General features: G+C 61.3%; 87 protein-coding genes (1 of these 87 cut by a window edge). 44 read left to right on the forward strand and 43 right to left on the reverse strand.

What is annotated here, in order from left to right:
• From D460_RS0123715 to D460_RS0123745, 8 genes are all read left to right on the forward strand, one after another.
• A protein-coding gene (locus D460_RS0123715) for a hypothetical protein (RefSeq protein ID WP_018901088.1) crosses the window boundary here: on the forward strand, positions 1-78 show its 3' portion. The gene continues 105 nt to the left of window position 1, outside the view; only the last 78 of its 183 coding nucleotides appear in the window; its start codon lies beyond the left edge, outside the window; it ends in the stop codon at positions 76-78.
• 139 nt (positions 79-217) lie between these two features.
• Entirely contained in the window at positions 218-382 is a 165-nt protein-coding gene (locus tag D460_RS36505; RefSeq protein ID WP_181459267.1) for a hypothetical protein, read from the forward strand.
• 90 nt (positions 383-472) lie between these two features.
• Positions 473-637 (forward strand): DUF1328 domain-containing protein, encoded by a 165-nt coding sequence (locus tag D460_RS35365; RefSeq protein WP_018901089.1) that lies wholly within the window; start codon positions 473-475, stop codon positions 635-637.
• Positions 638-968: 331 nt separating this feature from the next.
• A complete protein-coding gene (locus D460_RS0123730; RefSeq protein WP_018901090.1) occupies positions 969-9,488 on the forward strand; it encodes a glucoamylase family protein in 8,520 nt (2,839 codons plus the stop codon).
• A gap of 98 nt (positions 9,489-9,586) precedes the next feature.
• Positions 9,587-10,822, forward strand: a complete 1,236-nt coding sequence (gene opgC / locus D460_RS33700) for an OpgC domain-containing protein (protein WP_051110826.1) — start codon at positions 9,587-9,589, stop codon at positions 10,820-10,822.
• Positions 10,819-11,046, forward strand: coding sequence for a hypothetical protein (locus D460_RS36865; RefSeq protein ID WP_081619966.1), 228 nt, complete (start codon positions 10,819-10,821; stop codon positions 11,044-11,046). The genes opgC and D460_RS36865 overlap by 4 nt, the downstream gene beginning before the upstream one ends.
• 111 nt (positions 11,047-11,157) lie before the next feature.
• Entirely contained in the window at positions 11,158-12,192 is a 1,035-nt protein-coding gene (locus tag D460_RS0123740) for an aspartate-semialdehyde dehydrogenase (protein WP_026283462.1), read from the forward strand.
• 170 nt (positions 12,193-12,362) lie between these two features.
• A complete protein-coding gene (locus tag D460_RS0123745; RefSeq protein WP_018901093.1) occupies positions 12,363-13,187 on the forward strand; it encodes a lytic murein transglycosylase in 825 nt (274 codons plus the stop codon).
• Positions 13,188-13,262: 75 nt separating this feature from the next.
• On the opposite strand, the gene D460_RS0123750 is transcribed toward D460_RS0123745, so the two are convergent.
• Entirely contained in the window at positions 13,263-13,904 is a 642-nt protein-coding gene (locus tag D460_RS0123750) for a carbonic anhydrase (protein ID WP_018901094.1), read from the reverse strand.
• A 69-nt stretch (positions 13,905-13,973) separates the two neighbouring features.
• On the reverse strand, positions 13,974-14,849 hold the full coding sequence (gene pdxY, locus D460_RS0123755; RefSeq protein ID WP_018901095.1) for a pyridoxal kinase PdxY: 876 nt from the start codon (positions 14,847-14,849) through the stop codon (positions 13,974-13,976).
• 245 nt (positions 14,850-15,094) lie between these two features.
• On the opposite strand from pdxY, the gene D460_RS0123760 reads away from it, so the two are divergent.
• Together D460_RS0123760 and D460_RS0123765 are read left to right on the forward strand one after the other, a co-directional pair.
• Positions 15,095-19,870: an NAD-glutamate dehydrogenase gene (locus tag D460_RS0123760; protein ID WP_018901096.1), complete on the forward strand. Its 4,776-nt coding sequence runs from the start codon at positions 15,095-15,097 to the stop codon at positions 19,868-19,870.
• A 31-nt stretch (positions 19,871-19,901) separates the two neighbouring features.
• Complete coding sequence (locus D460_RS0123765; RefSeq protein ID WP_026283463.1) at positions 19,902-21,287, forward strand: MFS transporter; 1,386 nt, start codon at positions 19,902-19,904, stop codon at positions 21,285-21,287.
• Between the two features lie 16 nt (positions 21,288-21,303).
• On the opposite strand, the gene purH is transcribed toward D460_RS0123765, so the two are convergent.
• From purH to htpX, 4 genes are all read right to left on the reverse strand, one after another.
• On the reverse strand, positions 21,304-22,923 hold the full coding sequence (purH, locus tag D460_RS0123770) for a bifunctional phosphoribosylaminoimidazolecarboxamide formyltransferase/IMP cyclohydrolase (protein WP_018901098.1): 1,620 nt from the start codon (positions 22,921-22,923) through the stop codon (positions 21,304-21,306).
• A gap of 93 nt (positions 22,924-23,016) precedes the next feature.
• Positions 23,017-24,687, reverse strand: a complete 1,671-nt coding sequence (locus D460_RS0123775) for a heparinase II/III family protein (protein ID WP_026283464.1) — start codon at positions 24,685-24,687, stop codon at positions 23,017-23,019.
• Between the two features lie 109 nt (positions 24,688-24,796).
• Complete coding sequence (locus tag D460_RS0123780; protein ID WP_018901100.1) at positions 24,797-26,185, reverse strand: RsmB/NOP family class I SAM-dependent RNA methyltransferase; 1,389 nt, start codon at positions 26,183-26,185, stop codon at positions 24,797-24,799.
• Positions 26,182-27,144, reverse strand: a complete 963-nt coding sequence (gene htpX / locus D460_RS0123785; protein ID WP_026283465.1) for a zinc metalloprotease HtpX — start codon at positions 27,142-27,144, stop codon at positions 26,182-26,184. The genes D460_RS0123780 and htpX overlap by 4 nt, the downstream gene beginning before the upstream one ends.
• A gap of 118 nt (positions 27,145-27,262) precedes the next feature.
• Between htpX and D460_RS0123790 the strand changes: the two genes are divergently transcribed.
• Both D460_RS0123790 and D460_RS0123795 read left to right on the forward strand, forming a co-directional pair.
• A complete protein-coding gene (locus D460_RS0123790; protein WP_018901102.1) occupies positions 27,263-27,487 on the forward strand; it encodes a DUF1674 domain-containing protein in 225 nt (74 codons plus the stop codon).
• 48 nt (positions 27,488-27,535) lie between these two features.
• On the forward strand, positions 27,536-27,985 hold the full coding sequence (locus D460_RS0123795; RefSeq protein ID WP_018901103.1) for a thermonuclease family protein: 450 nt from the start codon (positions 27,536-27,538) through the stop codon (positions 27,983-27,985).
• Between the two features lie 48 nt (positions 27,986-28,033).
• Here D460_RS0123795 and acs read toward each other — a convergent pair whose 3' ends face one another.
• The gene (gene acs, locus D460_RS0123800; RefSeq protein WP_018901104.1) at positions 28,034-29,989 is read right to left on the reverse strand and encodes an acetate--CoA ligase; all 1,956 of its coding nucleotides are present in this window, start codon (positions 29,987-29,989) and stop codon (positions 28,034-28,036) included.
• A 222-nt stretch (positions 29,990-30,211) separates the two neighbouring features.
• Here acs and D460_RS0123805 point away from each other — a divergent pair, with 222 nt between their 5' ends.
• Positions 30,212-30,913, forward strand: coding sequence for a DUF1013 domain-containing protein (locus tag D460_RS0123805; protein ID WP_026283466.1), 702 nt, complete (start codon positions 30,212-30,214; stop codon positions 30,911-30,913).
• Between the two features lie 134 nt (positions 30,914-31,047).
• Here D460_RS0123805 and D460_RS0123810 read toward each other — a convergent pair whose 3' ends face one another.
• On the reverse strand, positions 31,048-31,707 hold the full coding sequence (locus D460_RS0123810) for a YggS family pyridoxal phosphate-dependent enzyme (RefSeq protein WP_018901106.1): 660 nt from the start codon (positions 31,705-31,707) through the stop codon (positions 31,048-31,050).
• Between the two features lie 198 nt (positions 31,708-31,905).
• Between D460_RS0123810 and leuS the strand changes: the two genes are divergently transcribed.
• Genes leuS through holA form a run of 3 tightly spaced genes read left to right on the forward strand, consistent with a single transcriptional unit; the run spans position 31,906 to position 36,093 of the window.
• Positions 31,906-34,536, forward strand: a complete 2,631-nt coding sequence (gene leuS, locus D460_RS0123815) for a leucine--tRNA ligase (RefSeq protein WP_018901107.1) — start codon at positions 31,906-31,908, stop codon at positions 34,534-34,536.
• A complete protein-coding gene (gene lptE, locus D460_RS0123820; protein WP_026283467.1) occupies positions 34,526-35,047 on the forward strand; it encodes an LPS assembly lipoprotein LptE in 522 nt (173 codons plus the stop codon). Before leuS ends, lptE begins: the two co-directional genes overlap by 11 nt.
• A gap of 11 nt (positions 35,048-35,058) precedes the next feature.
• Complete coding sequence (gene holA / locus D460_RS0123825) at positions 35,059-36,093, forward strand: DNA polymerase III subunit delta (protein WP_018901109.1); 1,035 nt, start codon at positions 35,059-35,061, stop codon at positions 36,091-36,093.
• Positions 36,094-36,100: 7 nt separating this feature from the next.
• On the opposite strand, the gene D460_RS0123830 is transcribed toward holA, so the two are convergent.
• The 8 genes from D460_RS0123830 to hemE all read right to left on the reverse strand — a co-directional run bounded on the left by D460_RS0123830 (position 36,101) and on the right by hemE (position 44,942).
• Complete coding sequence (locus D460_RS0123830; protein ID WP_018901110.1) at positions 36,101-36,985, reverse strand: ParB/RepB/Spo0J family partition protein; 885 nt, start codon at positions 36,983-36,985, stop codon at positions 36,101-36,103.
• 31 nt (positions 36,986-37,016) lie between these two features.
• Complete coding sequence (locus D460_RS0123835) at positions 37,017-37,811, reverse strand: ParA family protein (RefSeq protein ID WP_018901111.1); 795 nt, start codon at positions 37,809-37,811, stop codon at positions 37,017-37,019.
• A 19-nt stretch (positions 37,812-37,830) separates the two neighbouring features.
• A complete protein-coding gene (gene rsmG / locus D460_RS0123840; RefSeq protein ID WP_018901112.1) occupies positions 37,831-38,448 on the reverse strand; it encodes a 16S rRNA (guanine(527)-N(7))-methyltransferase RsmG in 618 nt (205 codons plus the stop codon).
• Positions 38,449-38,479: 31 nt separating this feature from the next.
• Positions 38,480-40,342, reverse strand: coding sequence for a tRNA uridine-5-carboxymethylaminomethyl(34) synthesis enzyme MnmG (gene mnmG, locus D460_RS0123845; protein WP_018901113.1), 1,863 nt, complete (start codon positions 40,340-40,342; stop codon positions 38,480-38,482).
• A gap of 105 nt (positions 40,343-40,447) precedes the next feature.
• Positions 40,448-41,761, reverse strand: coding sequence for a tRNA uridine-5-carboxymethylaminomethyl(34) synthesis GTPase MnmE (gene mnmE, locus D460_RS0123850; RefSeq protein ID WP_026283468.1), 1,314 nt, complete (start codon positions 41,759-41,761; stop codon positions 40,448-40,450).
• A gap of 147 nt (positions 41,762-41,908) precedes the next feature.
• Positions 41,909-43,174 (reverse strand): transcription termination factor Rho, encoded by a 1,266-nt coding sequence (gene rho, locus D460_RS0123855; RefSeq protein WP_018901115.1) that lies wholly within the window; start codon positions 43,172-43,174, stop codon positions 41,909-41,911.
• 194 nt (positions 43,175-43,368) lie between these two features.
• On the reverse strand, positions 43,369-43,905 hold the full coding sequence (gene hemJ, locus D460_RS0123860) for a protoporphyrinogen oxidase HemJ (RefSeq protein ID WP_018901116.1): 537 nt from the start codon (positions 43,903-43,905) through the stop codon (positions 43,369-43,371).
• Between the two features lie 2 nt (positions 43,906-43,907).
• Entirely contained in the window at positions 43,908-44,942 is a 1,035-nt protein-coding gene (gene hemE, locus D460_RS0123865; RefSeq protein ID WP_026283469.1) for a uroporphyrinogen decarboxylase, read from the reverse strand.
• 402 nt (positions 44,943-45,344) lie between these two features.
• Between hemE and D460_RS0123870 the strand changes: the two genes are divergently transcribed.
• The 5 genes from D460_RS0123870 to dnaQ are packed head-to-tail and all read left to right on the forward strand — an operon-like array spanning position 45,345 to position 48,967.
• Positions 45,345-46,166 carry a pyruvate, water dikinase regulatory protein gene (locus tag D460_RS0123870; RefSeq protein ID WP_018901118.1) on the forward strand — a complete coding sequence of 274 codons (822 nt, stop codon included), beginning with the start codon at positions 45,345-45,347 and terminating at the stop codon, positions 46,164-46,166.
• A gap of 34 nt (positions 46,167-46,200) precedes the next feature.
• Positions 46,201-46,800: a Maf-like protein gene (locus tag D460_RS0123875; RefSeq protein WP_026283470.1), complete on the forward strand. Its 600-nt coding sequence runs from the start codon at positions 46,201-46,203 to the stop codon at positions 46,798-46,800.
• The gene (locus tag D460_RS0123880; protein WP_018901120.1) at positions 46,793-47,650 is read left to right on the forward strand and encodes a shikimate dehydrogenase; all 858 of its coding nucleotides are present in this window, start codon (positions 46,793-46,795) and stop codon (positions 47,648-47,650) included. Before D460_RS0123875 ends, D460_RS0123880 begins: the two co-directional genes overlap by 8 nt.
• A complete protein-coding gene (gene coaE / locus D460_RS0123885; RefSeq protein WP_018901121.1) occupies positions 47,650-48,261 on the forward strand; it encodes a dephospho-CoA kinase in 612 nt (203 codons plus the stop codon). Before D460_RS0123880 ends, coaE begins: the two co-directional genes overlap by 1 nt.
• Entirely contained in the window at positions 48,254-48,967 is a 714-nt protein-coding gene (gene dnaQ, locus D460_RS0123890) for a DNA polymerase III subunit epsilon (RefSeq protein WP_018901122.1), read from the forward strand. The genes coaE and dnaQ overlap by 8 nt, the downstream gene beginning before the upstream one ends.
• A gap of 48 nt (positions 48,968-49,015) precedes the next feature.
• Here the strand turns inward: dnaQ and secB are convergent, their stop codons facing one another.
• Together secB and D460_RS0123900 are read right to left on the reverse strand one after the other, a co-directional pair.
• Positions 49,016-49,492 carry a protein-export chaperone SecB gene (gene secB, locus D460_RS0123895; protein ID WP_018901123.1) on the reverse strand — a complete coding sequence of 159 codons (477 nt, stop codon included), beginning with the start codon at positions 49,490-49,492 and terminating at the stop codon, positions 49,016-49,018.
• Between the two features lie 95 nt (positions 49,493-49,587).
• Entirely contained in the window at positions 49,588-50,088 is a 501-nt protein-coding gene (locus D460_RS0123900) for an FxsA family protein (protein WP_018901124.1), read from the reverse strand.
• A gap of 126 nt (positions 50,089-50,214) precedes the next feature.
• On the opposite strand from D460_RS0123900, the gene D460_RS0123905 reads away from it, so the two are divergent.
• The 5 genes from D460_RS0123905 to gyrB all read left to right on the forward strand — a co-directional run bounded on the left by D460_RS0123905 (position 50,215) and on the right by gyrB (position 55,551).
• A complete protein-coding gene (locus D460_RS0123905) occupies positions 50,215-50,919 on the forward strand; it encodes a Tim44/TimA family putative adaptor protein (protein WP_018901125.1) in 705 nt (234 codons plus the stop codon).
• Entirely contained in the window at positions 50,912-52,030 is a 1,119-nt protein-coding gene (locus D460_RS0123910) for a murein transglycosylase A (RefSeq protein ID WP_018901126.1), read from the forward strand. The genes D460_RS0123905 and D460_RS0123910 overlap by 8 nt, the downstream gene beginning before the upstream one ends.
• Positions 52,030-52,608 (forward strand): Smr/MutS family protein, encoded by a 579-nt coding sequence (locus tag D460_RS0123915; protein WP_018901127.1) that lies wholly within the window; start codon positions 52,030-52,032, stop codon positions 52,606-52,608. Before D460_RS0123910 ends, D460_RS0123915 begins: the two co-directional genes overlap by 1 nt.
• Positions 52,605-52,982, forward strand: a complete 378-nt coding sequence (locus D460_RS0123920; protein WP_018901128.1) for a helix-turn-helix transcriptional regulator — start codon at positions 52,605-52,607, stop codon at positions 52,980-52,982. The genes D460_RS0123915 and D460_RS0123920 overlap by 4 nt, the downstream gene beginning before the upstream one ends.
• Positions 52,983-53,115: 133 nt before the next feature.
• Positions 53,116-55,551, forward strand: a complete 2,436-nt coding sequence (gene gyrB / locus D460_RS0123925; protein ID WP_018901129.1) for a DNA topoisomerase (ATP-hydrolyzing) subunit B — start codon at positions 53,116-53,118, stop codon at positions 55,549-55,551.
• Positions 55,552-55,617: 66 nt separating this feature from the next.
• Here gyrB and D460_RS0123930 read toward each other — a convergent pair whose 3' ends face one another.
• The gene (locus D460_RS0123930) at positions 55,618-56,211 is read right to left on the reverse strand and encodes a nitroreductase family protein (RefSeq protein ID WP_018901130.1); all 594 of its coding nucleotides are present in this window, start codon (positions 56,209-56,211) and stop codon (positions 55,618-55,620) included.
• Positions 56,212-56,449: 238 nt separating this feature from the next.
• On the opposite strand from D460_RS0123930, the gene D460_RS0123935 reads away from it, so the two are divergent.
• The 9 genes from D460_RS0123935 (at position 56,450) to D460_RS0123975 (ending at position 65,349) form a co-directional block, all read left to right on the forward strand.
• Complete coding sequence (locus D460_RS0123935) at positions 56,450-57,292, forward strand: fumarylacetoacetate hydrolase family protein (protein ID WP_018901131.1); 843 nt, start codon at positions 56,450-56,452, stop codon at positions 57,290-57,292.
• Positions 57,293-57,496: 204 nt separating this feature from the next.
• Complete coding sequence (locus D460_RS0123940) at positions 57,497-58,774, forward strand: polyhydroxyalkanoate depolymerase (protein WP_026283471.1); 1,278 nt, start codon at positions 57,497-57,499, stop codon at positions 58,772-58,774.
• A 145-nt stretch (positions 58,775-58,919) separates the two neighbouring features.
• Complete coding sequence (locus D460_RS0123945) at positions 58,920-59,354, forward strand: DUF2852 domain-containing protein (protein WP_018901133.1); 435 nt, start codon at positions 58,920-58,922, stop codon at positions 59,352-59,354.
• Positions 59,355-59,442: 88 nt separating this feature from the next.
• The gene (locus D460_RS0123950) at positions 59,443-60,204 is read left to right on the forward strand and encodes a M48 family metallopeptidase (RefSeq protein ID WP_018901134.1); all 762 of its coding nucleotides are present in this window, start codon (positions 59,443-59,445) and stop codon (positions 60,202-60,204) included.
• An 88-nt stretch (positions 60,205-60,292) separates the two neighbouring features.
• Positions 60,293-60,961: a phosphoribosylanthranilate isomerase gene (locus D460_RS0123955; protein ID WP_018901135.1), complete on the forward strand. Its 669-nt coding sequence runs from the start codon at positions 60,293-60,295 to the stop codon at positions 60,959-60,961.
• A 2-nt stretch (positions 60,962-60,963) separates the two neighbouring features.
• Entirely contained in the window at positions 60,964-62,184 is a 1,221-nt protein-coding gene (trpB, locus tag D460_RS0123960; protein ID WP_018901136.1) for a tryptophan synthase subunit beta, read from the forward strand.
• A 3-nt stretch (positions 62,185-62,187) separates the two neighbouring features.
• The gene (gene trpA, locus D460_RS0123965) at positions 62,188-63,027 is read left to right on the forward strand and encodes a tryptophan synthase subunit alpha (RefSeq protein ID WP_026283472.1); all 840 of its coding nucleotides are present in this window, start codon (positions 62,188-62,190) and stop codon (positions 63,025-63,027) included.
• Between the two features lie 39 nt (positions 63,028-63,066).
• Positions 63,067-63,969: an acetyl-CoA carboxylase, carboxyltransferase subunit beta gene (gene accD, locus D460_RS0123970; RefSeq protein ID WP_018901138.1), complete on the forward strand. Its 903-nt coding sequence runs from the start codon at positions 63,067-63,069 to the stop codon at positions 63,967-63,969.
• A gap of 27 nt (positions 63,970-63,996) precedes the next feature.
• Complete coding sequence (locus tag D460_RS0123975) at positions 63,997-65,349, forward strand: folylpolyglutamate synthase/dihydrofolate synthase family protein (RefSeq protein WP_026283473.1); 1,353 nt, start codon at positions 63,997-63,999, stop codon at positions 65,347-65,349.
• A gap of 49 nt (positions 65,350-65,398) precedes the next feature.
• Here D460_RS0123975 and trxA read toward each other — a convergent pair whose 3' ends face one another.
• The 12 genes from trxA to D460_RS0124035 all read right to left on the reverse strand — a co-directional run bounded on the left by trxA (position 65,399) and on the right by D460_RS0124035 (position 83,012).
• A complete protein-coding gene (trxA, locus tag D460_RS0123980; RefSeq protein ID WP_018901140.1) occupies positions 65,399-65,719 on the reverse strand; it encodes a thioredoxin in 321 nt (106 codons plus the stop codon).
• A 74-nt stretch (positions 65,720-65,793) separates the two neighbouring features.
• The gene (gene addA / locus D460_RS0123985) at positions 65,794-69,345 is read right to left on the reverse strand and encodes a double-strand break repair helicase AddA (RefSeq protein ID WP_026283474.1); all 3,552 of its coding nucleotides are present in this window, start codon (positions 69,343-69,345) and stop codon (positions 65,794-65,796) included.
• Complete coding sequence (gene addB, locus D460_RS0123990) at positions 69,338-72,514, reverse strand: double-strand break repair protein AddB (RefSeq protein ID WP_018901142.1); 3,177 nt, start codon at positions 72,512-72,514, stop codon at positions 69,338-69,340. The genes addA and addB overlap by 8 nt, the downstream gene beginning before the upstream one ends.
• A 3-nt stretch (positions 72,515-72,517) precedes the next feature.
• Complete coding sequence (locus D460_RS0123995; protein WP_018901143.1) at positions 72,518-73,249, reverse strand: nucleotidyltransferase family protein; 732 nt, start codon at positions 73,247-73,249, stop codon at positions 72,518-72,520.
• A 12-nt stretch (positions 73,250-73,261) separates the two neighbouring features.
• The gene (locus D460_RS0124000) at positions 73,262-74,779 is read right to left on the reverse strand and encodes a bifunctional tRNA (adenosine(37)-N6)-threonylcarbamoyltransferase complex ATPase subunit type 1 TsaE/phosphotransferase (protein ID WP_018901144.1); all 1,518 of its coding nucleotides are present in this window, start codon (positions 74,777-74,779) and stop codon (positions 73,262-73,264) included.
• Complete coding sequence (locus D460_RS0124005) at positions 74,776-77,355, reverse strand: PAS domain-containing sensor histidine kinase (protein WP_026283475.1); 2,580 nt, start codon at positions 77,353-77,355, stop codon at positions 74,776-74,778. Before D460_RS0124005 ends, D460_RS0124000 begins: the two co-directional genes overlap by 4 nt.
• Positions 77,356-77,556: 201 nt before the next feature.
• Positions 77,557-78,957, reverse strand: coding sequence for an adenosylhomocysteinase (gene ahcY / locus D460_RS0124010; RefSeq protein ID WP_018901146.1), 1,401 nt, complete (start codon positions 78,955-78,957; stop codon positions 77,557-77,559).
• Between the two features lie 166 nt (positions 78,958-79,123).
• Positions 79,124-79,402, reverse strand: a complete 279-nt coding sequence (locus tag D460_RS0124015; protein WP_018901147.1) for an HPr family phosphocarrier protein — start codon at positions 79,400-79,402, stop codon at positions 79,124-79,126.
• Between the two features lie 10 nt (positions 79,403-79,412).
• Positions 79,413-79,814 (reverse strand): PTS sugar transporter subunit IIA, encoded by a 402-nt coding sequence (locus tag D460_RS0124020; RefSeq protein ID WP_018901148.1) that lies wholly within the window; start codon positions 79,812-79,814, stop codon positions 79,413-79,415.
• A 153-nt stretch (positions 79,815-79,967) separates the two neighbouring features.
• Positions 79,968-80,420 (reverse strand): hypothetical protein, encoded by a 453-nt coding sequence (locus D460_RS0124025; protein ID WP_018901149.1) that lies wholly within the window; start codon positions 80,418-80,420, stop codon positions 79,968-79,970.
• Positions 80,417-82,204 carry a sensor histidine kinase gene (locus D460_RS0124030; protein WP_026283476.1) on the reverse strand — a complete coding sequence of 596 codons (1,788 nt, stop codon included), beginning with the start codon at positions 82,202-82,204 and terminating at the stop codon, positions 80,417-80,419. Before D460_RS0124030 ends, D460_RS0124025 begins: the two co-directional genes overlap by 4 nt.
• A gap of 76 nt (positions 82,205-82,280) precedes the next feature.
• Complete coding sequence (locus D460_RS0124035; protein WP_196809369.1) at positions 82,281-83,012, reverse strand: response regulator transcription factor; 732 nt, start codon at positions 83,010-83,012, stop codon at positions 82,281-82,283.
• Between the two features lie 343 nt (positions 83,013-83,355).
• Between D460_RS0124035 and D460_RS0124040 the strand changes: the two genes are divergently transcribed.
• From D460_RS0124040 to D460_RS0124050, 3 genes are all read left to right on the forward strand, one after another.
• Positions 83,356-84,966 (forward strand): phosphoenolpyruvate carboxykinase, encoded by a 1,611-nt coding sequence (locus D460_RS0124040; RefSeq protein ID WP_018901152.1) that lies wholly within the window; start codon positions 83,356-83,358, stop codon positions 84,964-84,966.
• 109 nt (positions 84,967-85,075) lie between these two features.
• Complete coding sequence (gene arfB / locus D460_RS0124045; RefSeq protein ID WP_018901153.1) at positions 85,076-85,510, forward strand: alternative ribosome rescue aminoacyl-tRNA hydrolase ArfB; 435 nt, start codon at positions 85,076-85,078, stop codon at positions 85,508-85,510.
• Positions 85,511-85,526: 16 nt separating this feature from the next.
• Complete coding sequence (locus D460_RS0124050) at positions 85,527-86,138, forward strand: alpha-ketoglutarate-dependent dioxygenase AlkB (protein WP_018901154.1); 612 nt, start codon at positions 85,527-85,529, stop codon at positions 86,136-86,138.
• Here the strand turns inward: D460_RS0124050 and coaA are convergent.
• From coaA to hisB, 7 genes are read right to left on the reverse strand one after another with little or no spacing between them, the layout of a single operon-like run.
• On the reverse strand, positions 86,135-87,130 hold the full coding sequence (gene coaA, locus D460_RS0124055; protein ID WP_018901155.1) for a type I pantothenate kinase: 996 nt from the start codon (positions 87,128-87,130) through the stop codon (positions 86,135-86,137). The two genes, D460_RS0124050 and coaA, sit on opposite strands and share 4 nt — an antisense overlap.
• On the reverse strand, positions 87,130-87,450 hold the full coding sequence (locus D460_RS0124060; RefSeq protein WP_026283477.1) for a phosphoribosyl-ATP diphosphatase: 321 nt from the start codon (positions 87,448-87,450) through the stop codon (positions 87,130-87,132). The genes coaA and D460_RS0124060 overlap by 1 nt, the downstream gene beginning before the upstream one ends.
• Positions 87,451-87,466: 16 nt before the next feature.
• Positions 87,467-88,249, reverse strand: a complete 783-nt coding sequence (gene hisF / locus D460_RS0124065) for an imidazole glycerol phosphate synthase subunit HisF (RefSeq protein ID WP_018901157.1) — start codon at positions 88,247-88,249, stop codon at positions 87,467-87,469.
• Positions 88,246-88,995, reverse strand: coding sequence for a 1-(5-phosphoribosyl)-5-[(5-phosphoribosylamino)methylideneamino]imidazole-4-carboxamide isomerase (hisA, locus tag D460_RS0124070; RefSeq protein WP_018901158.1), 750 nt, complete (start codon positions 88,993-88,995; stop codon positions 88,246-88,248). Before hisA ends, hisF begins: the two co-directional genes overlap by 4 nt.
• A gap of 26 nt (positions 88,996-89,021) precedes the next feature.
• Positions 89,022-89,672 (reverse strand): imidazole glycerol phosphate synthase subunit HisH, encoded by a 651-nt coding sequence (gene hisH / locus D460_RS0124075; protein ID WP_018901159.1) that lies wholly within the window; start codon positions 89,670-89,672, stop codon positions 89,022-89,024.
• Positions 89,672-90,154 (reverse strand): DUF2628 domain-containing protein, encoded by a 483-nt coding sequence (locus tag D460_RS0124080; protein WP_018901160.1) that lies wholly within the window; start codon positions 90,152-90,154, stop codon positions 89,672-89,674. Before D460_RS0124080 ends, hisH begins: the two co-directional genes overlap by 1 nt.
• Before the next feature lie 23 nt (positions 90,155-90,177).
• Positions 90,178-90,786, reverse strand: a complete 609-nt coding sequence (gene hisB / locus D460_RS0124085; RefSeq protein WP_018901161.1) for an imidazoleglycerol-phosphate dehydratase HisB — start codon at positions 90,784-90,786, stop codon at positions 90,178-90,180.
• A 178-nt stretch (positions 90,787-90,964) separates the two neighbouring features.
• Here hisB and hslV point away from each other — a divergent pair, with 178 nt between their 5' ends.
• From hslV to D460_RS0124110, 5 genes are all read left to right on the forward strand, one after another.
• Positions 90,965-91,489, forward strand: a complete 525-nt coding sequence (hslV, locus tag D460_RS0124090; protein ID WP_018901162.1) for an ATP-dependent protease subunit HslV — start codon at positions 90,965-90,967, stop codon at positions 91,487-91,489.
• Positions 91,490-91,564: 75 nt separating this feature from the next.
• Complete coding sequence (hslU, locus tag D460_RS0124095) at positions 91,565-92,875, forward strand: ATP-dependent protease ATPase subunit HslU (RefSeq protein WP_026283478.1); 1,311 nt, start codon at positions 91,565-91,567, stop codon at positions 92,873-92,875.
• A gap of 218 nt (positions 92,876-93,093) precedes the next feature.
• The gene (locus D460_RS0124100; RefSeq protein WP_026283479.1) at positions 93,094-94,041 is read left to right on the forward strand and encodes a DUF1402 family protein; all 948 of its coding nucleotides are present in this window, start codon (positions 93,094-93,096) and stop codon (positions 94,039-94,041) included.
• 50 nt (positions 94,042-94,091) lie between these two features.
• Positions 94,092-95,495: a cytochrome P450 gene (locus D460_RS0124105; protein WP_018901165.1), complete on the forward strand. Its 1,404-nt coding sequence runs from the start codon at positions 94,092-94,094 to the stop codon at positions 95,493-95,495.
• A gap of 98 nt (positions 95,496-95,593) precedes the next feature.
• Positions 95,594-97,765 (forward strand): malate synthase G, encoded by a 2,172-nt coding sequence (locus tag D460_RS0124110; protein ID WP_018901166.1) that lies wholly within the window; start codon positions 95,594-95,596, stop codon positions 97,763-97,765.
• Positions 97,766-97,843: 78 nt separating this feature from the next.
• Here D460_RS0124110 and D460_RS0124115 read toward each other — a convergent pair whose 3' ends face one another.
• Positions 97,844-98,533 (reverse strand): L,D-transpeptidase, encoded by a 690-nt coding sequence (locus D460_RS0124115; RefSeq protein WP_018901167.1) that lies wholly within the window; start codon positions 98,531-98,533, stop codon positions 97,844-97,846.
• Positions 98,534-98,714: 181 nt separating this feature from the next.
• Between D460_RS0124115 and D460_RS0124120 the strand changes: the two genes are divergently transcribed.
• Positions 98,715-99,209 (forward strand): MmcB family DNA repair protein, encoded by a 495-nt coding sequence (locus D460_RS0124120; RefSeq protein WP_026283480.1) that lies wholly within the window; start codon positions 98,715-98,717, stop codon positions 99,207-99,209.
• An 8-nt stretch (positions 99,210-99,217) separates the two neighbouring features.
• Here the strand turns inward: D460_RS0124120 and D460_RS0124125 are convergent, their stop codons facing one another.
• The 4 genes from D460_RS0124125 to D460_RS36665 all read right to left on the reverse strand — a co-directional run.
• Positions 99,218-99,793: an ActR/PrrA/RegA family redox response regulator transcription factor gene (locus D460_RS0124125; RefSeq protein ID WP_018901169.1), complete on the reverse strand. Its 576-nt coding sequence runs from the start codon at positions 99,791-99,793 to the stop codon at positions 99,218-99,220.
• Between the two features lie 68 nt (positions 99,794-99,861).
• Positions 99,862-101,172, reverse strand: coding sequence for an ActS/PrrB/RegB family redox-sensitive histidine kinase (locus D460_RS0124130; RefSeq protein ID WP_026283481.1), 1,311 nt, complete (start codon positions 101,170-101,172; stop codon positions 99,862-99,864).
• 27 nt (positions 101,173-101,199) lie between these two features.
• On the reverse strand, positions 101,200-103,656 hold the full coding sequence (hrpB, locus tag D460_RS0124135) for an ATP-dependent helicase HrpB (RefSeq protein WP_026283482.1): 2,457 nt from the start codon (positions 103,654-103,656) through the stop codon (positions 101,200-101,202).
• A gap of 342 nt (positions 103,657-103,998) precedes the next feature.
• Positions 103,999-104,254 (reverse strand): hypothetical protein (locus tag D460_RS36665; protein ID WP_210162760.1); only part of this gene is annotated, 256 nt, incomplete at its 5' end.

Raw genomic sequence — 104,254 nt, forward strand, 5'->3', positions numbered from 1 at the left:
GTTGCGAAGAAGAAGAGCTCGTACAAGGACAGCGCAGTCGAGCGCTCCCTGATCTGGGCCTGGCACACCATCTGTTAGACCGTCCCTTTTCGGCCGTCCAAGACAAGACGGATTTTCTCAGCAAGCGACATCTGGTGGAATTTTATCTCTACCATTCAGATAGACTATATAAGAAACTGAGCTCTCAATAAGAGCTAGAAACAGGCGGAGGCAACACATGGCAAACTTGGGTATGTCGCATACTCACGCGGACCACTATCGTTCCGCACGCTCCAAGAAGCCGGCAACGACGCGTGGTCGTTTGCATCTGGCAGCCAATGCGGCACTGGTCGTGGCCGCGTTCACCTTTCTCGCAGCCGTAGTCTGCGGCGTTATCGGTTAGAGCACCGAAAACAAACCCTTTTTCACCAGGCACGGAACCAAAAAGGCACACCATCGTTATCTGGTCAGCAACGACTAAATGGAGATGGCAATGCTTTACTACGCACTCGTATTTCTTGTTGTAGCCCTGATCGCCGGCGTTTTGGGGTTCGGCGGCATCGCAGGCGCGTCAGCATCGATTGCCCAGGTACTGTTCTTCATATTCCTGGTGCTGTTTGTTGTATCGCTTGTCGCGCGGCTCATGCGCCGCGTCTAAATCCAGCATAATCAAAGAAATCCGGCGTCCAAAAGGCGCCGGATTTTTCGTGCGTTCTCCACTTCCCGAAACCTCTTGACTTGAATTGTCGCAATAGTGTCCAACTTTCCCGATTGGCTTGGCGGGGAGGCGTCGTTCAATCTCACCCACCTCTTTGCCCGGCTGGTCGCAAGATCAAATCTAAATCGATTCGCATTGCCGTTCGATTGCCACTGCCAATGTTTTCAGTGTGGCCGCAAAAGACCGGTATTGTTCATGCGGCAGTCATATTTGGCAGTGCACAACGCAAACCCTACCGACCATAACTTTGTTTGGATCCAGAACCGAACCCATGTCTATTTCCCCCACGTCTCCGAGCCCGTCCCGCGAGTCCGAAACCAAGCAGATCGATCACAACGACTCGATCCGCGCGACCTATATGTCGATCGAAGACATCAGGGCGATGGGTGCATCCGCAGCCACCTCAGGTGTCAACTCGCTGGTCGCTTTCGCACCCTTCGACTTCTTCGCCCGGCATAAGGAGAATGAGAAGGAAATCCTGCGCGTCTACCGCACGACGGCGGCGGATGTGGAGGCCGGTGAGACGATCACCCCGGCCGCCGAGTGGCTTCTGGACAACCACTACATCGTCGAGGAAGCGATCCAGGAAGTCCGCCGCGACTTTCCCAAGCGCTTCTATCGCGAGCTGCCGACGATCGATGTGAACGGCACCAAGATCCCGCGCACGCTGGCGCTGGCCTGGCTCTATGTCGCCCACACACACAGCACCATTTCGCAGGAAAGCCTGACGGCGCTGGTCGATGGTTTCCAGGAACATGAAACACTGCGGATCGGCGAGCTCTGGGCGCTGCCTTCGCTGGTGCGTTACGTTCTGGTCGAAAACCTGCGCCGCATCTCGATCCGCGTCGAGCGCAGCCGCCGCATGCGCCGCCGCGCCAACGAGGCCGCCGACGAGTTGGTGCGCCTGACCGATCCGGCAAAGGCAGCCGAGTATCTGAAGACGCTTGAGCCGCTTGCCGAGGACAATACGTTCTCAACGCAGTTCCTCTACCGCATGCGCGACGGCTCGCAGACCTCGAGCCTCGCCATCACCTGGCTGGATGAGCGCCTCGAGGCGCTCGGCCGTGACACCGAAGCGACGACGATGGCCGAGCATAGTCGTCTCTCCTCCGGCAACGTCACGATGGGCAACATCATCCGCAGCCTGCGCGAGATCGACGACACCGAATGGTCCGTCTGGGTCGAGCAGGTCAGCCACGTCGACAAGCTGCTCTGGGACAACTCCGACTACGGCCTCCTCGATTCCGGCTCGCGCAACAAGTACCGCAAGCAGATCGAAAAGCTCGCCAAGCGCTCCACCATGACCGAAATGGAGATCGCGCAGCTCGCGCTCGACATGACGGACGAGGCGAAGGAATCGGGCGAAGACGATCCGCACGAGCCCAATGTCGGCAGCTTCCTCGCTGGCGCGCAGCGTCCGAAGCTGGAAGCGAGAGCGACCTACAGCCCGACGCTGGTGCAGCATTTCGTTCGCGCCGTCCGCCGTTTCAACTGGCTGTCGATCGCGGTACCGGTGCTGCTCCTGACCATTCTCGCGATGGTCATCGTCGGCCATTTCATGGCAAGCGCCGGCATGGCGCCGATCGCCATCATCCTGCTCCTGATCATGTTCTCGCTGCCGGCATCGGAAGGCGCGACGGGTCTCTTCAATACCGTGCTCTCCTTCTTCGTCACGCCGGCGCGCCTCGTCGGCTACGAGTTCAAGGAAGGCATTCCTGAGGACGCACGCACGCTTCTGGTCGTCCCCTGCCTGATCTCGAACCGCGACAGCGTCGACGAACTCGTCCGCAACATCGAGGTTCACTATCTCGCCAACCCGCGCGGCGAGATCTACTTCGCGCTTCTCAGCGACTGGCCGGACAGCCAGGTCGAAGAGACGGCCGCCGATCTCGAAGTTCTCGACTACGCTCGCCGTGAAGTCGCAAACCTTTCTGCGCGTTATGCCTATGACGGCAAGACCCGCTTCTATCTCCTGCACCGCCGCCGCCTCTACAATCCGTCGGAAGGCGCGTGGATGGGCTGGGAGCGCAAGCGCGGCAAGCTGCACGAGCTGAACCTGCTCCTGCGCGGCGACCGCGACACGACCTATCTGCCGGGCGCCAATGTCGTGCCTGAAAACGTGCAGTACGTGATGACGCTCGATGCCGATACGCGCCTGATGCGCGACGCCGTCACCAAGCTCGTCGGCAAGCTCTATCACCCGACCAACCGCCCCGTGATCAACCCGGAGACCGGCCGCGTCGAAAGCGGCTATGGCGTCTTGCAGCCGCGCGTCACGCCGTCTCTGACGACGGGCAAGGACGCATCGGTTTTCCAGCGCGTCTTCTCGATCAACCGCGGTCTGGACCCCTATGTCTTCACCGTCTCCGACGTCTATCAGGACCTCGCGGGCGAGGGCACATTCACCGGCAAGGGCCTCTATCACGTCGATGCCTTCGAAGCGGCCCTGAAGGGGCGCATCGAGGAAAACTCGGTTCTCAGCCACGACCTTCTCGAAGGCTCGATGGCGCGTTGCGCGCTGGTAACCGACCTTGAACTCGTCGAGGACTTCCCGACCCGTTACGAAGTCGAAACCTCGCGCCAGCATCGCTGGGCGCGTGGCGACTGGCAGTTGTTGCCTTACATGTTCAGCACCAAGCACGGCGTAACCGCGCTCGGCCGCTGGAAGATGTTCGACAATCTGCGCCGCTCGCTGACCCCGATCGCCTGGTTCTTCGCCTCCGTGCTTGGCTGGTACTTCATGGATCCGCTCGGCGCCCTGATCTGGCAGATCGTGCTGATCTTCTGCCTGTTCGTCGCTCCGACGCTGTCGCTGATCAACGGCATCATCCCCCGCACCAGCGATATCGTCGCGCGCGCCCACCTCTATACCGTCTGGTCCGACATCCGCGCCGCCAACGCGCAGGTGGCGCTCCGCATCGTCTTCATCGCCGACGGCGCCTGCATGATGGCTGACGCTATCGGCCGTTCGCTCTACCGCCTCTTCGTCAGCCACAAGCTGATGCTGCAATGGAAAACCGCAGCCAGCGTTCAGGCTGGCAAGCAGGGCACGATCTGGTCCTATTACAAGGCCATGTGGCACGCACCGGTGCTGGCCGTGCTCGGTCTCGCCTTCGCCGTCGTCTCCGGCGACAAGGCGTATCTGGTCGGCATCCCCTTCGTTGCGCTCTGGATCCTTTCCCCGCTGGTCGCCTATTACGTCAGCCAGTCGGCGGAAACCGAAGATCGCCTCGAAGTCGCCGAATCCGTCTCCAACGATCTGCGCAAGATCGCGCGCCGCACCTGGCGCTATTTCGACACCTTCACCACGGCCGAACAGAATTACCTGCCGCCTGACAACGTCCAGGAGACGCCGCACGTCATCGTCGCGACCCGCACGTCTCCGACCAACATCGGCGTCTACCTCCTGTCCGTGGTCTCCGGCCGCCAGTTCGGCTGGTTCTCCTTCGAGGAAACGATCGAACGTCTCGAACAGACGATCGCCACCATCGACAAGATGGAAAAATTCCGCGGCCACCTGTTCAACTGGTATCACACCGATACGCTGGAAACGCTTGGACCGCGCTATGTCTCCGCTGTCGACAGCGGCAATCTCGCCGGTCACCTGATCGCGATCTCGTCCGCCTGCCGCAACTGGGCCGAAGCCCCGTCCGCGCACATGCAGGGCAGCCTCGATGGCGTCGGCGACACGGCCGGCATCCTGGCCGAAGTGCTGGCCGACCTGCCGGATGATCGCAAGACCGTGCGTCCGCTGCGCCGCCGCCTGGAAGAACGCATCATCGGCTTCCAGAACGCGCTCGCAGCCGTCAAACGCGAGCACGAATTCGCGTCGATCCGCATCATCAATCTCTCGGTTCTTGCCCGCGACATCCAGAAGCTTGCCGCAAACCTCGATCACGAGGTGAAGTCGGCACTCAGTGCCGAGGTTACCCAGTGGGCCGAGGCGCTGGTCAAGGTCTGCGAAGCGCATATCTCCGACAGCACCTTCGACCTCGCCAATATCGACGCTCTACGCCCGCGCCTGATTGCGCTGCGCGACAAGGCCCGCGATCTGGCCTTCTCGATGGACTTCGGCTTCCTCTTCCGTCCGGAACGTCGCCTTCTGTCGATCGGTTACCGCGTCGAAAGCGGCGAACTCGATCAGGCCTGCTACGACCTTCTCGCTTCCGAATGCCGCCTGACCAGCCTCTTCGGCATCGCCAAGGGCGACCTGCCGACCGAACACTGGTACCGCCTCGGCCGCCAGGTCGTGCCGGTCGGCTCGCGCGGCGCGCTGGTCTCCTGGTCCGGCTCGATGTTCGAATATCTGATGCCGCCTCTTGTCATGCAGGAGCGTGGCGGCGGTATCCTAAACCAGACCAACAATCTGGTCGTGGTCGAGCAGATGAATTACGCCCGTAAGCTGGGCATTCCGTGGGGTATCTCGGAAGCGGCCTTCAACGCCCGCGACCATAACCTCAACTACCAGTACACGAACTTCGGCGTACCGACGCTCGGCCTGAAGCGCGGTCTCGGCCACAACGCCGTCATCGCCCCTTACGCCTCGATCCTCGCCAGCCAGTACAATCCGCCGGCGGCTATCGAGAACCTCGAGCGCCTGCGCAAGCTCGGCGCGCTCGGCAAATACGGCTTCCACGACGCCGTGGACTTCACGCCGACCCGCGTGCCCGAGGGCAAGACCTGCGCCGTCGTCTACAACTACTATGCCCACCACCATGGCATGTCCATCGCGGCCGTCGCCAACGTCGCTTTCAACGGCCACCTGCGCGAGCTCTTCCACTCCGATCCCGTCATCGAAGCGGCAGAACTGATGCTGCAGGAAAAGGCGCCGCGCGATATCCCTGTGATGAGCGGCAAGCACGAGTCTGACACCCCGGCCAGCATCCAGGACGACCTGTTGCGCCCGGAGATCCGCAAGATCTACGATCCGGCCGCACGCGACCGCGAACTCGTCTTCCTCTCCAACGGCCACTACTCGATGATGCTGACCGCCACCGGCGCCGGCTACTCGCGCTGGAACGGCCAGTCCGTTTCCCGCTGGAAACCCGATCCGACCGAGGATCGCTGGGGCACCTTCATCTTCCTGCGCGACACCACTACCAACGAATGGTGGTCGGCAACGGCGGAACCGAAGAGCATCGAAGGCGAGCAGGTCAAGGTTCTCTTCGCCGATGAAAAGGCGGAGTTCACCAAGACCGTCGGCGAACTCACCAGCGAAGTCGAGGTCATCGTCGCCACCGAGCACGATGCCGAAGGCCGCCGCCTGACGCTGCTCAACACCGGCACGGAAGACCGCTTCATCGAAGTGACATCCTATCTCGAACCGGTGCTCACCAACGACGACACCGACAACGCGCATCCGGCCTTCGCCCGCATGTTCGTGAAGACGGAGATCGGCAAGCGCGGCGACGTCATCCGCGTCGAGCGCAACAAGCGCGACGGCAACGAGCCGAATATCGCGGTCGCGCATCTGATCGTCGACAATGCCGGCGCGACGCGCCACACCGAGTTCGAAACCGACCGCCGCAAGTTCCTCGGACGCGGCCGCAGCCTCGCAAACGCTGCCGCCTTCGACCAGGGCGCCACGCTCTCGGGCACCGACGGCTTCACGCTCGATCCGGTTCTGTCGCTGCGCCGCACCGTCCGCGTTCCTGCCGGCAAGAAGGTGAGCGTCATTTTCTGGACCATCGCGGCGCCATCGCGCAACGAAGTGGACCAGGCAGTCGATCGCTACCGCCACGCCGATGCCTTCAACCACGAGCTCGTCCAGGCCTGGACGCGCACGCAGGTGCAGATGCGCCATGTCGGCGTGACCTCGCAGCAGGCATCCGCCTTCCAGCATCTCGGCCGCCACCTCGTCTACCCCGACATGTATCTGCGTGCGGATACGGCAGCGGTTCAGGCAGGCATGCAGTCGCAGTCCTCACTATGGCCGCTGGCGATTTCGGGCGATTTCCCGATCTTCACCCTGCGCATCAACGACGACATGGATCTGGATATCGCAAGGGAAGCCCTGCTGGCACAGGAATACCTGCGCTCGCGCGGCGTCACCGCTGATCTCGTGATCATGAACGAGCGTGCCTCTTCCTACGCACAGGACATGCAGCACGCCGTCGACCAGATGGCCGAGAACGTCCGTCGTCTCGGTCAGGCAGACGGCCTGCGCCAGCACATCTTCACGGTCCGCAAGGACCTGATGGAGGAATCGACCTATCACGCGCTGATCTCGGCATCTCGCGTCACCTTCCATGCCAAGAACGGCAAGATCATCGATCAGATCAATCGTGCCGTGGCGCTCTTCGCGCCGACCAAGGAAGAGCAGCAGGAACTCGAGAAGGTCAACGCCACGAAATCGCGCGCCAAGCGCACGGCACCGGTCGCCAAGGCGCAGGTTCCGGCACTGGTGGTTGAAGAGCATGGCGATCTGAACTTCTGGAACGGCATCGGCGGCTTCTCCGGCGACGGACGCGAATATGTCGTCCGCGTCCCCGGCGGCCACGCCACCCCGCAGCCGTGGATCAACGTGATCTCGAACGAGAAGTTCGGTTTCCACGTCGCGGCAGAAGGCGCCGGTTTCACCTGGAGCACCAACTCGCGTGACTACCAGCTGACCCCATGGACCAACGACGCGGTCATCAACCGGCCAGGCGAGGCGATCTATGTAATGGATCGCGACAGCGGAACCATTATGACGCCATTCGCTGCCCTGTCCGACCGCCAGGACATCCAGTTCGAAGCCCGTCATGGCCTCGGCTACTCTGTCTTCTCCAGCGTCCAGAACGACGTTTCTCTGGAACTGACGCAGACGGTCGATCGCGAGCGACCGGTGAAGCTGCAGCGCTTGCGCCTGCGCAACAACGGCAGCAGCCAGCGCAAGCTGCGTCTCTATGGCTACGTCGAGTGGGTACTCGGCAACAATCCGCAGAAAACCGCGCCGTTCATCCTCTCCGAGCACGACGCCGAGACCGGCGCCATGTTTGCGAGCAACAACTACAGCATCGACTACTCCTCGCGCGTGGCCTTCTTCGCCGCCAGCGAGGCACTGTCGGGCTACACGGCAAGCCGCCGCGAGTTCATCGGCAAGGCTGGCACCATCAAGGCTCCGGCAGCCTTGAATCCGACTACCGTTCTATCGAGCAACATCGATCTGGATGGCGATCCGGCAGCGGCTCTCGCTATCGACATCGACCTCGCCGCCGGCGAGGAGCGCGATGTCATCCTCTATCTCGGTGATACCGCGACGAAGGAAGAAGCCCGCGCGCTGATCGCCGATATCCGCAAGTCGTCCTTCGACGGCGCGGTTCAGGCAAACCGGGATTTCTGGCAGGCCTTCACTGGCAAGCTGCAGATCTCGACCCCCGACCAGGGCATGAACACTCTGATCAACACCTGGCTGCCCTACCAGAGCCTCGGCTGCCGCATCATGGCACGCACGGCCTTCTATCAGGCCAGTGGCGCCTTCGGCTTCCGCGACCAGCTGCAGGATACGTTGGCTTTCGTGCTGCATGAGCCGTCGATCGCCCGCAAGCAGATCGTCAACGCCGCCTCGCGTCAGTTCCGCGAGGGTGATGTCCAGCATTGGTGGTTGCCGGGAACGGGCGCCGGCGTTCGCACGCTGATCTCCGACGACGTGGTCTGGCTGGCCTACGCCATCCACCATTATTGCACGGTGACTGGCGACAAGAGCGTTCTCGACGACGAGCTCGCCTTCATCGAGGGCCCGGCCCTTCTGCAGGGACAGCACGATTCGTTCTACCGCCCGGAAAAATCGGAGGACAAGGTGAGCGTCTACGAGCACGCTGCCATCGCGCTCGATCTCGCCATCGCCCGCAAGGGAGCGAACGGCCTGCCGCTCTTCCTGGGCGGCGACTGGAACGACGGCATGAACCGCGTTGGCATCGGCGGCAAGGGCACCAGCGTCTGGCTCGGCTGGTTCCTCGCCGGCGCGCTGCGCTCCTTCAGCGCCTTCGCAGCCGAACGTGGCGACACCGCCCGCGTCGAACGCTGGGGCAAGCACCTCACCGAACTCAAGGCAGCGCTTGAAACCGCTGCCTGGGACGGCGCCCACTACCGCCGCGGCACATTCGACGACGGCAGCCTGCTTGGTTCGAAGGAAAGCCTGGAATGCCAGATCGATTCGATCGCGCAGTCCTGGAGCGTGCTGTCAGGGGAGGGCGATCCGGCCCATGCCGCAAAGGCCATGGATTCGGTACTGTCGAAGCTCGTCGACATGGATGCGCGCATCATCCGCCTGTTCACGCCGCCCTTCGCCAACTCGGCCAAGGATCCCGGTTACATCAAGGCGTATCCGCCCGGCGTTCGCGAAAATGGCGGCCAGTACACCCACGCGGCCACCTGGGTCGTCATGGCATTGGCCGAGCTCAATCGCGGCGACGACGCACTGCGTTGTTTCGACCTCTTGAACCCGATCAGCCACGCCAAGGACCCAGCATCTGCCGAGCACTACCGCGTGGAACCCTATGTCATCGCCGCCGACGTCTATGGCGACGGCGCATTGACGGGTCGTGGCGGCTGGACCTGGTACACCGGTTCCGCCGGCTGGCTCTACCGCGCAGCGGTCGAGGGCATCCTCGGAATCCGGCTCAAGAACGGCCGCATCCATGTGAAGCCGTCGCTGCCGACAACATGGGAAGGCTTCTCCGCGGAAATCGAGCACGCGGGGGCTAAATACCTCATTTCGGTCTCAAAATCGTCCCATCCGAGGGGCTACGATTTGACCATCAACGGACGTCAAGTCACCGATCCCGACGAGGGATATCCGGTCGGATAACCGCACTTTTCATGCAAACCATCCGGCGATTCGTTGAGGCCAAGAGGGAAACCTTTTGGCCTCAACTGCGTTTGCAAAATGGAAGCATGGAGAGGTCAATGGTAACGACGCCCGAAAACACGTTCGGTGCAGGACGCAGGATTGCGACTGCGGCGCCATCGAAACGAGACACGCGATTGGACGTTCTGCGCGGTCTCGCGCTCATCACGATCTTCATCAATCACGTGCCCGGCCAGATCTTCGAGCATCTGACCACCAAGAATTACGGCTTCTCTGACGCCGCCGAGGCCTTCGTGCTGATCTCGGGCATCGCCGTGGGCATTGCCTACGGCTCGCGCTTCAAGGTCGCCGCCTGGTTCGAAACAGCCAAGAAATCGACGAAGCGCGCCTTCACGCTCTATCTCGCCCACATGATCACGACATTCATGACGCTCGCTCTTTTCATCGCGGGTGCATGGCTGTTCCATCGCGCGGGCCTTCTTTGCGAAATTAATATTCTTGCGGTTCTCACCAACCCGCAGGCCGGGATTCCGGCGCTCATGCTGCTCGGACACCAGATCGGATACAACAACATTCTGCCGATGTATGGCGCGTTGATGCTGATGGTCCCCATCATCCTTCTGCTTGAAGCGAAAAGCCCGCTGCTGGCATTGGCCGTTTCGGGGTCGGTCTGGCTGCTGTCGGGGATATATGAGATCGCCCCTCACAACACCCTGATCGAGGGCTACTGGTTCCTCAATCCGCTGTCCTGGCAGTTCCTGTTCACGATCGGCATCGTCGGCATGATGCATGTGCGCCGTGGCGGTAAGCTGCCCCAGCACCCGCTGCTGATGGCCTTGGCCGCCGGTTATGTCGCCTTGTCCTTCGTATGGGTCGTCGGTCAGCTCTGGGGCATCGGCAATGCGCTCGCCTCGCTCGGCCTGCCGCCAGTCATCACCGGCTTCGACAAGACCTTCCTGTCGCTGCCGCGTCTTCTGCACGTGCTGGCGCTCACCTACCTGGTGCTCAACATCGGCGCGCTCTCCGACCTGCTACGCCGTCCCGAGGACAACCCGCTGGTGATCTTCGGCCGCCATTCGCTGAACATCTTCGTCGCCGGCACGATCCTGGCGATGGTCGGTCAGGTGCTGCTCTACATCAACAATGGCGACAAGATCGTCGGCCCGATCTTCGTGGTTCTCGGTATCGTGATCCAGTTCGTCTACGCCTATCATCTTGAGCGCAAGAGAAAGCTGGGTCGCGCCGCTTCCGCCAAGCTGAAGGCGCCCCAGGGCCGGGCACTGCAGACAGTCTCCGTACGCGCCGATAACGGCCGTGGCATCAATCGGAAGTGACATCGCAAGGGCCGTGCCAGCGCTATCAGCACAGCGCGGCCCCTAGCAAAAACCTTGACTCCTGTGGAAAACCTTTTAAGAGCAGCGGTGGAAAAGGAATATCCATGGTTCGCCAAGAACACGCCATTGCTGCACGCAGTGACCGGGCACGAGTTGCCGGGATGGTTATGATTTTTCCGGTTTCTTCCAAAACCAAGGCCAAAACGACGACGAAAACCGTCTGACGTCTCTGGCCTGCCGCTCTCTCCCCGGCTCGGCTGGGGACAGAAAGCCGCAATCGTTGCGCGCTTTCCCCCTCACCGAACAAGAGGAGAGATGAGAAAGAGAGCTTGAAAATGGGTTTTAAAGTTGCAGTTGCGGGAGCCACCGGAAATGTCGGCCGGGAGATGCTCAACATCCTTTCCGAACGCGGTTTTCCCGCTGACGAAGTCGTAGCGCTGGCCTCCGCGCGCTCGCAGGGTCTTGAAGTGTCCTACGGCGACAAGACGCTGAAGGTCATGAATCTCGAAAACTACGATTTCTCCGACACCGATATCTGCCTGATGTCTGCCGGCGGCGACGTATCGAAGAAGTGGTCGCCGAAGATCGGCGCGCAGGGCTGCGTCGTGATCGACAACTCCTCTGCATGGCGCTACGACCAGGACGTTCCGCTGATCGTGCCGGAAGTGAACCCTGACGCCATCGAGCAGTTCACCAAGCGCAACATTATTGCCAACCCGAATTGCTCGACCGCCCAGCTCGTCGTGGCCCTGAAGCCGCTTCACGAAGCCGCCACCATCAAGCGCGTCGTCGTCTCGACCTACCAGTCCGTTTCCGGCGCCGGCAAGGACGGCATGGACGAACTCTTCAATCAGACGCGCGCGGTCTTCGTCGCCGATCCGATCGAGAACAAGAAGTTCACCAAGCGCATCGCCTTCAACGTCATTCCGCATATCGATAGCTTCATGGAAGACGGCTACACGAAGGAAGAGTGGAAGGTTCTGGCCGAAACCAAGAAGATGCTCGACCCGAAGATCAAGGTGACCTGCACGGCCGTGCGCGTTCCCGTCTTCATCGGCCACTCTGAATCGGTCAACATCGAGTTCGAGAAGGAAATCACCGCCGATCAGGCTCGTGATATCCTGCGCGATGCGCCGGGCTGCCAGGTGATCGACAAGCACGAGAACGGTGGCTACATCACGCCTTACGAATCCGCCGGTGAAGACGCGACCTTCATCTCGCGCATCCGCGAGGACGCAACCGTCGAGAACGGCCTCAACATGTGGGTGGTTTCCGACAACCTGCGCAAGGGCGCGGCATTGAACGCGATCCAGATCGCCGAATTGCTCGTCAATCGCGGACTTGTGAAGCCACGCAAGCAGGCGGCTTGAATATTTTCTTAACCATGTCTTGTTAAGCCCGTTACTTAAGTTAAGGCTTATTCAGGGGCGCGGGATGTCAGACGGCATCTCGCGCTCATCAAATGAATGGTCGTGACAACGTTGCCGATAGCGGGCTCCAGTCCGGCTGAAGGCTAGGCTGATCGAGATCGGGGTATTCGATGCGCAAGACAAAACTTTTGCTGGCAGCGGCGGCAGTGTTCGCCATGTTCCAGGCACTTCCGGCAACGGCTGAAGCGGCACCACAGTGCAGCAACACCAGCGCTGGCTTCGACCAGTGGGTGGTTGCCTTCAAGCAGGAAGCCGCGGCCAACGGCGTCAGCCGTTCCGTTCTCGACAAGGCTTTCGCCAACGTCGTCTATAACAGACCCACCATCTCCGCCGACCGTGGCCAGAAGAGCTTCAAGCTCTCCTTCGACGCCTTCATGCAGAAGCGCGGCGGCCAGGCCATCATCTCGCGCGGCAAGGGCATGAAGCGCGCAAACGCCGCGCTCTTTGCCAACATTGAGCGCAAGTATGGCGTTCCGGCCGGCCCGCTGATCGCGATCTGGGGCATGGAAACCGGTTTTGGCAGCTATATGGGCACCCAGCACACCATGTCCGCTGTCTCCACGCTCGCCTTCGATTGCCGCCGCACCGCCTATTTCACGGACCAGCTGTACGCCGCCCTCCAGCTCGTCGGCGAAGGTTTCCTTAGCCCACAGGCGCGCGGCGCCGCCCACGGCGAAATCGGTCAGACACAGTTTCTCCCGCGCAACGTCGTGCTCTACGGTGCAGATGGCGATGGTGACGGCCGGGTTGACATGGTCGGCTCACGCGCAGACGCGCTGGCCTCGACGGCAAACTTCCTGAAGGGCCACGGCTGGCGCCCGGGTGCCGGCTATCAGCCGGGCGAGCCGAACTTCGCAGCCATCTCCGGCTGGAACGCGGCAACAGTCTACCAGCAGGCAATCGCCTACATCGGCCAGCAGATCGACGCAAACTGATCCGCATCTAATCATGAAATAAAAAAGGCGCCGCGGGAAAACGCGGCGCCTTTTTGCTTGTCTCGGATTATGGTGTCAGACGTCAGGGCGAATGAAGTCGCGCGTCTCTGCGTCCATGACCCACAATTCGCCGGTCGAAATATCGAACCAGGCGCCGTGCAGCTGGATGTCACCAGCCTCTTCGCGCGCCTTGATCTCCGGAAATGTCCTGAGATTGTCGATCGAGTTGCGGATCGACACGCGCTCCAGCGCCGTCTGGCGTTCGCCGGGTGTCATCACGTCATTGCTCTGGATCTGCTCGGCAGCCGGCCGCACCAGCGACATCCAGCGTCCGATGAAGTCGCCAGGCGACAACGGCTCGGCATCGGGATCGAGCGCCGCGCGGATACCGCCACAGCGACCGTGTCCCATGACGACGATATCAGTGACCTTCAGGGCCAGCACCGCGAACTCGAGTGCCGCCGAGGTCGCATGGAAATTACTATCAGGCTCGTAGGGCGGCACCATGTTGGCGACGTTGCGCACGACAAAGAGCTCGCCGGGCCCGGAATCGAAGATGAGTTCCGGCGCCGCGCGAGAGTCCGAACAGGCAATGACCAGCGTGCTCGGGCTCTGCCCGTGCTCCGCCAACGTCCTGTATCGGTCACGAGCGTCGGCATAACGCCCGCTCATGAAGTTGCGATAGCCGTCGAGAAGTGTATCTGGAAAACGCTGCATGATCTTCGATTACAGCGTGAGCGATGCAAGATCAATATCGCAGCGCCAAATGCGTTAACGGCGCGGCCGCTAGCTCTTTCGCCGCTGCGCCGGATGCATCAGATGCCGCATCTGTACCATCGCCATCGGCGTGGACAGGCTCGAGGCATCATTCGCCAACGTCAACTCATCGCTGCCGCGCTTCACAGCCCGGGCCAGCACCTCGTAAACGCTGGCTGTCGCCAGCTGCAGCGCCTTTTCATCTTCCATGCCGGACTGTAGCCGCGACAGGAAGAGAGCGGCAAGAAGATCGCCCAACCCGTTTGGCGGATTGTCGATGAGCCGGTGCTCGGCAAGCAGCGCGTGGCGCCCGGAGAGATAGAGGTTGCCCGTTCCACCAGCCATCATCGGCACCGCCGAGGTCACCAGCATACGAGCGGGCCCAAGGGCGAGTGCCGCCTCCATGATCTCGGTATTGCTCTCCAGCGGCGCGCCGGACAGCCAGGCGAGTTCGTAGCGATTGGGGGTCGCCAGCGACGCAAGCGGGATCAGATGGTCGCGGATCGCCTCGGCCGTCGCCTCGGGAACATAAAGCCCGCCGAGATCGCCCATCACGGGATCGCAAACGTAAAACAGATCGGGATTGCGCTCACGAAGCGCGGTGATCAGCCGGCCGACGGAGCGGGCCTGCGCGGCATTGCCGAAATAGCCCGAAAGCACCGCCTTGACCTCACCGATCCAGGGCGCGCGAATGAGATCGTCGATCGCCGCGTCGAAATCGGCCTCCGCGAAGGTCAGCCGCGTCGAACGGCCGTGGCCCGGATGCCAGGGCAGCACGATTGTCGGCAGCGCCCATACCTGGTGGCCGAGCGTCTCGAGCGCGAATACCGCCGCCCGATTACCGACCGATCCACGAACGACGTGGCTCGATATGACGATGACCGTGCCTGCTGCATTCTGCGACATGTTTATTCGATCCGGGTTCCGATCCTCAGTTGATCGTCTTTTTGCTGCGCGACTGTCAACAACTCTTCATTCGAGCATGATCAAAGTTCTGGCGACAAAAATCATATTCGGATCACTTTTTACAGAATTGACAACATGCCGGCTAAATTCGCACGAAAACTGCGATCGACGTCCCTATTTTAGCAATTTTTCTGTCAAACCTTCTGCTAACCTGCGCGCAATCGAGAAAATGGGGGACACAGTCAATGGCTGCTCGAAACAATCCGAAACGGGAAAAGCAGATCGAGAGCGCGAACAAGATCGCGACAGCGATGGGCGAGCACTATCTCGCGCCCGATATCCTCTTCGGACGCGCCAGCGGCGACGACCTCGAATCCTACACGCCTGAAATGCTGGCGATTTCCGCCGTCCACTGCGCGGCCGAACTCGCGTCCTGGAACGGCAACGCACCGCGCGTCACCGTCACCTCGCTCGACAATGTCGAGCCGGATGGCGTGGCGGTATCGGTGCTGTCGGTGACCGATCACAACATGCCGTTCCTCTACGAATCGGTCATGGGCGAGGTAACGAGCAGCTACCGCGATCTCTTCATGGCGGTTCATCCCATTCTCGTCATGCAGCCAGGTCACCCGCCGGAACTCTATTCTCCGGATATGCCGGGCGAGCCTGCAAACCGCGTCAGCCACATCCAGCTTCACCTCGCCCCGCTCACCCCGGCGCAGTCCGCCGATCTCATCGAGCGGATCGAAATCGTCCTCGAGCAGGTGCGCCTGTCGGTTTCCGACTGGAAGCCGATGCTGGACAAGCTCGGCACCGCCATCGACGAGCTGTCGTCGCGCAATGTCGGCCGCCGTAAGGCGGATCGCGACGAAGCGGTCGCGTTCCTGACTTGGCTGCGCGATGCCAATTTCACCCTTCTGGGCATGCGCGAATATGTCTATTCCGGCAAGGGCTCGGATGCGAAGGTCGAGCGCGACAAGGGCACGGGGCTCGGCATACTTTCCAACCCGGATGTCCTTGTGCTCCGGACCGGCCGCGACGCCGTCACCACGACGCCCGAAATCCTCGCCTTCCTCGACGGCCCCGATTTCCTGATCGTCACCAAAGCCAACGTTAAATCCGTCGTCCACCGCCGCGCCTATATGGACTATGTCGGCGTGAAGCGCTTCGACGAGAATGGCAATGTCACCGGCGAGCTGCGTATCGTTGGTCTGTTCACCTCGACCGCCTACACATCGCTAGCGACAGACATCCCGCTTCTGCGCTCAAAGGTCGAGAAGGTGAAGGAGCATTTCGGCTTCGATCCGATGAGCCATTCCGGCCGCATGCTCGACAACACGCTTGAATCTTATCCGCGCGACGATCTCTTCCAGATCGACACCCAGCTGCTCGCCACCTTCGCCGAGCAGATCAACGATCTCACCGACCGCCCGCGCGTGCGGGTGCTGCCGCGTATCGATCACTTCGATCGTTTCGTCTCCGTCATCGTCTACGTGCCGCGCGAGGAATATGATTCGATCGTGCGCGAGAAGATCGGCACCTACCTCAAGACCATCTATGACGGCCGCGTCTCGGCCTATTACCCGGCTTTCCCCGAAGGCGGCGTCGCCCGCGTCCATTTCATTATCGGACGCTCCGGCGGAAAGACCCCGCGTATCCCTCAGGCAAAGCTCGAAGAAGCGATCCGCTCCATCACGGCCCGCTGGGACGACCGCTTCGAAATGCTTGCCGGTCCCAAGGCGCCCAAGATCAAGGTCAGCAACGCCTTCCAGGATCTCTTCCCGCCGGAAGAAACCTTCGCCGACTTCGCCGACATCGTTGCCTGCGCAACGGGCGAACAGATCCGCATCGAATTCTACACGCGCATCAAGGATGGCGTGTCGCTGCTGTGCCTCAAGATCTTCCACTTCAATGGTCAGCTTGCGCTCTCCCGCCGCGTACCGCTGCTTGAGAATCTTGGCTTCAGCGTCATCAGCGAAGGCACCTTCGACATCAACGTGACATTGGCCGACGGCAGCGAGAAGCTGGTCGTGCTGCATGACATGGAACTCGAAGCCCAAAGCGGCGCCGAGATCGATCTGCAGCAGCATGGCGCCGCACTGGAAGAAGCTTTCCTCTTCGCCTTTGCAGGTGTCATAGACAACGACAACTTCAATCGCCTGATCATCTCGGCTGGTCTGTCGGCCCGCGAGACAAGCGTGTTGCGCGCCTACTCGCGCTATCTCCGGCAGGCCGGCATCGCCTATTCGCAAGATTACATCGCGACGACGCTGGATAAATACCCGGCTATCTCGTCGCTGATCTTCCGCCTGTTCCACGATGGCCTGGATCCGAAGCTGACCGAGAAGAACCGGATCAAGAAGGCGACCGATCTTCACGCCAAGATCGAGACCGCGCTGTCGGACGTTCCAAGCCTTGATGACGACCGCATCCTGCGCCGTTACGTCAACGTGGTCGACTCGACGTTGCGCACCAACTACTTCCAGCGCAATCCCGATGGTTCCGCAAAGGCCATGCTGGCCTTCAAGCTCGATCCGCATTTGATCGACGGACTGCCGGCGCCGAAGCCGTTCCGCGAAATGTTCGTTTACGGCGTCGAGGTCGAGGGCGTTCATCTGCGCTTCGGCCGGGTGGCGCGCGGCGGGCTTCGCTGGTCGGATCGCGCCGAGGATTATCGCACCGAGGTGCTCGGCCTCGTGAAGGCACAGCAGGTCAAGAACGCAGTGATCGTGCCTGTCGGCGCCAAGGGCGGCTTCTATCCGAAGAAGCTACCTGTGGGCGGCAATCGCGACGAGATCTTCAATGCCGGGCGTGAAGCCTACAAGACCTACATCCGCACGCTGCTCTCGATCACCGACAACATTTCCGGCACCGAAATCATCCCGCCTGAAAACACGGTGCGGCTCGATGGTGACGACCCCTACTTCGTCGTCGCCGCCGACAAGGGCACGGCAACCTTCTCCGACACGGCGAATGCACTGGCGCAAGAAGCCGGCTTCTGGCTCGACGATGCCTTCGCATCGGGCGGTTCCGCCGGTTATGATCACAAGAAAATGGGCATCACCGCGCGCGGCGCCTGGGAGACCGTGAAGCGCCATTTCCGCGAAATGGACATCGACATCCAGACAACGCCGTTCACCGTCGCGGGCGTTGGCGACATGTCGGGCGACGTCTTCGGCAACGGCATGCTGCTCTCGCCGAAGATCCGGCTTCTGGCCGCCTTCGACCACCGCGACATCTTCATCGATCCCGATCCTGACATGACCAAGACCTTGGCGGAGCGTCAGCGGCTGTTCAACCTGCCGCGCTCGAGCTGGCAGGACTTCGACAAGAACCTGCTCTCGAAGGGCGGCATGATCATCTCGCGCTCGGCGAAATCGGTAACGCTCACCGCACAGGCCGCCGCCGCGATCGGCATGGACAAGACGGTCGCAACGCCGTTTGAAGTCATGACCGCGATCCTGAAAAGCCCTGTCGACCTGCTCTGGTTCGGCGGCATCGGCACCTACGTGAAGGCGACTGCCGAAACCGATACTGACGTCGGCGACAGAGCCAACGATCCGATCCGCATCAGCGCCGACGAAGTACGCGCCAAGGTCATCGGCGAGGGCGCCAACCTCGGCGTCACCCAGCGCGGCCGCATCGCCTACGGGCTGAAGGGCGGTCGCTGCAATTCGGATGCAATCGACAACTCGGCCGGCGTCAACACCTCGGACGTCGAAGTGAATATCAAGATCGCGCTCGCCGCCGCCATGCACGACGACCGGTTGACGCGACAGAAGCGCGACCAGCTGCTCTCCTCGATGACCGATGAAGTCAGCAAGCTGGTGCTCCGCAACAACTACCTGCAGTCGCTCGCCATCTCACTGACCGAGCGCAAGGGCACCGCGAACGGCCTCGAGCTCACCCGCTTCATGGGCGTGCTGGAGACCGCCAAGCAGCTCAACCGCAAGGTCGAGACACTTCCCGACGACACCGCGATGGCCGAACGCTACGCCGCCAACAGACCGCTCACACGGCCGGAGATCGGCGTCCTGCTATCCTACGCCAAGATCGTTCTCTTCGACGCGCTAGCGGCAAGTGATTTGCCGGATGATCCCTATTTCGAGGCGACGCTCTCGCAATACTTCCCGGCCAAGATGCGCAAGTCCAATGCGTCGGATATCGCCAACCACCGCCTGAAGCGCGAGATCGTGGCGACAGTGCTGGCCAACGAGGCCATCAACCGCGGCGGCCCGAGCTTTGCCGTCAGCATGATGGACGCGACAGCCGCTTCGGCGCCCGAAGTGGTGCGCGCCGCCATCATCGCCCGCGACGGCTTCGATCTGAGCCGGCTTTGGAGCGAGACCGATGCGCTCGACGGCAGGATTTCCGGTCAGATGCAGAACCGCATCTACGAGGAGATCAGCCATATCTTCACCGTGCTGACGCGGCTGCTGTTGAAGATGCAGATGGCCAAGGGTGATATCGCCGAAACCATCGACAGGCTTCGCGCGGCCTTCAAGAAGCTGCAGCCGGTCTTCGCCAATCAGGTCGTTCCCGAACTCGAAGCGCGCCAGGTCGAATATCAGGCCGCCGGCGTGCCGGACAAGCTTGCAGGCGAGATCGCGCATCTGATCGGCTTCGCGCTCGTGCCTGAGATCATGCAGATCGCGGAGCGCACGGGCGAGCCGCTGACCCGCGCCGCCGAGAGTTATTTCGCGGTCAGCCAGACCTTCCGTATCGGCCGACTGCTGGCAGCCGGCAGCCGCATCACCACTTCGGATCACTACGAAAACCTGGCTCTGGCGCGAAGCCTCGACCAGATCGCGACCGCGCGCCGCGATATCGTCAGCTCCGCTCTCTCAAACAACGGCAAGGAAAAGCTGCCGGTGCAGGCATGGCATGCAAGCGACCGGATCAGGATCAACCGCATCGCCGAGGAACTGGCGGGTCTCAGCGAGGGTGGCGATCCGAATCTCGCCCGCATCACCGTCGCCGCCGGCCTGCTGACCGATCTTGCCAGAGACGGGACGAGGTGAGACAGTCCGCTCCCAAATCAGGAGCAGGCCGGTGAATCGCATTGACTGGACGGGAACACAGCCCCAGCGGGCCACGCGCAGGGGCATCTGGGGCTGGATGTTCTTCGACTGGGCGGCGCAGCCATTCTTCACCGTCGTCACCACTTTCATCTTCGGCCCCTACTTCGTGGCCAGGCTGACAGCCGATCCAGTCTCCGCGCAAACGCTCTGGAGCAACATGGCGACGATCTCTTCGGTGATCATCGCCATTCTCTCGCCCATTCTCGGCTCGATTGCCGATCAGTCCGGCGGACGAAAACCATGGATCGGCTTCTTCGCCGTCATCAAGATTGCCAGCCTCTGCTGCCTCTGGTTCGCGGCACCCGGTTCACCGGTCATCTATCCGGTGATCTTCATGATCCTGGCGTCGATCGCCGCGGAATTCTCGATCGTCTTCAACGATTCCATGATGCCGCGCCTCGTCGGGAAGGATGAAGTCGGGCGGCTGTCCAACACCGCCTGGGGCCTCGGCTATCTTGGCGGGATGATCGTGCTGATCGCAGTGGTGGCACTGCTCGCCGGAAGTCCCGAGACCGGCAAGACCATTCTTGGCCTCGACCCGCTCTTCGGGCTTGATCCACACACCGGCGAGGATGCGCGCATCACCGGCCCGATCTCGGCCGTCTGGTATCTGATTTTCGTACTTCCGATGTTTCTGTTCACGCCGGATGTGAAAGGCGGCCTTCCCTTCGGCGCCGCCGTGCGCTCCGGGCTGCGTGAAGTCAGGCACACGCTGGCTGAACTGAGGGAGCGCCGCCCGCTCATGCGCTTCCTCATCGCCCGCATGATCTACCAGGACGGCGTCAACGGCCTGCTGATCCTCGGCGGCGCCTTCGCGGCCGGCATGTTCGGCTGGGCAACCATCGAGATCGGCATCTACGGCATCATTCTCAACGTGGTGGCGATTTTTGGCTGCATCATCGCTGGACGTATCGATGCGCGCATCGGCTCGAAGGCAACCATCGTAATCAGCCTGACCATGCTGCTTCTCGCGACGTTCGGCATCGTATCGACCGAACCCGGCTATACGCTCTTTGGGCTGGTGCCGCTTCCGACGGCGGATTCGGGAGGTCTTTTCGGCACCGCGGCGGAGAAAGCCTATATCGGCTACGGCCTGCTGATCGGCCTGGCATTCGGCCCTGTGCAGGCCTCCTCGCGCTCTTATCTGGCGCGCAGCGTCAGCCTTGATGAGGCTGGCCGCTATTTTGGCATCTACGCGCTGTCAGGCCGGGCAACCAGCTTCATGGCGACGCTTCTGTTTTCGATCGTGACTTATGCGACAGGCTCGTCGCATCTCGGCATGGCCACGCTGGTCCTGTTTCTGGCCGGCGGGCTGGTCCTGTTGGTCCGGACGCCCTATCCGGCGGATAGGGCGTAGCCGTTTTCATCGAAACTTAGTGGCGGAAGTGGCGCATGCCGGTGAAGACCATCGCCACATTGTGTTCGTTCGCCGCGTCGATCACTTCCTGATCGCGCATCGAGCCGCCCGGCTGGACGACAGCCGTGGCACCGGCGGCAATCGCCGACAGCAGGCCGTCCGCGAACGGGAAGAAGGCTTCCGACGCAACGGCGGAGCCCTTGGTCATCGGCTCGGCCCAGCCCATCGCCTTGGCGGCATCCTCGGCCTTCAGCGCGGCGATGCGCGCGGAATCGATGCGGCTCATCTGGCCGGCACCGATACCGGCCGTCTGGCCGTCCTTGGCATAGACGATGGCATTCGACTTGACGTGCTTGGCAACCGTATAGGCGAACTTCAGGTCCACCAGTTCCTGCGCCGTCGGCTGGCGATTGGTAACGACCTTGAGCTCGATATCATCGATCATGCCGTTGTCACGGCTTTGCACCAGCAGGCCACCGGCAACGGTCTTCGCCGTGAGGCCGCGCGAGCGCGGGTCGGGCAGGCCACCGGTCACGAGCAGGCGCAGGTTCTTCTTGGCCGCGATGACGGCCTTGGCTTCTTCCGTCACCTCAGGCGCGATGATGACTTCGGTGAAAAGCTTGACGATCTCTTCCGCCGTCTCGGCATCGAGCAGTTGGTTAAGCGCGATGATACCGCCGAAGGCGGACGTGCTGTCGCAGGCGAGTGCTCGGAGATAGGCGTCCTTCAGCGTCGGACCGGTGGCGACGCCGCACGGATTGGCGTGCTTGATGATCGCGCAAGCCGGGCCGGTCTTCTCGGGCGAAAACTCGCCGATCAGCTCGAAGGCGCCGTCCGTGTCGTTGATGTTGTTGTAGGAGAGCTGCTTGCCCTGCAGAAGCGTAGCCGTGGCAACGCCCGGACGGTTTTCGCCGGTCACATAGAAGCCGGCCGTCTGGTGCGGGTTTTCGCCGTAGCGCATCTCTTCCTTCAGCACGCCGCCGATGACCCGGTGACGCGGCGTGTCGATCGACAGCGCCTCGGCGAACCAGTTGGAGATCATCGCATCGTAGGCGGCCGTGCGCGCATAGGCCTTGGCGGCGAGGCGCTGGCGGAAGGCATAGCTGGTCTGGCCGGCATCGGACGACAGCTGCTCGAGCAGCTCCGGATAGTCGGCCGGATCGGTCAGGATCGCCACATAGGCATGGTTCTTGGCCGAGGCGCGGATCATCGCCGGACCGCCGATATCGATATTCTCGACGGTGGTCGGATAATCGCCACCCGCCGCGCGCACATCCTCAAACGGATAGAGGTTGATGACCGCGAGATCGATACCATCGATCCCATGCGCCTTCATCGCTTCCTGATGCTCGGCATCGTCGCGGATCGCCAGCAGACCGCCGTGAACCTTGGGGTGCAGCGTCTTCACGCGGCCGTCCATGATCTCCGGAAAGCCCGTGACGTCGGAAACGTCGGTGACATCGAGGCCAGCAGCTGCGATCGCCTTGTGGGTGCCGCCGGTCGACAGCAGCCGGACGCCCTTTTCGGCAAGCGCGCGCGCGAGGTCTACGATGCCGGTCTTGTCGGAGACGGAGAGCAAGGCGGTCTTGACGGCAACCTTGTCGGGGGCGGGGATTTTCTTGGAAACAACGGCCATGTGGCTTCTCCGTTCGATCTTCGGGAGACATCCGGCGAGGTGCGCGGAATATGGCGCCGCGTTAGCACAGCTTTGCGCCGGCGAAAACAGCCGCTAGCTTCTGCGGGACAAAAACCACCGTATTTCCGGCTTTTCCGGATAGGCGAAGCTGATTTCCATCTGATCGGAGGCGCAGATACCGGAGGCATCGGCAAAGAACACGTCCTCGGCGATCTCGACCGTATTGCCCGGCGAGGAAAACAGCCAACTCTCGCCATCCGGCGCCGTCATCAGGATGGACTCCCGATCCATCTGCTTCAGATTGATAGACGGATGGGCATGAAAACGCGCGACGGCCATGAGTTCGCCTTCACCTCTACGCTCTTCGGAAACAGTAAGGCGATCGAGCCCGGTCATGATCGACCCCGTGGCGTTCAACGTGAGCTCACGCTCGTGCAGGACACCGAACTCTTTCAGATAGCCGTCGTGGCTGGCCTTGACGACATCCCTGCCATCATCGGCGACCACGCGATCGACCTGAACCGTCTTCACCGGATCGGTGATCAAGTGCGCCAGGAAGTCGGAAGACGCGAAACGGCTGGAGGACGTATCGTTGAGCGTCACGGTCGTATGCGCAGCCGTGGTGCGGGCGACCTGCACATAACGGTTGCCGGCGAATTTCGGCGATCCCGAATTCACGATAAAACGGTGCCGTCCAGATGACATCTCAAAGGACAGGCATCCGGCATGAACCGTGCGTGAGAGGTTACCAGCAGGCGGAAGGCCGGTATCGGCGATAACGACGGTGCGCCCGGCTGCCAGACGTTGATACCGCGAATGCGGCATAGCCTTGAACGGCTCGCCTGCCGTCTCGTCGTAACGCAGCAGCGAAACGATCTCGTTCGCCGACGTCGACGTCGCGCCGTTGAACAGAGCGAGATCGCCATCCTGGTGACGGAAGAAGCGCAGCGCCGGATACATGCGATCGATGCCGGATATCAGCTTCTGCGGCAGATCGTGTCCGAGATTGATATAGGTCTGCCGTAATGGCAGCAGATCGAGCAGGAGCTCGAGCGCGACGCGCGGATTGCGCGACACGTGCCCCCCGTCCGGCAGAATCTGGCTATCAAACTCGACATCGAGCGCTTCGGAAGATTTGCGGATCACGCTGGCGCGCACCGGCATGGAGATCGAGGCCATGGCAAGCGCAAGGCGCACCCGAAAACGGACCTCTCCCGGCGGGGCATAGCGTGCCATGCGGCGCAGGAAGCGGACCTGAAACGCCAGCGAGCGCACGAAGCGGCGATAGAAGCCGCGATCGGCATTCTGCAGCACCACAGGCGAATGCGACAGCCACGCAATGACGCGCGTCGCCGTAACATCGATCTCCCAGGCAATGCCTTCCATCCGTCCACCGTGAATGGAAAGCCAGCTATTGACGATCGCGCGGGCGACGTTGGAATGCAGATCGTTCTTCTTGGAGCGCATATGGCGCAGCCAGCCGAAGCCGTGCAACCTGATGGCGAAGGAGCGCGAGGGCAGGCTCAGCGTAAACGGCGACTTTCCGCCGGTCTCCAGCATGCGGCCGGCAAGCGGGAAACGGCCATTGATGATTTCCTCGGCAACATGCGAATCGACAGGCCTAAGATCCGTCGGCGCCACGATCAGCCGCTCGGGCACATAGACCGTGTGGCGAAACAACTTGAGGCGCAGAAGTGCAGCACGGCAAAGTACCCGCCGCCAAGCCTCCCGCAGGTAAAGACCTGAAAACCGTCCGGACCGCATTTCGATTGTCTATTGACCCATATCGTTAGGATTGGATGGACAAGTCCGGAAACGGCACTGACCGTCGATGATTCTGCAACAATGCTTAACTATGCCAGTTGCTCTTCGATCAGGCAACACGGCGCAACACGGCCGCATAAAAACCGTCAAGGCCCGGCGCGAAACCGGCCGGTAGCTTCAGCATGTCGGGTGTGGTGCGGAACTCGCCAAGCGGACTGATCGCCTCTTCCAGTCCCGGCCAACGGCTCGGCTCGATCGCCACGCGCTCGAATCCTTTTGTGTCCTTGAGCACCCGAACAACGACTTCTTCACCCTCGCTCGGATCAAGCGAGCAATTGGAGAACACGATCGTGCCGCCGGGCTTCAACAGTTGCAGCGCATGGCGTAACAGGCGCTCCTGCAGAGCGGCGAGCTTCGCAATGTCTTCCGGGCCCTTGGTCCAGAGCACGTCGGGATGTCGGCGCGTGGTCCCAGTCGAAGAGCAGGGCGCGTCGAGCAAAATCGCGTCGAAGAGCTCGTCAGGCGTGAACTTGGTCAAATCCTGCGCCATCGTTTCCGCCGACAGCTGGAGACGATCGAGGTTTGAACGCAGGCGTTTGATGCGGTTTTCGGACTGCTCGACGGCGGTCACGTTGCCGCCCGCCAGTATCAGCTGCGCGGTCTTGCCGCCAGGCGCGGCGCAGAGATCGGCAACACGCTTGCCGGAGAGATCGCCGAACAGCTGCGCCGGGATGCTCGCGGCCGCGTCCTGCACCCACCACAGCCCCTCGTCGAAACCTTCGAGAGACGGGATGGCGCCGTCGAATGCGGCAAGCCGGACGCCGCCGGTCGGCAGCACGATGCCGTTCAGCTTCTCGGCCCAGGCATGGGCATCGGATTTTACAGTCAGGTCGATGGCAGCGGGCTGCAGCTGGGAATCCGAGATCGCCCGCGCCGCCTCACGGCCATAGGCCTTCTCCAGCCGTTCGAGAAACCAACCGGGCATCGAAGGAATCTCGTCGATCTGGCGGAGGATCTCTTCCTTCTCGCGCCCAAGGCGACGCAGCACAGCATTGACCAGCTTGGCGAAGCGCCGGTTTCTCGGGTCGAGATTGGCCTGCTCGACGGCAATGTCGACCGCGGCATGATCTGGAACGTCGAGATAGAGGATCTGCGCCGCCGCGATCGAGAGCACATGCTGCAGCGAGCGCGCACCCTCCGGCAAAGGCGATTCCAACAGGGAGGACACAGCCGCCTCGATGCGGGGCAGGTGACGGAGCGTGGTGTTCAGGATCGCGCGGACGAGGCCACGGTCGTCGTCAGCCAACGCCTTGTAAGCCGGATTGCCATGCTCATGGTCAAGCGCGCCATCAAGCGAGAGCTTGCGGTCGATAACGGCAGCCAAAATCTTGGAGGCTGCGGCGCGCGCCTGCAGACCCGGCTTGGCGGAAGCGGAAGATTCCGCCGGCGCCGACGACTTTTGTTTGCGAAATGGCTTTTTCTTACCGTCTGAACTCAAGACCAGGGACCCTTTGGCGGTTGCGAGCCACCGCGGCCAAGGCCGGCATCCGGAACTGAGCGCGATTTGCGCACGGGATTAGCAGCACGAGCCGACGGCGTCGAGTTATTCATGCCGCCTCGTGCCATTTCCTGCAGCGCGGCAATGCGGTTTTCCGTATTCGGGTGGGTGGAAAACAGGTTGTCCATGCCCGCACCCGTCAACGGATTGATGATGAACATGTGTGCCGTCGCCGGATTACGCTCCGCGTCGTAGTTAGGAATATTCGAGGCACCACGGGCGATCTTGCCAAGTGCGGAGGCCAACCACAGCGGGTTGCCGCAAATCTCGGCGCCACGCCGGTCGGCCGAATATTCGCGCGTACGGCTGATCGCCATCTGCACCAGCATGGCGGCCATCGGCGCGACGATCATCGCCAGCAGAACGCCGACGAAACCGAGTGGATTGTTGTTGTTCTCGCGGTTGCCGCCGAAGAAGAAGGCGAAATTACCGAGCATCGAAATGGCGCCGGCGAGCGTTGCCGTTATCGTCATCGTCAGCGTGTCGCGGTTTTGCACGTGAGCGAGCTCATGCGCCATCACGCCGGCGACCTCTTCGGGCGACAGCGCGCTCAACAGACCGGTCGACGCGGCCACCGCGGCATTCTCGGGATTGCGGCCCGTTGCGAAAGCGTTCGGCTGCGGGCTGTCGTAGAGATAGACCTTCGGCATCGGCAGACCGGCATTATGCGAGAGATCGCGGATGATATTGAAGAACTCCGGCGCGTTGCGCTCATCGATCTCTTGAGCACGGTAGGCCGAAAGCACCATGCGGTCGGAATTCCAGTAGGAGAAGAAGTTCATGCCGGCCGCAACCAGGAACGCTATCATCATGCCGCTGCGGCCACCGATCATGAACCCGACGACCATGAACAGTGCCGTCATGAAGGCAAGCAACATGGCAGTACGGACAAGGTTCATCATCATCTCCATTTCAGGCGAGCGCCGTTTGCGCTCAAAGGGTTTCAATCGCCGCGTCGGCGTCCTATAATCTGGTTATTCATCGGCCATTTTCAATATTTTCAAGCGGGCGTGCGTGATGCAGGAAGCGGACAACGACAATATCGAGGCTCTGGCCGAAGAAGGCGCCGAGCGTCCGCGCAAGATGCTCTCGCCCGCCGCCAAGCGTGCGCTTGCTGAAGCCGAGGAGCGTCGCCGCAACGAACAGCCGACCGATATGCCGACCGAGATCGGTGGGCGAGGGGGTGCCGATCCGGCCCGCTTTGGCGACTGGGAAATCAACGGTCGCGCAATCGACTTCTAAGTAAATATTCCTATTGAATTCACGTGAATATCGGAATTTATTCCTTATATGTTCACGCTCGTCCTCATATCACTAGCGACCATCGCGGCACTTTCGGTGCCTGCTTTCGCGCGCGATGAGATCGCCGGGCCGGTGTCGGCTGAAATTCTGCGCGTGATCGATGGAGACACCTTGTTGGTCGCCGCTCGCCCGTGGCCGCAGCAGACCGTGGAGGTCTATGTCCGCATTCGCGGCATCGATACGCCTGAGATGCACTCAAAATGCGACGCGGTCAGACGCGCGGCAATAGATGCCCGCCAAGTGTTGGAAAACTTGACCGATGGTTCACCGCAAATTCAGCTGACCCGAATTTCCGGTGATAAATATTTCGGCCGCATCTTGGCCGACGTCACGCTCTCCGATGGGCGGAATCCGGCTCAATATATGTTGGGCGAGGGGATCGCTGTTGCCTATGACGGTGGCCGGAAGCAGAAGACGCCGTGCCCCGATCAAGATTAAGGCCGCTCCGGTTTCCCGAAGCGGCCTCTCATTAGCAGACAGCCAATACTAAGCAGTCGCCTTGTTCTGCCTGTTGGCGATCAGATCATCCACGACCGCTGGATCGGCAAGCGTCGACGTATCGCCCAGTGAACCGAAATCATCCTCAGCGATCTTGCGCAAAATGCGCCGCATGATCTTGCCGGATCGGGTCTTCGGCAGCCCGGGCGAGAACTGGATCTTGTCCGGTGCCGCGATCGGGCCGATCTCGTTGCGCACATGCTTGATAAGCTGCTGGCGGAGTTCGTCCGAACCCTCGTTGCCGGCCATCAGCGTGACATAACAGTAGATGCCCTGACCCTTGATCGCATGCGGATAGCCGACGACCGCGGCCTCGGAGACGAGGCTGTGCGACACCAGCGCCGATTCGACCTCGGCCGTGCCGAGGCGATGGCCGGAGACATTGAGCACGTCGTCGACGCGACCGGTAATCCAGTAATAGCCGTCCTCATCCCGCCGGCAGCCGTCGCCGGTGAAATACTTGCCCTTGTAGGTAGAGAAATAGGTCTGGATGAAGCGCTCGTGGTCGCCGTAGACCGTGCGCATCTGCCCCGGCCAGCTGTCGGTGATGCAGAGATTACCGTCCGCGGCGCCCTCAAGCACGTTACCTTCATTGTCCACCAGCTGCGGCTTCACGCCGAAGAACGGCTTGGTCGCCGATCCCGGCTTCAGGTCGGTCGCACCAGGCAGCGGCGTGATCATGTGGCCGCCCGTTTCCGTCTGCCACCAGGTATCGATGACAGGGCAACGCTTGTCGCCGACGACATTGTAGTACCATTCCCAGGCTTCGGGATTGATGGGCTCGCCCACCGTGCCGAGCAACCGCAGGCTGGACCGCGACGAACGTGTCACGAAATGATCACCGGCGCCCATTAGCGAGCGGATGGCCGTCGGCGCTGTGTAGAAGATATTGACCTTGTGCTTGTCGATAACCTCCCAGAAGCGGCCCTGATCCGGAAAGTTGGGAACGCCCTCGAACATCAGCGTCGTCGCGCAGTTCGCAAGCGGGCCATAGACGATATAGGAGTGGCCGGTGACCCAGCCGACATCGGCCGTGCACCAGTAGATATCGCCGGGGTGATAGTCGAACACATATTCGTGCGTCATCGCTGCGTAGACGAGGTAGCCGCCGGTGGTATGAAGCACACCCTTCGGCTTGCCGGTGGAGCCAGACGTATAGAGGATGAAAAGCGGGTCTTCGGCCTTCATCTTGGCTGGCGGGCACTCCGGCTTCACCGTCGCCATTTCCTGATGATACCAGAAGTCGCGCCCCGGAGCCCAACCCGTCTTGCCGCCGGTGCGGCGAACCACCAGCACCTTGTCGACGATCACATGCTGACGCGCGGCGATATGGATCGCCGTGTCGGTGTTTTCCTTGAGCGGAACCGGCTTGCCGCCACGCACGCCCTCATCGCAGGTGATGACGAAGGTTGATTCGCAGTCGACGATCCGCCCCGCCAGCGCTTCCGGCGAAAAGCCGCCAAAGACGATCGAATGGACGGCGCCGATGCGTGCGCAGGCGAGCATCGCATAGGCCGCCTCGGGGATCATCGGCATATAGATGGTGACGCGATCGCCCTTCTTGACGCCATGCTTCTTCAGCACGTTCGCCATTCGGCAAACATGCTCGTAGAGCTCGTTATAGGTGATCTTCTTGTCGATATAGGGGTTGTCACCCTCAAAGATGATCGCGACCTGGTTGCCGTTGGTCTTCAGGTGCCTGTCGATACAGTTGTAGGAGACGTTCGTCTGGCCGTCTTCATACCACTTGATTTTCACATTGCCGGTGAAAGAGGTGTTCTTCACCTTCGTATAAGGCTTGAACCAGTCGATCCGCTTGCCATGCTTGCCCCAGAACTTATCCGGATTCTCAACGCTCTCCTCGTACCATTTCTCGTACTTGGCCTTGTCGATCAGCGCATGGTTCTGAACCGGCTTTTGCACCGGGTAGATCTTCTCCGACATCGATTTCCTCCTCACTCGGACGCCGGCGGCAGAAGCACGCCACAGGCGGTTTTGTGCATTCATAACAGGTCAGATCGACCCGGCAATTAGACAAAGGTCATTTCATTCGTGATCAATTGCAATTATGCGTCACTCCGGTTATATAGCGGCATAATTTCCCGGACATAGTGGTGACAACCCACGGACCGCGACACCGGCGCGGACGACAGAAGGACTATATCCATGGCTCAACAACTGCTTATGCCGAAGGCGACCGCTATTTGGCTCGTCGACAACACAGCTCTGTCTTTCGACCAGATCGCTCAGTTCTGCAAATTGCACCCTCTGGAAGTAAAGGCGATCGCCGACGGCGAAGCTGCGCAGGGCATCAAGGGCCTGGATCCGATCTCCACCGGTCAGCTGTCGCGGGACGAAATCGAACGCGCAGAGAAGAACCCGGCCCACAAGCTGAAGCTTTCCGAGCCGAAGGTACGCGTTCCGGAATCCAAGCGTCGTGGCCCGCGCTACACCCCGGTCTCCAAGCGCCAGGACCGTCCGAACGCCATCCTGTGGCTGGTTCGCAATCACCCGGAACTGAAGGACGCGCAGATTTCGCGTCTCGTCGGCACGACCAAGTCGACCATCGAACAGATCCGCGAGCGCACCCACTGGAACGCCGCCAACCTGACGCCGATGGATCCTGTTACCCTCGGCCTCTGCAGCCAGATCGACCTCGACATGGAAGTCGAAAAGGCCGCCAAGGGCCGTCCGCTGCCGACCGCTGCCGAACTCGGCGAAACGCTGCAGTCCGCGCACGAAACCGAACGCCTGGCTCCGAGCTACGAGCGTGAGGAAGAGAAGGAAATCGACGCCGACGCCGTCTTCGCGAAACTGAAGTCGCTGAAGTCCTCGACGCCGGATGAAGACGAAGACGATCGCTACTAAGCGGTTAGACGGACTGAGATTAGAACCCCGCTTCGGCGGGGTTTTTTATTACCGGTTCGCAATTGCGCCGTAACGCGGATCGCAAATGTTTCCCGTGAAACATTCACGCCGACTACGAGAGCAAGCGACGATGATCAGCGGGTGCCAAAAATGGCCGACCCGACCCGTACGCTGGTAGCGCCGAAGGCGACCGCTGTCTCGTAATCTCCCGACATGCCCATCGAGAGTCTCTCCACACCGCAGGCCTTCGCCAGTTTCGCCAGTAGAGCGAAATGCGGTCCCGGATTTTCATCCGCCGGCGGAATGCACATCAACCCTTCGATGGAAAGACCGAGCTCATCGCGGCAGAGCGCCACGAACGCCGCTGTATCGTCAGGCGAAATGCCGGCCTTCTGCGGCTCGAGGCCTGTGTTGACCTGCACATAAAGGCGAGGAGCCTTGCCCTGGCGCTTCATTTCATCGGCCAGCGCACGCGCGATCTTCTCGCGATCGACCGTCTCGATGACATCGAAGAGCGCGACCGCTTCGCCAGCCTTGTTCGACTGCAGCGGTCCGATGAGGTGAAGCTCGATACCAGCCGTTTCGCTCTTGAGTTCCGGCCACTTGCCCTGGCTCTCCTGCACGCGGTTTTCACCGAACACACGCTGGCCAGCCTCAATGGCTGGGCGGATCTGATCCGCATCGAATGTCTTGGACACGGCCACGAGCTGCACCGAGTCTTCCGCTCTGCCCGTTTCACGGGCCGCCGCGGCGATCCGGCCGCGAACCTCTTCCAGTCGCTCTTGAAGTTCCATGTTGCGCCTCGGTCCATCATCGAAAACAATGAAAATGCACTAAACACCCGATCTTGGCTTGCCAAGGTCCGGAGCCTCGAAATTATCGCAGCTAGGCGCCGATTGGCCCCAAACCACGTCGGCAAAACTTGACGCTACGGTGGTTTCATGGTGAAGGTCACCACCAACTTCCCTTGATTTTCCGGAAATACGAATACCATGGCTACCGAACGTTATAATCCGCGCGATGCCGAGCCTCGCTGGCAGAAAAAATGGAACGAAGCGAAGGTCTTTGAGACCGACAACGCTGATCCGCGCGAGAAATACTACGTGCTGGAGATGTTCCCGTATCCGTCCGGCCGCATCCACATGGGCCACGTCCGCAACTATGCGATGGGCGACGTCGTCGCGCGCTACAAGCGCGCCCGCGGCTTCAACGTGCTGCACCCGATGGGTTGGGACGCTTTCGGCATGCCGGCTGAGAACGCCGCCATGGAGCGCAACGTTCATCCGGCCGCCTGGACCTACCAGAATATCGCATCGATGAAGTCGCAGCTGAAGGCGATGGGCCTGTCGCTCGACTGGAGCCGCGAATTCGCGACCTGCGATGTCGAATACTACCAGCATCAGCAGCATATGTTTGTGGACTTCCTGGAAAAGGGTCTCGTCTACCGCAAGCAGTCGAAGGTCAATTGGGACCCGGTCGACAATACCGTTCTCGCCAACGAGCAGGTTATTGACGGCCGCGGCTGGCGCTCCGGCGCGCTTGTCGAGCAGCGCGAATTGACCCAGTGGTTCTTCAAGATCACCGACTTCAGCCAGGATCTGCTAGACGCCCTGGATGGTCTCGATCAGTGGCCTGAGAAGGTCCGCTTGATGCAGAAGAACTGGATCGGCCGTTCCGAAGGTATGACGATCCGCTGGGAAATCGTCGGCGAAACCGCGCCTGCCGGCGAGACCGAGGTAACGGTATACACGACGCGCCCGGACACATTGTTTGGCGCCTCCTTCCTCGCCATTTCTGCCGATCACCCGCTGGCCAAGGACGCTGCGGCCAAGAACGCCGAGATCGATGCCTTCTGCGAAGACGTCCGCCGCGCCGGCACGTCGCTGGCCGCACTTGAGACCGCCGAAAAGCGGGGCATCGACACGGGCATCCGTGTCCGCCATCCGCTGGACCCTTCCTGGGAGCTCCCTGTTTACATCGCCAATTTCGTGCTGATGGACTACGGCACGGGCGCCATTTTCGGCTGCCCGGCAGGCGATCAGCGCGACCTCGACTTCGCCCGCAAATATGGCCTTCCGGTCATACCCGTTGTCATGCCGAGTGACGGTGATGTCGCGACCTTCGCCGTCGGCGATACCGCCTATGATGGCGACGGCATCATGATCAACTCGCGCTTCCTGGACGGCAAGTCGACGGACGAAGCCTTCAATATCGTGGCCGATCGTCTGTCGTCCGCGTCTCTGGGCAATGCACCGCAGGGCGAGCGCAAGGTCAACTTCCGTCTGCGTGACTGGGGCATTTCCCGCCAGCGCTACTGGGGCTGCCCCATCCCTGTCATCCACTGCCAGGATTGCGGTGTCGTGCCGGTGCCGAAGAAGGATCTCCCGGTCAAGCTGCCGGAGGATGTCACCTTCGATCAGCCGGGCAATCCGCTCGACCGGCACCCGACATGGCGCCACGTCGCCTGCCCGCATTGCGGCAAGGATGCCCGTCGCGAAACCGACACGATGGACACCTTCGTCGATTCCAGCTGGTACTTCACGCGCTTCACCGCGCCTTGGGAGAGCAAGCCGACGGATTTCGCGGCCGCGAACCGCTGGCTGCCCGTCGATCAGTATATCGGCGGCATCGAGCATGCGATCCTGCATCTGCTCTATTCGCGCTTCTTCACCCGCGCCATGCGCGAAACCGGCCATGTCGATGTAAAGGAGCCGTTCAAGGGGCTGTTCACGCAGGGCATGGTGGTGCACGAGACCTATAGCCGTGGCTCCGGCATGACCCGCGAGTGGGTCGCACCGGCCGATATCAAGATCGAGGAACTGGACGGAAAACGCCGTGCGTTCCTGCTCTCCAGCAACGAAGAGATCGCGATCGGCTCGATCGAGAAGATGTCGAAGTCGAAGAAGAACGTCGTCGATCCCGATGACATCATTGCCTCCTACGGCGCCGACACGGCACGCTTCTTCGTTCTGTCCGACTCCCCGCCCGAGCGCGATGTGATTTGGTCGGAAGCAGGCGTCGAAGGCGCACACCGCTTCACCCAGCGCCTGTGGCGCCTCATCTCGGAAGCTGCTGAAGCTCTGAGCGATGTGTCCGCGACTCCGGCTAAGGATGGGGAGGCCCTTGCCATCTCCCAGCTGGCACACAAGACGCTGAAGGCCGTCCAGAACGATTACGACAAGCTGTGGTTCAACAAGGCCGTCGCGCGCATCTATGAGCTCGTGAACGCCATTGCCGGCCCGCTGACGACCGTTGCAGCAGGCAAGGCCGATGCTGCCTATCGAGCCGCCGTCCGAGATGCAGCCGAAATCCTCGTACAGCTCGTGGCACCAATGACACCGCATCTGGCCGAAGAGTGCTGGTCGGTTCTCGGTCACGACACGCTGCTCTCGCAGACAGCTTGGCCAACATACAATGACGCGCTTGTGGTCGAGAACGACGTTGTTCTGCCCGTTCAGATCAACGGCAAGAAGCGCGCCGAATTGACAATCTCTCGCGACGCAGATCAAAATACGGTCAGCGATGCCGCACTTGCGTTGGAGGATGTCAAGCGCGTGCTCAGCGGCCAGGCGCCGAAAAAAATTATCGTGGTTCCGCAAAGGATTGTGAACATTGTCGTTTAATATCGCTTCCAGGCTAGCTAGCCGCGCGGGGATTGCCGCAGTGCTGGCAACCACGGTTCTTCTCGCCTCGTGCCAGGTTCGCCCACTCTATTCCGAAACGTCAGGCGTTGCCGGCAAGCTGTCATCGATCGCCTTCTCCGAGGCGAATTCACGCGTAGAGCAGGAAGTTCGCAATCACCTGATCTTCCTGTCCTCACGCGGCGCCGGCGAGCCGGACAAGGCTGATTACAAGGTCGAGATGAACGCTCGCTCCAGCGTCATCGATACGTTGCTGGTCGCATCCTCTGATGAATCACGCGCGGGCCGTACGACCGTCAGCGTCGACTATACGCTGAAGTCGAACAAGGACGGCCACGTGATCCGTGCCGGCCATCAGTCGGCCACGGCACTTGTCGACTTCCCGGCGCAGGAATTTGCCAAGCAGCGCGCCATTCGCGACTCGGAAAACCGCGCCGCACGCCAGGTGGCCGAATTCGTGGCCGCCGAGATCGCCGCGGCGCTTGGCCGCTGAGGAGCGGCTAAGTGGCGGAGATAAAGTCGCATGAGTTCGAGGGATTTCTGGAGAAATCCGCCCGCCACTACCAGCTTTTCGTCATCTATGGCCCCGATCGCGGGCTGGTGTCTGAGCGCGCCAGCCTACTCGCCGGCAAGACCGGCGTAGATCTAACCGACCCGTTTTCCTTGATCAAACTTGATATTGGCGACCTCCAGAAAGACCAAGGACGTCTACTGGACGAGGCAGGCGCGATCGGCCTATTCGGCGGCCAGAAGCTGATCTGGATCCGTGGCGCCGCAAACGAAAAGTACCTCGTTGACGCCCTGCAAGTCCTGGCGCAGAAGCCTCCCGAAGCAACCTCCATCATCATCGAGGCTGGCGATCTCAAGAAGGGATCGCTTCTGCGCAAGACTAGCGAAGCCGCTCGCAGCGTCGCGACCATTCCATGCTACGCCGACGATGCGCGTGCGCTCAATAGCCTGATAGACGCCGAACTCGCGGGCGCGAGCCTTCGTATCACAAGCGGAGCACGCCAGGCGTTGCTGGAGTTGATAGGCGGCGACCGAATAGCTTCGCGCAATGAGGTCAGAAAGCTAGCGCTTTACTGCCTCAATCTTGAGGTTATCGAGGAACATCACGTCACGGAGATCATCGGTGACGCCAGCGCGATTTCCGTCGACGATGCCGTCGATGCCATCCTGACCGGAAATTCGGGAAACTTCCTGCATGCCATGCAGAAGATCACGGCGTCAAAGACGTCCGTCTTCCTGGTCATACAGGCATGCCTGCGGCAGTTTCAGTTGATGGATGCCATGCGTGCCGAGATGGACGAGAAGCGCACGCCCGCGTCCCAGGTCATGCAGACGCTTGGGCGCCATCTTCATTTCAAGCGGAAGCCGATCATCGAGCAGGCCTTGCGAACATGGTCGGCCGATGCGCTGGCCCGTGAAACGAGCCGTCTGCAGGCGGCCATCCTGCAGACCAGGCGTCGCGCCTCTCTGGAGGACACGATCGCCATGCAGACACTTCTATCGACCACGCTTCAGTCCGGCAGAAAATAAAGCCGGATCAGCGCCGCTCCAGAAGCCGGCAGATTTCTTCCAATTGATCCAATGACTTATAAGAAATCCGGATCTGTCCGCCATTCGCCTTGTGATTGATGACGACGTCCAATCCGAGTGTATCGGAAAGGGTACGCTCAAGCGCGATTGTATCGGAATCCTTCTGGTCACGCGGATTGACCGCTGGCTTCGGCTCCGACTGCGCCTTGATATCGTTCTGCGCAAGCCGCTCGGCATCGCGCACAGACATACCCTTGGAAACAATCGTGCGCGCTAGGACGGTCGGGTCAGACGTCGACACGAGCGCGCGCGCGTGGCCCGCAGATAGGCTGCCGGCCGCAAGCAGATCCCGAACGGGCTCCGGCAACTTCAGAAGTCGCAGTGAATTGGCGACATGGCTGCGGCTCTTGCCGATGATCTCGCCGAGATCGTTCTGCGTATAGCCGTAATCCGCAATCAGCTGCTCGTAACCGAGCGCTTCTTCCAGCGCATTGAGATCCGATCGTTGAACGTTTTCAACGATCGCGATCTCGAGTGCGGTCTTGTCATCGACATCGCGAACGATGACAGGAATCTCGACCAAGCCCGCCAACTGTGCGGCGCGCCAACGTCTTTCGCCGGCTATGATTTCATATTGGCTCGTCGAAAGTGTGCGCACGACAACCGGCTGAACGATGCCATGCTGGCGGATCGAGCTTGCGAGATCATGAAGCTCGCCATCATCGAAGAAGCGGCGCGGGTTGCGTGGGTTGCGCGTGATGAACTCGATAGGCACCAAACGATCGGCGCTGACCGCGCGCTGACTTGCGTCGACGGGCGCCGGCTGATCCATTTCGCCAATCAGCGCCGCGAGGCCGCGCCCCAGTCTTCTCTTCGAGACATCATCGTTCATATCGGTACTCACCACTTATTCAAGAGCTTGTTCAGGCAGCCAAACGCTGGCGTTCACGCTGAATGACTTCGGAAGCCAACTGCAGATAGGCCTGGCTTCCAGCACATTTGAGGTCGTAGAGAATGGCAGGCTTGCCGTAGGATGGCGCCTCGGACACCCGCACGTTGCGCGGAATTAACGTATGGTAAACCTTTTCGCCGAGATGGGTGCGCACATCGTTCACGACCTGCTGCGCAAGATTGTTTCTCGAATCGAACATCGTCAGCACGATACCCTGGATATCGAGCTGCGGGTTCACGCTCCTGCGAACCTGGTCAACGGTCTCCAGCAACTGGCTCAACCCCTCAAGCGCGAAGAACTCGCACTGCAAGGGAACCAGCACCGAATGCGCGGCCGCCATTGCATTCATCGTCAGCAGATTGAAGGACGGTGGGCAATCGACGAGGATATAGGAAAACTGAAACGCATCGCGCTCGGCAAGCGCCTTCTTCAGCTTGAAGACACGATCGCTCTGCTGCGCGATCTCCATCTCGATTCCCAGCAAATCCATGGTGGAGGGAACGATAAAGAGGTTCGGCACAGCCGTCTCTTGTACCACCTCAAGAATACCGTGGTCACCGATCAGAAGATCGTAGGAAGACCGGCTGCGGTTCTTGCGATCGATACCCAAGCCGGTGCTTGCGTTGCCCTGGGGATCAAGATCCACGATAAGAACGCGCTCGCCAATCGCCGCTAGCGCGGTTGCCAGATTGATAGCCGTCGTCGTCTTGCCGACACCACCCTTCTGATTTGCGATCGTGATAATCCGATTCCGTCCAGCAACCATTGTCGCAACGCCCGATTTGTTAGACCAAATGCCGTAAATTGGAAATTTCGAGAACGACTGAATCCATCTCGACGGCACTCTTGTGTTCTACCAGATCAAATGCCCAGCGACCATGTGCATTTGCCACTTCTGATCGGTAATCCCGGCCTTTATGGAAATACGCGCGGATTTTCTCGTTACGGATCGCGAATGGATCGACAAACTCCAGAAGCTTATCCAGGTCCGCAAGCGCCCTCGCGGACACGAAATCGCAGGTTGGCAGGTCCGCGACCGCATCCTCGATCCTCACCGGATGCACGGAGCCGCGGGCGCCCGTTTCCCTCAGCGCCGTGCGTAAGAAGGCAGCCTTCTTGTTGTTGCTCTCAATCAGATGCACCCAGCCGTCATTGAGCTCCGCGAGGAAGATCGCCGTCACCACACCGGGAAAACCGCCACCACTACCGAGATCCACCCAGTTGCCCGCGCGCGGCTGAAGCTGGAAGATCTGAGCGCTATCAGCAATGTGCCTTTCCCACGCGTCCTTGAGAGTGGAGGGAGCGGAGAGGTTGATAGCCTTGCTCCATTTCTGAAATAGACCCACAAAATGCTCAAGTCGTTCCTGTGTTTCACGTGAAACACGCCGGCCGTTCAATTCCATATGAGGACTCTCAAATAGTGTAGATTGCAGTCTATGCCGCGACGTCGCCACGTCGCAAGTGCACGAGCAAGAGTGAAATCGCCGCCGGCGTCATCCCATCAAGTCGCGAAGCCTGCGCGACGTCATAGGGGCGAGCCTTCGCCAACTTCTGCTTAAGCTCGTTGGATAGCCCGGACAAGCGATCAAAGTCAAAATCAGCAGGGATAAGCCGCTCTTCATCCCGCTTGATATGGGCCACGTCAGCCTGCTGCCGGTCCATATAGACCGCATAGTTAGCCTCGATCTCAAGCGCAGCACCCGCCTTGGAATCGATCGCATCCAACTCCGGCCACACGGCCCGAAGTGTCTCAAGATCGAAATCAGGGAACGCCAGCAACTCATAAGCCGTCCGGCGCTGGCCATCGAGGTTGAGCTTAAGCCCAAATCGACGCGCCTCGGTTGGTGTGACCGAAAGGGAGGTCAAAAGTGCCCGGCCTGTTTCGATCGCCGACGCATACTGCTCAAACCGATCAGAGCGGGCGCGAGACGAAATCCCCAGCGAGATCGCAAGCGGGGTCAGGCGAACATCCGCATTGTCTGCGCGGAGCGAAAGACGGTACTCAGCTCTCGATGTAAACATACGGTACGGTTCGGCCACGCCGCGCGACGTCAGATCATCGATCATAACGCCAATGTAAGAATCGGTACGGCTGAAACGCACGGCGTCTTGCTGACCAGCCAGACGCGCGGCATTGAGACCGGCAACCAAACCCTGGGCTGCCGCTTCTTCATATCCCGTTGTGCCATTAATCTGACCAGCAAGGAACAAACCAGGCTGCTTCTTGACTTCTAACGAAGGCTTGAGCTCTCGCGGATCGACGTGGTCGTATTCAATCGCATAGCCCGGCTGCAAAATTGTGACTTGCTCCAAGCCGGGTATCGTACGAATGAAGGCGTCTTGAACCTCGGCTGGAAGTGATGTCGATATCCCGTTGGGATAGACGGTGTCATCATCAAGACCTTCAGGCTCCAGAAACACCTGGTGGCCATCTCGCTCGCCAAACTTAACGAGCTTGTCCTCGATGGAAGGGCAGTAACGCGGACCGACGCCTTCAATCTGACCGGAATACATTGCCGAACGCTTGAGGTTATCGACGATGATGCGATGTGTCGCTTCCGTCGTACGCGTAACGCCGCAGTCGATTTGCGGGTTCGCGATGTGATCGGTCATGAATGAGAAGGGGACAGCATCGTCATCGGCCCCCTGTCGGCCAACGCCCGCCCAGTCGATGGTTCTTCCGTCCAGTCGGGCGGGGGTACCGGTCTTCAAGCGACCGAGCTGTAAACCCATGCCCAACAAGGTCTTCGACAGGCCCATCGACGGTTCTTCTCCGACGCGGCCAGCCGGAATCTTCTTGTCGCCAATATGGATTAGGCCACGCAGGAACGTTCCAGTCGTCAGGACCACCGCGCCGGCATCCAGAATCCGGCTATCTTTCATAATGACGCCAGAGACGCGTCCATCCTTAATGGACAGATCGAAGGCATCACCCTCGATAATCGTCAGGTTGGGGATCGAAGATATCTCGGCATGCATCGCCTGGCGATAGAGCTTGCGATCTGCCTGCGTGCGGGGGCCGCGCACGGCCGGACCCTTCTTGCGATTGAGCATACGAAACTGGATGCCGCCGGCATCAGCCACGCGACCCATCAGTCCGTCCAACGCATCGATCTCGCGGACCAGATGACCCTTCCCGAGGCCACCGATGGCAGGATTGCACGACATGACGCCGATCGTATCGCGCTTGTGGGTCACGAGCGCGGTCTTGGCGCCAGTGCGTGCGGCCGCGGAAGCGGCTTCACATCCAGCGTGCCCGCCACCAATGACGATGACATCGAACCGTGAGGTATTCATAACAATGCTCCTGAGATCGCTCGGTGATGCGGCAAGCCGCCCCGCGAGTCAAGACGTTTCACGTGAAACCACGCTTTTCAGCGTCGTCGTAGTGTTTCACGTGAATCACTTGCCAATGCAGAATTCACCGAAAATCACGTCGAGCAGATTCTCGACATCGACCCGGCCCGTGATGCGGCCAAGCGCGGCGCCGGCAATGCGGAGCTCTTCCGCTCTAATATCCAGGTCAATATGATCGTTAGCGATGGCTCGTTCGACAGCCGAAATACATTCCGCTAGCGAATCGTTGTGGCGTGTGCGGGTAGGTATAGCCAGCGAGTGCGGTGGTACCATTTCGCGCAATCGATCTCCAATCGCCTGACGCAGTTGGTCCAAGCCGGCGCCGGTTTCTACTGAAATCCTTACATCGTATGGATTCGATGAGAGGCCACGCAAGTCCGCCTTCGTTCCGACGCGCAACGCGGATGAAGGGGCAATGCTGTCATCTGGTTGAACGGACATGTCTTCGATGTAGATGACGAGATCGGCGGATTCCATTGCCGTGCGCGCGCGGCGAATTCCTTCGCGTTCAACGACCTCCTCGGTCTCACGCAGTCCCGCGGTATCGTAGAGCTTGACGAGAAATCCATCGATATCGAGATCGGTGGATAGCACATCGCGCGTCGTTCCGGCGATATCCGTGACGATCGCAATATCGCGCCTCACAAGCGCATTCATCAGGCTCGATTTTCCCGCATTGGGCAGTCCGGCAATAACAACCTTGAAGCCATCTCTGATGATCTCGCCTGTCTTCGCCATACCAAGATGCCGGCGGATCTCGTTGGCAAGCTCGGTCATGTCCGACCAGACCTGGTCCGACACCGAGCCTGGGACGTCATCCTCGTCGGGGAAATCAAGTTCGGCCTCGATCAGCGCACGGCCGCGCGTCAATCGCTGTGCCCAAGCCTCATAGACGGCCGAGAGTCCGCCGGAGCTCTGTTCAAGAGCGAGGCGACGCTGCATCTCTGTCTCTGCGGAGATCAAATCCGCGAGACCTTCGATCTCCAGCAGGTCAAGCTTCCCGTTTTCGAACGCGCGTCGGGAAAACTCGCCGGCCAGGGCCTGGCGCAATCCATCGAACGTGCTCAGCTCTCTATAGACAGCACTTACGACAGCGCGGCCGCCATGCAGGTGGAATTCGACGACGTCTTCACCGGTGAAGGAATTTGGTCCCGGGAAGAACAACACGAGGCCATTGTCCAGCACCTCACCGTTACGGGTTCGAATCGTTCGCAACGCAGTGGTGCGGGCAGGGACAGTGCCTGAGACCATGCTGTCCATCACATCCCGAGCACTTGGCCCGCTTATGCGGATCACAGCCAGGCCGGCGGGAACGGCGCCACTGGAAAGCGCATAGATCGTCTCTGTGAATTCCGCCACGGACACACTCCAATTGATACGATACCGAATCGATCGATTATCCGCCTGAGTGAGTGTCGTCGGTCTACTTCAGTCAGGCTCATAGAAACAGAAAAGCCGGCCAATATAGCGGCCGGCTTTGGTTGATTGAATCCGGCTAATGATAAATCAGGTGTTCATCGATTCGAAGAAATCGGAGTTGCTCTTCGTCTGCTTCAGCTTGTCGATGAGGAACTCGATCGCATCGGTCGTACCCATCGGCGCGAGGATACGGCGGAGAACGAAGATCTTCTGCAGATCCTGGCGTGGAACAAGCAGGTCTTCCTTACGCGTACCGGACTTGAGAATGTCCATCGACGGGAAGATGCGCTTGTCGGCGACCTTGCGGTCGAGAACGATTTCCGAGTTACCGGTGCCCTTGAATTCTTCGAAGATGACTTCGTCCATACGGCTGCCCGTATCGATCAGCGCGGTCGCGATAATGGTCAGCGAACCACCTTCTTCGATGTTACGCGCAGCACCGAAGAAGCGCTTCGGGCGCTGCAGCGCGTTGGCGTCGACACCACCAGTCAGAACCTTACCGGAAGAGGGAACAACCGTGTTGTAGGCGCGGCCGAGGCGTGTGATCGAGTCGAGAAGGATCACAACGTCGCGACCATGTTCGACAAGGCGCTTCGCCTTCTCGATGACCATCTCGGCGACCTGGACGTGGCGGGTTGCCGGCTCGTCGAAGGTCGAAGAAACGACTTCGCCCTTAACCGAGCGCTGCATATCCGTCACTTCTTCCGGACGCTCGTCGATCAGGAGAACGATAAGATAGCATTCCGGGTGATTGGCGGTGATCGAATGCGCGATGTTCTGCAGGAGAACCGTCTTACCTGTGCGCGGCGGCGCGACGATCAGACCACGCTGGCCCTTACCAAGCGGCGCGACGAGATCGATCACGCGCGACGAGAGATCCTTGTTGGTGGGGATCTCGAGTTCCATCTTGAAGCGTTCGTTCGGATAGAGCGGCGTCAGGTTGTCGAAGTGAACCTTGTGACGGATCTTTTCCGGATCGTCGAAGTTGATCGTGTTGACCTTCAGCAGCGCGAAATAGCGCTCGCCTTCCTTCGGTCCGCGGATGGGGCCTTCAACCGTATCGCCAGTCTTCAGCGAGAAGCGACGAATCTGCGAGGGGGAGATGTAGATGTCGTCGGGACCGGGGAGGTAGTTGGCGTTGGCGGAACGCAGGAAGCCGAAGCCGTCCTGCAGAACTTCGACCACGCCTTCGCCGATAATTTCGACGTCCTGGCTGGCAAGAACCTTGAGTATTGCGAACATCAGCTCCTGCTTGCGCATCGTGCTGGCATTCTCGACCTCGAGCGATTCGGCGAATGCCAGAAGATCGGTCGGGGATTTACTCTTAAGTTCCTGAAGCTTCATTTCAGACATGAAGTGTCCATTACTCTATAATTTTGAGGGGAAAGGCGATGTCGAGACAGTAACCGGTCCTGCGAGGAGCCCGCAGACGATCGAACTTTACATACATGCCACAAGGATGAGGTGGACGGAAAATAGCGAGTCAGCTCCGCCGCCGCAAGGGGGCTGCTTAAAATGAAGCAAATTTAACCCGTCAGCCGGCTGCGTCAAAATGGCTTGACGACCACAAGGATAACGATTGCGATCATCAAAACAGTCGGCGCCTCGTTCATGAAGCGCCAGTAGCGGGCAGAGCGCCGGTTCTCATCACGCTCGAAAGCCTTGGCCGCGCGGCTGAAAAACACGTGCACGCCGGTCAACAGCACGACAAGCCCGATCTTTGCGTGCAGCCATCCGCCCTGAAAGCCATAAACCGACCACGAGAGATACAGCCCGAAGATCCAGGTCAGCATCATCGCCGGGTTCATGATCACCTTCAGCAGGCGCCGTTCCATGACCTTGAAGGTTTCCGACTGCACAGAGCCGGGCTCGGCATCGGTGTGGTAGATGAACAATCGCGGCATGTAGAATAGCCCGGCCATCCACGAGATCACGGCGATGATGTGAAGCGCCTTGATCCAGAGATAGAGCGTGTCGGGATTCCAGACGAAGAGACCGACCGCCAGCGCCACGAAGAACGCGATGGCGATAAAAGCGCGCCGGCGCGCATAGGAACCGGGTCTCTCGTCGATCTGGCGTTCCATGATCAAACCCTTCCGCCGCGAACACGCTCGACGAGCAGCCGAACATTTTCAGGATCGGCCTGTGGGGTAATTCCATGCCCGAGGTTGAAGATCAGGGGACCATTGCCCAATCGCTGCAGGATATCGTCGATACCCTCTTCAAGCGCAGCGCCGCCGGCAACCATCCGCATCGGATCGAGGTTGCCCTGAACCGGGCCATCTTTCTGCAGTTCGGCCGCGAAGTCGAGCGGGACGGACCAATCAAGGCCGATCGCATCAGCCTTCGTCTTCTGGCGATAGGTCTTCAGCAGATAGCCGGCGCCCTTCGCGAAAGCGATGATCTTCGCATTCGGCCGACGCGCCTTGATCGATGCGATCATCCGCGCCACCGGCTTCACGGCAAACGCCTCGAACTCACGCTCGCCGAGCACGCCCGCCCAGGAATCGAAAATTTGCACGGCATCGGCGCCGGCATCGATCTGCGCGACGAGATAATCAGCCGAAACATCCGCCAACAGCATCAGTAGCTTTTCAAACGCCTTCGGATGCCGATAGGCAAACAAACGGGCAGGGGCCTGGTCGGGCGTGCCATGTCCGGCGATCATATAGGTCGCAACGGTCCAGGGAGCGCCACAGAAGCCAAGCAGGGTGGTTTCGGTTGGCAGATCACTCCGAAGACGTCGAACGGTCTCCAGCACCGGCTCCAGATGCTGCATTACGCGGCTGCCATCCAGACCATCGATGCCATCGACGTCTATCGGATCCATTTCCGGCCCATGCCCTTCGGTGAAGCGAACATTGCGCTTCATCGCATCGGGAATGACGAGAATGTCGGAAAAGAGAATGGCGGCATCAAAGCCATAGCGCCGGATCGGCTGCAGAGTGACTTCGACTGCATGATCCGGGGTGTAACAGAGATCGAGGAAGCTTCCAGCTTTAGCTCGTACCTCTCGATACTCCGGCAGGTATCGGCCCGCCTGCCGCATCAGCCAGATGGGGGGAGGGCTCAATGTTTCCCCGTCCAGAACCCGCATGATCTTCCGGCGCATTTCACTCAAGCGCTTCTTCCCTATAAAAAATCAAAGATATTTATAAGGTTTCTATTTCTTAGAGTCGGTGACTATCAAGGATTAAAATCCATCCACGCCCGATACCAATTGTCACTGTCTCGCTGGCCGATCGGGATGAAAATCGCGCTATTCGATGTCAGAAACAGGACGGGAGCGAAATTCAATACAATTTCAATGAGATATAGCCTCCACGGAAATTCGCCAAACTGTGGACAAGCTGTGGCTATCTAACGAACAGCCGCAAACTTTCCACAAAACCAACAGGCCATCTTTCTTGGCCTCCAAAGAATCCGAAATGTGGAAAACCAGGCATGTTTTCCCTTGCCTAACCCCCAGCGCGTCTCGTAGCTCTCCGTCATCCAGTGTTTTCAACAGGCAGCGGAAAATAGCGTGGAGAACCGTACGAACTTCTTCCATCTGCATCTCATTTCTGACTCGACGGGCGAAACGCTGATTTCGGCCGGTCGCGCGGCATCGGCACAATTCAAGTCGGCGCAGCCGATCGAGCATGTCTATCCGCTGATCCGCAATCGCAAGCAGCTGCTGACAGTCCTGCAGGCGATCGATGGCGAACCGGGCATCGTGCTCTACACGATCGTGGATCGCGAGCTCGCCACGTTGATTGACGAGCGTTGCCTCGAAATGGGCGTCGCCTCGGTCAATGTGCTCGAGCCGGTTCTCAATGCGTTTCAGATTTATCTCGGCGCACCGTCGCGCCGCCGGGTGGGCGCCCAGCATGTCATGAACGCCGGCTACTTCGCGCGCATCGAAGCGCTGAACTTCACGATGGATCATGACGACGGCCAGATGCCGGATGATTATAATGACGCCGACGTCGTCATCATCGGTATCAGCCGAACATCCAAGACACCGACAAGCATCTACCTCGCCAACCGCGGCATCAAGACCGCAAACATACCGATCGTCTATGGCGTGCCCCTGCCGGAAAGTCTCTTCGAAGCGAGCAAGCCGCTCATCGTCTGCCTCATCGCCACCACCGATCGCATCTCCCAGGTCCGCGAAAATCGCGACCTCGGCGCGACGCCCGGTTTCGATCGCGGCGACTACACGGATCGCGCCGCCATATCGGAAGAACTCAAATATGCCCGCTCGCTTTGCGCCCGCCACAACTGGCCGCTCATCGACGTGACACGCCGTTCCATCGAAGAGACGGCGGCGGCAATCGTTGCCCTGCGTCCCAAGCTGCGCTAAGCGCTGCCCCTAGCCAACCGCGCCGAGAGCACAGATGATACCGAAACTCATACTCGCTTCCTCCAGCCCCTTCCGTCGCATGTTGATGGAAAATGCCGGCCTGTCCTTTGAGGCTCATCCCGCGAAGGTCGACGAGCGTGCCATCGAAGCACCGCTCGAACGGGATGGCGCAACGCCGAATGCGATCGCGCTGGTCCTGGCCAAGGCCAAAGCCAAGGAGGTGAGCGATCGCTCGCCGGGCGCAATCGTCATTGGTTCCGATCAAACCATGTCGCTGGGGCAGCGCACATTTCATAAGCCGAAGAGCATGGAAGATGCGGCCGGTCATCTTGCCGCGCTGTCCGCGCAGACACACCGGCTGAACAGCGCCGTCGCGCTCGCCTATAACGGCGACATCATCTGGGAGCATGTCTCGCGCGCTGAACTGACCATGCGTCCACTGACCAAGGATTTCATCGAGCGGCACTTGAAGCGGGTCGGCGAGCGCGCCTTGAGCAGCGTCGGCGCCTACCAGCTGGAAGGGGAGGGACTGCAGCTCTTCTCGAAAATCGATGGCGACTACTTCACCATATTGGGGTTGCCGATGCTGCCGCTCCTGGAAAAACTGAGAGAATTGGGTGCGATTGATGGATGATTCACGTGAAACAATCGGCCCGCGCGCCTTCGTCACCGGCTTTCCCGTCAAGCATTCGCGCTCGCCGATCATCCATGGATATTGGCTGAAATCGCTGTCGCTCGACGGAAGCTACCGCACCCATGAAGTCGCTCCGGATGATTTTCCAGCTTTCGTCCAATCCTTGAAATCAGGCGCCTCGGGTTTTGTTGGCGGCAACGTTACGATCCCGCACAAGGAGATGGCGTTCAAGCTGGCTGACGAGCCGGATGACCTCTCGCGCGAGCTTGGCGCGTCCAACACGCTCTGGCTCGAGGACGGCAAGCTGAAGGCCACGAACACCGATGGCCGTGGCTTCACCGCAAATCTTGATGAGCGCCATCCCGGCTGGGACAAGGTGCGATCGGCGGTCATCCTGGGCGCCGGCGGCGCCAGCCGTGCCGTCATCCAGGCTATTCGCGATCGCGGGATCAAGGAGATCCACCTTGTCAATCGCACCGTCGCACGCGCGGTCGAGCTCGCGGCTCGCTTTGGAGCAGCCGTGCATCCGCATCCGATGACGGCTCTTTCCGAAGTGATGAAAGGCGCCGGCCTCTTTATCAATACCACGTCGCTGGGGATGGAAGGCGAGATCGCGCCCGATATCGATTTCTCGCCGTTGCAGCCCAACGCCGTTGTCACCGACATCGTTTACGTACCACTGAAGACGCCCATTCTCGCGCAGGCTGAGGAACAGGGTTTCCCGACCGTCGATGGTTTGGGTATGTTGTTGCACCAGGCCGTACCCGGTTTCGAGAAATGGTTCGGCAAGCGGCCCGTTGTCGATGAGACGCTTCGCGCTTTGATCATCGCGGATATGGAAAAGCATTGATGCTGAAAATCGGACTGACCGGCTCGATCGGGATGGGTAAATCGACCACGGCAAAGCTGTTTGCCGATGCCGGTCTGCCGGTCAATGATGCCGACGCGGTCGTCCATGATCTCTATGCGGGTGCCGCGGCGCCCCTGATCGAGGCGGCTTTTCCAGGCTCGGTGAGAAATGGCACGGTCGATCGCCAGGAGTTGGGCCGGCAGCTTGCGTTGCGCCCCGAAGGTTTCAAGCGGCTGGAGCAGATCGTTCATCCTCTTGTCCGTGAACATGAGGCGATGTTCCTTGAAAAGCAACGCGGGCAGGGCACACAGATGGTGCTTCTCGACATACCGCTGCTTTTCGAGAGTGGCGGCGCGGATCGCGTCGATGTCATCGTCGTCGTCAGCTGTGATCCACAGATTCAGCGTGAGCGGGTACTTGCGCGTCCGAACATGACGGAAGAGAAATTCAATATGATTCTCTCGCGCCAGACCCCCGATGCGGAAAAGCGCCGGCGCGCGGATTATTTAGTCGATACCGGTCACGGCATCGACCAGGCGAGGGAGCAGGTCGGTGTCATCATCGCGGACCTGAAACAGCGGATAGCGAACGGAGATTTCCCGAATGCGTGAAATCATTTTCGACACGGAAACCACCGGACTTGATAACCGCACCGATCGCATCATCGAAATCGGCGGCATCGAACTCTTCAATCACTTCCCGACGGGAAAGACGCTGCACATCTATATCAATCCGGGTGACCAGAAGGTCCACCCGGACGCGCTCGCCGTTCACGGGATTACCGACGAGTTCCTGAAGGACAAGCAGCCCTTCGCGGCGGTAGTTCAGGAAATTCTGGACTTCTTCGGCGAAGGCAAGTGGATCGCCCACAACGCCACCTTCGATATGGGCTTCATCAATGCCGAGCTGGCGCGGCTATCGCTGCCGCCGATCTCTCCCGAAAATGTGATCGATACGTTGTCGATGGCCCGGCGCAAGAATCCGATGGGCCCGAATTCGCTCGATGCGCTGTGCCGTCGCTACGGGATCGATAACTCTCATCGCGCCAAGCACGGCGCCTTGCTCGACTCCGAACTGCTAGCCGAAGTCTATATCGAGATGATCGGTGGCCGCCAGACAGCACTTGGTCTCGGTGTGGCGCAAAACAACGGCGCCTCGGAACGCAACGACAGCGATGACGATATTGTCCTGGTCGCGCTGGAGCGCCCGCGGCCGCTGGCACCGCGCCTCAGCGAAACCGAAGCCGAGCAGCATGATGCGCTGATTGCCAAGCTCGGGCAAAAAGGCATCTGGGCTAAATACGATCGCCCAAACTAAAATGCCCGGGCGCTGGCCCGGGCATCTCGATCTTCATTTGATCGGGAATTAGTTCGCCTGAACCTTTGCGCGGGCCTGCTCTTCGGCAACGCGCTGGGCAAACATCTGCGAGAAATCGATCGGGTCGATCATCAGCGGCGGGAAGCCACCGTTGCGAGTCACGTCAGCGATGATCTGGCGCGCGAACGGGAAGAGCATGCGCGGGCACTCGATGAAGAGAACCGGCAGCATGTGTTCCTGCGGGAAGCCGGCGATCCGGAAAACGCCGCCGTAGACCAGCTCTGTGTGGAATACCGTCTTGTCGCCTTCCTTGGCTTCGGCGTTCAACGAGAGAACGACGTCGAAGTCCGTGTCGGAAAGCGGATTGGCGTTGACGTTGACATTGATGTTGATGGCAGGTGCCTTGTCGCGGGCCTGCAGCGAACGCGGTGCACCAGGATTTTCGAAGGAAAGGTCCTTGGTGTACTGTGCTAGAATGGTAAGGCTCGGGCTCGTTGCGCCGTTATTGCTGTTTTCGCTGTCCATTGGCTTTTCCTCGAGGGCATTGGATTTCGCCGCATCTATCATTTCGACGATGTCGTTACAACCCTAGGCCAGCCAGCGCTAATCTAGCAAGGGCCTCATTCGCCTAGGCTTTTGCCGGACCATGGCGACTTGCCGCTCGGGTCGCGCTGATAATCGTCCGCATCCAGATCGACGACCGTTGCGTTGTTATCCCGATAAGGCGAGTGCGCCGACGTGCGGGACGGTCCGGATGCACCCACCACCACGAAACGGCGGCTCACATAATTCCACGCAAGATCACGAACGGCGGGGATGAAGATGAGCAGCGCGACGATATCGCTGATGAAGCCTGGAATGATCAGAAGCAGCGCGGCGATGACGAACATTGCCGGCCGCAGCAGCTCGCGGCCCGGCACGGCGCCAGAACGTCCTTCCATCGACATGCGCTGCAGAATGCCGATACCCTGCCGGCGCAACAGCATCATGCCGGCCACGAAACTCAGCATGACAAGTCCGAGCGTCGCCCAAAGACCGATCGCCTTGCCGACAATCACGAAGCCCGCGATCTCGGCCAAAGGCATGAGCAGCAGAAAACCAGGCAGCATTGTAAGGCGCATTATTTCTCTCCGGCTCTCACCGGTCTCCATTGAAATCGGCCCAACGTACCGGACCCATTTGAATCATCTGTATATGCAGACTATATGGGTATACAAATTCTAGATGTTAACAGATTGCGGCGGGATATGGGTTCAAACGACTTCATCACTTTGTTTTTTCTCGTGGCGGCGGTGCTGATATTTTTGCAGCTGCGCAATGTCCTTGGTCGGCGCACGGGAAATGAGAAGCCGCCACGCGATCTCTATACGCCGCGCGATGCCGCCGGTCCCGAGACGCCGGATGCCGGAAAGGTCGTAACCCTGCCGCGCCGCGATGCGGCAGGCGAGGAAGAAGACCGCTTCGCGGCAATCGACGCCTTCGCGCCGGCGGGCACGCCGCTCAATGAATCGCTGCGGGAGATGAACAAGGCCGATCCTTCCTTCAACCCGAAGGAATTCGTGAACGGCGCCCGCATGGCCTATGAAATGATCGTGATGGCCTTTGCCGATGGCGATCGCAAGACGCTCAAGAATCTGCTGTCAAAGGAAGTCTACGAAGGCTTCGATGCGGCGATCGCCGATCGCGAAAGCAAGGGCGAGAAGGTCAAGTCCACCTTCGTCGGCATCGACAAGGCTGAAATCAAAAATGTCGAGGTCAATGGCAGCGAAGCGCAGATCACCTTGCGCATCATCAGCCAGATGATTTCCGCCACCTACGACAAGGCCGATGTCCTCGTTGACGGTGACGCGGAAACCGTTGCCGAAATCAACGACCTCTGGACATTCGCACGCGACACCCGCTCGCGCGATCCGAACTGGAAACTCGTGGCCACCGAATCGGAACATGAGTGATGATGAACGAGGCTTTGCCCTCGAGGCGATAGGCTTTGACGATTTGGAAGGCTGGCGGGATGATGATCCCTCCAGCCTTTTCGAGGCTATGGAAGCCTGTCGCCAGCATATCGAGCAGACCAAGCCCTACCGCACAGGATCGTTGGGCCTAACCAGCTCAGATCTCCTGGAACTGTTGCAGGTCGCGCGCGATGCGCTGCCGATGTCGGCAAGCGAGGCGAGAGCCTTCTTTGAAGCGCACTGTCGACCTTTCCGGATCAAGCGAACCGACGGCCAACCCGGTTTCGTCACTGCCTTCTATGAGCCCGAGATAGCGGTCTCAGATATTCCCGACGGCGAATACCGCTTCCCATTCTACCGCCGCCCCGACGACCTGATCGACCTCGACGATCACAACCGTCCCGCCGCAATGGATCCTAGCTACATGTTCGCTCGCCTGCGCGCGGGAACGATCGAGCCTTATCTCGACCGCGCCGCCATCGACAGAGGGGCGCTGGAAGGGCAGGGGCTGGAGATTTGCTGGGCAAAATCCAAGGTCGACGTCTTCTTCGTGCATGTCCAGGGCGCCGCACGCCTGCGTTACCCCGATGGGCGCACGGGGCGTATCACCTATGCGGCCAAGGCCGGCCATCCGTTTTCGGCGATCGGCAAACTGCTGATCGATCTCGGCGAGATCGACCGGGTAAGCATATCCATGCAATCGATCCGGCATTGGCTGGCGACTAACCCCGACCGTGTCGATGACATTCTCGCGCACAACCGGTCCTACATTTTCTTCCGCGAGGTCGAGATCGACAACGAGGCCGCCGGCCCGATCGCGGCCGCCAAGGTGCCGCTCATCGCAGGACGATCGCTTGCCGTCGATCGCCTGATCCACACCTTCGGCTTTCCGTTCTACATCCAGTCGCAAGGCCTGCTGCACCTGCAGAATGGAAAGCCCTTCCAGCGCCTGATGCTGGCGCTTGATACCGGCTCGGCGATCGTTGGCCCGGCGCGGGGTGATATCTTCACCGGCTCCGGCGACGCGGCCGGCGAGCTTGCAGGCACCGTGCGTCACGATGCCGATTTCGCGATCCTGATCCCGAACAAAGCCGCCGCGAGGTTTGCGTGATGGCCAAGGATCGCAAGCTCAGCTCCGATGAACGCATCCTTTGGGGCAAGGTAGCGCGCAGCACGCGCCCCATGCCCGGCAACGCCGGCGCAATGAACGAGCTCGATGCCTTCCTAGTGGAGGCCGAAAAGGAAGCGGACGCCGCCAACATAAAAACCGCTGCCGCACCAAAATCGGTCGCCGGCGCCGGCGGGCAGCCGGAACCTGCATCTGCGCCGAAGCCCGCTGGTGGCATTCATCATCCACTGGAGCGCCCGGTCAAGCGCAAGATTGCAAAGGGCCGCCTCGCGCTCGAGGCCCGCATCGATCTCCATGGCCTAGTTCAAAGCGAAGCGCACATCATGCTGCTCGAGTTCCTGATGCGGGCCCACGATCGCGGCATGCGCCATGTTCTGGTGATCACCGGCAAGGGCAGCTCGCTCGGCAGCGATGGCGCGTTGAAGCGTGCCGTGCCGATGTGGTTCTCCAAGCCCGAATTTCGCTATCTCATCTCGTCCTACGAGGCGGCGGCGCAGCATCATGGCGGCGAGGGCGCGCTTTACATCCGCCTCTCTCGTCGTGTGGGCGATCGGCTATGACGCCGTTCGGGGAAGCGATCCGCAAGCTGAGAGAGCGCAAGGGCGTGTCGCAGAAGCAGATGGCAGAGGCGTTGAACGTCTCTCCCGCCTATCTCTCGGCGCTTGAGCATGGAAAGCGCGGCGTCCCGACGTTCGATCTTCTGCAGCGCATCGCCGGCTACTTCAACATCATCTGGGATGAGGCCGACGATCTGTTCCTGATCGCGCGCTTTTCCGATCCGCGAATTGTCATCGATACCTCGGGTTTGGCGGCCGAATACACCACCTTCGCCAACCGTTTGGCAGGGTCTATTCGCCATCTGGATGAGGCGACCCTGGCAAAACTGTCGGAGGTTCTCGAAAATGCTGAAAACGCCGACGGAAAACGGTCATAATCCCCTGTTTTATGCGCTCTTGGCGACCGCTGGCATTGGGAACTTCATGCAAAAACCCTATATTCAACGTGATTAAGGCCGGTGATTCGCCCGCGTGTCACCACGGCATCGACAACAGGGAATTCTCGACAATATGACCGATACACCCGCGACGGAAAACGGCGTTAGCACCGAGTATGGCGCAGACTCGATCAAGGTCCTGAAAGGTCTTGACGCCGTGCGCAAGCGCCCCGGCATGTATATCGGTGATACCGATGACGGCTCCGGCCTGCATCACATGGTCTACGAAGTCGTCGACAACGCCATTGACGAAGCCCTGGCCGGTCATGCCGACATCGTCACCGTCACGCTCAATGCCGATGGTTCCGTCACCGTCACCGACAACGGTCGCGGCATTCCGACGGACATTCACAGCGGCGAAGGCATTTCGGCTGCCGAAGTCATCATGACCCAGCTGCATGCCGGCGGTAAGTTCGACCAGAATTCCTACAAGGTGTCCGGCGGTCTACACGGCGTCGGCGTTTCCGTCGTCAACGCGCTATCCGTCTGGCTGAAGCTGAAGATCCGTCGCCAGGGCAAGATCCACGAGATGAGCTTCACGCACGGCGTATCGGATGCCCCACTCAAGGAAACAGGCGATTCCGGCGGCCTCACCGGCACCGAAGTCAGTTTCATGCCGAGCTCCGAAACCTTCACGATGATCGAGTTCGATTTCAACACGCTCGAACACCGCCTGCGCGAACTTGCCTTCCTCAATTCCGGCGTCCGCATCCTCCTGACCGACAAGCGCCATTCCGACGTGCGCCAGGAAGAGCTGCTTTATGATGGCGGCCTCGAAGCCTTCGTCTCCTACCTCGATCGCGCCAAGAAGCCGCTGGTCGAGCGCCCGGTCGCCATTCGCGGTGACAAGGATGGGATCACCGTCGAAGTCGCGATGTGGTGGAACGACAGCTACCACGAGAACGTGCTCTGCTTCACAAACAACATCCCGCAACGCGACGGCGGCACCCATATGGCCGGCTTCCGCGCCGCGCTGACCCGCCAGATCACCTCCTATGCAGATACCTCTGGCATCACCAAGAAGGAGAAGGTTTCTCTGACGGGTGATGACTGCCGCGAAGGCCTGACGGCTGTTCTGTCGGTCAAGGTGCCGGACCCCAAGTTCTCGTCGCAGACCAAGGACAAGCTCGTTTCATCAGAAGTTCGTCCGGTCGTTGAAAATCTAGTCAGCGAAGCGCTGAGCACGTGGCTGGAAGAACATCCGGCTGACGCCAAGATCCTCGTCGGCAAGGTGGTTGAAGCCGCCGCCGCGCGCGAAGCCGCCCGCAAGGCGCGTGAACTGACGCGCCGCAAGGGTGCGCTCGATATCGCCTCGCTTCCCGGCAAGCTCGCCGATTGCTCCGAGCGCGATCCGTCCAAGTCTGAAGTCTTTCTCGTCGAGGGTGACTCCGCAGGCGGTTCGGCCAAGCAGGGTCGCTCGCGTGAAAACCAGGCCATCCTGCCGCTGCGCGGTAAGATCCTGAACGTCGAGCGCGCACGCTTCGACAAGATGCTGTCGAGCCAGGAAATCGGCACGCTGATCACCGCGCTCGGCGCCGGTATCGGCAAGGACGAATTCAACGCCGACAAGCTGCGCTACCACAAGATCATCATCATGACGGACGCTGACGTTGACGGCGCCCACATCAGAACGCTGCTCTTGACCTTCTTCTTCCGCCAGATGCCGGAACTGATTGAGCGCGGCCACATCTACATCGCCCAGCCGCCGCTCTATAAGGTGTCGCGCGGCAAGTCGATCCAGTATCTGAAGGACGAAAAGGCGCTTGAGGAATACCTCATCGCCCAGGGCCTCGACGACGCCGCGCTGACGCTCGGCAGCGGTGAAGTCCGCGTCGGGCAGGATCTGCGCGAAGTCATCGTCGATGCGCTGCGCCTGCGCGCGCTGCTCGACAATCTGCATTCGCGCTACAATCGCGCAGTCGTCGAGCAGGCGGCCATTGCCGGCGCACTCAACGCTGAAGCGATCAGTGATGGCGCCCGCGCCCAGGAACTGGTGGCCGAAGTGGCACGTCGCCTCGACGTTATCGCCGAGGAAACCGAGCGTGGCTGGGAAGGCGGCCTGACGAGTGAAGGTGGCCTGCGTCTCGAGCGCATGGTTCGCGGCGTCAAGGAAGTCGTGGTTCTCGACATGGCGCTCATCGGTTCGCAGGATGCCCGCCTGATCGACCAGATGTCGTCTCGCCTGAAGGAAATCTACCAGACGCCGCCGAAGCTGACGCGACGCGACGGTAACCTGGAACTGTCAGGTGCGCGCGAACTCCTGGAAGCCGTTTTCGCAAGCGGCCGCAAGGGTTTGACCATGCAGCGCTACAAGGGCCTTGGCGAAATGAACGCCGAGCAGCTCTGGGAAACCACGCTTGATCCGAACGTCCGCTCGCTGCTGCAGGTGCGCGTCAGCGATGCCACGGACGCCGATGGTCTCTTCGCCCGCCTCATGGGCGACGAGGTCGAGCCGCGCCGCGAATTCATCCAGGAAAACGCGCTGAACGTCGCCAACCTCGACATCTAATTACTGGCATTTATCGACAAACGGCCCTGCGGCTCGCCAGCCGCGGGGCCGTTTTTTGTTGCACCGTTATCCGGCTACGAATTTACCTTTGAAGGCGACCTCGGCGAGCGGCTTGCGCTGGCTGGGGAACTCGCGTTCCTGGTTGCGCTCCGACAGCACGCTCTTGTCGGCAAGGCGCCCAAAGGCGATGCCCGCCTCAACGCGGTAGCCTTCCGGGATGGCGAATGTATCGCGGATCTCGTCATGCTTGATGCCGCCCATCCCATGGGCATAGAAGCCCGACAGCTTGGCCTGCAGCGCCAGATAGCCCCAGGCGGTGCCGGCATCGAAGGAGTGCGTATAGCTCTTGCGCCCCTCGGAAAAGTCGCCGCTGAAACCCTTGGACACGACGAAAATCAGCGCGGACGCATTCTTCGCCCATTCCTGATTGGACTCGACCAGCAGCGATACGAATTTGTCCCAATCGTCGGAGCCCTTCAGCGTGTAGATGAAACGCCACGGCTGCTGGTTGGCGGAGGAGGGCGCCCAATGCGCGGCGTCCAGCACGGTCATGAGATCGGCTTCATCGATGATCTCGCCGGTGAAGGCGCGGGGCGACCAGCGGTCGAGAAAGATCGGCTCGATCGGATATTGGGATTCGCGGCTGTTGCTCTTTGTCATGATCTTTCCGATGGTTGGTGGCGCGGTGCCGGGGTCTCCTCGGCAAACGCAGTCTTGTCACTCTTATGCGTCCGTCAAGATATGTGGGCACCCCGTGCCGTAATGACAGTGGCCCCTGGCCCGGATTTTTGCCGGAATTTTAAACGAGCGTACCGCTCGCACGAAAAGCCGTAATGACACCGGTGAATAATTCGTTCATAGGTGATGGAAACATGGCTCACGCTGAGGAGGATATTCGATGAAGCTCATGCGCGTTGGAGAGATCGGCCAGGAAAAGCCGGCAATGCTGGATGCGGACGGCAAGATCAGGGATCTGTCCGGTCATGTGTCCGATATCGCGGGCGCGGCGATCTCGCCTGAGGGCTTGGCCAAGCTGGCGGCGCTCGATCCGAAAACCCTTCCCGAGCTTCAGCCCGGCCGCATCGGCGCCTGCGTTGCTGGCACCGGCAAGTTCATTTGCATCGGCCTGAACTTCTCCGACCACGCCGCCGAAACCGGCGCCGCAGTGCCGCCCGAACCCGTCATCTTCATGAAGGCCACCTCGGCCATCGTCGGCCCGAACGACAATGTTCTCATCCCGCGCGGCTCCGAAAAGACCGATTGGGAAGTCGAGCTTGGCGTCGTCATCGGCAAGACCGCGAAATATGTCAGCGAGGCGGACGCTCTCGATTACGTAGCGGGCTACTGCGTCTCGCACGACGTCTCCGAACGCGCATTTCAGACGGAGCGCGCCGGACAGTGGACGAAGGGTAAGTCCTGCGACACCTTCGGCCCGATCGGCCCGTGGCTGGTAACCAAGGACGAGATCGCCGATCCGCAGAACCTTGGCATGTGGCTGAAGGTCAATGGCGAAACCATGCAGAACGGCTCGTCGAAGACCATGGTCTATGGCGTCGCATTCGTCGTTTCCTATCTCAGCCAGTTCATGTCGCTGCATCCCGGCGATGTCATCTCGACCGGCACCCCTCCTGGTGTCGGAATGGGCATGAAGCCGCAGCGTTTCCTGCGCGCCGGCGACGTTGTCGAGCTCGGTATCGAGGGTCTCGGCACGCAGAAGCAGACGTTTCAGGCCGATCTCTAGGCGTTTGACGAGTGTTAAGCATTTGAGCGCAGCATCATGCCGGGGAGAGAATCCCCGGCATTTCTTTATTGCGGTGCGGATCGCTCATGTTGCTGTGCAACAAAAACCTGTTACTGTGCGTTGAGATGCCAGCACATCGTTGGAAAGAGTCCGATGCCTTTCAGCAGGCGTCATCTTCCAGATGAAAGAAAGGTGATGCATCTCATGTTTTACCAGCTTTATGAAATGAATCATGCCGCGATGGCGCCATACCGCGCCGTGGCCGATATCATGCGGCTTGCCTATGCTAACCCGCTCAATCCGCTGTCCCAGACCCCCTGGGGTCGGACGATGGCCGCAGCGCTCGAGATGTTCGAGCGCACGACGCGCCGCTACGGCAAGCCGTGCTTCGATCTGCCGGAGACCGTCGTCGGCGACAAGAAGGTCGCGGTTCGAGAAGAGGTCGTCTGGGCACGACCCTTCTGCAATCTGCTGCATTTCTCGCGCAATCTGCCGGCCGCTCACGCTCCTGACCCGCGCATCCTGATCGTCGCCCCGATGTCCGGGCACTATGCGACGCTTCTGCGCGGCACGGTCGAGGCGCTGCTGCCGAGCGCGGATGTCTACATCACCGATTGGATCGACGCCCGGATGGTGCCGATGACCGACGGGACCTTCGATTTCAACGATTATGTCGATTACGTCATCGAGATGCTGCACTTCCTCGGGCCGGACACGCATGTGATCGCGGTCTGTCAGCCCTCAGTGCCGGTGCTCGCTGCCGCAGCTGTCATGGAAGAGGCCAATGATCCGCTGGCGCCGGCGTCGATGACGCTGATGGGCGGCCCGATCGACACCCGCATCAATCCGACCGCCGTCAACCAGCTGGCCAAGGACAAGCCGCTGGAATGGTTCGCCGAAAACGTGATCATGAACGTCCCCTGGCCGCAGCCAGGCTTCATGCGGCCGGTCTATCCGGGTTTCCTGCAGCTCTCCGGCTTCATGTCGATGAACCTCGATCGGCACCTGGTCGCCCACAAGGAGTTCTTCATGCATCTTGTGAAGAATGACGGCGAGCCGGCCGAAAAGCATCGCGACTTCTACGACGAATATCTCGCCGTCATGGATTTGACCGCCGAGTTCTATCTGCAGACCGTCGATCAGGTCTTCATCAGGCACGCGCTTCCGAAGGGCGAGCTTGAGCATCGCGGCAAGCTGGTCGACCCCACGGCGATCCGCAACGTGGCGCTTCTGACTGTCGAGGGCGAGAACGACGACATCTCCGGCGTCGGCCAGACCAAGGCCGCGCAGACCATCTGCACAAACATCCCCGACCACATGCGCATGCACTACCTGCAGCCGGATGTCGGTCACTACGGCGTCTTCAACGGCTCGCGTTTCCGCCGTGAGATAGCGCCGCGCATCATCAACTTCGTCCGCGAGCATGGTCGCGCCGGAAAGCGGGCGGTCAAGCGCGTGATCAAGGGCGGCAAATCAACCTGATTTAGCATCATCTGAATTAGTGTTGTGCTTTCAAGGCCTTGTTCGATTTGAGCGGAAATCGTCTTGAAGCGGTGTCAAACGGTAACCACATCGATTTCCAGCGTTCGGCATTTCGCCGGGCGCGAAAATGCGAGGATACCGCACGATGAACCAGTCAGCATTGCTTCGCCCGGATTGGACTCCGGCTACCATTGCCCTGATGATCCTCGGCTTCGTGGTTTTCTGGCCTCTGGGTCTCGCCATGCTCGCCTACATCATCTTTGGGGAGCGTCTGCGCGGCTTCAAGCGCGACGCCAATAGTGCCGCCGATGGATTCTTCGCCGGCTGCCGACGCTCGCATGGCCGCTATCGCCCGCACTTCAGCACGGGCAATGTCGCCTTCGACGATTGGCGCAAGGCCGAGCTCGACAGACTCGAGGAAGAACGCCGCAAGCTCGATGAAATGCGCGAGGACTTCGAAACCTATGTGCGCGAGCTCCGCCGCGCCAAGGATCAGGACGAGTTCGACCGCTACATGCGCGATCGCAAGAACACCAGACGCGATGATAACGGCCCGGTTGCCGAATATCAGGCGCCGTAACCGCGATCGGCATCAAAACATCAGCCGGCACCATCAGGTGCCGGTTTTTCTTTGACCGGAATTGCGACGAATCATATAGAAAACGCCGATGTTCCCGCTCTTGTCCAAGCCACGACGCAGTGTCCGCAAACCGGCTCCGCCGGAGACGCGCACGCTCGACATTGCCGGACGGCTGATGCCGCTGACGATCAAGCAGCACGAGCGCGCAACCCGTATAACGCTGCGCATCGAGCCCGGTGGCCGTGCCCTGAAGATGACGATCCCGAGCGGCTTGGCGCGACGCGACGTTGACGCCTTCCTCGACCGGCACCAGGGCTGGCTCATGACCAAGCTCGCGAAATTCTCGACCGACACCGGCCTGCACGATGGCGGCACGATCCTGTTTCGCGGCGTGTCCCACCGCATTCAGTATACTGGCAGCCTGCGCGGACTGACCGAGGCGACCGTCATTGATGGCAAGCCGGTGCTGCGGGTGAGCGGCATGCCGGAGCATCTCGGCCGCCGCATCGCGACGTTTCTCAAGAAGGAAGCGCGGGCCGATCTGGAGCGCCTGGCAAAGTTCCATGCGCATTCGATCCGCGCGCCGATCAAGTCGATCTCGATGAAGGATACGCGCAGCCGCTGGGGCTCTTGTTCGGCCGAGGGAAACCTAAGCTTCTCTTGGCGCATCATCATGGCGCCGCCCGCTGTTGTCGATTATCTCGCCGCCCACGAAGTTGCCCATCTCAAGGAGATGAACCACGGTCCCCACTTCTGGGCGCTGTGCAAGAAGCTCTGCCCTGGGATGGAAGATGCGAAATCCTGGCTGAAGCGACACGGTAGCCTGTTGCACGCGATCGACTTCGACTGACAAGCCCCCGCCTATAAACCACCGTCCAAAATATCGCAGCACTCGGAATTGGCTCGACTCACGGCCTTTTTCGTGTCACTTCGCTGCCATGAAACCGGATATCAAAATCTGCGGCCTGAAAACGGCCGAAGCGATCGATCGCGCGGTGACGCGCGGCGCGACCCATATCGGCTTCATCTTCTTCGAAAAGAGCCCGCGCTATATCGAGCCCGACGATGCCGCCAAGCTGGCTGACAGGGTGCGTGGCCGCGCCAAGATCGTTGCCGTGGTCGTCAATCCGACCAATGATGATCTCGACGAGATTGTCGCCACGTTGAGGCCGGATATCCTTCAGCTTCACGGCGACGAAAGCCCAGAGCGCGTTTTGACCATAAAGGCCGTGTACGCTTTGCCTGTTATGAAGGCGTTTTCGATCCGCACCGCCGATGATCTGAAGCGCGTCGAGGCCTATATTGGTATCGCTGATCGTTTCCTCTTCGACGCGAAGCCGCCGAAGGGGTCCGAATTGCCCGGCGGCAATGGCGTGTCCTTTGACTGGACGCTGCTCAGCTGGCTTGACGGCACCGTGGATTACATGCTTTCCGGTGGCCTGAACAAGGACAACATCGCCGAAGCCCTTGCCATCACCAAGGCGCCAGGGCTCGATGCGTCCTCGGGCCTGGAAAGCGCGCCCGGCGTGAAAAGCGTCGCACTGATTGATGAGTTTTTCGATGCGGTCGAGCAGGCTTGCCGGCCTGAAATGGCCTCAGGGAGTTGATAGTGAACGAGACCCCAAAACCCAATTCATTCCGCTCCGGTCCCGATGAGGATGGCCGTTTCGGCATTTACGGCGGCCGCTTTGTCGCCGAAACGCTGATGCCGCTGATCCTGGAACTGCAGGACGAGTGGGACAAGGCCAAGACCGATCCGGAATTCCAGGCGGAGTTGAAGCATCTCGGCGCCCATTATATCGGCCGCCCGAGCCCGCTCTATTTTGCCGAGCGCCTGACCGCCGAACTCGGCGGCGCCAAGATCTATTTCAAGCGTGAAGAGCTGAACCACACTGGCTCGCACAAGATCAACAACTGCATCGGCCAGATCCTGCTTGCCAAGCGCATGGGCAAGACCCGCATCATCGCCGAAACCGGTGCCGGCCAGCACGGCGTTGCCTCGGCAACCGTCGCTGCCCGTTTCGGTCTCCCCTGCGTCGTCTACATGGGCGCGACCGATGTCGAGCGCCAGGCGCCGAACGTGTTCCGCATGAAGCTCCTGGGCGCCGAAGTGAAGCCGGTTACCGCCGGCCACGGTACGCTCAAGGACGCCATGAACGAGGCGCTGCGTGACTGGGTCACCAATGTCGACGACACCTATTATCTGATCGGCACGGCCGCCGGCCCGCATCCCTATCCTGAGATGGTCCGCGATTTCCAGGCCGTCATCGGCGCGGAAGCCAAGGAACAGATGCTCGAAGCCGAAGGCCGCCTGCCGGATCTCGTGGTTGCGGCCGTCGGTGGCGGCTCGAACGCGATCGGTATCTTCCATTCCTTCCTGGACGACGCCAGCGTCAAGATCGTCGGCGTCGAAGCCGGCGGCAAGGGCCTGCAGGGCGACGAGCATTGCGCCTCGATCACCGCTGGCTCGCCCGGCGTTCTCCATGGCAACCGCACCTACCTGCTGCAGGATGGCGACGGCCAGATCAAGGAAGGTCACTCGATTTCGGCCGGCCTCGACTATCCCGGCATCGGCCCCGAGCACTCCTATCTGAACGATATCGGCCGCGTCGAATACGTGCCGATCATGGACCACGAAGCGCTAGAAGCCTTCCAGACGCTGACGCGCCTCGAGGGCATCATCCCGGCGCTCGAGCCCTCGCACGCGCTGGCCGAAGTCATCAAGCGCGCGCCGAAGATGGGCAAGGACGAGATCATCCTGATGAACCTGTCCGGTCGCGGCGACAAGGACATCTTCACCGTCGGCAAGATTCTGGGAATGGGTGCATAAGTCATGACCGCACGTATGGACAAACGCTTTGCCGCTCTGAAGGCAGAAGGCCGCCCGGCGCTAGTCACCTATTTCATGGGCGGTGATCCCGATTACGACACCTCGCTCGGCATCATGAAGGCGCTGCCGGAAGCGGGCTCCGATATCATCGAGCTCGGCATGCCCTTTTCCGATCCGATGGCCGATGGCCCGGCGATCCAGATGGCCGGCCAGCGCGCGCTGAAGGCCGGTCAGACGCTGAAGAAGACGCTGCAGCTCGCCACCGACTTCCGCAAGACCGACAACGACACGCCGATCGTTCTGATGGGTTACTACAACCCGATCTACGTGCACGGCGTCGAACAGTTTCTCGACGACGCCCTGGAAGCGGGCATCGATGGCCTGATCGTCGTCGACCTGCCGCCGGAAATGGACGACGAGCTCTGCATCCCGGCACTGCGCAAGGGTATCAACTTCATTCGGCTCGCCACCCCGACCACCGATGAAAAGCGCTTGCCGGTCGTTCTGAAGAACACCTCCGGCTTCGTCTATTATGTCTCGATGAACGGCATCACCGGCTCGGCGCTGCCGGATCCGACGCTGGTCGCCGGCGCCGTCAAGCGTATCAAGAACCACACCGATCTGCCTGTCTGCGTCGGCTTCGGCGTCAAGACGGCCGACCATGCGAAGGTCATTGGCGCGTCCGCCGATGGCGTCGTCGTCGGCACGGCAATCGTCAATCAGGTAGCCCTCAGCCTGACCAAGGACGGCAAGGCGACAGCCGATACCGTACAGGCTGTCGCAACGCTCGTTCGCGGGCTGTCATCGGGAACACGTTCGGCGCGCCTTGTTGCTGCCGAATAGTTTTCCCACATTGGCAAGAGTTAATCAGGAGTTTTCGACTTGAACTGGATCACCAACTACGTTCGCCCCCGCATCAATTCCATGCTGGGCCGCCGCGAAGTGCCGGAGAACCTCTGGATCAAGTGCCCGGAAACGGGCGAAATGGTCTTCCATAAGGATCTCGAAGACAACAAGTGGGTCATCCCGGCTTCCGGCTATCACATGAAGATGCCGGCCAAGGCTCGTCTCACCGATCTCTTCGACGACGGCGCCTATGAAGCGCTGGTCCAGCCGAAGGTCGCACAGGATCCGCTGAAGTTCCGCGATTCCAAGAAGTATACGGACCGCCTGCGCGATAGCCGCATCAAGACCGACCAGGAAGACACGATCGTTGCCGGCGTCGGCAAGGTTCGCGGCCTCAAGCTCGTCGCCGTCGTGCACGAGTTCAACTTCATGGGTGGCTCGCTCGGCATTGCTGCCGGTGAAGCGATCGTCAAGGCCTTCGAACGCGCCATCGCGGAGAAGTGCCCGCTCGTCATGTTCCCGGCATCGGGCGGCGCCCGCATGCAGGAAGGCATCCTGTCGCTGATGCAGCTGCCGCGCACCACCGTTGCCGTCGACATGCTGAAGGAAGCCGGCCAGCCCTACATCGTCGTGCTGACAAACCCGACGACCGGCGGCGTCACCGCCTCCTACGCCATGCTCGGCGATATCCACATGGCCGAGCCCGGCGCCGAAATCTGCTTTGCAGGCAAGCGCGTCATCGAGCAGACCATTCGCGAAAAGCTGCCGGAAGGCTTCCAGACGTCGGAATACCTGCTCGAGCACGGCATGGTTGACATGGTCGTCAAGCGTCATGACATTCCCGATACGCTCGCGCGTGTCCTGAAGATCCTGACGAAGAAGCCGGCTGCCGTTGCAAACGAAAACAATGGCACGCTTGCGATCGCCGCAAGCGCCTGACCGCAAACATCACAGGCGGGTTGAGCGATGATACCCAGAGGTCAGACCGCGGTGAGCGAAGCAGCACAGGAAATTGACAAGCTCATGGGGTTGCACCCCAAGGGTTTCGATCTGTCACTGGATCGCATTACCCGCCTGCTTGCCGTTCTCGGCGATCCGCAAAAGAAGTTGCCGCCGGTCATTCATGTGGCCGGCACCAACGGCAAGGGCTCCGTCACCGCCTTTTGCCGCGCGCTTCTGGAAGCGGGCGGCTATAGCGCCCACGTCCACACCTCGCCGCACCTCGTCAACTGGCATGAGCGCTATCGCATCGGCGTCGAGGGCGGTCGCGGAGAGCTCGTCGATGACGCGGTCTTTGCCGATGCGTTGCGCCGTGTCGCTGCCGCCAATGCGGGCCAGAAGATCACCGTCTTTGAAATTCTGACGGCGGTCACCTTCATCCTGTTCTCTGAGCATCCGGCCGACGCGGCCATCATCGAAGTCGGCCTTGGCGGCCGTTTCGATGCCACCAACGTGATTTCCGATCCGGCCGTATCGGTCATCATGCCGATCTCGCTTGATCACCAGCCCTATCTTGGCGATAGCGTCGAACTGATTGCCGCCGAAAAGGCCGGCATCATGAAGCGCAAGCGGCCTGTCGTCATCGGCAAGCAGGAATATGATGCGGCGCTCGACGTGCTGATCTCCACAGCCGAGCGTCTCGGTTGCCCGACCGCCGCCTTCGGCCAAGATTTCATGGCGCATGAGGAATACGGCCGGCTTGTCTATCAGGACGAATTCGGCCTCGCCGACCTGCCGCTGCCCCGGCTCCCCGGCCGCCACCAATATGCCAACGCTGCCGCAGCCATCCGCGCCGTCAAGGCCGCGGGCTTCACCGTCACCGAAGCGATGATGGAAAAGGCGATGGCCACGGTCGAATGGCCCGGCCGCCTGCAGAAGCTCAGCGACGGCAATCTGATGGCGAGCGCCCCCTTGGGTGCCGAGATCTGGGTCGATGGCGGCCATAATCCCGGTGCCGGCGAAGTCATCGCCGAAGCCATGGCCAATTTCGAGGAAAAACAGCCGCGTCCGCTGTTTCTGATCATCGGCATGATCAATACCAAGGACCCGATCGGCTATTTCAACGCCTTCAAGGGCCTGGCGGAGAAGGTCTATTGCGTGCCCATTCGCGGCAGCGACGCGATGATCGACCCCGTCATCCTCGCCAACGCGGCCTATGACGCCGGTCTCGTCGCCGAACCGATGTCCACGGTCGGCGAAGCGCTGGAAGCAATCCGGGACACCGCCTTCGAGCGGGAACAGGCGCCACGCATCCTGATTGGTGGATCACTGTATCTGGTCGGCGACGTGCTTGCCGACAACGGCACACCCCCCAAATGAAAAAAGCCCGGCATCGACCGGGCTTTTTTCATTCTATTGTCCTGAACGATCAGGCCGCGCTGGAAATCCAGCTCGAAAGAGCGGTCTTCGGAGCAGCGCCAACCTTGATGTCGGCCACTTCGCCGGCCTTGAACATGGCAAGCGTCGGGATCGAGCGCACGCCGAACTGGGCGGCCAGCTCAGGATTTTCGTCGATGTTGAGCTTGGCGACCTTCACCTTGCCCTGGAACTCGACGGCGAGTTCTTCGAGGCTCGGAGCGATCATCTTGCACGGGCCGCACCATTCAGCCCAGAAATCGACAACGACGGGTTCTGCGGATTCCAGAACTTCAGCCTGGAAATTATTGATATCGACTTTCACGGTAGCCATAAGGCCGCTCCTTTAAAGGATTCCTGTTGAAGCACATGTGATGGTGCGCCGGCGGGATTTCAATGACCGGTATTTCACTTTGTTTTGAGCTGTGCAAGCGCCAATGCCATGGCCTCGGGCGTCAGCGTGTGCACGGAGCCGTTCTCGGTATAGACGAGCACGCAATCGATCCGCTTGCCGGGATAGAGCGGCGCCATGATCGTCTGGTAGATGGCAAGCTGCGCCCGATGCGCGAATGGAATGGCCGCGGCCGTCTCCGGCGGCACGCGATTGGTCTTGTAATCGAGGATGACCACCCGGTCGTCGAGCACCGCCAGCCGGTCGACACGGCCGGAGACAGCATAGTCGCGCCCATCCAGCGTTAGCGTCCCCATGATCGACACTTCGGCCTGTGCATGGGCCTCGAACACTGGCTGCAGATCCGGCGCATCCAATAGTTTCAGAACCGAATCGATCAGCCTGTCGCGCTCATCCTGCGGCCAGAAACGGGCGGCGCGCTCCGCATAGCGCCTAGCCGCGTCCGCGCGTTCCGCCAGCGGTATCTCGGGCAAGGTCTGCAGCATCCGGTGCAGCAGGCGGCCTTTTTGCAGCGCGCGGTCGGATTTCGGCTTGTCGGTAAACAGCGGCGAGGCCACGAGAAGATTGTCGGCCTCCTCGTCGATGATCGTTCCGGCTCCGGAAGGGCTAAGGGGTCGAGGGAGCTTCTTTTGCGGTGGCAGCGGGCGATTGAGGTCGAACGGCAAGGCGTCGCGGGCGGCAGTCTGCTCGACATGGTCGGCGCGCTCGAACATCCGCTCCATCGTCGGCACGCGCCATTCGACACCCTGCCAGTCGCCGTCCGGCCCGGAGAAGGTGGCGGCTTCGACATGCGGATGGCTGTCGTCCATCGCGGCCGTTATCATTGCATGCCAGGTGTCGGTGTTGAGCCGCACGCCCCTATAGCCGCAGACAATCAACTGATCGGCCGCGCGCGTCATCGCCACGTAGAGAAGCCGGCGATATTCCTCTTCCGCCAGCACCTGAATGCGCGCCGCGTCGGCCTGCGTCAGTGAATTGCTGAGATCGCCAAGCGGCACCCAAACCGGCAGCGGCGGCCGCTCGCCGCTCTGCTCCAGCAGCCGCAGCTTCGGCATATGCGAATGCGTGAACGCCTTGGAACCGCCATCGACCAGAAACACGATCGGCGCCTCAAGCCCCTTAGAGGCGTGCACGGTCATGATCCGGACTTCGTTGCGGCCCTTGTCCTGCTCGCGCTTGACGACGGGAGCCTCAAGCTCGAGCGTCGAGATGAAGGACTGCAGGCCGGGCAGGGCGGCCGTCTCGTGGTCCAGCGTGAAGGTGAGAAACTCGTCCAGAATATCGCTCGCCTCGGTTCCCAGCCGCGCCAGAAACTGCCGCCGCCCGCCATGAACACCAAGCACCCGGGCGTAGAAGTCGTGAACCGGAAGGCTTTTCGATTCCTCGAGAAACAGCTGGAGCCGAGTAACGACAGCGCCAAGACGCTCATTGCCATCCGCCGCATAGGCCTGCAGATGTGCCCACACGCTTTGGCCGTCGCCGCGGAGCGCCGCCACCGCGAAGATGTCGTCTTCGCTGAGATCGAAGAGCGGGCTCTTCATCACGGCCGCCAGCGAAAGATCGTCTTCCGGCAAGAGCAGAAAGCGGCCGAGCGCGACCAGATCCTGGATCGCGATATGGCTGGTCAGCCGCAACCGGTCGGCCCCGGCAACCGGAATATTGCCGCGCCGCTTCAAAGCGCGCGTGAGCGCGTTGACGAAGGCATCCCTCTTGCGCACCAGGACCAGAATGTCGCCGGCCTCGATCAGCCGCTCCTTGCCCTTTTCGATGACCGTCTTCTTGCCGACCATCATGTCGATCGTGTGCGCCATGCGCCGCGCCAGAATGGCAGCGGGCGCGCTTTCCGGCGTCGCATCGAACGGTGCCGTCCAGTCCTCGTCCTTGATCGCGACTTCAGGCGCGATCATCTCCCATAGGTCGACGGCGCCGGGGTGGCCGATACGATTGGAGCGATGCACCACCGGCTCGCCACCGGCGCTCAAGCCGCGCGCATTGTCAGGCGGCGTGAAGATGTGGTCGACGGCCGCAAGCACGTCGGAGGTCGATCGGAAAGAGAGCGGCAGTCGAACCGAGGAGAAATCCCGGCCGCTCTGCGAAACACGCTGCCGCGTGCGCCGGCTTTCTTCCGAGAAACGTTCGGGCCGAGCGCCCTGAAACGAATAGATCGACTGCTTCTCGTCGCCCACGGCAAACAGCGTGCGGACCACGTCGCGCGCGCTTTCGCCTGAGAAGAAATCCTCCGCCAGCGATTGGATCACGCTCCACTGGATCGGGCTGGTATCCTGCGCCTCGTCGACGAGAATGTGGTCGATACCCTGATCAAGCTTGTAATGGATCCACGGCCCGACATCGCTCTTGTTCAGGAGATCAGCGGTGCGGGTGATCAGATCCTCGAAGTCGAGCTGGCTTCGCTGCTTCTTGAGGTCGTCGTAGTCGCGATTGAGCCTGTCGGCGAGCACAAGGGCAGCGCGCGTGGCGTCGAACATCCGCACGATCTTCAACCTGTCGCGGCACGAGACCACATGCGCGCGCGCCGCGGCAATGGCATCGGCAAGCTCCGGCGCCTGTGCGAGCATCGCCTTCACGGTGAATTGCGCGTCAGTCTTCGGTTCACCATCCGTTTTCAAGAAGATCTTCTCAAGCAGGGGGATGCGCGCGACCGGATCGGCTTCACTGACCACCTGTTTCAGCCGCATGGCGACTTCCTGCGCCTTGGCGCCGCCCTTGCTGTCCGCGAGCTCCAGATAAAGGCTGAGCGTGCCGCCAGCCAAACCCGGCAGCGGCCAGTATTGCCCGGCAATCGCAAGCTCGGTGTCGTCTTCGGAAAGACCGAGCTCCGCCCGCAAGACAGTGTCGAGACCGCCACTCTGGTCGGCGGCCTGGGTGAAAGCCTTGATCGCATTGCGGTTGGCGACGATCTCACCAAGCAGCGTTTCCAGCCCGGATTCGTCGCCAAGGTTCAGAACATAGGAGAAGACATCCGCCAGCGCCTTGTCTTCCTCCGGCGTCGTCGCCGTCAGCAGCGAGCGGCGCGCGTCGGCAAGCAGCGTCGCGGCTGCGCGGTCGTCGAGCACGGAAAAGTGCCCGGCCACGTTCGCCTCTAAGGGAAACTGATGCAGCAGCGCTTCGCAGAAGGCGTGGATGGTCTGGATCTTCAACCCGCCCGGCGTCTCCAGCGCCTTGGCGAAAAGCCTGCGCGCCTCCGCAAGCTTGAGAAAGTCAGGCAGCGTTCCCTCGATCTGGGCAATGCGCTTGCGGAGCTCCTCATCCGAAAGCACAGCCCACTCGGCCAGCCGATCGAACACACGGTTCGACATTTCGGAGGCCGCTGCCTTCGTATAGGTCAGGCACAGGATCGCCGAGGGTCGGGCGCCTGATAGCAGAAGGCGGATCACGCGCTGCGTCAAGACGTGCGTCTTTCCCGATCCGGCATTGGCCGAAACCCAGGCCGAGCGGCGCGGGTCGGACGCGATCGATTGCTGCACCGTCGTCCAGCTGGTCCAGTCGTGCGGGTCGTCGCCCTCAGGCAGTGCCGTTTCGTCACTCATCATTGCTGGCCTCATCGCTTTCGGCCGTCGACCACTCCGAGACGCGGGCGAGGTGATCGTAATCGCCGCCGAACTCGAATTGCTGGGCGGGAATAAGCCGCGAGGTGAAACCCTTCTCGCCGGATTGCAGCAGCGCCACGAATTTCACCAGCTGATCGATGGAATCGCCAGCAAGTTCGATCGCCGATTTTGCCTTGTCGCTGCGCGCCGAGAATTCGTTGTTGACGGTGTCGACCTGAAACCGGCTTCCCGGCCGCAGCCGCACATAGAGCAGGTCCTGTGGCACCAACTTGCCCGCATCCATGAACCCACCGGCCTTCAGCACCTCGGCCTCCAGCGCCAGCTGCGGATCGAGCAACGCGCGCGCCTGCGCGGGCGAGGGGTTGTAGCCCGTCTTGTAGTCGATCAGATCGGCGGAGTGCGGCCCGGTGATGTCGATCCGGTCGGCAACGCCGCTGAGCCGGATATCGACCTGCTCGAGCTGCATGGCGCCGCGCACTTCCGTCAGCGTCCGCTGAAGCCCCGGCCGCCGCTCTGCTTCCCAGGCGAGGAACGAGCGCGCCACCTCGCGGAAACGCGGACGCCAGACGGCATCGATGTGCGCGGGCAGCTGCTCCATGTCGAACAGCTCGGTGAGGATGCGCTCCATGGCCGCCGTTCCGTCAGGCGTGCCGGCGATGTTGCCCTCGCGAATGAACCGGTCGATGATCTTGTGATAGAGCGTCCCGCGCTCGGCAGCCCCGGGGTCGCGGTTGAAGGCATCGACGGCGTCGAGCTTTAGAACGCGGCGCGCATAGATCGCATAGGGGTCACGCCGAAGCCGGCCGACCTCGCTGAACGAGTAGGATTTCGGCTGCACCTCGCGCGGCGGCGTCGGGCTGGGTCGTTGCGCCGGCGCTTGCCGCTGACCCTCGTCGAGCAGCCCAGCCCAGTGCACGAACTGCTCTCCCCGATCCTTAAGCGTGGCTTCGAAACCTTTCCCGCAAAAGGCCATCAGCCTCTGCAGCCAGCGCGAGGCAACGGTAGGCGTCGAGCCCTTGCGGAGTGCGCGCGTATAGACGAGATGCCGCGTCCCGTTGGCCATCTCGAAGTCGTGCGCCAGCTGGCCGATACGGCGCTCTGGCGGTTCAAGGCCGATCTCTGTTTTCATCGACCGGGAGATGAAGGGATTGTTGGCCGTCTGGCCGGGCCATGAACCCTCGTTCAAGCCGCCGAGGATCAGCGTATCGACGCTCTGCAGGCGGGCTTCCAGCGTGCCGAAAATGAACAGCCGCGGATGGCTGAGCGCTTGCGGCTTCACCGCCTGTCCGGCCGAGAGCGCTGCCATGATATCGATCCACTGCGCGCCGTCCGCTTCGATCTGGCCGTCGGTCCCGATCACCTCGCCAAGCAAGGTCGCCAGCGTGTCGCCTGCCTCGCCGGACCAAAGCCCGGAGAGATCGCCCTTCTCATCGCGCGCGACGGCCTCGATGGCACGGCCGGTGCGATCGGCCCAGTCTGAGAGCGTGAACGTGGTCAGGCCGCGACTGGCGGTGTCGTGGCGCACCAGAGCTGAAGCGAGCGGTTCTGTTGCCTCGCCGACCCGGCGGGCAAGGTCGCGCGCCAGATCGATTGCGTGGACAGGAAGCGCCTTGCGCCAATGCGGCGCGTGCCGGTCGAGCGCCTGTTCGGAAAGCTGGTGTTCGAGAAGCGGCCCAAGCGCGCTGATATCGACCTCCGCCACGCCACCGCGCAAGGCCAGCAATTCGAGCGCGGCTACGGCGTCGGAAAGCGAGTTGCGCTCCAGCCCGAACCGCGCCAGTGGATGCTTCAGCAGGCTGACGATCGCCACCGGATCGCCGGGTCGCAGCGCCGCTTCGAGCAGCAACTGCAGCAGGGTGCCCTGCGGCATGGCCGAAAGCGGCGTACCGGCGGAATCGTCGGCAACGATGCCGAAGCGCGACAGCTCTGCCATCACGCGGCGAGCGAGGTTGCGGTCCGGCGTAATCAGCGCCGCACGGCTTTCGCCGTCCTTACCCGGCTGCTCCAATGCCAGCCGAAGCGCAATGGCGATCGCCGTAGCCTCTTCGCGCTCATTGCCGGCTTCGATCAGCGATACGTCGGCAAAGGCCGCTGCGATATCGCTCTCCGAAAGCGTTTCCTTCCACCGGCTCCAGTCGCTGGTCGCCTCGGATGGAGACAGCGCATGCGAGAGGATTTGCGCGCGCACCGCAAGCGCGTCTGGTGCGCTCGCAAGTGTCGAAACATCGTCGCGCGTCAGGCTCAGGCGCTTCAGGAGCTGCGCCAAGCCATATTGCGAATGGCTGCGGCTCGCTGCATCGGCGATATCGGGCGCGACCATCCGCCAGTGCTCGTCCGGCATGCCGACGTCGAGGCCGGGCAGCACGATGACGCCCTCGCGCCGCGCTGCCACCGCCGCGATCAGGTCGGCCGTTGCCGGCACGGAGCCGGTCGAGCCGGCGATGATGATCGGCCCGCTTTCCGGCATCGTCGCGATGCGGTTGGCTTCGGCTCTCAGGATCGCGTTGCGGTGCCGCGCCGGCGAGGATTTGCCAAGCTCGTTCAGCCGCTCTGGCCAGAAGGCGCTGGCGATCTGCAGGAACTCCGCCGTCAGCTGCCACCACAGCGCATGATCCCTCGCGCTCAGCGTCGCAAGTTCGCTCCAGTCACGATCCTCGGTCTCGATGGAATCGATCAGCTCGGCCAGGTTTCTGGCAAGCCAGATCGCGTCCGCCGGGCTGGCGGGCGCGACGAGCGGCGAATCCGAGTGGATGCTGCGAACGATGTCAGGCAGCTTGTTGCGCCAGGCGAGGATCAGCCGCGCCAGTTCCAGGAGGCGTGCGGTGTTGGAAAGCGGCTGCGCGAGATCGAGCGTTGCCGGCAGCACTTCGTCGAAATAGCCGCTGTCGTCATCCGTCTCGCCAAGCGGCCGGATGATCGGCAGGATCGCGGACCGCCCGCCGAGCAGATCGACGAACTCCGAGCGCAGCACGCGCACGGCGCGCCGCGTCGGCAGATAGATCGTCACCTTGGAGAGCGACAGCGGATCGGCGGGGTCATGGCGAAACAGCGGCGTCAGCCGTCCGTCGCAGAGCGTCTCGGCCAGGGTCGCGAGAAAGGGCAGCCCTGCCGGTATTGTCAGAACCCTGGGCTGGTGCCGCTCGCTCATGGCCTATGCCAACGCCCGGTAACGCCGGATCGTCGCTTCCGCGTCGCCGATCGCATCGGGCGTGCCGACGGTCAGCCAGTGTCCCTCAAGCATCATGCCGTAGAGCCGGCCACGCGCGATCGCCTTGTCGAAATAGATGTTGAGATTGAAGGCGTCATCAGGCGCGTCATCCAGAAACGCCGTCTGCATGGCAATCGCGCCGGCATAGACAACGGGGTTGGGACCATCGGCGCGAACACGGCTAAGCCGGCCGGCTTCATCCCGGTTGAAGTCGTTCTTGCCATTATGCCCGGTCGTGTCCTCGAGGTTGACGCACAGCATCGCCATGTCCATCCGGTCCGCATCGAAGAATCCGGCTAAGCGCCGCAGATTGCTCGGTCGATCCGGCCGCTCGCCGATCCAGAAGAGATCGGCATTGGTGACGAATACAGGACCGCGATCGAGCAGCTTCAACCCTTTCGCCAAGCCGCCACCATTGTTCATCAGGCCGGCGCGCTCGTCGGAAATGATGATCTCAAGCGCCTTGTAGCGGCTGAGATGGTCGAGCATCTGGTCGGCGTGATGGTGAACGTTGACCACCGCCTTCTCGACACCAGCTTCGGCCAGCGAATCCAGCGCATAGTCGATCATCGCCTTGCCGTCGATTTTCACCAGCGGCTTGGGGATCGTATCGGTAATCGGGCGCATACGGGTGCCGAGACCGGCAGCCAGCACCATGGCTTGTTTGATGGTCATATCGTCCGAAACTTATGATTCGCTGGTGACTATTCCAGTCCTTACGCACCACTCGCGCAAGGGGGCAAGCGTTTCATGCTGAAGCGCCACGCTCAAATAGGAGAGGGTGCGCGGCATGTGCTTCAGATAGCCAGGTTTTCCGTCGCGCCGCATCAGCCGAACCCATAGGCCGGCGAGCTTGCAATTGCGCTGCGCCGACATGATCGCCCAGCTTTTCAGGAAGCCTGCCTCGTCGAAACCACCCTGCGCGCGGCGCAGCGATAGATACTGCTCCATCAGCCGATCGAAGAGATCGGGCTCGATGGTCACGCGCGCATCCTGGGCGATCGAGGCGAGATCATACGCCGTCGGCCCGATCATCGCGTCTTGGAAATCGATCAGGCCGACCCGCTTTACGCCGGTCTCGTCTTCCCGCCAGATGATATTAGGCGAATGAAAATCGCGCAGCAGCAGGTTTTTCTCGGCCGCATCGAGCTGGTCGATCAGCGTGTCCCAGATCCCCAGATATTCGTCGCGCTCCGCATCGGTCACCGGCGCCCCATCGCGTTTCCACGGCAGATGCCAGTCTAGCACCAACCGCACTTCCATCTTCATGGCGGTACGGTCGAAATCCGGGATGTGATGCATATGCGCGTCGGTGACGCGGATATCCTGCGGGATCGCCTGCGCATGCAGGGCTGCCAGGCATGCGACGCTCTCGAGGTAGCGCTCGGCGATCGGCTGGCCGTTCTCGTCGAGAACCCCATCGCTGCCGAGATCCTCGATCAGCAGGATTCCCTGCTCGTAATCGACCGCATGAATCAGCGGCGTTGCGAAGCCGCGCTCGCGCAGTATGTCGGCGATGGCGACGAAGGGATATGCGTTCTCGGCAATATGCGCCACCTTCGGATAGGGCTTGCCATCGAGCACTGGCGGGCCTTCCGGCAGCGGCGGCCAGTCCATCAGGATGCGGCGCACACCGTCGTCGGGATAGATTGCCTCATAGGCTCGCAGTGATGCATCGCCGGTGAGAAACCGGCGCTTGGCAAGCGGGTAACCGGCCTCTGCGAGAAAGGCGCGAATGGCGAGCACGCGGTTGATCCGCGCCGCCTGCTTCTCGGGCGCGGCGATCATCGCCCGGCGGCCCGCGCCCTCATGCGTCAGCGTCAGCACGATCCGGTCATCCGGCAGCTCGCTCTCGGCCATCTCCGGCCATTCCACCAGACAGATGCCGCTCTGCAGCGCCTCGTCGAAACCGAGTTCGGTGAGTTCCGCGGCGTCACCCAGCCGGTAGAGATCGAAATGCGCGACGGGAATACGCAGCTCGTAGGCTTGCACGAGCGTGAAGGTCGGGCTCGGGACTTCGAGCTCCGCGTCGTCGGCAATCGCGCGGATGAGCGCCCGCGACAGCGAGGATTTCCCGGCACCGAGATCACCTGACAGTGCCAGGCAGTCGCCCGGCTTCAGCGCCAGCGCCAGATCCTCGCCGAGACGGTCGGTCGCTGCCTCGTCTTCCAGGAAAAGCGAGATGACAGGCGCGCTTGTCGTCATTCGGCGGCGGCGTAGGAGGGGAGGTTGGCCGAAGGAATCCGGCAAATGACCGTCGTTCCCTTGCCCGGCTGGCTATCGATGACGACCTGCCCGTTATGAAGGTTGACGAAGCTGTCGACGATCGACAGACCGAGGCCCGCACCACCGCGCTTGCCGCTTTTCGCGCCCGTCGCGAAGCGGTCGAAGACGGTCGAGATCATCTCTTGCGAGATGCCGGGGCCTTGATCGGTCACGCTGAAGACGAAGTCCGTTCCCTCGCGCTGGCAGGCCAGCGATATCGAGGCACCCTCCGGTGAGAAATTCGCGGCGTTGGACAAAAGCTTGACCAGAATCTGCTTCAGGCGCTGCGGATCGGCGATGATCGATCCGAGCCGCGCCGGCGCGGTGATCTCCAGCGTCACGCCGCTTTCCTGCAGCCGGTCGGCGATCTGGATCGAGACGTCGTCGAGCAGGTCGCCGAGGTCGATCTCCGAATAGTTCAGCCGCATAATGCCGGCATCGACGGTCGCGAGATCGAGAATGTCGTTCACCAGCGTCAGCAGCACCGACGAGGAGGTGGAGATATGGTCGATATATTCAGCCTGCCGCTCGTTGAGATCGCCAAGCCCCGGCGTGCGCAACAGATCGGTGAAGCCGATGATGTTGGTCAGCGGGGAGCGCAGCTCGTAGGACACGTGCTGGACGAAATCGTTCTTCAGCTCGTCGGCCTTGCGCAGCGCGTCGTTCTTTTCCGTCAGCGCCCGTTCGGCGCGCACGCTGTCCGTCATGTTGACGAAGGTCAGCATCGTCTGCGCGTTCGGCAGCGGGATGACGGCGTAGTCGAGCACGAGGCCCGAGAACAGCTCCAGCGTTCCCTGGCTCGAGCGACGCTCGTCGTCGAAGCTGGTGATCAGCTCGGCGAAGGTCTTCCAGCCGTCGGGCTTGTCATAGGATGGCGCGCAGGCATCGCCCAGTGCCCGGATATGCGTACCCGGCTTTGCTTCCGCTTCGGTAATGCCCCAGAGCGCGCGGAAAGCAGGGTTCGACAGCTGAATACGCCCATCGGGGCCGAACACCGCCACGCCTTCGGACAGATGGTCGATCGTTTCGCCCTGAACCTTCACCAGCGTGTTGTAGCGCGTCTCGAGATCGACCTGTTCGGTCAGGTTCTCGAACACCCAGGTGGCGCCGCCCTGCGGATGCGCGGTCGCGAAGACGCGCAGCGTCTGGCCGTTCGGCAGGTGCCAGAGGTCGGATTGCGTATCGAGCGCCCGGTAGACCGAAAGTGCGGTCTCTTTCCAGGTCTTCCAGTTCAGCTGGTCCGGCAGCTTCTTGGCGGCGCGCAGGCGCTCCAGAAGCTCGGCGTTGTCAGGCTTGCTCTCGAGGAATGCGATATCGAGTTGCCACAGCGTCACGAAAGCCTGATTGTAGAACTGCAGGCGCTGGTCGCCGTCGAAGATCGCGACCGGCGTCGCCAGGTGGTCAAGCGTCTCGGCGTGGCTCTTCAGCGTCCGCTCCAGCTCGGCGCGAACGGTCTCGACGCCGGAGACGTCGAGCGCGATCCCGGCCGAACCGCTCGGAACCTTCACATCGACAACGTCGAGGAAGGTGCGGTTGCCGTGAATGACGGTCGAGATCTTGTCGTGGAATGGCGATTCCGGCGTTGCGACGGCGCGGATGCGCTCGCGCGCGATGGTCGTCAGAATTTCACGGCCCTCGGAGATCGCCTCGTCGGGCGATGCGGCGTCGACCGCCGCGCCATAGGCGTGGTTCACCCAGGTCAGCCGGCCCTCGGTGTCGCGCTGCCAAGCCGGCAGGTCGATGGAATCAAGCAGGCCCTGAAACGCCGAGATCGACGACATGAGACGATCGCGCTCGATCTTCAGTTCGGCAAGCTCGGCGCGCAGATTGTTCAGCGCCACGAAGCGAACGAAGGCGCGGCCGCCGGAAACCCGGCCCTGCGCTTCCAGCACTTCTTCGCGGTGCGTCTCGACGACGATGTCGAAGCTCTTGGCCGACTGCCGCAAGCCGTCGATGGCGCGGTCGAGTTCAGATGCCGAGCGGGGCTTCAGCCAGAGGCCGAATGCCAGAAATTCATTGTCCTGCGGTGCGCCGGTCTCGGCCGGCAGTTGTCCCAGCAGTTCGGGGCGCTCATCGCCGTCCCAGATCACGATGCGCCGGTTCTTGTCGGCGATCAGAGCCTGGTATTGCGAAATGCGCTGCTGCGCATCCGATAGCGCGGAGCGGATCTCACGGCCTTCGCTCTCGAGATTGCCGCGCTGGCGCACGACCCAGAGCGTCGAAAGAAGGGCTGCCGAGATCACGCCGATCACGACGGAGAAGCCGACCACCTGCGTGGAGGTGAAAAGATGCGGAGACGCGGCAGCCTCTGCCGCCTGTGCGAAAACCGGATGGGCGATCGACGCCATTGCAGTCCCCGCGGCAAAGATTTTCGCCACCTGAGCCAACAAGCCTGATCGCTGCGTCGACGCCTTGTGGGCATCGACAGGTTTTCCATTGCCCGGGTGACCAGTGCAGCAAGACGGGTAAACGCCGTCTTCTGCCTGTTTTACCAGGCGGTGCATCATTTCCGACATGCGCGGTATGTCTCCGTCCTTTTGTGCCGCATTACGACAAGACATCCCATTTTCGAAGCAAACGGACGCGTCCGTCTCCACGAATCGAGTGTTAAAACAATACTTCGGATAGGATTCGTCGGGAAGATGTGTGCCAAAAAATAAGGGTGCGGCATTTGTCAATGCCGCACCCTCTAGATGTTGTGGATATCAGATCCGCTATTAGTATCTGTAGTGGTCAGCCTTGAACGGACCCTGCGGCGTGACGCCGATGTAGGATGCCTGTTCTTCCGAAAGCTGCGTCAGCTTGACGCCGAGCTTGGCGAGGTGCAGGCGCGCGACCTTCTCGTCGAGGTGCTTCGGCAGGATGTAGACCTGGTTCTGGTACTGACCGGGCTTGGTGAAGAGCTCGATCTGCGCCAGCGTCTGGTTCGTGAACGAAGCCGACATGACGAAGGACGGGTGGCCCGTTGCGTTGCCGAGGTTCAGCAGGCGGCCTTCCGAGAGCAGGATGATGCGGTTGCCCTTCGGGAATTCGATCAGGTCGACCTGCGGCTTGATGTTGGTCCACTTCAGGTTACGCAGCGCGGCGACTTCGATTTCGTTGTCGAAGTGGCCGATGTTGCCGACGATCGCCATGTCCTTCATCGCGCGCATGTGGTCGATGCGGATGACGTCCTTGTTGCCGGTCGTGGTGATGAAGATGTCGGCGGTGGAGACAACGTCTTCGAGCGTGACGACTTCAAAACCGTCCATGGCGGCCTGCAGCGCGCAGATCGGGTCGACTTCCGTGACCTTGACGCGTGCGCCGGCGCCGAGCAGCGAAGCAGCCGAGCCCTTGCCGACGTCGCCGTAACCGCAAACGACGGCAACCTTGCCGGCCATCATCACGTCGGTGCCGCGGCGAATGCCGTCAACCAGCGATTCCTTGCAGCCGTACTTGTTGTCGAACTTCGACTTGGTGACCGAGTCGTTGACGTTGATGGCAGGGAAGGGCAGCAGGCCCTTCTGGGAGAGCTGGTAAAGGCGGTTGACGCCAGTGGTGGTTTCTTCGGTTACGCCCTTGATCGCGTCGCGCTGCTTGGTGAACCAGCCGGGCGTTGCCGCAAGGCGCTTCTTGATCTGTGCGAAGAGGATTTCTTCTTCTTCCGAATGCGGGTTCGACAGTACATCTTCGCCGGCTTCGGCGCGGGCGCCGAGCAGGATGTACATGGTGGCGTCGCCGCCGTCATCGAGGATCATGTTGGAGAGGCCACCGTCAGCCCACTGGAAGATCTGGTCGGTGTAGACCCAGTAGTCATGCAGCGACTCGCCCTTGACGGCGAAGACGGGAACGCCGGAAGCGGCGATCGCGGCAGCGGCATGGTCCTGCGTCGAGAAGATGTTGCACGATGCCCAGCGCACTTCGGCGCCGAGAGCGACCAGCGTCTCGATGAGCACGGCCGTCTGGATCGTCATGTGCAGCGAGCCGGTGATGCGCGCGCCCTTGAGCGGCTTCGATGCGCCGAACTCTTCGCGGCAGGACATCAGGCCCGGCATTTCGGTTTCAGCGATCGTGATTTCCTTGCGGCCGAAGTCTGCGAGGCCGATATCGGCGACGACGTAATCTTTTTCAGTGCTCATTGGGTTCTCCATGCTGAAAGCGTCTCAGATGCGAAGGCGCGAAGCGAGGTCGCGCGACGAAAAGCTCCGCGCAGGCGCGGTCATGCCAGCCGTTTAGCAGGCTTCTATGACGAAGGCAATAATGATATAAAGAAGTCTTTATATGTTTATATGGTCCGGCGGACCGTTACATATCTTCGCCGAACTTGTTCTGGATCAGCTGGTCCAGCGCGTCGAGCGCCTGTTCGGCCTGGTTGCCGCTGGCCGAGACCAAGACGCTGGAGCCCGGGCTCGCGGCCAGCATCATCAGTCCCATGATCGAATTGCCGCCAACGGTCATCCCATCCTTCGACACGGTGATCGAAGCGTCGAAAGTCTCGACCGTCTGCACGAATTTCGCCGAAGCGCGCGCATGCAGGCCACGCTTGTTGATGATGAGAATTTCGCGGGAGAGCTGGACGGTCATCTGGGGCTCGTTACTTGCCGCTCAAGACGCGGCTGGCGACATTGATGTATTTGCGGCCGGCTTCGGATGCCTCGGCGAGCGCCTTTTCCATATTGTCCTCGCCGCGCACGCCGGCGAGCTTGATCAGCATCGGCAGGTTCATGCCGGCGATCACTTCGGTATGTCCACTGCTCATCACGGAGATCGCCAGATTGGAAGGGGTACCACCGAACATGTCGGTCAGGATGACCACGCCATGGCCGTCATCGGCGTTTGCAACAGCGCCCAGAATGTCCTGGCGTCGCTGATCCATGTCGTCTTCGGGGCCGATACAGACCGTCTCGATGAATTTCTGAGGACCGACAACATGTTCGACCGCATGACGAAACTCTTCAGCCAGCTTGCCGTGAGTGACAAGCACAAGTCCGATCATGATACTACTGCTCCCAATGGCGTATGCAAACGGTAGGCCCAATATCGCAACGCAGCAATCGCGTCCACCGTGGGGGCACATCTTGGCTATGAAAAGCCGAATGGCAAGACAAAAATGCACGGTTTCGCGCGCCAGCTGCCGGTTTCGTGGGCATTAGCGCCCTATTTCAGGTGCTTTGGCCATCAATACCGCCAGTGGAAGCGGCACATTAGCCAGCAACCGAATGACGGGCAGCGTGATACCCGTTGAAACCACGGTCGTCTCACCCTCCGGCGGCACACGGTCTTCCCCCGAAGCGTGGCCGGGGAGCACCGCATAATGCATGGGCGCTTCCTGGATAAAGGGGATGCGGACGATGCCGGTTCCGCGCAGCTCGATCAGTCCTTGTATGGAAGGCAGGCACGTCGCGATCGCCATGTTGTCCCGTGCCGAGATCATCACCTGATCGTCGGCGACCAGAGCCGCATCGGTGCCGATCCGCCGGGCCTCGGTCAGGCACGCAAAGGCCAGCATTGACTTGCCCCAACCCGATGGCCCCATGAAGAGAAGCCCGGTCTTTCCGACGACGATCGCCGTCGCGTGAATATTGACCGGGGCCGTGGTCATGCGTTGGGATCTGCTGGCAGCGCTAGCGTGAAGCGGGCGCCGACCACCTCTTCGGTCTCGGCGTCGATGATGTTTTCGGCCCGCAGCGAGCCGCCATGCGCTTCGGCGATCTGCCGGCTGATGGACAGGCCGAGGCCGGAATTCTGCCCAAAGCCTTCGGACTCCGGCCGGTCGGTGTAGAAGCGCTCGAAGATGCGGTCGATATTCTCGGCCTGGATACCGGGGCCGTTATCCTCGATATAGACGATGCAGCGCGACCGGGTGCGCACCAGACGAACGGTGATTTTCCCGTCCTGGTCGGAGACGAAGGAGCGCGCGTTCTCAATCAGGTTGGTGACGATCTGGCCGATGCGCAGGTCGTGGCCGTTGACCAGGAAGCGCGTCTTCACGCCGGGCTTGCGCTCGATCGCGAACTCGATCTGCACTTCCTTCTTGCGGTTGCGGATCTGCCGCGAGATCTCCACGAGGTCACGAAGCAGAACTTCCAGATCCACCGATCCCGCATCGACGCGGGCAAGCTCGGCGTCGAGGCGCGAGGCGTCGGAGATATCGCTGATCAGGCGGTCGAGGCGGCGCACGTCGTGTTGGATGACATCCATCAGCCGCTTCTTGGAATCGTCGGATTTCGCCAGCGGCAGCGTCTCGACGGCGCTGCGCAGCGAGGTCAGCGGGTTTTTCAGTTCGTGGCTGACGTCGGCCGCGAAACTCTCGATCGCGTCGATCCGGTCATAAAGTGCGGTCGTCATGTCGCGCAGCGCGATGGAGAGGTTGCCGATCTCGTCCTGGCGAACGGAGAAATCGGGGATTTCCTCACGCTCCTTGGAGCCGCGACGCACGCGGATCGCCGCGGCCGAAAGGCGGCGCAGCGGATTGGCGATCGTCGACGACAGCACCAGCGACAGGAGCACGTTGACCAGCGTCGCCACGCCGAAGACGCGCATGATGCCGAGACGCTCGGCATGAACGATATTGTCGATATCGCCGGCCTGCGTCGATAGCAGCAGCACGCCAAGCACGGCACGGAAACGCTGGATCGGCACCGCGACGGAAACGATCAGCTCGCCCTTTTCCGTGGTGCGGACGACAGCGCCGCGTACACCGGTCAGCGCGTTCATGACTTCAGGGTAGATCGAACCGTCGCCACCCGGCGCTTCCTTGTAAAGCGGCAGGTTGCCCGGCTGCAGAACCTTGTTGAAGATCGTTGTGAACCACTCGCCCCAGGTCTGCTCTTCATCGGCAACCGGCGGCAGGTCGAAGCGCAGCACCTGGCCACGCGAGTAGAGATGGCGCGAATCGAGCAACAGGTTCGCGTCGGCATCGAAGATGCGCGCGCGTGTGCGGGTCGGCGAGATCAGCCGGCGCAGAACCGGCGCGACCTTTTCCGGATCGATGGGAAACTCCAGGTCCTCGTCGTTCGGGACCGGCGTGATGCTCTGGCCGGCCTGCAGCTCCAAGAGCTTTTCGGGATCGATGGTGATCGAGTTGGTATCGACCGAGGCCGAAGCCGAGACGGCGCCGGCGATGATCTCGCCTTGCGTCAAAAGGCTCTCGACGCGGGCGTCGATCAGCCCCTCGCGAAACTGGTTGAGATAGAGAATGCCGCCGACGAGAACGACGAGCGCTGCGAGATTGAAGAAGAGGATGCGGCGCGTCAGGCTGGAAAAGACGGCGTTGCCGAAGATACGGCGAATGATCGTGAAGGGATGCGACCAGCGTCGTCCCCTGACGCGTCGGCCTACGCCGTCTGCGTCATCCAGATCCTTCTCCTGCACCAACTGTGCCAACGACAGCCCTTTCGAAGAGCGGGCCGCGTCCGCGGCGCCGGCTCTCATATATTCCTATCCGCCGCGCCCTTGGGCGTCAGGCTGCTTCGCGGAAGCGGTACCCCACTCCGTAGAGCGTTTCAATCATATCAAAGTCGTTGTCGACCATCTTGAATTTCTTGCGCAGCCGCTTGATGTGGCTGTCGATGGTACGGTCGTCGACATAGACCTGCTCGTCATAGGCCGCATCCATCAGCGCGTCACGGCTTTTGACGACGCCGGGGCGCTGCGCCAGCGAGTGCAGGATCAGGAATTCGGTAACCGTCAGCGTCACCGGCTCGCTCTTCCAGGTGCAGGTGTGGCGCTCCTGGTCCATCACAAGCTGGCCGCGCTCGAGAGAGCGCGCGAGCTGTGCGGCACCGGGCTTGGGTGCTGCACCTGTCGCGGCAGCTGCCGCTGCTTCCCGGCCGGCGGCGCGGCGCAGGACGGCGCGAACGCGCTCGACCAGCAGTCGCTGCGAGAACGGCTTGGTGATGAAGTCGTCGGCGCCCATCTTCAGGCCGAAGAGTTCGTCGATCTCTTCATCCTTGGAGGTGAGGAAAATCACCGGCATGTCGGATTTCTGGCGCAGGCGGCGCAGCAGTTCCATTCCGTCCATGCGCGGCATCTTGATATCGAAGATCGCCAGATGCGGCGGGCGGGCGAGAAGACCGTCAAGGGCCGAGGCGCCATCCGTGTAGGTCTCAACCTTGTATCCTTCGGCCTCAAGCGCGATCGACACCGAGGTCAGGATGTTACGGTCGTCATCAACGAGCGCGATTGTCGGCATTGTATTCGTCTCCGTCATCTAATGCGCGTCTCCAGGTTTTTTGAAGGTCCCCAGGCGGCCATATGAACCGGATGCGCTTATGCGGGATAAAGGTGGAACAAATTGTGGCAAAGATAAAGGGCGGCACTGTCGCAAATTTTTGAAGACAACCGAAAGTCGTGCACAAAAACTGACGCTGCCGTCACGGTTCAAACGATTTAAAATAAGAGGCACAAATTTAAATCGATTAAATAACTGATATCATTAAATAATATCGATTTATGCCACTTGCGTTTTAAAAATCCTCTCCGTAGGTTCGCGCTCAGTTCTTAACGGCGTTGAGCCCCAAGGGAAGGAAATGACCATGGAGCAGTTCGGTACACACAACCCAGCGATAGAGCTGGCGACGGCAGGTTTTGCAGGCGCGAAGAGCGTCCGCTATAACTTCACCGCCGCCGCCCTCTACGAAGAGTCGATTCGCCGGGGAGAAGCCGAACTCACCGCTCACGGCGCCTTGCGGGCATTGACCGGCCAGCACACCGGCCGCTCGCCCAAGGACAAGTTCGTCGTCCGCGACGCGAATACCGATGGCCAGATCTGGTGGGACAACAACAAGCCCATGTCGCCGGAGCATTTCGCGCTGTTGAAGCAGGACATGCTGGCGCATGCCGCCGGCAAGGAGCTCTTCGTGCAGGACCTGATCGGCGGTGCCGATGAGGCGAATGCGCTGCCGACCCGCGTCGTTACCGAGCTTGCCTGGCACTCGCTGTTCATCCGCAACCTGCTGATCCGGCCGGGGCGTTCCACGCTGGAGAGCTTTGCGCCGAAGCTCACGATCATCGACCTGCCGAACTTCAAGGCCGATCCGGAGCGCTACGGCTGCCGCACCGAAACCGTCATCGCCTGTGACCTGACGAACGGCGAAATCCTGATCGCCGGCACCTTCTATGCCGGCGAAATGAAGAAGTCGGTCTTCACGGCGCTGAACTACCTGCTGCCGGCCAAGGGCGTCATGCCCATGCACTGCTCGGCCAATGTCGGCCCGGATGGCGATGCCGCGGTCTTCTTCGGCCTCTCGGGCACCGGAAAGACGACGCTTTCGGCCGATCCGGCTCGCACGCTGATCGGCGACGACGAGCACGGCTGGGGCGAAGACGGCATCTTCAATTTCGAAGGCGGCTGCTACGCCAAGACCATCCGCCTATCGGCCGAAGCCGAGCCGGAGATCTACGCGACGACGCAGCGCTTCGGCACCGTGCTTGAAAACGTCGTGCTCGATGAAAACCGCGTTCCCGATTTCAACGACGGTTCGCTCACGGAAAACACCCGTTGCGCATATCCGCTCGATTTCATCCCGAACGCCTCGGAAACCGGCCGCGCCGGCCATCCGAAGACGATCATCATGCTGACCGCCGATGCCTTCGGCGTCATGCCGCCGATCGCCAAGCTGACGCCGGATCAGGCTATGTACCACTTCCTGTCCGGCTACACCGCCAAGGTGGCCGGCACGGAGCGCGGCGTGACCGAGCCGGAAGCGACCTTCTCGACCTGCTTCGGCGCCCCCTTTATGCCCCGGCACCCGTCGGAATACGGCAATCTGCTGAAGGAGCTGATCGGTCGCCACGGCGTCGAATGCTGGCTCGTCAACACCGGCTGGACTGGCGGCGCTTATGGCACCGGCAAGCGCATGCCGATCAAGGCGACGCGCGCGCTGCTCGCCGCAGCGCTCTCGGGTGAACTGAGCAAGGCCGATTTCCGCGCCGATCCGAACTTCGGCTTTGCCGTTCCGGTCGCGGTCGAAGGTGTCGAAAGCGGCATTCTCGACCCGCGCTCGACCTGGGCCGACGTCGCTGCTTATGACGCGCAGGCGAACAAGCTGGTGACCATGTTCATCGACAATTTCGCCAAGTTCGAAGGCCACGTCGACGGCGGAGTGCGCGATGCGGCCCCGGGTTTTCGGGTGGCCGCTGAGTAAATCAGCGACAACTGATTGATGATTCACGTGAAACCCGGTCGTGAATGGCCGGGTTTTGCGCGTTTTGAAGCGCCTTTCCAAGCGGGAGGCGATGTGAGATAGACATCACATGGCCAGCGACCCGCTCTATATCAACGACAGGATCACCATTTCAGGATGGGAACTGACGGAACAGTTCGTTCTGGCGGGCGGTCCCGGCGGGCAGAACGTCAACAAGGTCTCGACATCAGTCCAGCTGTTCTTCAACATCCAGAATTCGCCGGCGCTGAACGAGCGTGTGAAGATCAACGCCGTGAAACTGGCAGGCCGTCGCATGTCCAAGGAAGGCGTGCTGATGATCGAGGCGAGTCGCTTTCGCAGCCAGGAGCGCAATCGCGAGGATGCGCGCGAGCGGCTGAAGGAGCTGATCCTCGAGGCCGCCAAGCCGCCGCCGCCGCCGCGCAAGAAGACCAAGCCGACCAAGGGCTCCGTGGAACGCCGACTGAAGGCCAAATCCGGCCGCTCCGACGTCAAGAAGATGCGCAGCCGCCCGAGCGGCGAGTAAGCCAGAGGAGGGCGCGATGCTGCAACTGCCGAACGGCATTCGCCACAGCCCGGATTATCTCAGCCGCTCCCGCCAGGAAGCCCTGGTCGATGTCATCCGCAGCATCGTCGCACAGGCGCCGCTCTACACGCCGGTCATGCCCGGAACCGGCAAGCCCATGTCGGTGCGCATGACCAATTGCGGCTCGCTCGGCTGGGTCACCGATAAGGAGCGTGGCTACCGCTACCAGCCGACCCATCCGGCCACGGGAAAACCGTGGCCCCAAATCCCGGCCGAATTGCTCGCTATTTGGAATGATGTGTCCGGCTACGACAAGCCACCCGAGGCCTGCCTCGTGAATTTCTACGCGGACGACGCCAAGATGGGCCTGCATCAGGACAAGGACGAGCAGGACCTTTCAGCGCCCGTCGTGTCCATTTCGCTCGGAAACACCTGCCTCTTTCGCGTCGGCGGCCTCGATCGCACGGACAAGACCATGTCCTTCAAGCTCTCAAGCGGCGATGTCGTCATTCTGGGCGGCGAGGGGCGCCTGTGTTTCCACGGCGTCGACCGCATTTACCCGTCGACATCCACGCTTCTGAAGAATGGCGGCCGCATCAACCTCACGCTTCGGCGCGTGAACCCCTAAAGCTTGCGGAGCGCCACCTGCTCGATCAGGTGATTCTGCCCCTTGCGCAAGATCAGATCCGCGCGCGGACGCGTGGGCAGGATGTTTTCGCGCAGGTTCTTCAGGTTGATGTTCTGCCAGAGCCCCTCGGCGATCGACAGCGCTTCCTCCTCGCTGATCGAGGCATAGCGATGGAAGAACGAGTTCGGGTCGCGGAACGCCGTCTCGCGCAGTCCCATGAAGCGGGTTACATACCAGTCGTGAATCCGGCTTTCGTCCGCGTCGATATAGATCGAGAAGTCGAAGAAGTCCGAGACCATCGGCACGATCTTGCCGCCCGCCGGCAGGTCGCGCGATTGCAGCACATTGATTCCCTCGAAGATAAGGATATCAGGGCGGTCGATGATCTTGTGTTCGTTCGGCAGCACGTCATAGACGAGGTGCGAGTAGGACGGCGCCTTGACGTCGGGCTGCCCGGCCTTGATCGCCGCCAGAAACCGCAGGATCGCGCCGGTATCGTAACTCTCGGGGAAACCCTTGCGCTGCATCAGGTTCTCCCGCTGCAGCACGGCGTTCGGATGGAGGAAACCGTCCGTCGTGACGAGGTCCACCTTCGGGCTCGACGGCCAGCGGCGCAGAAGCTCTTTCAGAATACGCGCGGTCGTCGATTTCCCCACCGCCACCGAGCCGGCGATCCCGATCACGAACGGTGTCTTCGCCACGTTAGACAGGCTAAGGAACCGGTTGCGCTGCTTGAACAACAGCAGCGATGATTCCACATGCGCCGAAAGCAGGCGCGACACCGAGAGATAGATGCGCCGGACTTCGTCGAGATCGATCGGGTCGCCCATCGAGCGCAGCCGCGTAACCTCGTCCGAGGTCAGCGTCATCGGCGTATCCGCCCTGAACTTCGCCCATTCCTCGGAAGAAAAGAAGTGATAGGGCGAATAGGCATTCGCCTGGAAATGATCGTGCGCTTCGGGCGCTCCGGTGATCTGTCTTGCGATACCCATCAGCTTTGCCGACTGGCCTTCTCCCTGAGGCCGGATTGAGCGGTACGGCGCTCAAGTTCCGCCATGACATCTTGTAGCGGAATACCGGCGATCTTCAATACGACCAAGAGATGATAGAGCACGTCGGCCGCCTCATAGGTGAGGTTTTCGCGGTCGTCGGTCACAGCCGCCATCACGGCTTCGATCGCCTCCTCGCCAAGCTTCTTCGCCGCCTTCGGCTGGCCGGCCGCAACGAGCTTCGCCGTCCAGGATTCGTCCGGTGAAGCCTTCGACCGCGCGTCGACGATCTTTTCGAGGTCGCTGAGTGTGAATTCGCTCATCATATCGCTTTCAGTCTCAGTCGAGACGCATGTCGATGCCGCAGGAAGACATATAGCGCTTCGCTTCGCCGACGGAATAGGTGCCGAAGTGGAAGATCGAGGCGGCGAGAACCGCGGTTGCATGGCCTTCCTTGACGCCGGCCACGAGATCGTCGAGATCGCCAACACCGCCTGATGCGATGACGGGAACGCGCACCGCGTCGGCGATCGCCCTCGTCAGCGCCAGATCGTAGCCGGCTTTCGTTCCGTCTCGGTCCATCGAGGTCACCAGCAATTCGCCGGCCCCGCGCTCGACCATTTTGCGCGCGAAATCCACCGCATCGATGCCCGTCGCGTTGCGGCCGCCATGGGTGTAGATCTCCCAAGCGCTGGCGTCTCCGCCAGCTGGCGTCTGCCGGCGCTTGGCATCGATCGAGACGACGATGCACTGGTCGCCGAACTTGTCGGCCGCTTCCGCCACGAAATCAGGATTGCTGACGGCGGCCGAATTGATCGATACCTTGTCGGCGCCGCACAAGAGCAGCTTGCGAATGTCTGCGATCGTGCGAACACCGCCGCCGACGGTAACCGGCATGAAGCACTGGTCGGCCGTGCGCGACACAACATCGAAGATCGTTTCGCGGTTGTCGGAGGAGGCAGTGATGTCGAGGAAGCAGAGCTCGTCGGCGCCGGCCGCATCATAGGCCTTGGCGGCCTCGACGGGATCACCGGCATCGACGAGGTTGAGGAAGTTGACGCCTTTGACGACACGGCCGTCCTTGACGTCGAGGCAGGGAATGACGCGAGCCTTCAGGGTCATTGCGCGGTCTCCTTCGCGCGCGACGCCGCAATCAGCGCCAGCGCTTCCGTGGGATCGATACGGCCGTCATAGAGCGCACGGCCGGAAATCGCGCCTTCGAGCTTGGCGGCATCCGGCTTCAGCATCCGCTTGATGTCGTCGATCGAGGCCAGTCCGCCCGACGCGATGACGGGGATCGAGACGGCATCCGCCAATTCCAGCGTCGAATCCCAGTTGATCCCGGTCAGGATGCCGTCACGGTCGATGTCGGTGTAGATGATCGCCGCCACACCAGCGCCCTCGAACTTTTTGGCGAGCTCGATGATGCCGAGCTCGGACGCTTCCGCCCAGCCCTCCACAGCCACCTTGCCGCCCTTGGCATCGATGCCGACGGCCACATGGCCTGGAAATTTCTTGCAGGCCTCGATCACAAGCGCCGGATCGCGCACGGCAACTGTGCCCAGGATCACCCGTGACAGCCCGCGCGACAGCCAGCTCTCGATATGATCGAGCGTACGGATACCGCCGCCGAGCTGCACCGGGTTCTTGGTGGCTTTCAGGATCGCATCGACCGCAGCGCCGTTGACGCTTTCGCCGGCAAACGCGCCGTTGAGATCGACCACGTGCAGCCATTCAAAGCCCTGGTCCTCGAAGGCCTTGGCCTGCGCGCCGGGGTCGGGATTGTAGACGGTGGCCTGCTCCATATCGCCCAGCTTGAGGCGAACGCACTGGCCGTCCTTGAGGTCGATGGCGGGAAATAGGATCATTCTGTCAGTCCTTCAAAGGCGCGAGCTCAGGGCTTCCAGCGCAGGAAATTGGCAATCAGGGCGAGACCGAGCTTCTGGCTCTTCTCCGGATGAAACTGCGCGCCCGCCATGTTGTCGCGACCGACAAAGGCCGTCAGCGGTCCGCCGTAACCCGTGGTCGCGATCACATCCTCGTGGTTCCGAGCTGACAGATGGTAGGAATGCACGAAATAGGCATGCAGCCCGTCGGTGCCGGTCACAATACCCTCGAACAGCGGGTGAGGGCGCTTCAGGTCCAGCGTGTTCCAGCCGATCTGCGGTATCTTCAGATTGGGATCATCAGGCGTCATTTCAACGACGTCACCGGGAATCCAGCCGAGACCCTCGGTCGTGGTCTTCTCCAGCCCGCGCGAGGACATCAGCTGCATGCCGACGCAGATGCCGAGGAAAGGCCGCGCCTTCTTCTCGACGACGTCGATCAGCGCCTCGGTCATCCCCGGCACGGCATCCAATCCGCGGCGACAATCGGCATAAGCGCCGACACCCGGCAGCACGACGCGATCGGCGGCGGCAACGACCTCGGCCTTGTCGGTGAGGTCGATCACTGCGTCAACGCCGGCCTCGCGGGCGGCCCGTTCAAAGGCCTTCGTCGCCGAACGCAGATTGCCGGAACCGTAATCGATAATTGCGACGCGCATCAGCGTCCTCCATCAAAGCCAAAGAGACCGAGGGATGTTGCGGTGCCGCGCTCAGTGCGGCTCCCGCCATCCCACTGCGGCGACGGCATACGCGTGTCGTCACGGAGATCGGTCTGAATTTCAGAAAAGTAGATTTCCTCGGCGACATCGAGCCGATCGGCCGAAATCAGCGCCTCGTCCTGCCAGCCTTTGGCGGCGAGGTTGCGAACCCGCAGGTTCTGTCCCTCGAACCCGACAAGCAGGCTGGTGCCGAAGGTGACAGCAAAGCCGACCAGCCACATTCCGGGTTGATCCATCAGCGCGCCGCCGATGCTCTGCAGCAGAAAGGCGGCGACGGCGTAAAGCCAGAGCCGGTGGATGGCGAGCCAGATCCAGGGAAACAGGAAGCCGAGCACAGTAAAGCCGTCGCGAATGAACCGCGTCTTCTCGTGCTTGATATCGGCGCCGCCGGGGGCGGTCAGAACCAGATAGCTGGAAGTCATGTCGTCAAGCTCCCTGAAGGGGCTTAGACGAGCGTGCCCTTCGTCGAGGGTACACGGCCCGCCTGCCTAGGATCGATCTCTGTCGCCGTGCGCAGCGCGCGGGCGACGGCCTTGAAGCATGTCTCGGCAATATGGTGGTTGTTGGCACCATAATGGTTCAGGATATGCAAGGTGATCCCGGCGTTCTGGGCGAGTGCCTGGAAGAATTCGCGAACGAGTTCGGTGTCGAACGTGCCGATCTTCGGCGCGCTGAACGATACGTTCCAGACGAGGAAGGGGCGGCCGGAGAGATCGACGGCGGCCTTCGTCATCGTCTCGTCCATGGCAAGGTCGATCGAGGCGTAGCGGGTGATGCCGCGACGGTCGCCGAGCGCCTTGGCGATGGCCTGGCCGATCGCGATGCCCGTGTCTTCCACCGCATGGTGGTCGTCGACGTGCAAATCGCCCTTGGTCTCGATCTCCATGTCGATCAGCGAATGTCGCGACAGTTGGTCGAGCATATGGTCGAAGAAGCCGACGCCGGTCGAAATCGTCGATTTCCCGGTGCCGTCGAGATTGACGGAAACGGAAACCGAGGTCTCGTTGGTCTTGCGGGATACGGATCCCGTGCGGCTTGCTGCGGTCTCGGCCATATGGCTACTCCACTTGGAAATACGGGGGTTCCTTATCAGGCGTGCCGGGAAATATCCAGAAGCGCGGGTCGAGAAATCGACGCCGATTGCAATCGCGATTTGCCAACTTACATAGGGCTCAACAGGGCCGATGTGCGGCCCGAGGTAAGAGCCCGCCTGACGGGCAAGGGTATGATAGATGACAACCATTATTACAGTTCGAAAGGGCGGCAAGGTCATCATGGCGGGCGACGGACAGGTCAGCCTCGGCCAGACCGTCATGAAGGGCAATGCCCGCAAGGTGCGCCGCATCGGCAAGGGCGACGTCATTGCCGGTTTCGCCGGCGCCACCGCGGATGCCTTCACGCTCTTGGAGCGGCTTGAAAAGAAGCTCGAGCAATATCCCGGCCAGCTTATGCGCGCCGCCGTCGAGCTCGCCAAGGACTGGCGCACCGACAAGTATCTGCGCAACCTCGAAGCCATGATGCTGGTCGCCGACAAGTCGGTGACGCTGGCGATCACCGGTAACGGCGATGTGCTTGAGCCCGAACATGGCGCCATCGCCATCGGCTCCGGCGGCAACTACGCCTTCGCCGCCGCCCGCGCCCTGATGGACAGCGACAAGTCGGCCGAAGAAGTGGCCCGCCGGGCGCTCGATATCGCCGCTGATATCTGCGTCTACACCAACCACAATCTCGTGGTCGAAACGCTCGACGCCGAATAACGGCAATCGTTCACAATGGGTCCTGTGGGCCGGGCCGCGAACGGCCGGCCGGAGCAGGAAAGCCAAGAGGATATCATGACCAATTTTTCTCCCCGGGAAATCGTCTCCGAGCTGGACCGCCACATCATCGGCCAGCATGACGCCAAGCGCGCCGTCGCCATTGCGCTGCGCAACCGCTGGCGCCGCCAGCAGCTCGATGAGAGCCTGCGCGACGAAGTGATGCCCAAGAACATCCTGATGATCGGCCCGACCGGCGTCGGCAAGACGGAAATCTCCCGCCGCCTCGCCAAGCTCGCCGGCGCCCCCTTCATCAAGGTCGAAGCCACCAAGTTCACCGAAGTCGGCTATGTTGGCCGCGACGTCGAGCAGATCGTCCGCGATCTGGTCGAGGTCGGTATCGGCCTTGCGCGCGAAAAGAAGCGCGCCGAGGTCGAGGCCAAGGCCCATATGAGCGCCGAGGAACGTGTGCTTGACGCGCTCGTCGGATCGACCGCCTCGCCGGCCACGCGTGACAGTTTCCGCAAGAAGCTGCGTGCCGGTGAGCTCGATGACAAGGAAATCGATATCGAAGTGGCCGACACCAGCACCGGCATGGGCGGCTTCGACATCCCCGGCATGCCCGGCGGCGGCAATATCGGCATGATCAACCTGTCGGAAATGTTCGGCAAGGCCATGGGCGGCCGCACCAAGAAGGTGCGCACCACAGTCAAGGCCTCCTACACCGACCTGATCCGCGACGAATCCGACAAGCTGATCGACAATGAAGTCATCCAGCGCGAGGCCGTGCGCTCCGTCGAAAACGACGGCATCGTCTTCCTCGACGAGATCGACAAGATCGCCGCCCGCGATGGCGGCATGGGCGCCGGCGTCTCGCGCGAAGGTGTGCAGCGCGACCTGCTGCCGCTGGTCGAAGGCACCACCGTGTCGACCAAGTACGGGCCGGTGAAGACTGACCACGTGCTCTTCATCGCATCGGGCGCGTTCCACGTCTCCAAGCCATCTGACCTGCTGCCGGAATTGCAGGGCCGTCTGCCGATCCGCGTCGAGCTGCGCCCGCTGACCAAGGAAGACTTCCGCCGTATTCTCACGGAAACCGAGGCCAGCCTGATCCGCCAGTACAAGGCGCTGATGGAAACCGAAGGCCTGACGCTCGAATTCACAGATGACGGCATCGATGCTCTTGCCGATGTGGGTGTTCACCTGAACGCCTCGGTCGAAAACATCGGCGCGCGTCGCCTGCAGACTGTCATGGAGCGCGTGCTGGATGAAATCTCCTTCAACGCGCCGGATCGCGGCGGCACCTCGGTCACGATCGATGCCGAATACGTGCGCAAGCATGTCGGCGACCTCGCCCAGAACACCGACCTCTCGCGCTTCATTCTGTGATGCGCAAACACCGGTCTCAGGCTTTACTGGTATGATGCCGTAACTTTGACCGACTGAACTCTCGACAACGGGCCTTTTACTTTTTAGTGAAAGGCCCGCTTTGTTGTTGGCGCCAGCATTATTCGGCCAAGATTTTGGTACAGTCAGCGCGCCAGCCAAGCTGGAAATGCCGACCGATACCGGAAATGCCTCTATTGGAAATGATGGGAAAGCTGATCGTGCGACGCCTTCTGACGAGCCTTGTAATCGCCGCCACGGTCTTGACCGCCGCGCCCGCTTTTTCCATGCAGCTCGTGCCTCCGGGCAATCGCAACGTCGAGCAGCCGAACGTTCCAGGCGCATCGGTCCGCCGCACCAAGGGCACCAAGACCACCTTCGATCGCAAGTACGACAAGGTCCACGAGCTCCTGGCGACAGACCATGAGCTGATGGGCAAGATCAAGAAGGTCTCGGCGGCCTATGGCATCGACCCGATCCACGTGATTGGCGCGATCGTCGGCGAGCACACCTACAATGTCGACGCCTACGACCGCCTGCAGTCTTACTACGTCAAGGCCGCGTCCTACGCCGGCCAGAGCTTCCGTTTCGCCTATGACGGCGAGGATGTGGACGATTTCATCAAGCGCCCGCAGTTTGCAGAGTGCAACGGCAAGACAGATTCCTACACGCTGTGGAGCTGCCGCGAGGATGTCTGGGAAAGCGATTTCCGCGGCAAGACCGTCGGCGGCAAGAACTTCCCGAACAATCGCTTCAGCGCCGTGTTCTTCCAGCCCTTCTACGCCGGTCAGACTTTCGGCCTCGGCCAGATCAATCCGCTGACCGCCCTGATGCTCTCCGACCTCGTCAGCAGGGTCTCCGGCATCAGCAAGCTCAACGAGAAGGATGCCGGCAGCGTCTACAAGGCGATCATGGACCCGGATATCTCGCTTGCCTTCGTGGCCGCCGCCGTGCGCCGCTCGATCGACGACTACAAGCAGATCGCCGGCATGGATATCTCGAAGAATCCGGGCCTGACGGCAACGCTCTACAATCTCGGCAATTCCCGCCAGCGCGCGGCAGCGCTAGCCGCCAAGAACCGCGCGTCGGGCGAAACGGTCTGGCCGGAAGAGAACTATTACGGATGGTTGATCAACGACAAGCTGGACGATCTGGAGCGCCTGCTCTAGTTTTTTAGCCTTGCCGGGGAGGGCAATCTTCCGCGAAAGGCCAGTATTCGATGGACATGCGTCCAGATCCGTTCGTTCCGCCAGCGCCCGTTCCACGCACCGTGCCGCCGAGCCGGCTTGAGATCATCCGCACCATCCTGCGCAATCCGCTGGAGCTGTGGGGCGAGCCTTCATATACGCTGCCCTTCATCAAGACGAAGTTCTTCCGCGAACGCACGATCATCGTCAACGATCCCGGCCTGATCAAGCACGTGCTTGTTGATAACGCGGCCAACTACCGCATGTCGGATATCCGCCAGCTGATCCTGCGGCCGATCCTGCGCGATGGCTTGCTGACTGCGGAAGGCGAGGTCTGGAAGCGCTCACGCAAGGCCGTCGCACCAGTCTTCACGCCGCGCCACGCCAATGGTTTCGCCGGCCAGATGCTGCGCCAGTCCGAAGACTATGTCCGCAAGTACGAAGAAGCGGGCAGCGACGGAAAGACCTTCGAGATCGCCAGCGACATGGCCGAACTCACCTTCGCCATCCTCGCCGACACGCTGTTCTCAGGCGAGATCGTCACCTCCTCCGACAGTTTCGCCGACGACGTCAACGCTCTCCTGCATCGCATGGGCCGCGTCGATCCGATGGACCTGTTGCGCGCGCCCTCCTGGGTGCCCCGCGTCACCCGCATCGGCGGCCAGAAGGTACTCGAGAAATTTCGCACCATCGTCCGCGAGACCATGGATGCGCGCTTGGCCCGCATGGAAGCGGACCGCGACACGACGCCCGAGGATTTCCTGACGCTGTTGCTCGACCAGGCAAAGTCTGGCGGGCTGACCAACGCCGAGATCGAGGACAATATCCTCACCTTCATCGGCGCCGGCCACGAAACCACGGCCCGCGCACTCGCCTGGACGCTTTATTGCGTCGCCAACACGCCGCATATCCGCGACGCCATGGAGGAAGAGATCGACCGTGTGCTCGCGACGGGCGCCGAGCCGGTGAAGTGGCTCGATCTCATGCCCTATACCCGCGCCGCCTTCGAAGAGGCCCTGCGCCTTTATCCGCCGGCCCCGTCGATCAACCGCGCCGCGATATCGGATGATCGCTGGACGAATGCTAAAGGTGAGACTGTCGAGATCGAGGCCGGCGTCACCGTGCTGATCATGCCCTGGACACTGCATCGCCACGAACTCTATTGGGACAAGCCCCGCGCCTACATGCCGGAGCGCTTCCTGCCTGAAAGCCGCGCCAAGATCAGCCGCTTCCAGTTCCTGCCCTTCGGCGCCGGCCCGCGCGTCTGCATCGGCGCCACCTTCGCGCTGCAGGAAGCGGTGATCGCGCTCGCTGTCATGATGCACCGCTTCCGCTTCGACATGACGGATGAGACCAATCCCTGGCCGGTGCAGAAACTGACTACCCAGCCGCAGAACGGCCTGCCGATGCGTGTCACGCCGAGAGTTCTTGCCTGAAAAGGCATAAATCTTTCAAACTATTGCCTGATTGACTATGAATGAAAGCCGGTCAAAGTGGCAGCATGCGAAAAACGCGCCGCCCGAGGAGATAGTCTATGAGCCGCATCGAAAAACACGGTCTTGCGATTGAAGCCGTCCTTCATGATTTCCTGGTCAAGGAGGCGCTTCCCGGTCTCGGGCTCGATGCGGACAAGTTCTTCGCCGACTTCTCGGCCATCGTCCACGATCTGGCGCCGAAGAACCGCGAATTGCTCGCCAAGCGCGACGCGCTGCAGCTGCGCATCGACGATTGGTATCGCCAGCACGGTGCGCCGACCGACATGGACGCCTATCAGGCATTCCTGCGCGAGATCGGCTATCTCCTTCCCGAGGGCTCCGATTTCCAGGTCACGACGACCAATGTCGACCCGGAGATAGCTTCCATCGCCGGCCCGCAGTTGGTCGTCCCGGTCATGAACGCCCGCTACGCGCTGAATGCCGCCAATGCCCGCTGGGGCTCGCTCTATGACGCGCTCTACGGCACCGACGCGATTTCCGAGGCCGATGGCGCGGAGAAGGGCAAGGGCTACAACCCGAAACGCGGCGAAAAGGTCATCGCCTGGGTCCGCGATTTCCTCGACAACGCCGTTCCGCTTGTCGATTGGAGCTGGAAGGCCGTCGCCGGCCTCGTCGTCAAGGACGGCGCGCTCGCTATCACGTCCACTGACGGCGAGCATGTCGTGCTGAAGGATGCTTCGCATTTCGCCGGCTATCGAGGCGATGCAGCGGCCCCCACCAATATCCTCCTGAAGAACAACGGCATCCATATCGACATCGTCATCGATGCCGGAACCGCGATCGGCAAGAGCGACGCCGCCCACATTTCCGATGTCTGGCTCGAATCCGCCATCACCACGATCATGGACTGCGAGGATTCCATCGCCGCCGTCGATGCCGACGACAAGACCGAGGTCTATCGCAACTGGCTCGGCCTGATGAAGGGCGATCTGCAGGAAGAGGTCGTGAAGGGTGGCAAGAGCTTCATCCGCAAGCTCAATCCCGATCTCGATTACACCGGCCCTGGTGGAGCCAGCTTCGAGGTCCATCGCCGCTCGCTGATGCTGATCCGCAATGTCGGCCACCTCATGACGAATCCGGCTATCCTTGATCGCGATGGCAATGAGGTGCCCGAGGGCATCATGGACGCGATGATCACCGCCGCCATCGCGCTCTACGACATCGGCCCCAACGGCCGCCGCAAGAATTCGCGCACCGGCTCCATGTATGTCGTCAAGCCTAAGATGCACGGCCCCGAGGAAGTCGCCTTCGCCGTCGAAATCTTTGGCCGCGTCGAGGATGCGCTCGGCATGGCGAAAAACACCATGAAGATGGGCATCATGGACGAGGAGCGCCGCACCACCGTCAACCTCAAGGAATGCATCCGTGCGGCCCGCGAGCGCGTCGTCTTCATCAACACCGGCTTCCTCGATCGCACCGGCGACGAGATGCACACCTCGATGGAAGCCGGCCCGATGATCCGCAAGGGCGACATGAAGCAGGCCGCCTGGATCGCCGCTTACGAGAACTGGAACGTCGACATCGGTCTCGAATGCGGCCTCTCCGGCCATGCGCAGATCGGCAAGGGCATGTGGGCTATGCCGGATCTGATGGCAGCCATGCTGGAGCAGAAGATCGCCCATCCGAAGGCCGGCGCCAACACCGCCTGGGTCCCGTCGCCGACGGCCGCCACGCTGCACGCCACCCATTATCACCGCGTCAACGTCGCCAATGTCCAGCGCGGCCTGAAGGATCGCCCGCGCGCCAAGCTGAGCGATATCCTCTCCGTGCCCGTCGCCGTCCGTCCGAACTGGACGCCCGAGGAAATCCAGCGCGAACTCGACAACAACGCGCAGGGGATCCTGGGCTACGTCGTGCGCTGGGTCGACCAGGGCGTTGGCTGCTCCAAGGTTCCCGACATCAACAATGTCGGCCTGATGGAAGACCGCGCGACGCTGCGCATCTCGGCGCAGCACATGGCGAACTGGCTGCACCACAAGGTCGTCACCGAAGATCAGATCGTCGAGACGATGAAGCGCATGGCCGCCGTGGTCGATGGCCAGAACGCCGGCGACGCGGCATATCATCCGATGGCTAAAGATTTCGACCACTCGATCGCCTTCCAGGCCGCTCTCGAGCTTGTGTTGAAGGGCAGGGCGCAGCCGAACGGCTATACCGAGCCGGTCCTGCATCGCCGCCGCCTGGAGTTGAAGGCCGCGCAAGCGGCCTGATCCCCACACAGCAAATACAAAAAGGCCGCCGGAGCGAATGTTCCGGCGGCCTTTTTTATACCGAATTTCAGGTCCAGCTTACTGGATGACGATGACCTTGGAGGTCGTCTTGCCCGGACGGACGCGGCTGTAGAGATCGATAACGTCCTGGTTGATCAGACGAATGCAGCCCGAAGAAGCGGCAGTGCCGATCGAAGCCCATTCCGGCGTGCCGTGCAGGCGGAACAGCGTGTCCTTGCCTTCTTCGTTGAAGAGGTACATGGCCCGCGCGCCGAGCGGGTTGGAAAGGCCGGGGCCCATGCCGTCTTCGACGTACTTGGCAATCTCGGGGCGGCGAACGGCCATTTCCTTCGGGGGATGCCAGTTCGGCCATTCCTGCTTCCAGGCGACGTATGCGGTGCCGGCCCATGCGAAGCCCTGCTTGCCGACGCCGATGCCGTAGCGCATCGCCTTGCCGCCGGGCATGATGTAGTAAAGGAAGCGCTCGCGGGTATTGACGATGATCGTGCCCGGACGTTCCGTGGTTTCGTAGGAGACAACCTGCCTGTGGAACTGCGGCTTGACCTTCTGGATCGGGATCGCCGGCAGCGAATATCCGGCATCCGTGGTGACGCCGTAAGCGTCGTCGAAGATCTGCGCGGTCTGGACGGTCGGACCCGGCATGGCAGCCTTGTTTTCAACAGAGGCGCTCTCGGAAGTCGTGGAGCAACCGGCCAGAGCGAGCGTCGCCATCAGGCCGAATACAGGAAGTGCATTGCGGATGCGCATGGATGTCTCTTAAGAATGGGGCAAGGGAGGATCGTTCTTTCGAACCATCTTAGATTATGGTTTATTTTCGATTAACTTCGCCTTGGCAAGCTGTTGCAATGCGGCGGAGCAATTACGCAACGGCAAACTAGAACCGCATGGTTTTTTTGCAACAACGCGCGCGCCGGACCCGAGCTTATCCATGACGATTTTGAGTGTTTACAATAACAATCCGTTAATCGATGGCCGGCAATCGGACAGAGCCATGCTGGTGCGCCGCGGCACTCAAATTCTACTTCACGAGATGCGTCACGCCGTGCTGCCGGAACTGCCGCTCGCAAGCGGCCGGCGCGCCGATCTGATCACCGTCTCGGACAAGGGCGAAATCTGGATCATCGAGATCAAGACGTCGATCGAAGACTTCAGGGTGGACCGCAAATGGCCGGAATACCGCCTGCATTGCGATCGGCTGTTCTTCGCGACACACAAGGATGTGCCACTCGATATCTTCCCGGAGGATTGCGGCCTGTTTCTTTCGGATGGTTATGGCGCCCACATGATCCGCGAGGCGCCCGAGCATAAGCTCGCGCCCGCCACCCGCAAATCCGTCACGCTGAACTTTTCGCGCGCGGCCGCCCAGCGCTTGCTGATGGCCGAATGGGCCACCGGCAAGCCGCTCGGCGTCGACGATATCTAAACTTGAATTTACTTGGGCGCCCGCTTGGCAAGAATGCGCTGCAATGTGCGGCGATGCATGTTGAGCCGGCGCGCCGTCTCCGAAACGTTACGTTCGCAAATCTCGTAGACACGCTGGATATGCTCCCAGCGAACCCGGTCGGCCGACATCGGGTTCTCAGGCAGCTCGACCTTCTCGCCGCTGCGCTGCGTCAGCGCCGCATAGACATCGTCGGCATCCGCCGGCTTGGCGAGATAGTCGACGGCGCCGAGCTTCACCGCGGTCACCGCCGTTGCGATATTGCCGTAACCCGTGAGGACGACGATACGGGTATCTTCGCGCTTCTGGCGGATCGCCTCGATGACTTCGAGACCATTACCATCGCCGAGCCGCAGGTCGAGCACCGCGTATTTCGGCGGATTGGCGTGAGACTTGGCCACACCCTCCGCCACCGATTCCGCTGTCTCCACCTGAAAGCCGCGCGTCTCCATGGCGCGCGCCAGCCGGCGCAGGAACGGTCCGTCGTCATCGACGATCAGGAGGCTCGCATCTGGGCCGATATAGTCGTCGCTGGCGGGGGAGGGGTCGGTAATCTGCTCGCTCATCTATTCAATCCTGGCGCTGTCAGCCCGATATAGGCCTATTGCATTGCGTTTTCTTTAGCCCCATCGGCTCATTTTGTCGAATGCGTATCGATCAGCACCCGCGGCCATTCGACGCGAACGCGCGCGCCGACATAGTCAGGACCCCGATTTTCGAAGGTCAGCACCGCGCCAGAGCGCTCCAGCAGCGTCTTGGCGATGAACAGCCCGAGCCCCAGCCCGCCGGCGCGGTCCTCCTTCTGCCGCTTGGTCACATAGGGCTCGCCGATCCTGAGCAGGACGTCGGGCGAGTAGCCTTCGCCGTCGTCCTCGATGGTGATCCGCACTTTTTCCTGGTCGTGCTCCACCGTGACCGTCACTTCCTGGCGGGCATAATCGACGGCGTTCTCAACCAGATTGCCGAGCCCGTACATCATCCCGGCATTGCGCTCCGTCACCGGCTCGCCCTTGCGCGGCGCTTTTTCCACGAGGTTGAGCTTGATGCCGAATTCGCGGTGCGGCGCCACGATCTCCTCCATCATCGAGGAAAGCGGCAGTCGCCTCAGATGCGCATCGCCCTCGGCCGAGAGCGTCGTCAGCCGGCGCAGGATGTCCCGGCAGCGCTCGCTCTGGCTGCGCAGCAGCTGCACATCCTCGCGGAAGCGATCGTCATCCTTCAGCTCCCGCTCCATCTCCTTGGCAACGACGCTGATGGTGGCGAGCGGCGTTCCCAATTCGTGTGCGGCCGCCGCAGCCAAACCATCAAGCTGCGACAGATGCTTCTCGCGCTGCAGCACCAGTTCAGTCGCCGCCAGCGCTTCGGCCAGCTGCCGTCCTTCCATGGAGACGCGATAGGCATAAAAGGCGGCAAACGTCATGGTGGACGCGATCGCGCACCACACCCCGAACTGCATGAAGCTCGGAATGTTGATCTCCGCCCCATCGAACCAGGGAAGCGGAAAGGGCGTGAACGGCAGTATGGTGATGCAGACCAAGGCCACGACGATCAGCGGCATGCTGTAGCGGATCGGCTGCGACGCGAAGGCGATGATAACGGGAACGCACACCAGCACCGCGAATGGATTGACCAGCCCGCCGGTGATGAAGAGCAGCGCGCAGAGCTGCAACAGATCGAAGCCGAGCAGCGCCAGCGCCGCAACCGGGTCGATGCGGTGCGTCGCAGGATAGCGGATCATCAGATAGAAGTTGACGATCGCCAGCGCCGTGATCAGCGCGATGCACGCCTGCACCGGCAGCGGAAATTGCAGCCAGAGGGCAACGATCAGCACCGTCGCCGTCTGTCCGCAGACGGCAAGCCAGCGCAGACGCACCAGCGTCTCCAGCCTCAGCCGACGGCTGCTCTGCCTATCTTCCTCGGGCATGCTTTCGACCTTGTCGGCCATCTCTTTATTCTTGATCGGCATTGCGGCTCATGTTCCTCGTGGTTTTGCCCGGGTCGTCGGCAGTGCTTCCTCCGGCCTCTCCGGCCAGGGATGTCGGGGATAGCGCCCGCGCATATCGGCGCGCACATCCTTCCAGCTCCCGGCCCAGAACCCCGGAAGATCACGCGTCGTCTGGATCGGCCGATGCGCCGGCGATGTCAGCTCGAGCAGCAGCGAAAGCCGCCCGCCGGCAATGGCAGGATGCGCCTTCAGCCCGAACAGCTCTTGAACCCGGATGGTCAGCGTCGGCTCTTCCCCGTCATATTGTATCGGATGCCGCTGCCCGGTCGGCGCGTCGAAATGCGTCGGCGCCAGCCGCGAAAGGTCGCGCTGCAGCTCGTGCGGCACCAGCGCCATCAATCCGTTCGAAAGCCCGCCCGCCGAAATGTCGGAAAGCCCGCGCGCATCCGCCTGATAGGGAATGAACCAGTCGTCCATCCGGGAAAGCAGCGCCGCCTCGCTCATGTCGGGCCATGGCGCACCGATGCTTCTATAGAGAAAGCCGATTCGATCGCGCAGCTGCATCGCTTCCTTGGAAAACGGCAGCTGATCCAGCCCGATCTCCTTGATCCCCTCGGCCAGCGCCCGGGTGACAGCCTCGCCGGATGGCCGAGGCAGCGGCGTCTCGTCAAAAACGATGGCGCCGAGCCGCGTCGCCCGCCTTGCGCGCACCTGCTTGCTTTGCCGGTCGAAGAAGGTCTGGTCGTCGGTGCGGATCGCGCCCGGCAACTCCGCCTCGACATCCCCGCGCGTCACCTCGGCCGCCGCGAGAATCCGTGCCTGCGCCGCCCGGCCCGTGAGGTCGGCAATCACAAGCATCGGGCTGCTCGCCAGCCGCTCGGTCTCGGCAATCTCTGCACCGCGCCCATTGGCCATCACGAACCGACCGCGCCCGCCGCGCTGCAGCGCGATGCGATCGGGAAAGGCATGAATGAGGAGACGGCCGGCAAGTCCCGGCTCGTCGGCTACCGCCTTATCGCGCCCCTTCGCCAGCCGGATAGCCAACTGCCGCGCCGCCTCGGCCCGCTCGCCGCGCTCGGATTTGAACCGGCGTAGCCGGTCCTCGAGATCGATGCTCGTCCCACCCAATCCCTGTTCCGTCAGAAGCACGGCCATCATCGCCGCCTCCCGCGCATGGCCGGTCTCTCCCGAGGAGATCACCATCGCCGCCAGCCGTGGCGGCAGCGCCATGTCGCGCATCTCCCGCCCGCGCGCGGTCAGCCCACCATCCCGGTCGAGCGCGCCGAGTTCGCGCAGCAGCGCGCGCGCCTCGGCAAGCGTCGTCTCCGGCGGCTGGTCCATGAAGCCGAGCGCCCGCGTATCCTGCACGCCCCAATGGGCGAGATCGAGCACGAGGCCGGAAAGATCGGTCGAGAGAATCTGCGGAGGCGTGAAGGCGGGCATCGCCGCCGTCTGTCCTTGACGCCAGAGCCGGATGGCAATCCCCGGCTCCGTTCGGCCTGCGCGTCCGGCCCGCTGGTCGGCCGAGGCGCGAGACACCTTGACGGTTTCCAGCCGGGTGATCCCTGTCGATGCCTCGAACACCGGCAGGCGCTGCAATCCGCTGTCGATCACGATCCTAACACCATCGATGGTGATCGAGGTCTCGGCGATCGAGGTCGCCAGCACGATCTTGCGCGTGCCTGCCGCCGCCGGCCGGATCGCCGCGTCCTGTTCCTTCTGGCTGAGATTGCCATAAAGCGACGCGATCACCGTCGTCGCGTCGAACCGCTCCCGCAGCCGCTCGGCCGTCCTGGTGATCTCGGCCTGTCCAGGCAGAAAGGCGAGGATCGATCCGCTCTCTGCTCTGTGGGCGTCGACAATGGCGCGCGTCATCGTATCCTCGATCCGCTCCCCGCCCGGCCGGTCCTGATAGCGAATATCGATCGGGAAGCTCCGTCCCATGCTTTCGATCAAGGGCGGGTTGTCGAGCAGCGCCACCACGCCGGCCACATCGAGCGTCGCCGACATGACCAGGATCCTGAGATCCTCGCGCAGCGCCGATTGCACGTCGAGCGCCAGCGCCAGTCCGAAATCGGCGTCGAGCGATCGCTCGTGAAATTCGTCGAAGATCACCGCCGATACGCCCGAGAGCTCGGGATCGTCGAGGATCATCCGCGCGAACACGCCCTCGGTCACCACCTCGATCCGCGTCCGCGCCGAAATCCGGGTATCGAGCCGCATGCGATAGCCGACGGTCTCCCCGACATTCTCATTGAGCAGTGCCGCCATCCGCCCGGCCGCCGCGCGCGCCGCAAGCCGTCGCGGCTCGAGCAGAATGATCCTGCCGTCGCCGCGCCATGCCTCATTGAGAAGATAAAGCGGCACCAGCGTCGTCTTGCCCGCCCCCGGCGGTGCCGAAAGCACGGCGCGCCGCGCGGTGGTTAGTGCCGCGCCGATCTCGGGCAGAACATGGGAGACCGGGAGCTCCGGCAGGGCACGCAGGTCGATCACGCCTCGTCTGTCCTCTTCTGTCTATATATATGGCTGGGCGGAACGGCTCCGCATCTCTCTATTAGGCGCACTCTATAAAGGGCGAGGGCGGTTCGGCAAACCGGTGATGACGCCGATTACGCGCGTTCGATGCGGCGTGAAGGAGGAATATTGCCGGTTTTGGGCTGTATCGGCGCATTCAGCCCCGAAAAACGCCGGCGCTGTCACACAGCCAATCTGGCCGCTATCCGATGTGCGTGAAATTCCCCCAGTCAAAACAACATGTTATAAAACTGTCAAAAAACTTTGCGTGTGGTTGTTGACTTGTTCGGTGTGTGGGCCTTATAAGCCGCTTCACAGAACGAGGGCGGCGGCGCTGCTGGCGACGGTGACTTTCGCTCTGGATTTCTTTGATTGGCTGCGATGCTGATTGGTCCCGGACTTTAAGGTTTGGGACGGGGAATTTCGACTGGTTTGATCTGGTCTGTTATTTGACAATTGAAGATGAGAAGAAAGAGAAACGTGGGCGGCGGAGTTCGCGGGATCGACAGAGATGTCGGTTCTTTGAAAGAGACTTTGGCGGTCACGTTTATCAAGAGAAGTTACACTG

The organism is Rhizobium sp. 2MFCol3.1 (assembly GCF_000377565.1).
Lineage (GTDB): Bacteria > Pseudomonadota > Alphaproteobacteria > Rhizobiales > Rhizobiaceae > Rhizobium.

Coding starts and splice junctions, on each gene's coding strand:
- D460_RS0123900 (WP_018901124.1), bottom strand. CDS start 50,088: ATGCGCCTTACAATGCTGCCTGGTTTTCTGCTGCTCATGCCTTTGGCC.
- pdxY (WP_018901095.1), bottom strand. CDS start 14,849: ATGTCGCAGAATGCAGCAGGCACGGTCATCGTCATATCGAGCCACGTC.
- D460_RS0123835 (WP_018901111.1), bottom strand. CDS start 37,811: ATGGTTGCTGGACGGAATCGGATTATCACGATCGCAAATCAGAAGGGT.
- dnaQ (WP_018901122.1), top strand. CDS start 48,254: ATGCGTGAAATCATTTTCGACACGGAAACCACCGGACTTGATAACCGC.
- D460_RS0124110 (WP_018901166.1), top strand. CDS start 95,594: ATGAGCCGCATCGAAAAACACGGTCTTGCGATTGAAGCCGTCCTTCAT.
- D460_RS0124000 (WP_018901144.1), bottom strand. CDS start 74,779: ATGACGACAAGCGCGCCTGTCATCTCGCTTTTCCTGGAAGACGAGGCA.
- D460_RS0124050 (WP_018901154.1), top strand. CDS start 85,527: ATGCTGCAACTGCCGAACGGCATTCGCCACAGCCCGGATTATCTCAGC.
- coaA (WP_018901155.1), bottom strand. CDS start 87,130: ATGGGTATCGCAAGACAGATCACCGGAGCGCCCGAAGCGCACGATCAT.
- hisH (WP_018901159.1), bottom strand. CDS start 89,672: ATGCGCGTCGCAATTATCGATTACGGTTCCGGCAATCTGCGTTCGGCG.
- D460_RS0123730 (WP_018901090.1), top strand. CDS start 969: ATGTCTATTTCCCCCACGTCTCCGAGCCCGTCCCGCGAGTCCGAAACC.
- D460_RS0123940 (WP_026283471.1), top strand. CDS start 57,497: ATGTTTTACCAGCTTTATGAAATGAATCATGCCGCGATGGCGCCATAC.
- D460_RS0123745 (WP_018901093.1), top strand. CDS start 12,363: ATGCGCAAGACAAAACTTTTGCTGGCAGCGGCGGCAGTGTTCGCCATG.
- opgC (WP_051110826.1), top strand. CDS start 9,587: ATGGTAACGACGCCCGAAAACACGTTCGGTGCAGGACGCAGGATTGCG.
- D460_RS0124060 (WP_026283477.1), bottom strand. CDS start 87,450: ATGAGCGAATTCACACTCAGCGACCTCGAAAAGATCGTCGACGCGCGG.
- hisF (WP_018901157.1), bottom strand. CDS start 88,249: ATGACCCTGAAGGCTCGCGTCATTCCCTGCCTCGACGTCAAGGACGGC.
- hslU (WP_026283478.1), top strand. CDS start 91,565: ATGACCAATTTTTCTCCCCGGGAAATCGTCTCCGAGCTGGACCGCCAC.
- D460_RS0123805 (WP_026283466.1), top strand. CDS start 30,212: ATGGCTCAACAACTGCTTATGCCGAAGGCGACCGCTATTTGGCTCGTC.
- D460_RS0124025 (WP_018901149.1), bottom strand. CDS start 80,420: ATGACCACGGCCCCGGTCAATATTCACGCGACGGCGATCGTCGTCGGA.
- D460_RS35365 (WP_018901089.1), top strand. CDS start 473: ATGCTTTACTACGCACTCGTATTTCTTGTTGTAGCCCTGATCGCCGGC.
- ahcY (WP_018901146.1), bottom strand. CDS start 78,957: ATGAGCACTGAAAAAGATTACGTCGTCGCCGATATCGGCCTCGCAGAC.
- hisB (WP_018901161.1), bottom strand. CDS start 90,786: ATGGCCGAGACCGCAGCAAGCCGCACGGGATCCGTATCCCGCAAGACC.
- hisA (WP_018901158.1), bottom strand. CDS start 88,995: ATGATCCTATTTCCCGCCATCGACCTCAAGGACGGCCAGTGCGTTCGC.
- hslV (WP_018901162.1), top strand. CDS start 90,965: ATGACAACCATTATTACAGTTCGAAAGGGCGGCAAGGTCATCATGGCG.
- secB (WP_018901123.1), bottom strand. CDS start 49,492: ATGGACAGCGAAAACAGCAATAACGGCGCAACGAGCCCGAGCCTTACC.
- D460_RS0123975 (WP_026283473.1), top strand. CDS start 63,997: ATGATACCCAGAGGTCAGACCGCGGTGAGCGAAGCAGCACAGGAAATT.
- D460_RS0124105 (WP_018901165.1), top strand. CDS start 94,092: ATGGACATGCGTCCAGATCCGTTCGTTCCGCCAGCGCCCGTTCCACGC.
- D460_RS0123920 (WP_018901128.1), top strand. CDS start 52,605: ATGACGCCGTTCGGGGAAGCGATCCGCAAGCTGAGAGAGCGCAAGGGC.
- D460_RS0123930 (WP_018901130.1), bottom strand. CDS start 56,211: ATGACAAAGAGCAACAGCCGCGAATCCCAATATCCGATCGAGCCGATC.
- D460_RS0123830 (WP_018901110.1), bottom strand. CDS start 36,985: ATGAACGATGATGTCTCGAAGAGAAGACTGGGGCGCGGCCTCGCGGCG.
- D460_RS0124080 (WP_018901160.1), bottom strand. CDS start 90,154: ATGACTTCCAGCTATCTGGTTCTGACCGCCCCCGGCGGCGCCGATATC.
- leuS (WP_018901107.1), top strand. CDS start 31,906: ATGGCTACCGAACGTTATAATCCGCGCGATGCCGAGCCTCGCTGGCAG.
- D460_RS0123955 (WP_018901135.1), top strand. CDS start 60,293: ATGAAACCGGATATCAAAATCTGCGGCCTGAAAACGGCCGAAGCGATC.
- D460_RS0123875 (WP_026283470.1), top strand. CDS start 46,201: ATGATACCGAAACTCATACTCGCTTCCTCCAGCCCCTTCCGTCGCATG.
- D460_RS0124035 (WP_196809369.1), bottom strand. CDS start 83,012: ATGCCGACAATCGCGCTCGTTGATGACGACCGTAACATCCTGACCTCG.
- D460_RS0123795 (WP_018901103.1), top strand. CDS start 27,536: ATGTTCACGCTCGTCCTCATATCACTAGCGACCATCGCGGCACTTTCG.
- acs (WP_018901104.1), bottom strand. CDS start 29,989: ATGTCGGAGAAGATCTACCCGGTGCAAAAGCCGGTTCAGAACCATGCG.
- arfB (WP_018901153.1), top strand. CDS start 85,076: ATGGCCAGCGACCCGCTCTATATCAACGACAGGATCACCATTTCAGGA.
- D460_RS0123810 (WP_018901106.1), bottom strand. CDS start 31,707: ATGGAACTTCAAGAGCGACTGGAAGAGGTTCGCGGCCGGATCGCCGCG.
- mnmG (WP_018901113.1), bottom strand. CDS start 40,342: ATGAATACCTCACGGTTCGATGTCATCGTCATTGGTGGCGGGCACGCT.
- purH (WP_018901098.1), bottom strand. CDS start 22,923: ATGGCCGTTGTTTCCAAGAAAATCCCCGCCCCCGACAAGGTTGCCGTC.
- D460_RS0124115 (WP_018901167.1), bottom strand. CDS start 98,533: ATGCGCATCCGCAATGCACTTCCTGTATTCGGCCTGATGGCGACGCTC.
- D460_RS0123750 (WP_018901094.1), bottom strand. CDS start 13,904: ATGCAGCGTTTTCCAGATACACTTCTCGACGGCTATCGCAACTTCATG.
- D460_RS0124005 (WP_026283475.1), bottom strand. CDS start 77,355: ATGTCGGAAATGATGCACCGCCTGGTAAAACAGGCAGAAGACGGCGTT.
- D460_RS0123910 (WP_018901126.1), top strand. CDS start 50,912: ATGAGTGATGATGAACGAGGCTTTGCCCTCGAGGCGATAGGCTTTGAC.
- D460_RS0124120 (WP_026283480.1), top strand. CDS start 98,715: ATGACGATTTTGAGTGTTTACAATAACAATCCGTTAATCGATGGCCGG.
- trpA (WP_026283472.1), top strand. CDS start 62,188: ATGACCGCACGTATGGACAAACGCTTTGCCGCTCTGAAGGCAGAAGGC.
- D460_RS0124040 (WP_018901152.1), top strand. CDS start 83,356: ATGGAGCAGTTCGGTACACACAACCCAGCGATAGAGCTGGCGACGGCA.
- gyrB (WP_018901129.1), top strand. CDS start 53,116: ATGACCGATACACCCGCGACGGAAAACGGCGTTAGCACCGAGTATGGC.
- D460_RS0123915 (WP_018901127.1), top strand. CDS start 52,030: ATGGCCAAGGATCGCAAGCTCAGCTCCGATGAACGCATCCTTTGGGGC.
- D460_RS0123905 (WP_018901125.1), top strand. CDS start 50,215: ATGGGTTCAAACGACTTCATCACTTTGTTTTTTCTCGTGGCGGCGGTG.
- D460_RS0123790 (WP_018901102.1), top strand. CDS start 27,263: ATGCAGGAAGCGGACAACGACAATATCGAGGCTCTGGCCGAAGAAGGC.
- D460_RS0123945 (WP_018901133.1), top strand. CDS start 58,920: ATGAACCAGTCAGCATTGCTTCGCCCGGATTGGACTCCGGCTACCATT.
- D460_RS0123935 (WP_018901131.1), top strand. CDS start 56,450: ATGAAGCTCATGCGCGTTGGAGAGATCGGCCAGGAAAAGCCGGCAATG.
- D460_RS0124015 (WP_018901147.1), bottom strand. CDS start 79,402: ATGACCGTCCAGCTCTCCCGCGAAATTCTCATCATCAACAAGCGTGGC.
- D460_RS0123995 (WP_018901143.1), bottom strand. CDS start 73,249: ATGACCATCAAACAAGCCATGGTGCTGGCTGCCGGTCTCGGCACCCGT.
- D460_RS0123880 (WP_018901120.1), top strand. CDS start 46,793: ATGGATGATTCACGTGAAACAATCGGCCCGCGCGCCTTCGTCACCGGC.
- D460_RS0124130 (WP_026283481.1), bottom strand. CDS start 101,172: ATGGCCGACAAGGTCGAAAGCATGCCCGAGGAAGATAGGCAGAGCAGC.
- addB (WP_018901142.1), bottom strand. CDS start 72,514: ATGAGCGAGCGGCACCAGCCCAGGGTTCTGACAATACCGGCAGGGCTG.
- D460_RS0124020 (WP_018901148.1), bottom strand. CDS start 79,814: ATGATCGGACTTGTGCTTGTCACTCACGGCAAGCTGGCTGAAGAGTTT.
- D460_RS0123775 (WP_026283464.1), bottom strand. CDS start 24,687: ATGCGGTCCGGACGGTTTTCAGGTCTTTACCTGCGGGAGGCTTGGCGG.
- D460_RS36505 (WP_181459267.1), top strand. CDS start 218: ATGGCAAACTTGGGTATGTCGCATACTCACGCGGACCACTATCGTTCC.
- rho (WP_018901115.1), bottom strand. CDS start 43,174: ATGTCTGAAATGAAGCTTCAGGAACTTAAGAGTAAATCCCCGACCGAT.
- addA (WP_026283474.1), bottom strand. CDS start 69,345: ATGAGTGACGAAACGGCACTGCCTGAGGGCGACGACCCGCACGACTGG.
- coaE (WP_018901121.1), top strand. CDS start 47,650: ATGCTGAAAATCGGACTGACCGGCTCGATCGGGATGGGTAAATCGACC.
- D460_RS0123950 (WP_018901134.1), top strand. CDS start 59,443: ATGTTCCCGCTCTTGTCCAAGCCACGACGCAGTGTCCGCAAACCGGCT.
- D460_RS0123740 (WP_026283462.1), top strand. CDS start 11,158: ATGGGTTTTAAAGTTGCAGTTGCGGGAGCCACCGGAAATGTCGGCCGG.
- rsmG (WP_018901112.1), bottom strand. CDS start 38,448: ATGGAATTGAACGGCCGGCGTGTTTCACGTGAAACACAGGAACGACTT.
- trxA (WP_018901140.1), bottom strand. CDS start 65,719: ATGGCTACCGTGAAAGTCGATATCAATAATTTCCAGGCTGAAGTTCTG.
- D460_RS0123760 (WP_018901096.1), top strand. CDS start 15,095: ATGGCTGCTCGAAACAATCCGAAACGGGAAAAGCAGATCGAGAGCGCG.
- D460_RS0124125 (WP_018901169.1), bottom strand. CDS start 99,793: ATGAGCGAGCAGATTACCGACCCCTCCCCCGCCAGCGACGACTATATC.
- hemJ (WP_018901116.1), bottom strand. CDS start 43,905: ATGGAACGCCAGATCGACGAGAGACCCGGTTCCTATGCGCGCCGGCGC.
- htpX (WP_026283465.1), bottom strand. CDS start 27,144: ATGAACCTTGTCCGTACTGCCATGTTGCTTGCCTTCATGACGGCACTG.